We start from the raw sequence: 113,765 nt of genomic DNA, 5'->3' as shown, positions 1-113,765 counted from the left end.
CCTCGAGCTCACGCAGCCGCACGGCCTCGCTGACCTGCAGGCCGCCGTACTTGGCCCGCCACTTGTAGAAGGTGGCCTCGCTGAAGCCTTCCTTGCGGCACAGCTCCTTGATGCCCATCCCGGCTGTGGCCTGGTTCAAGAAGCCAATGATCTGCTGCTCGCTGTACTTGCTGGTTCTCATGTCCGTCATTCTCCAAAAGGACGGACTCACTCTCGTTTAGATTGGTACGGCGGGGAGGGAGCAGGTCACTCACAGCCCGCGGACCGGCGCCGGCGCCGCTGCCCGCTCAACCACCCGCTTCAACGCCCCCTGTGGCCGTGCCTCAGCGGACCGAAGCAGTTGTCGCGCCGTTGCCACCTACCGTCGCGACGCCGGTTGCTGCACCGCCGCCGCCCAGGCCGGCACCCCAACCACCGGCCTCGGCGCCCGTCCCGCGCCGTCCCATCCCCATGCCCGTCTGGGCCCAGCGCCTCGCTGCGGCCAACACCATCGTCAAGGTCGGGCTGGCGATGCTCTTCCTCGGCCTCGTCTTCCTCGCGCGTTTCGCGGCAGAGAACGTCACGGTGCCACTGGAAGTGCGCCTGGCCGGCATCGGCGCCACCGGTACTGCGCTGCTGGTCATCGGCTGGCGCTTGAGGCTGCGCTCGCGCGGCTACGGGCTGCTGCTGCAGGGCGGCGGCGTGGCCGTTGTCTACCTGACGCTGTTTGCCGCCGTGAAGCTGGCCGGCCTGGAGCCGCTCGCACTCGTGTTCGCGCTGATGCTGGCCGTCTCGCTGCTGGCGGCACTGCTGGCCGTCAAGCAGGACGCGCAGGCGCTGGCCGTCGTCGCCGCCCTGGGCGGCTATGCCACGCCGCTGCTGCTGTCCACCGGCGGCGGCGCCATCGCCATGCTGCTCGGCTATGACTTCGTGCTGGGCCTGGGCGTGGCGCTCGTCGCCTGGTTCAAGCACTGGCCGCGCCTGAACCTGATCGCCTTCAGCTTCACCGCCTTCATCGCGAGTGCCTGGGGACTGACGGCCTATACGCCCGCCGACTACGCCGTCGCCCAGGGCTTCCTGATCGCCTTCTGGCTGCTGTTCACCGCCGTGCTGCTGATGCCGGGCCGCCGCGCGCAAGCACCCGAGGTCTGGCTGCAAGCCACGCTGTTGTTCGGCGTGCCGGTCTTTGCTTCGGCGATGCAGTACGCGCTGCTCAAGCCCGACTCGATGGCCATCGCCTTTGCTGCGCTGCTGATCGGCGCGGCCTACGCGGGCCTGGCCGCCTGGGTGCGGCGCCGCCCGGCGCATGCCCTGGTGTTCGAGGCTTTCATCGCGCTCGGCGCCGTGTTCGGCACGCTGGTCATTCCATTCGCGCTCAGCGCCGAGGCCACCGCCGGTGCCTGGGCGCTGGAAGGTGTCGGTGCGGTATGGCTGAGCCTGCGCCAGCGACGCCTGCGCGTGCTGGCGAGCGGCCTGGCGTTGATGGCGCTGGGTGGCGCCACGCTGGTGATGTCGATGTCTCGCGATGACCTGGACGGCCTTCATGCGGCATCGCAGTTGCTGAATGCGCTGCTGATCGCCGCGGCAGGGCTGGGCGCTGCCCGATTCCTCGGCCGCGATGACAGCCGGCCGTGGCATGCCGGCGTCGCGTTCGCTCTGGTCGGCTGGGGCACGGTGTGGCTCGCCGTCGCGGCGGGCATCGTCCTTGACCAGTGGGTGGCGGCACCGCATGAGTGGGCCGCCTGCGTCGCACTGATCGCCGCCGTCAGCGCCGTGCTGCTGAGCCTGCAGGCACTGTGGCGCTGGCCCACGGCCGCGTGGCCGACCGCGCTGCTGCTGCCGGCTTGGGGCCTGCTCGGTATCTTGGGCACGGTGCTGCACGGCGCGCCGCTGTCGGCAGGCGGCGTGTGGGCACTGCCGCTGGCCTGGGTTGCGCAGGCACTCGTGCTGCAACGCACGGCGTCGCACTGGCCCGCGCTGCTGCGCAACGCCACGCATGCCGGCAGCCTGCTGGCATTTGCGCTGCTCGGCGCTCTGCAAGGCCGCCACTGGACGGCCGACCTCGGCGACCCCGGCAGCGCCTGGGGTTGGCTGGGCTGGCTGCTGGTGCCGGCGCTGCTGCTGGCTGCCGTGCTGCGCCAGCAGCGTCGCCCTGCCGATCAACAGGCCTGGCCACTGCGCCTGGCGCCTGCGGCCTATGCCCAGGTGGGCGCTGCCGTGCTGAGCCTGGCACTTTCGGCCTGGGTGCTGATCGCCAACTGGGCCAGCCCCGGCACTGCCCAGCCTCTGCCCTACATCCCGGTGCTGAATCCACTCGATCTCGGCATCGCCGCGGCGCTGCTGGCCGTCGTTGCCTGGTTGCGCAGCCCGGCTGCTGCCGCGCTCAAGCTGCCGCCTTCCTCGCTGGCTGTGCCGGCAGCCCTGGCCTTCCTTTGGCTCAACGGCATGCTGATCCGCTGCTTCCATCACTGGGGCGATGTGCCCTATCACGTCGACGGCTGGCTCGAGTCCCGCGGCGTGCAAACCGGCCTGGCACTGCTGTGGAGCGCCCTGGCCCTGGTGCTGATGCTGCTGGGCACGCGCCGCCACCAGCGCGCGCCCTGGCTGGCCGGCGCCGTGCTGCTGGGCGCCGTCGTGCTGAAGCTGCTGATCTTCGACCTGCAGGGCAGCGGCACCGTGCTGCGCATCGTCTCCTTCATCGGCGTGGGCGTGTTGATGCTGGTCATCGGCTATATCGCGCCTTTGCCGGGCTCTACACAAGATGAGAAAAAGCCTTCTTGAGCTGTTGGTGCTGCTGGCCGCCACATCGGCCACAGCCAGCCCGCACCGCGCGCCGGTGCAGATCACCCAACCCGCGCCCTTCCTGACGCTGGATGCCACGGCCGAAGCCTGGCAGCACAGCCTGGGCAGCGACCTGCGCGACTGGCAGCTGCTCGACGCCCAGGGCCGCCGCGTGCCCTTCGCGCTGCTGCCGGACGACCTGCTGACCATGCCCGAGCGCGAGCTGAAGCTGGCCGCGCTGCCGCCGGCGCCGGTCGCCGCGTCGGCACCACGTCATCGGCTTCCCGCCGGCTGGCTGTTGGACCTGGGCGAGCCGGCCCAATGGCCGGCCGAGCCCCGCCAACTGCGGCTGCGCTGGCCCACCGACGCCGCAGCTTTCCAGGCCGGCTACCGGCTGGAGACCAGCCCCGACCTGCAAGCCTGGCAAGTGCTGGGAACCGGTCAGTTGCTGGGCCTGCGCACGACCGACGGCGCGCCGCTGGCCCAGCCGCTGGTCACCCTGCCAGGCCGTCCGCAACGCTATCTGCGCCTGGTGTGGGACGACGCCACGCGCGCCGTGCAGCCCGAGGCCGCCACCCTGCTGGCCCAACCCGCTGGCGCAGCGCCGCAGCAGCTGGTTCGCAGCTCGCCCTTGCCCGCGCAAGATGCCGATGGCGGCTGGGTCATCCCGCTGGGCGGCCCACAGCCCCTGCTGAGCCTGAGCTTGGCCGGCACGCGGGGCACCTGGGTCCTGCCCGTGCAGGTGCAGACGCGCTCGGGCCCGAAAGCGCCCTGGCAGACCATCGCCCGCAGCGTGTTCTACCGCGTGGAGCGAGGCGATGCCCCCGCCGACATCGCCCCTGCGTTACCGCTGGGCATCGGTGCCAGCGAGTTGCGTCTGCTGCCGCCGCGCGGCACCGCATTGCCGCCCGCCGACAGCCTGCGCCTGGACTGGGCCGTGCGCGTCACCCGCCTCGTGTGGGCTGCCCAGGGCGAACCGCCTTTCAGCCTGCAGGTGGGCGCCGCAGCGCCAGAGACCGGCCCGCACTCGCTGGCCGAAGTGGTGCCCGACTGGCAGCGTGAGCAGGCCCGCCTGGGCCGAGCCCAGCTTGGCGCCTTCACACCCCAGGCCATGCCAGCCGCGGAACCCGCTCTACCCCCGCGCCGCCTGCTGCTGTGGGCCGTGCTGGGCGTGGGCGTCGTGCTGCTCGCGGCCGTCACCTGGCGGCTATGGCGCCAGGGACCGACGCAGCCCAGCACTTAAACTCCCGCCCCAACGCACCGGCCGCTTGTTGTGACACGGTAACGCCCGCTTGGCACACTTGCGCCCGCCCGAATTTTTCACTTCCTGGAGACAACCCCATGAGCGCAATCGTTGACATCGTCGGTCGAGAAATCCTCGACAGCCGCGGCAATCCCACCGTCGAATGCGACGTGCTGCTGGAGTCCGGCGTCATGGGCCGCGCGGCCGTGCCGTCGGGTGCGTCCACCGGTTCGCGCGAGGCCATCGAGCTGCGCGACGGCGACAAGAGCCGTTACCTGGGCAAGGGCGTGCTGAAGGCCGTCGAGCACATCAACACCGAAATCTCCGAGGCCGTGCTGGGCCTGGACGCCTCCGAGCAGGCCTTCCTGGACAAGACCCTGATCGACCTGGACGGCACCGAGAACAAGAGCCGCCTGGGCGCCAACGCCATGCTGGCCGTGTCAATGGCCGTGGCCCGCGCCGCGGCCGAAGAGTCCGGCCTGCCGCTGTACCGCTACTTCGGCGGCATGAACGGCTGCCAGCTGCCGGTGCCGATGATGAACGTCATCAACGGCGGCGCCCACGCCAACAACTCGCTGGACCTGCAGGAGCTGATGATTGTCCCCGTGGGCGCGCCGAGCTTCCGTGAAGCGCTGCGCTGGGGTGCCGAGGTCTTCCACGCGCTGAAGAAGATCCTGCACGACAAGGGCATCTCCACCGCCGTCGGCGATGAAGGCGGTTTCGCGCCCAGCGTCGAGAGCCATGAAGCAGCCATCCAGCTGATCCTGCAGGCCATCGACAAGGCCGGCTACCGCGCCGGCGACCAGATTGCCATCGCCCTGGACTGCGCTGCCAGCGAGTTCTACAAGGACGGCAAGTACGTGCTCGAAGGCGAAGGCGGCATCCAGCTGACCGCGCAGGAATGGACCGACATGCTGGCCACCTGGGTCGACAAGTACCCCATCATCTCCATCGAAGACGGCATGGCCGAAGGCGACTGGGACGGCTGGAAGATCCTGACGGACCGCCTGGGCAAGAACGTGCAGATCGTTGGCGACGACCTGTTCGTCACCAACACCAAGATCCTGCAGGAAGGCATTTCCAAGGGCATCGCCAACTCCATCCTGATCAAGATCAACCAGATCGGCACGCTGACCGAGACCTTCGCCGCCATCGAGATGGCCAAGCGCGCCGGCTACACGGCCGTCATCTCGCACCGCTCGGGCGAGACCGAGGACAGCACCATCTCCGACATCGCCGTCGGCCTGAATGCCGGCCAGATCAAGACCGGTTCGCTGTCGCGCTCGGACCGCATGGCCAAGTACAACCAGCTGCTGCGCATCGAGGAAGACCTGGGCGACGTCGCCTTCTATCCCGGCCGTGCCGCCTTCTACAACCTCAAGTAAAGCTTGAAGGCGCTTGCCGCGGTCCTGGCGATCTTCCTGATCGCCATCCAAGCCCAGCTCTGGGTGGGCCGGGGCAGCATTCCGCACGTCGCTCAGCTCCGGGAGGAGCTGAGCCAGGCCCAGGCCGACAACGACAAGGCCCGGGCCCGCAACGCCCAGTTGCAGGCCGAACTGCGTGATCTGCGCGAGGGCCTGGAGATGGTCGAGGAGAAGGCCCGCTTCGAGCTGGGCATGATCAAGTCCGACGAAGTCTTCGTGCCGCTGGCGCCGGCTGCAGCGTCTTCCATCAAGCGCTGATGCTCGCCACCATCTGGGCGGCGCTTCTTGCGCCGGCCTTCTCAGCATTCGGCAGCCCCATCTCCTGGCTGGAGCTGGTCGCCTTCGTGCTGGCCGTCTGGATGGTCGTGTGCAATATGCGCGTCCACCTGCTGGCCTGGCCGCTGGCCCTCATCAGCTCGCTGATGTATTTCGCGCTGTTCTGGGACGGCAAGCTCTATGGCGAGGCCGCACTGCAACTGGTGTTCGCCGCACTGGCGCTGTGGGGTTGGTGGCAATGGCGCTTTGGCCGCACGCGCGACGGCGAGGCGCTGAAGGTACGCCGCCTCGGCCTGCAAGGCCTCGTCAAGCCCGCGCTGCTGACGCTGGCCGCCTGGCCCTTGCTCGGCGTCTTTCTCGCGAAGAACACCGACAGCCCCCTTCCCTACTGGGATGCTTTCCCCACCGTCGCCAGCCTGCTTGGCCAATGGCTGCTGGCGCGCAAGTACGAAGAGAACTGGCCGACCTGGATCGTCGTCAACGTGGTCAGCGTCGTGCTCTTTGGCCTCAAGGGCTACTGGTTGACCGTGATCCTCTACGCGGGCTTCATCCCGATGAGCGTGATCGGCTGGCGCGCCTGGAGAAAATGAGCTCACCCCCTACGCGCTGCGCGCGCCCCCTTCGAGGGGGCACTGCCAGTGGCCCGGCAAAGCCGGTTCCACGGCAGTCGCTTGGCCAGCCACCACACGGCGAACTTGGCCACGCACAATTTGCGGAGCCTTCATGGCAAGGATGATTGCCTTGTTGGGTGCCGAATGCACCGGCAAGTCCACGCTGGCCGAGGCATTGGCACGGCAATTCAATGCCGGGCTCGTCAGCGAATACCTGCGCGAATGGTGCGACGCCCATGGCCGCACACCGCTGCAGCACGAGCAGGCCCACATCGCTGCCGAGCAGGCCGCGCGCATCGAGGCCGCGGCGCGGGCGCATGAACTGGTCTTCTGCGACACCACGCCGCTGATCACGGCACTGTGCAGCCAGCACTACTTCGGCGACGACAGCCTGCTCGTCCCCGCGCTGGCCTTCCAGCGCCGCTGCGCGCTGACGCTGCTGTGCGCGCCTGACCTCCCCTGGCTGGCCGACGGCATCCAGCGCGACGGCCCCGAGGTGCGGTCGCGTTTCGACGGCCGGTTGCGCGCAGCACTGTCGACCCAGGGCCTGCCCTGGGTCGACATCTGCGGCGACGAAGCGAGCCGTCTCGCTCAGGCCGCGCAGGCCGTGGGCGCACCGGCCCGCTGAGCTTCACTTCGCCTGCAACTGCGACAGCGCGTCGACGGATCGATTGACGGCGCGGTCCAGCGTGGCGGCCAGTGGCGTGCCGGCATTTTCGGCGGAGATCGCCGACAGCTTGGCCGCAAAGCCCAGGTGCAGCTCGGCCAGCCAGTTCGGATGCGGATCGGGCTCGGGCACGGGCGGCCAACCAACGGGGAACTTGATCTTGCGCGGTTGCGTGGGGCACCAGTCGTCCAGATCCTGGCCCATGGTCTTCCAGTTCAGGCCCAGTCGGTCGCTCACCCAGGCCATGTGGGCGAACTCCTGCGCCAGCGCCGCGCCAATGTGCTCGGGCGGCAGCGGCTGGGGATTCAATGCCACGGCGCTGACGCGATCATGCACGGACAAGCCCTGGGGCCCGCGTGGGATGACGTCGAAGATGGCCGGTAGTCGGCGGCCGATCAGGGCCAGCAGTCGTTGATCGGATGTCATGCTTCACTCCAGTGACCGGCATGGAACGGCGATGCCGGGAGCGCCCGACGGGGGCCTCGAATCGGGGCGGCCGCTCTAACAGGCTAGTCGCCCTGACAGCAAACACCATCGTATGGAGGGGGGAAGTGCAGACCGGTCGGCCCGCGGTTCTAGGGCTTGAAATTGCCGGATCGCATCAGCGCGGCTGTTCTAGCGGCCGAGCAGCAGGTAGTCGAACAGCTGCGTGCCGCCCGCCCCCCCCAGGGGCACGAGGATGGCCTTGAGCAGGGGCTGGTCGAAGAAGGAGGCGAACGCACCGCACTGCTCGTTCTCGACCGACGCGATCAGCCGCTTGTAGGGCTCGACGAGGTCGGACAGCGGTTTGCCGCTGCCCGCCAGCCAGCGCAGATCGGCCTGCATGGACGCCAGCGCCCGGCGGCGCGTCGTCTCGGCGGCACGCTTGAGCAGCAGCGTCAGGCCGATCAGCGCGGCGATGTAGAAGCTGACGCCGACGGCGATGGCCGGCGTTAGCGACCAGTTGTCGAACAGCCGGCTGCGCGCGACGACCAGCAACGCCAGCACGACGAACGGACCTATGACGAGGCGGGCCACCGGCGTGCTGCGCCGAGCCACGACCTGGATGTCGATCCAGTCGTCGAGCAGCGTGTGCACCGCGAAGCCGCCGCCGTCCTTGCTGCGGTCCTCGGGCCGGGCGCTGAAGCGCTGCGCCCACAAGGCCCTGTGCTCCTCGCCCAGGGACTTGGCAAACATCTCGATAGTGCTTTCGGGATAGAAAGTGCGCCCGGCATTCATGTGATGCACGAAGCGCACCAGCAGCACCGTCGCGTCGGCCACCGCGACGATGAGCAGCGGCAGCAGCAGCAGGATGGCGTAGAGCGTGGCACTCACCATCTGGCGGTGCTCGTCGCCGCGCACGGGCACCTCGGGAATCTGCCCTTCGGACAGGCACAGGAAGAGCAGCCCGACGCAGCTCAGCGTGAGCCCGTACCAGACCAGGGTGCGTGCGGCGCGCGGGCGGGCCTCGCCGCGCTCGCCGTACTCCTGCCAGAGCTCGTCAAAGTCGCAGCTGTAGCCGACGCCGGGCTTCCAGAACAACACGCTGACATGCTCGAACCAGCCGCGCAACAGCTGGCGCATGTCGCTGCGCACGACGGGCTTGGGCACGGGCCGCGGCAGCCGCAGCCAGTCGGAGTCGTGGCGGAGCTGGTTGAGCGAGTCGGCCCAGGCCCAGTCCAGCGTCCACAGGATGGCGAACAGCGCCAGCAGGTGGATGAGATGCGAAGGCCAGGCGCTGACGCCTTCCAGCCAGGCCACCGGCTCGCAGCTGTCGCAGACGCCGGCCTGGTTCCATCCGCCGGCCGGCCAGGCCAGCCACAGCCAGACCCCCACCACCAGCAGCACGACGACGAGATGCAGGCGGTCGACGCCAGCGCGCTGGTCGGGCGGCGCTGGCTGCTCGCGCCGCGCCAGCAGCAAAGCCGGCAGCACGGCCAGCAGTGCCCCGAAAGCAGCCAGGCTGGCCAGCAGCAGGGCATGAACGAAACCGAGCTGGCTGGGCAGCAGGAATTCGATGAGGCTGGCCAGCACGTAGGCGAACACGCCGGCATGCAGGGCCACCAGCACGATGGACGTCATGTCCATCTGCGGCTGGTTGTCCATCGTCGGCTCGCGCAGGAAGACACGGCGCGCCTGCCGGATCGCCGGCGTGGACGGCCAGACAAGCAGCGCGCAACTCATCACGACCACCATCAGCACGGCCAGGCCGTGGCGCCCCGCGCTCGGTGGCGTCGGCTGGGCCTCCAGCGCATAGCCAGCCAGCGGCACTGCGCTGGAACGGCCCACCTCGTACAGCGAGGGCTTCTGCAGGGCCGGCTCCAGCGACAGCCTCTCGTCGCGCTTGCAGCTCTCGCTGCGGCAGCCGGCCCGGCGGGCGGCGGCATAGGTGCTGGCCTGGTAGATGTCGCGCAGCGGCGGCGTGCCGGCCTGCAGGTCGACGGCGCCGTGCGGTGCCCCTGCCGCGGGCGGGTAGAAGGCCAGGGGCAGGCTGCTGGCAACAACCAGGTTGCGCGTGAAAGCCTGGGTGCGGGGGTGCAGATAGCGCGCGTCCATGTCCGTCGTGAAGAACATGCGGTCGGAGAAATCCTCGTGCAGGGCCTGCAGAACGAGCAGCTTGTCGTGCACGTCGTTGGCAAAGATGCCGATGGCACCGATGGGCAGGCGGCTTGAGTCGGCCTCGCTGCGCTTGAGCCCGGCTCCGAGGCGGCGCAGATAGTCGAGCTGGTCACGGCTCTCGGGCCATTCCAGCGGCGCGCTCTTGGCCGCCGGCCCGGCTGCGGCGGCGGTGCCGGCCTCGCGCGTCGTGATGCCGTCGATGCCGCGGAAGAAATAGATGACCTCGATCTTCAGCGGCTGGCTCTGCGGCCGCCCCTCGGGCAGGCGGTAGCGCAGCTCGCTGACCAGGGACTGGGCATAGAGCGAATCCCGCTCGGCAACGATGACGACGCGCCGGCCCTCATGCGGCAGGCGCAGGCCGAGCTCGGCAACGATGCGCTTGATGAGCTCGGCGTCGGTACCGATGGTGCGCACCATCTGCACCGGCCGCACCGGGTTGACGCCGGTGATGCGGTTGAACTGGTCGGTGACGAAGGACTCGAGCTTCTGGTCGCTGAGCTCCGCGATCATGCTGTTGGGCGCCGTCGAGGCCGAGTTGTAGAACTCGGCACGCGACAGCAGCTCGTAGCCCTCCTGCAGGTCGGGCGCGAGACCCCGCACGGCACCCGCCACGCCCGAGCTGCAGCGTGCGGCCGCCGCGCTGGCCGCAGGGCTGAGGGCATCGGCGGCGGCGTTCTTGCGGTCGGCCGCGCAGCGCAGGTCCATCAGTGCGGCGCGTAGCGCGTCGGTCGACGAAGGGCCGATGACGGCCAGGCTGGGCAGGCGCTGCCCGTCTGATCCACCCGGTGCCGCAAGGTCGCGGGCCGGCCTGCCCATCAGCTGCTGGGTCAGCCGGGCCAGGGCATCCAGCTTGCGGTTGGGCAGGGAATTTTCGTCCACCCACAGCAAGGCGATCTGGCCATAGCGGCGCGGCTTGTCGGCCTTGGCATCGCCCTCGCCGTCGGGCTTGCGGCGGTGCTCCGAGCGCGCCGACAGCAGCTCGTAGGGCACGACGAAGTTGTCCTTGGCCGCGCGCGCCTGCTTGTCGGCGGCAGCGGGCCGGGAGGCCGCCGATGCTGCTGAAGCCACTGACGCCGCCTCGGCCGGAGCGGCCGCCTCCAGCAGGTTGAACTCCAGCAGGCTGAGCCGCTCCGCGTTGTCGGGCACATAGTCCTGGGCCAGCAGGCCGGCCAGCGTCGCGTAGCGCACACGCCGCCGCGCCTCCTCGGCACCCACGAAATCGGCGCCGGGCAGCAGGCCCATGATGATCAGCGTGTCATCCAGGCGCTGGTCGTGGTCGCGGTCCAGCTTGGCCAGCATGCGCTGCGGGTCACGCACCTCGGCCACGCGGTCGCGGCAGTCGATGTCCAGGGTTTGCGAGGTTTGCTTGCGCACGCGCTCGCAGCGCTCCGCCCGTTCCGTCTCGTAGCGGCGCAGCGCAGTGAACGGGTCTTCCCAGAGGCGGGCGTTGACGTCCAGATCCGGGTCCAGCGGCGCCTGGGCGCGGGCCTTCTCGGCGGGCCGCAGCGGTTCGAAGGCATGGGGCACGAGCTGGGTGCTGGCCACGAAGGCCACCAGCACCGCGGCACTTGCCCACGGGAAGCTGCCAAATCCGCCCTTGTCGGCCACTGTCGCCTCCTGGCCCTTTCAAGAAGGGGCCAAAAGGCGAAAGTCTCAGCTCGGGGCAGTGGCGTCAATCACTAGGCTGCCGGGCATCCTCAGAAGGCATGAGGCCCGTTGCGCAATGGAAACGCTGAACGACCTCAGAACTATTGAAGCGTGCCTTCGGCGCCGTCCGGCTGGCGTCCGGCGGGCGTGAACAGCGCGCCGACATCCACCGCGTCGAAGCGGTAGTGCCGGCCGCAAAAGTCGCAGCCGATCTCGATCTCGCCGCGCTCGGCCAGCACGCTGTCGGCCTCGTCGCGGCCCAGGCCGCGCAGCATCTGGCTCACACGCTCCCGCGAGCAAGTGCAGGCGAAATGCGGCGCCTGGGGCTCGAAACGGGTCACCGTCTCCTCCCAGAACAGGCGGCGCAGGATGGTGTCGGCGTCCAGCGTCAGCAGCTCTTCGGCGGTCAGCGTGCCCGCGAGGATGGCGACGCGGTTGAAGCCCTCGGACAGCCCGATGTCATCCTCGTTGCGTTTTCCTTCGAGGTTGCCCTCGCCTTCGACCGGCAGCCGCTGGATCAACAGGCCGGCGGCGATGTCGCCATTGGCGGCCAGCACCAGCCGGGTGTCGAGCTGCTCGGACTGCAGCATGTAGTGCTCCAGCACTTCAGAGAGCTTGTACAGCGGCTCGCGGTGGTCGCCGTGCAGGGGCACGACGCCCTGGTAGGGCTGCTGGCCGGGGAACTTGTCCTTGGGGTCCAGCGTGATCGCGCAGCGGCCCTGGCCGTGCACATTGAGCATGGCGGGCAGGTCGGCGCCGGGCGCGAGTTCGCCGACGCACTTGGCCGTCGCGCGAAAGCTCAGGTCGGGTTGAGCCTCGGCCACGGCGAGCTTGACCGGGCCGTCGCCAAAGATCTGCAGCACCAGCGCGCCGTTGAACTTGATGTTGGCCTGCATCAGCACGGCCGCGGCGCTCATCTGGCCGAGCAGGTCGCGCAGTTCGGGCGGGTACTCCTGGCCGGGCTCGCGGCGGCTAAGCACCTCGCGCCAGGCGTCGGTCAGCCGCACCAGCATGCCGCGCACCGGCAGGCCGTCGAACAGGAATTTGTGCAGTTCACTCATCGGATTCTTTTCAGGCCGGCCGCATAACGGCGACCGTTGTTGACGTAATGGGCCGCGCTGGCCTTGAGCCCGGCGACCTGCGCCTCGCTCAGTTCACGCACGACCTTGGCCGGCRCACCGACGATCAGCGAGCCGTCCGGAAATTCCTTGCCTTCGGTCACCAGCGCGCCGGCGCCGACGATGCAATTGCGGCCGATGCGCGCGCCATTCAAGACCACCGCGCCGATGCCGATGAGGCTTTCGTCGCCGACCGTGCAGCCGTGCAGCATGACCTGATGACCCACGGTCACGTTCTCGCCGATGACGAGGGGAAAGCCGTGGTCGGCGTGCAGCACCGAGCCGTCCTGGATGTTGCTGCCCGCGCCAATCGTCAGCGTGTCGCTGTCGCCGCGCAGCACGGCGTTGAACCAGATGCTGACGCCTTCGCCCAGCGTCACGCGGCCGATGACCTCAGCGCTGTCGGCCACCCAGGCGGAGTCGGCCACGTCGGGAAGGTGCTCGTCGAGCTGGTAAATCGCCATCGCGGCCTCGCGCAAAACGCGCAAAAGGGGCGGATTTTAGAATCCCGGGCAATGTCCGACCTCCGCCTGGCCACGCTCGGCCCCCTCCTGATTGCCGATGCGCCCGCCAAGGCCGCCGCCACGCTGACGCTTGACGCCGCCCTGCCGGTCGATACCGGCGCGCTGATTCCCGAGCCCGGCGGCATTCCGGGGCGGCCCGCACGCCCGCGCCTGGTCGAGCACATCACGCTCAAAGGTCCGTCGCTGCGCACGCCGGCCGGCATCGCGGCCCTGGTGCACGCCATCGCCCACATCGAGCTGAATGCCATCGACCTGGCCCTGGACATCTGCTGGCGCTTCCCCGGCATGCCCGAGGCCTTCTACCGCGACTGGCTGCGCATCGCCCAGGAAGAAGCCAAGCACTTCACGCTGCTGCGCGAGCATCTGCTGACGCTGGGCTTCGACTACGGCGACTTCGACGCCCACAACGCGCTGTGGGACATGGCCGAGCGGACGAAACACGATTTGCTCGCTCGCATTGCCCTCGTGCCGCGCACGCTGGAAGCACGCGGGCTGGACGCCTCGCCCGCCGTCAAGCGCAAGCTTGTCGGTGCCGGTGACAAGCGCGCTGGCGAGATCCTCGACATCATCCTGCACGACGAGATCGGCCATGTGCTGGCCGGCAACCGCTGGTACCGCTTTCTGTGCGAGCAGCGCGGCCTGGACCCGATCGCGACCTACGCCGAACTCGCCACCCTTCATCAGGCGCCCAAGCTGCGCGCGCCCTTCAATCTCGAAGCCCGCCGCGCGGCCGGCTTCGACGAAGCGGAACTCGCCGCCTTGGGCTAGCGGCACATCGCGGGCAGGAACCGTGGTGGAACGGCGCCTGCCTCGCAACGCCACGCCGACGAACCGGTTCCGCCGGGTTGGTACTGCAGCACGATGTCCTTCCCACGCACCGTGGCGGGCAGGCTTTCATTCAGCACGAGCCGAATGCGACCATCGCCATTCCATTCCACGGCCTGCAGGGCCTTGGGCAGGAGCAGGACCTGCCGCAGCACTAGCTTGCAAACACCGGGGCCTGCCGCTCATGCGATTTGACCCATGAGGCGCCCATCGTCCAGCGGGCCTACGACCCACACCGCCCTGAAGCCATATCCAGCCGCGTCGTTCAGAAATTCTTCGCGAAATGACTCGACCACGGGTGCCAGCGCCATCACCGGGGTGTCGCTCGCATCTAGCACCAGCACCAGCTCAGCACGCTGAGCAACCGGCAACTTGGCCGCCTTGTGAGCAATCGCGGACAGCATCATTTCCGCCGTCTCACGAGTCCCCTTGGAGACGGTAACGATCCCTTCCCGGCCGAGTTCGCTCCAATACCTGGGATCAATCACCGCTCGCACGCACTGCATGTTTAGCACGCGATGGCGAGCCGAGCGATCAACTGCAAAAGCATCGACGTCCGAGGTCGCCTCAGGTACCGCTATATCGCCCCAGTTGCCGCCGCGTCTGTTCAATTCATTGACCAGGAACTGGCACGCCAACGCGGCGCCTTGCTCGTTGTTCGACGCCGAGCCGCTCAACATGTAGGTCACGCCGCCCTCGAAATCGATCTGGGCAAGCCGGTCGACCTGGTGGCCGGTGACTGGGTCAACCCACCCCAGGGTGACACCGACGACCTCCTCGCCCTGCTTCAACAGCAAGCCGAAGCCTGCAGTGAAGTCAGCTGTACGGACGCTATTGCGCATGGTGCTCCAGTGGCCGCGGCGAGCCTCGCGGGCCTACATTCTCACTGCTCAACGGCACGCCAACACTTGTTGATTTAGAGCGACACATGGGAACCCTGCGGTGCCGCCAGATTCTGACCACCCCGTCAAATTAGCTTTTAGACTTTGGGATCCCTCAAGGAGCCCCGCATGAGCGCAGACGTTTCAAAGCTTGACGCCTATTGGATGCCCTTCACGGCCAACCGGCAGTTCAAGCAGGCGCCGCGCCTGCTGACGCAGGCCGACGGCATGTATTTCCGCGACGACAAGGGTCGCGAGATCCTCGATGGCATCGCCGGCCTGTGGTGCGTCAACGCGGGCCACAACCGCGCCAAGATCGTCAAGGCCATCCAGGAGCAGGCCGCGGAGCTGGACTTCGCACCGCCCTTCCAGATGGGCCACCCCAAGGCCTTCGAGCTGGCCGAGCGCCTGGCGGCCATCGCGCCCGCGGGCATGAACCGCGTGTTCTTCACCAACTCGGGCTCCGAGTCGGTGGACACCGCGCTGAAGATGGCCATCGCCTACCACCGCGTGCGCGGCGAAGGCGCCCGCACCCGCCTGATCGGCCGCGAGCGCGGCTATCACGGCGTCAACTTCGGAGGCATCTCGGTGGGCGGCATGGTGGCCAACCGCAAGATGTTCGGCAGCCTGCTGGCCGGCGTCGACCACATCCGCCACACCCACGACCCGGCGCGCAACGCCTTCTCGGTCGGCATCCCGCCGCATGGCGCCGAGTTCGCCGAGGACCTGGAGCGCCTGGTCGCCCTGCATGACGCGTCGACGATTGCCGCCGTCATCGTCGAGCCGGTGGCTGGCTCCACCGGTGTGCTGCTGCCGCCCCAGGGCTATCTGCAGCGCCTGCGCGAGATCTGCGACAAGCACGGCATCCTGCTGATCTTCGACGAGGTCATCACCGGCTTCGGCCGCACCGGCAAGCCGTTTGCTGCCCAGACCTTTGGCGTCACGCCCGACCTGATGACGGTGGCCAAGGGCATCACCAACGGCTGCGTGCCCATGGGCGCGGTGTTCGCGCAGCAGAAGATCCACGATGCCTTCATGACCGGGCCCGAGCACCTGATCGAGTTCTTCCACGGCTACACCTACTCGGCCCACCCGCTGGCCTGCGCCGCCGGCATCGCCACGCTGGACACCTACGCCGACGACGACCTGCTGACCCGCGCCGCGCGCATGGAAGGCGAGTTCGCCAAGGCGCTGCACTCGCTACGCGAGGAGCCCAATGTCATCGACGTGCGCAATATCGGCCTGGTCGGCGGCATCGAGTTGAAGCCGCTGGACGGCCAGCCGGCCAAGCGCGCCTTCAACGTCTTCCTGGACTGCTGGGACAAGGGCCTGCTGATCCGCACGACCGGTGACACCGTGGCGCTGTCGCCGCCGCTCATCATCGAGAGTGGCCACATCGAACGCATCGTCGACACGCTCAGAGGCGCCCTGCGTCGCGCCGCATAATCCGCGCCCCGTGGCGGCAGTACCGGCGCCGCGGCCCCGCCCTGGAGTTTTCCCAATGAAATGGCTACTCGCCCTGCTGCTTGCAGGGTCCGCCCACGCACAGACCCTGAACTACATCGGCCAGCAGATCGTGCCGACGAGTGCGAGCTTCCGCGGGGTGCCGGTCGGTGGCCTGTCCAGCATCGACTATGTGCCCGCCACCGGCCGCTACCTGGCCATCTGCGATGACCGCAGCGACCGCGCGCCGGCGCGCTACTACGAGCTGAGCCTGGACCTGTCCAAGTTCCGCCGCAGCGCCAACCCCGGTGAGGCCGGCGTGGCCTGGGTCAGCATGACCACCATTCTCGACCTCGACGGCCAGCCCTTTGGCCGCAACCAGGTCGACCCCGAGAGCCTGCGCCTGGACGCCAAGCGCAACCTCATCTACTGGGCCAACGAGGGCCAGCGCGTCTCCAGCTCCTTGCAGAACCCGACCGTGCGCCGCATGAGCCCCGACGGCAAGCCGGCCGGCGAATTCCCGGTACCGGGCTACTACAACCCGCTGGGCAGCGCCGGCGGCATCACGCCCGGCGACGTGGGCGTCTACAACAACCTCGCCTTCGAGAGTATCGCCATCACGCCCGACGGCAAGACGCTGTGGACGATGAGCGAGAACGGCCTGGCCCAGGACAGCCTGCCCACGGCCGTGGGCCGCGGCAGCCGCGCGCGCATGCTGTCCTTCGACCTGGACAGCGGCAAGGCCGGCGCCGAATACATCTACGACGTCGGCCCGGTGCCCTTCCCGCCGGCGCGCCAGGGCGATTTCGCCACCAACGGCGTGCCCGACATGCTGGCCCTGTCGGCCCATGAGTTCATCGTCATCGAGCGCGCCTTCGCCGTCGGCGCCGTGACGCCGGGCATCGCGGCGCTGACCAAGCAGCCCACCAGCAACACCATCAAGCTCTACCTGATCGACACGCGCGGCGCGACCGATGTCTCGGGTTGGTCCAGCATCAAGAGCCACGAGGTCGTGCCCGTCAAGCGCACCATGCTGCTGGACCTGTCGTCGCTGAAGAACGACGACGGCAGCGTGCTGGCCCTGGACAACATCGAAGGCATCACGTTCGGTCCGATGCTGGAAGGCAAGCGCACGCTGATCCTGGTGTCCGACAACAACTTCAATCCCGCGCAGTTCACGCAGTTCCTGGCCTTCACGGTTGAATGAGCCCCTCGCCCAGTCTTGCGCCGGCTGAACGCCGGCAGGCCTGGTCGGTCCCCCGCGGGGACGGCGATGCTTGCGGCATTGAGCCGCAAGCACATCGCCAAAGCGGGCCGGCTAGGGAGCGGCCCGGCGCTCGGCCCGAAAGCCAATAGCAAATGCATCCCGTCCCCTGGCGCGCCTACGCGCTGCTGGCAGCTAGCACCAGCCTGGTCGGCAGCTATGTCGGCCTGTCCAAGCTACTGGTGGCGGCCTTTCCCATCTTCCTGCTCGCCGGCCTGCGCTTCGGCTTCGCGGCCGTGCTGATGCTGCCCTGGCTGAAGAAGCCCGCCCACGAAGCGCCGCTGGATGCGCGTTCGCGCTGGCTGCTCTTCCTCGAATCCTTCCTCGGCAACTTCCTGTTCTCCATCTGCATGCTGTTTGGCCTGCGGCAGAGTTCGGCCGTGGTCGCTGGCGTCATCATGGCCGGCATCCCGGCGGCCGTCGCGCTGCTGAGCTGGGCCTTCCTGCGCGAGCGCTTGGGCGGCCGCGTGCTGGCCGGCATCGCCTGCGCGGTCGGCGGCATTGCGCTGGTGGCCAGCGGCAAACAGGGTGGCGGCGCTGAGACGACGCCGGTGGGCGCGCTGCTGCTGCTCGCGGCCGTGTTCTGCGAGGGCTGCTATGTCGTCATCGGCAAGAAGCTGACCGCCGGCCTGGGCCCGAAGCGCATCAGCGCCCTGATCAACCTCTGGGGCCTGGTGCTCGTCGCGCCACTGGCCATCTGGCAGGCCCTGAGCTTCGATTTCGGCGCGCCGCGCGTGCTGGACTGGGCGCTGCTGGGCTACTACGCCGCCACGGCCAGCGTCATCACCGTCTGGCTGTGGATGGCTGGCCTGAAAGGGTTGCCGGCGGCCAAGGCGGGGGTCTTCATGGTCTTTCTGCCGATCAGCACGGCGCTGATCGGCCTGGCTCTCGGTGAATCCATCTCCGCCCTTCAGGCCCTGGCCTATGGCCTGGCCTTATTGGGTGTGCTGCTGGCGACATGGCCGGCCAAGGAGCCAGCGAGGCCGTGAGCGCGGCCCGCGCCGGGGCGAGTTGCGGTGGCCGGCAAGGCGCAGGTGACGCCGCGTGGCGGGCGCCACGCAAGGAGCCGGCAACGCCGCCGGGTGCCGCAAATCGCCCCGGCCCTCCGGGTTGGGTCTGGCGTGGGCGCATGCGGCGTTGCTCGTCGTTGTGGGCGCGAGCCCGCGGCCTCCTCGCGCCTTGCCTGCCCCCACGCCAGACCCAACGCGGGCCACGCTCACGGCCTCGCTGGCTCCTACTCTCTGTAGGATGCCGGCATGTCCCTGGATGCCGATCTCGCGCGCTGGCGTGAGCACCTTTCCCGCTTTGCCGAGCTGTTGGGCAACCCGCCCGACCGCGTGACCGCACCCGGCCGCGAGCCAAGCCCCGGCCATTGCCTGATCTTCGCGCCCCACCCCGACGATGAATGCATCGTCGGCGCCCTGCCGTTGCGGCTTCAGCAGGAGGCCGGCTGGCGGGTCGGCAATGTCGCCGTGACTCTGGGCAGCAATCCCGAGCGCCGCGAGTCGCGCTGGACCGAGTTGCAGGACGCCTGCGGCGTGCTCGGCTTCGACTGCATCCGCGTTGGCGAGGGCGGCCTGTCGGACGTGCGCGCCGACACGGCCGAACGCGAGCCGCAGCTGTGGCGGGCCCATGTCGACACCATCGCCGCGCTGCTGGCCCGGCATCGCCCGGCCCTTGTGCTGGCACCGCATGCGCTGGACGACAACCCCAGCCACCGCGGCGTCTACCGTCTCGTCGCCGAAGCGCTGGCCGCCGCACGCCTGGACGCGGTGCTGGCCCACACCGAGTTCTGGTCCACGCAGTCGGCACCCAATGCGCTGGTGCAGACCAATATCGCCGACACCGCCCGCCTCATCGCCGCGCTGGAGCGCCACACCGGCGAGATCGAGCGCAACCCGTATCACCTGCGCCTGCCCGCCTTCCTGGCCGACGCCGTGCGCCGCGGTGGCGAGTTGGTGCTGGGCGCCGGCGAGGAGCCGCCCGACTTCGCTTTCGCCACCCTCTATCGCCTCGTTGCCTACCGCGCCGGCCAGCCCGCCGCCGAACTGCCGCGCCGCGTCTTCTCCGCCGACAAGGCCCTGTCTTCCGCCCTGCTCCAGTCATGAACCAGCCCACCCACATCCGTGTCCACCAGTTCGCCGGCCTGCAACCTGGCCCGCGTTTCCTCGTCACCGGCGCTGTGCATGGCAACGAAATCCATGGCACCAAAGCCATGGCCGAGATCATTCGCCAGCTCGATGCCGGCGAGCTGACACTGCTGCGCGGCACGCTGACCCTGGTGCCCATCGTCAACCCGCTGGCCCACCAGCTGAACCGCCGCGAAGGCGACCGCAACCTCAACCGCAACCTGCGCCCGCCGGTCATCGCGCACGATTTCGAGGACCGCATCGCCCGCCAGCTCTGTGCCTTGATCGCACAGCACGACGGCATCCTGGATCTGCACAGCTTCCAGGGCCAGGGCCCGGCCTTCGCGATGATCGGCCCGCGCAACAACAGCGGCGAGCTGGAGCCCTTCTCTCAGGAGGCGACCGAATCGGCGCTGGCCGCGCGCCTGGGCGTGGGCCGCATCGTCGAGGGTTGGCTGTCGACCTATGCCCTGGGCCTGCAGCGCCGCCAGCAGCGCGAGCACGACGGCTCACGCCGCGCCTCGCTGATCTCCGACCCGCACTACGGCGTCGGCACCACCGAATACATGCGCTCCACCGGCGGCTGGGCCATCACGCTGGAATGCGGCCAGCATCTGGACCCGAACGGCCCCGAGGTCGCGCGCATGGCCATCCTGCGCTCACTGGTGTTCCTGGGCATGCTGGACGCAAGCGCCGTCGAGCCACACCGCCCCACTCAGGCGCCTGAGCTGCTGCAGCTCTACGACGTCATCGACCGCGAGGCCGAGGGCGACCAGTTCGAGCAGGGCTGGGCCAGCTTCGACGCCATCGCGAAGGGCCAGCGCATCGGCACCCGCGCCAGCGGCGAGGCCGTGCTGGCACCGAGCGAGGGGCGCATCGTGTTCCCGAACACCAAGTCCGCGCCGGGAACCGAGTGGTTCTACCTGGCGCGGCCCAGCGACCGCAAACTCGCCTGAACGCTGCGGGCAGCTCCGCCATCGAGGCCGCCTGCTGTATGCCGGCCTTGCGTCCCCACTCAAGGCGTGGCAAGCGCGGCCAGGGGCAGCTTGACGATGAACTCGCTGCCCTTGTCATGGCCCGCGCTGACGGCCACCACTGTGCCGCCATGGGCCTCTACGAGCTCGCGCACCACCGCCAGGCCAATACCTAGGCCGCCGTGGTGCATGGCCATCGCATGCTCGTTTTGCACGAACAAGTCGAATACATGCGGCAGCGCCTCGGCCACGATGCCGATGCCGTTGTCCGACACGGTGACCGAGATCACGCGATCGATCACGGCAGCCGTGAGGGCGATGTGGCCCCGGTCACGCGTGTACTTGACCGCGTTGTCGAGCAGATTCCGAAAAACTTGCTCGAGCCGCACGGGATCGCCATGCACGTTCAGCGGGCCTTGTGGAAGAGAAACGCGCAGGCGCTGATGCTTCTCGTCCATCGCCGGTTGGCAGGCCTGGGCCACCTCGCCAAGGATCTCCACCAAGTCAACATTGCCGCAAACCAGATGGAACTTGCCCGTCTCGGCGCGAGACCCATCCAGCAAGTCGTTGACGATGCGGGTCATGTGCGCGACCTGCCGCTTGATGACCTCCTGCAGCCACGCATGCCGGCTTTCATCACCGCGGGATCGGCTCAGCAATTCCGCGGCATTGCTCAGTGGTGCGAGTGGGCTGCGCAATTCGTGCGCGACCATCGCCAAATGGATGACGTGCTGCTGATGCGCGCCCGTGGCCCGCTCCGCCGATACCCTGGATGCGAGCGCTGACAGAAGCAATTGCTCGTTGGCGTCACGCAAAGCATGACGGTGGGGATCCGGGCTGGGCGTTGCATCCAGCGGCACAGGCTGCGTCCCCAGACCGTGCGTGTCGCCGAAGTCCGGCAAGTGCCCGCTGTCAGGCACGTCCTCCGCGCCGTGGAACTGGAACATGGCACCGCCCATCTTCTTGGCGCGGTACATGGCCGAATCGGCCTTGTCGATCAGCTGCATGGCCGTACGACCGTCATCGGGGTAGATCGCGATGCCGACGCTGGCACTGACCCTGAACGCGGGCAGGCTGTCGATGCGGATGGCAGCAATCCCGTGCAGCATCTTCAGCGCGATCTGGGCGGCGTCACCGGCTTTCGAGATCTCGGCGAGGAGCACCAGGAACTCGTCACCGCTGTGGCGACTGACGGTGTCCGAATCGCGCACGGCCATCCCAAGATTCAGGGCGACCAGCTTGAGCGCCTCGTCGCCGATCAGATGGCCGAAGTTGTCGTTGATGTGCTTGAAACGATCGATGTCGACAAACAGCACCGCACTGCGTGTGTGCCGGCGCTTGGCCATCGACAACGCCGTCTGCAGCCGGTCCAGCATCAGCGCGCGATTGGGCGTGTCGGTCAGGGCATCGCGCTGGGTGATGCGCGTCATCGCCATCAACTTGTCCGTCGCCGCCTCGGCAATCGCCTCGGCTTGCATCACCGCCAGCACGAGTTGCTCGTTCGCGTCCCGCAGTTGCGCGGCCTGCGTGGCGCTGAACTGCTGCTGCACCTGTTCCAGGTCTTGCCGCAGGCGCAGGAGCTCCGCACGGATGGCACCGACGTCTTCGTCAGGCTGCTGTGCTTGGGCAGGTGGCGCCCGCGGCGGATGGGCGTCGTCGCTCACGGCGGCTTCGGTGCTCGAAATGACGCAGGAGGCGCCGGAGCCCCTGCCCGGCGGGTTGGCCGGCCGGCCAGCTGGCCTTCATAGCCCTCCAGCATTGCGCCGATCTGGATGCCCTCGTCGTTGACGTGGAACAGGCGCAGCTCGTTGGAGTGCGCGCTGGCGCGGACCTTGACGACGGCCAGCACGCGTTGCAGGCGGCTGTCCACCTCGATATACCGCTGCACGATGATGGCGTCGGTCAGGAAGGCCGTGCCATAGGGACTGAAGCGCAGGTCGTCATAGCGGTCTTCCAGCTCCGACGTCATCAACAGCGTGGCGCCGGTGCTGGCCAGTGCGGTGACCATGCGCGCGAGCGACTCGCGGAAATCCTCGCGGAAGGTTGGCGCGAGCGCCAGCTCGAAGCCCGACAGCGAATCGATGACCACGCGGCTCGCGCCCAGGCGTTGGATCTCCGCGATCAGCAAAATCGACAGTTCGTCGACCGACATGCCGGCCGCCTGCGTGTCCACAAGCCCGACGCGGCCGCTCCCGACCAGCTCGGCCACCGCCGGCGTGCGCGAGAGACTTGAGCCCTGCTCGAAGGAGGCGATGACGCCCGTCTCGCCGCGCCGTGCGCCTTCTGCAAGAAAGGCCGAGGCCAGGATGGTCTTGCCCGAACCCGAGGGCCCCGCCACCAGCAGTGAGTAGCCGCGTGGCAGGCCGCCGCCCATCAAGGCGTCAAGGTCGGGCACGCCGATGCTGAGCCGCCCGCCTGTTTCAGCGCCCGCATTGACGGGCGGAAACGACTGCAGCACGGGCGGAAAGACGGTGATGCCGTCAGAACCGATGCGGAAGGTGTGCAGGCCGGGCGAAGTCGCCTGACCACGCAACTTCATGACTTCCATATTGCGCACGACAGAGTTGCGCTTGGTGCTCTGGCGCAGCCAGATCAGACCATCGGCGACGGTGAAGACCGGGTTCGGATCGGCGTCGGTGAAGTACTCGCCGATCAGGAAGGTGGTTGCCTGCCAGCTGGTCATCAACATGCCGAGCTGTTGGACGAAATGCTGCAAGGTGATGTAGCTGTTGCCGTTGCCCTGGCTGGCCAGCATGACCGATCGGAAGGAGTCGACGAAGACCAGGCCGGGGCGATGCTGCTCGACAGCAGCAACGATCTTTTCGAGCACCTTGTCCAGATCCCCGGCGGCGGTGTCGTCGGCCAGGTTGATGAAGTAGATCGAACGGTTGACCTCGTCGCTGTCGAAAAACTCGAACTGCTGCATGTAGCGCAGCATCTTCAGCGGCGGTTCGCCAAGCACGGTGAAGTACAGCGCCGGTCGTTCGGGCGTGGCCAGCGCGAACATCATCTGGTGCGCCAACGTTGTCTTCCCGCAGCCCGGCGGGCCGGCAATGATGTTGAAGGAGAACTCCGGCAGGCCACCGCCCAGCACCTGGTCCAAGCCCTGCACGCCCGTGGCCAGGCGGTTGATGGTTGCTTTGGCGGTGATCATGTCTGGGAGTCCTGTGCGGGCGCGTCGGTGGAAGGGGGTGCCCATACGGGATCCAGCAGCCGCTCCGTGAGCGTGGCGCCGATCAGGCTGGACAGGAGGTCGTAGAAGGTACCCAGCAACGCGGCATTCAGCGCGGCGGCTTCGGCGCTGGCCTGACCCGCCAGGACCGCGCGCAATGCACGGAAATCGCCGGGGCGGGCATCCGCATTTGCAGCGACGGCCAGCGCAGGATGAGCGGTTCGCGTGAGGTGCAGGCTGCGCTTGAGCAGCGCTGCGACGCCATGGCGCCCGACGATGGGTGACAAGGCGGCGTCGATCCGGCGCCAGACCTCACAGGATGCGTCGGCAATCACCGCCGCACTGGCGCCCTCTGCGAGCTGACGTGCCAGGACCGCTTCGATGCGTTGCGGTCCAGTTGACATGCACGACCCCATCAGTTGCCGCAATGCGGACTGACGGATGGTACCCCCCCCCGCGTGGCTAGTACTGACCGATGAACTGGAAGTGAAGCTCGGGCGACTGTGGAAAGTCCGCCGCCCTCAGCTTGGCCTTGACGTTAGCGGCGAGAGAAGAGAGCTGCTCGACGGATTGCGTCACGTACTGATCATGCTCGATGCCCAGTGAGGCCAGCCTTGTGCCGATGTACAGGAAGTAGTCTTCACCGTCTGTCATGCGTCCCGTGTAGGTTTCCAGCCCGACCGACCTCGCCTTCTGGCAACGGACATCGCTGCCCGTATCGCAGGCGTCAAGCCCCTCCTCGTCATCAGGGTCAAGCCCGAACTTGATGCCGTAGAAGGCGATGAATGCGTCCGCTCCCATGGTGCTGCCTTTCAATGTCTGACGGTGATCGATGGCCTACGCCATCGTGCCTCTCATCTCCATCGCCGCTCGCCAGCGCCGCAGATGGGGATGCTCGTCACCGGGCCTGACCTTCACGACCCGCGCAAAGTCCACCGCCACAACGGCCGTGATGTCGGCAATGCTGAACTGGCCAGCGGCGATGAAGTCGCGCTCCGCCAGATGCGCATCCAGCATTGCGAAGAAGGCCTGCACCCGAGCCAGCCCGCGCTCGGCCAGCGCCGGGATCTGCGCGTAGTCCACTGGCCCCGCCAGCGCGCGGTTGGCCATGGCCGGGCTGCTGTTGCGGAATGCCTCGGCAATCGCCAGCAGGCCCTCGAACTCGACGCGCCACTGCCAGCCCGCGATCTCGGCCTTGTCGAGCGGGCTGCGGCCGAGCAGCGGCGGCTCGGGGAAACGCGCCTCGATGTAGGCCGCAATCGCGGCGTTGTCAGTCAGCACGGCGCCCTCCTCCGTCACCAGCGCCGGCACCGTGCACTGCGGGTTGATGCGCCGGAACGCCTCGCCCATCTGCTCGCCATTGCGCAGGTCGACCTGCACCGTTTCGTGCGGCGCCCCCTTCTCGGCCAACAGGATGCGCGCGCGGCGCGGGCTGGGCGCGGTGGCGCAGTCGTAGAGGGTGATCATGGTGCCGCCAGCTTGTCTTGCGTCTTGGTATCGAAGTCGCTGGCCTCGTGGCGCTCGTGCAGCTGGCTGTTGGGTTCGCCCCAGGTGCGGTTGACCTTGCGGCCGCGCTTGACGGCCGGGCGCTGGGCGACCTCGTCAGCCCAGCGGATGACATGGCTGTACTCGTGCACCGACAGGAACTCACCCGCGCCGTAGAGCTGCCCCTTGGCGAGCGCGCCATACCAGGGCCAGATGGCCATGTCGGCGATGCTGTAGGCCTCGCCCGCCAGATACGGCGCTTCAGCCAGCCGGCGGTTCAGCACATCGAGCTGGCGCTTGACCTCCATGGCATAGCGGTCGATGGGGTACTCCTGCTTGGTGGGCGCATAGGCGTAGAAGTGCCCGAAGCCGCCGCCCAGGAAGGGCGCGCTGCCCATCTGCCAGAACAGCCAGCTCAGCGCCTCGGCGCGCGCCGCGCCACCTTCGGGCAAGAAGGCGCCACCGAACTTTTCGGAAAGGTAGACAAGGATGGCGCCCGACTCGAACACCCGCACCGGTTCTGGCCCGCTGTGGTCCACCAGGGCCGGAATCTTGGAATTGGGATTGGCCTCGACAAAGCCGCTACCGAACTGTTCGCCCTCGTTGATGCGCACCAGCCAGGCGTCGTACTCGGCGCCAGTGTGGCCCAGCGCCAGCAGTTCCTCCAGCATCACGGTGACCTTGACGCCATTGGGCGTGCCCAGGGAATACAGCTGCAGCGGATGGCGGCCAACGGGCCGCGCCTTGTCATGGGTGGCGCCGGCGATGGGGCGATTGATGCTGGCGAACTGGCCGCCGCTGGCCTTGTCCCAGGTCCAGACCTGGGGCGGGATGTAGTCGGTCGTTGTCAGATCGGTCATGCAGGCGTTCCAGGATGCAAACCCGGCAACGCTAGCGCAAAAGCCGGTCACACCTCGGTCAAGCCTGCAAACCTGAGGGGCATCTCGATGCCCGCGAAAATGCCACCCATGCGTATCGACTTCATTTCCGACATCGTCTGCCCTTGGTGTGCCATCGGCCTGTATTCGCTGGAAGCGGCGGCGGCCCGCATCCCCGGGCTGGAACTGGACCTGCACTTCCACCCCTTCGAGCTCAACCCTGGCATGAAGCCCGAAGGCCAGGACATCGAGGAGCATCTGGCCGAAAAATACGGTGCCAGCCCCGCGGCGCTGGCCGGCACGCGACAGGCGATCCGTGAGCGCGGTGCGGCGCTGGGCTTCGAGTTCCGCATGGAGGCGCGCGGCCGCATCTACAACACGCGCGACGCCCACCGCCTGCTGCACTGGGCGGACGAAGCCTTTGGCGGCGCCGTGCAGCGCACGCTGAAGGTGGCGATGCTGAAGGCCTATTTCACCGATGGCCGTGATGTATCCAATCATGAAGTGCTGCTGAGCCTGGCCACCGCCGCCGGCCTGCCCGAGGCCGAGGCGCGCGAGCTGTTGGCGGGCAAGCGCTACGCCGAAGAGGTGGCTGCCGCCGAGGCCGAAGTGCATGCCCAGGGCATCCATGCCGTGCCGGCCGTCATCGTCAACCAGCGCCACCTGATCCAGGGCGGCCAATCGGTCGAGGTGTTCGAGAAGCTGCTGCGCCAGGTCATGGACGAACCGCACCTGGCCTGACCCACCCCTCGCCGGCGCCGCCGCGCGACCTGAGACAATCGCGGCCTGATCGCTGCCTATTTGCGAAGCCCGCCGCTGGCGGGCTTCTTGTTTGTATCGAGCCCATGTTCAAGAACCTCATCGTCTACCGCATCGGCGAGGGCTGGCAGCCCGACGCCACCCAGCTGGCCGACAAGCTGGCCAAGGAACCCTTCCTGTCCTGCGCCCCGACGCAGCCCCTGGCCGTCGGCTGGGCCCCGCCGCGGGACGTCGAGCACGCACCCCTGGTCGAAGTCATCGACGGCCACTGGCTGCTCAAGCTCAAGCGCGAGCAGCGCCTGCTGCCCTCCTCCGTCGTGCAGGAGCGCATCGACGAGCTCGCCGAGCAGATCGAGGCCCAGACCGGCCGCAAACCCGGCAAGAAGGCCAAGAAGGACATGAAGGAGCAGGCCACGCACGAACTGCTGCCGCGCGCCTTCACCAAGACCTCGGCCACGCGCGTCTGGATCGCGCCGGAGCAGCGCCTGCTGTTCGTCGATGCCGGCTCCGCCAGCCGCGCCGATGAGGTCGTCACGCTGTTGATCCAGGCCGCCGACGGCCTGTCGCTGCAGCTCGTGCAAACGGCCGAGAGCCCCGCCGCCTGCATGGCCGCCTGGCTGCTGGACGGTGTGACGCCCGAGGGATTCCAGATCGAGCGCGAGTGCGAGCTCAAAGGCAGCGACGACGAGAAGCCCGTCGTGCGCTATGCCCGCCACCCGCTGGACATTGACGAGGTCCGCGCCCACCTGACCAGCGGCAAGATGCCGACCCGCCTGGCCCTGAGCTGGAACGACCGCGTCGCCTTCACGCTGACCGAGGGCTTCGCGATCAAGAAGATCAGCTTCCTGGACCTGGCCTTTGAAGGCCGGCCCGAGGCCAGCGGCGACGAAGCCTTCGATGCCGACGCGGCCCTGGCCACAGGGGAACTGGGCCGGCTGATCCCGGCGCTGATCGAAGGCCTGGGCGGCGAGCACGACTTCGCCGCGGCCGGTGCGCCCGCCTCAGCGCCCGCGCCCGCCATCGCCTCTCTGCCGGCGAAAGTGCCTGARGACGCGCTCAGTGAGTCACCGCCCTGGTGACACCCCAGGCGTCGGATCGCTTGGGTAGCTTGGCGCGGCACCGGCAGGCACGCCACAACGGTGCCGTCAGCCGCGAAGCTCTCGGCACGCTCCGCTAGATCAATATTCCCAGAAGATCCGCTGCAGCTCAGCGGTGGTCTGCGGCTTGGTGAGGGCCACGGCGGCCAGGATCTTGGCCTTCTGGGGGTTCAGGTCGTGGGCCACCACCCAGTCGTACTTGTCGTCGGGCTGCTCGGCGTTGCGCAGCACGATGCCGTCAGCCACGCGGCTGGAGCGGATGACCAGCACGCCCTTGTCGCGGATGGACTTGAGCTTGTCCACCGCGTAGTTGGGCACCGAGCCATTGCCCGTGCCGGCGTTGATGATGGCCTTGACGCCCGGCGTGGCCGCCGCGTCGTACAGCGCCATGTTCATGCTGCCCGAGCCGTAGACGATGGACACGTCCGGCAGCGCGTCGATGGTGTCGATGTCGAACTCGGAGTTGACGGTGTGGCGCTTGGCCAGGCTGCGGAACCAGAAGGTCTTGCCCTCGACCACCATGCCCAGCGAACCCCATTGGCTGCCAAAGGCGCTGGTCTTGATGTTCACGCGCTTGGCTGCGTCACGGCCGGACAGGATGTCGTCGGCCATGGTGATCAGCACGCCCTTGCCCTTGGCGCTGGGCGAAGCCGCCACCACCACCGCGTTGTACAGGTTCAGSRTGCCGTCGGCSGACATCGCGSTGCCCGGCCGCATCGAGCCGACCACSACGATSGGCTTGTCGCTCTTGATCACCAGGTTCAGGAAGAAGGCGGTCTCTTCCAGCGTGTCGGTGCCGTGGGTGACGACCACACCGCCCACTTCCGGGTCCTTCAGCAGCGCGGAAACGCGCTTGCCCAGCGTCACCAGCTTGTCGTTGGTGAAGCTCTCGGAGGCGATCTGGAAGGCTTGCTCGCCGCGCACGTTGGCCACGCTGGCCAGTTCGGGCACACCGGCGATCAGCTTGTCCACCGGCACCTTGGCGGCCTGGTAGGTGGCGCTGTTCAACGCCGAGGCGCCAGCACCGGCGATGGTGCCGCCGGTGGCGACGATCACCACGGTGGGTTTGGCGGTCTGGGCCAGCGCCGGCAAGCCGGCGAAGGCGCTGGCCGCCAGCAGCGCGGCGCAGGCGGCGCGCAGGCCGAAGGTCATGGGTTGCATGCAGGGTTCTCCTCTGGTTGTAAAGAAACCAGCGCGAGTAGATGCGAGAAACGGGCCAGCATGAATACCGATCCGGCATTCGTGCTTTCAGAAGGCGCATGACTCCAGTGCATTGCCCGGGCCGGGCCGCGTGCAAAAGCGTCGTCTCTTCAGAACCCCATCTTCAGCGTCACCCGCACCGTGCGCGGCTCGGCCGGGTGGACGTGACGGTCGGCCACGGCCGCCGCCTCGCCGGGCAGTTGCGACTCGTAGAAGTACTCGATGTCGTTGAGCTTGCGGTCCATCAGGTTGAACACGTCCACCGTCAGCTCGGCCTTCTCCCACAGCTTGCGGCTGAGTCGCAGGTTGGTCGTCAGTGACGATCGAGAGCGCACGCTGTTGTCCTCGACCAGCGAGCCCGAGCCGAGGTAACGCCACTGCAGGCTGGCCGACCAGGGACCAAGGTCGCGCAGCGTGACGGCGATCGATCCGACCTTGTCGACGGCATTGGGAATGCGGTTGCCCGCGGGGTCGAAATCGGCAAAACGGGCACGCGTCCAGGCCAGGTCGGCGTCGATGAGCAACCAGGGCACAGGGACATAGCGGTTGTTCCACTCAAGCCCATGACGTTTGCTGGGCCGGGTGGCCTCGGTCGCGCCCGCGTCGCCCACATAGACGAGTTCGGAGTCGAAGTCCAGCTTCCAGATCGCGACCGAACTCTGCAAGCCCGGCACCCATTCGGTCCGTGCACCCAGCTCCAGGCCGCGCGCCGCGACAAGACCCGGCACCTTGTCGACCGCGTCGCCGGTCTTGGGGTTGGTGGTGGCCGTCGTGCCACGCGCGTCATTGCTGTGAAAGCCGCGGCCCGCGTTGAAGAAGAACTCCGTCTTGGCCCACGGCCCGGCGATCAGCGAGAACTTGGGCGACAGCAGGTGGGCCGAGGCGCTGCCGGAGTTGGCGGCGTTGCTGTAGCTATGCACCTTGAAGCGCGCCTCGTCCGCGCGCAGGCCGACGACGCCGCGCAGCCAGGGCGTCAGCTCGACCGAGGTCTGGCCGTAGACGCCAAGCTCGGTCTCGCGCACCTCGTCGTCGCGCGTCGTTGCGGTGATGCGGCGCTCCACGGTGTCGTAAAGGCCGACGCGGATGCGGTCATGGCGCAGCTGCAGGCCGATCTCGCTGCGGGCCGGCAGGTCGCCCAGGCGGTGGTCGACGGCGTGGCTGGCGTTCACGCCGTAGACGCTGCGCTTGTCCTGCTGCAGGAACTGGTCGCCGTCATCGGGGCGCTCCAGCGCGTAGGTGAAGTTGGAGAAGAGCTTGAGCCGGTAGTTCATCGCATAGGCCGCGACGTTGGTGGCCTCTGTGCCGGTATTGCGATGCCATTCACCGGACAGGCTGCTGCGGCGCGTCTCGCCGCCGTCGCTCTTGTCGATGGCATCGAAGCGGCCGAAGGGCTGGCCGTTGAAGCTGCCGGCTGTGATGAGACGCTCGGGCACCTGGTCGGTCGAGGTCCACCGGGCGTCATAGGTCATCAGGCTCGTGCTCCAGCCCTCGGCGCGCGTGCCACCCGAAAGAATCAGCACACCGTTTGTCTTGCGCAGGTGTTCGGGCAACTGCCACGGCCCGTCGTTGTGCTGCACCTCGATGGCGCCCAGCAGATGCATGTCGCCCAGGTGCGTAAAGCCGGCGCCGACAAAGCGCTGGAACTGGCGCTGGCCCAGCGTCAATGCGGCGAAGCTTTCGTCCAGCGTGTTGCGGTAGGCGATGTCGGCCGAGCCGGCGGCGGCGAAGTCGCCGTTCTTCGCAAAGTACGGGCCCTTGCGGTACTCGATGCGGTCCACCAGTTCGGGAATCAGGAAGTTCAGGTCCGAATAGCCCTGGCCGTGGCCGTGGGACGGCATGTTGACCGGCAGGCCGTTGACGGTGGTGGCGAAGTCGGTGCCATGGTCAAGGTTGAAGCCGCGCAGGAAGTACTGGTTGGCCTTGCCGTCGCCCGAGTGCTGCGTGACGATGAGGCCGGGCACGAACTCCAGCACCTCGCCCGGTCGCAGCGCGGGGCGGCTCTTCAGCAGCTCGGCGCGGATGGTGCCCTGCGACGCGGCATCGGTGCTGCCGATGGCGTTGTCGTAATGGCGGCCGGTGATCTCGACCTTTTCAAGCACGGCTGAGGGTTCGGCCCGGGCTGCGGAGGCGGCGAGCAGGCAGGCGGCGGCCAGCAGCGTCGGCTGGAAGCGGCAATGTTTGGACATGGGAGCTCTCGGCAAGCCTGCGCGCGCAGGCACCGCTGGGTCCGGTCAGGACGGGCGGAAGTCAGGGGATCGGATTGGCGCAGCAAGCGCCATGGCACGCGAAGGCGCCTGTCGATCAGCCGCGAGGAGGGGTCAACGGCGGCGCGACGACACGGTCGCGCCAATCGAGGTAGGTCGCGGCAGGGTGATCGCCGCCCTCGCCCACCGGCAAGGTCAAGCCGGCCGGCAGCCAGGCGAGGAAGGCCGTCACACCGACCTGGGCGGTGTCGTCAGCCGGATCGCCGACCTCGAGCACGTCGGCGTCGTGCTGGGAGTGATTGTGAAAGACACCCCCATGCTCGTGCATTTCCGCGCCATGCCCCTTGCTCAGCACCTGAGAGCGCTTGGAGCCCTGCAGCCGCGGGTCCTGTGCGGCGTGCAGATGGTCCAGCAGGGCGCGCAGTGGCTGGGTCAGGCCCGCCAGCACGGCGTCATGCCGAGTCGCCGTGCCGATATGCACATGCCTGTGACCTTGGAGGCCCGCAACGAGTTGCACCATACCCTGGAGCGGCAACACGACGAGCAGCAGCACCAGGACGGCAGCACGCGTTCGATGGAGCAGTGATGACAGGGTGGGTGGCACGGGCGTGATGACGAAGGGACCGAGGCGGGCGCAGGCCAGGCGACGCATCTTCGGGCACCAGCATTGCCCGCGTATGACATTCGCTTGCTTGTCCTACGTGGGCCATCGGTGGCCGGATTCACTGAAGGCGTCRCCGCAGCCTGGCAATGACGATCACGCGGCCTGCGCGGTCTCGCTCTCGACGGCCCGGAGCTCGTCGACGACCTTGCCGAGGTGGCTCGCCACGTCGTGCACCATGGCGTCCACCTCGGCGTCGCGCGCGCCATGCAGGCACCCCCGCTCCAACGCAGCGGCAGCGGCCTGCACCGCATGCATGCCGAGCGTTCCGGACAGGCCCTTGAGGTCGTGCGCGGCACGCATGGCGGCGTCGGCATCGCCTGCACGGCGTGCGGCGTTGAAACGCTGCGCGAAATCGGCCTCGCGGTCGCGGAACATGCTCAGCACACGGCGGTACAGGACGCCGTTGCCGCCGACATTGGCCAAACCGCAATGCGTGTCGATGCCGTTCAGCGCCTGCAATGCGTCGGCGCTGCTGTCGTTGCCCACCACCACCAACCCGCTCGGCTTGACCCATTTCGCGAGGGTGGCGAACATCTCATCGACCTTGATCGGTTTGGCGATGTGGTCGTTCATGCCCGCCGCGATGACGGCTTCACGATCGCCGACCATCGCATTGGCGGTCATGGCGATCACGGGCAGCGCCTGCAGCGCCGGCTGCTGGCGCAACGCCCGCGTCGCTGCATAACCGTCCATGACGGGCATCTGGCAGTCCATGAGCACCGCATCAAAACACTCGCTGGCCAGCTTGCGCAGCGCTTCCTCGCCATTGCCGGCGACGCTGACGACGATACCGGCGCGGCTGAGCAGGTCGACGGCCAGTTCCTGGTTGATCGCGTTGTCCTCCACCAGCAGCACATGGGCGCCGGCCAGCGCCTTTCGATGGTCGAGTTGGGCTTCTTCGCGCCGCGCATTGCGCGTGGGGACGGCAAGCGAGCGTCCGAGTGCGGCAGCGCAGGCATCCAGCAAGGTCGAGGGCGTGACCGGCTTGGTCAGCAGCGCGCCGGCCCGCAGCTTGTGCTCGGCCAGGCGCTGCCTCACCTCTTCGCGGCTGAAGGCCGTGGCCAGCATGACCAGGGGTGCCGGGTGGCGCAGCTCGGTCTGCTGGGCCAGCGCCTGCGCGCAGGCCACGCCGTCCATGCCCGGCATCTTCCAGTCGAGCAGCAGCAATTGGAAGGGTGCGTCGCCCGCGTCGGCCTGCATCACCCGGTGCAGGGCTTCTTCGCCGCCGGCGGCGGTATCGACCTGCAGGCCCAGCGTGCCGCACATCGTCGCGAGCAGCTCGCGCGCGGCGGCGTTGTCGTCGACGACCAGCACACGCGTGCCGCGCAGGCTGGTGTCCATGGCTGCGTCCGCAGCGCCGGGCTGCAACCCGAAATGCAGCTCGAAGTGCAGACGGCTGCCGCGGCCCAGCTCGCTCTCGACGGTGAGCTCGCCGCCCATCAGKTKCACCAGGTGGCGGCTGATCGCCAGCCCGAGSCCGGTGCCGCCRTAGCGCCGGCTSGTCGAGGCRTCSGCCTGCGWGAAGGGCTGGAACAGGCGYTGCAGYTGYTCRGSGCTCATGCCGATGCCGGAATCACCCACGGTGAAGCGCAGCCGGGCCGATTCGCCGTCCCGCTCCACCATCTTCACGGCGACGATGACCTCGCCACTGTCGCTGAACTTGACGGCGTTGTTTCCCAGGTTGAGCAACACCTGGCCCAGGCGCGACGGGTCGCCCACCAGCGCCCGGGGGACCGCGAGCGGCAAGTCCAGCAGCAGCTCCAGGCCCTTCTCGTCGGCCTTCAGGCCCACCACATTGCTCAGGTTGTCCAGCACGTCGCCAAGGCTGAACGGGATCGTTTCGATGTCGAGCTTGCCGGCCTCGATCTTGGAGAAGTCGAGGATGTCGTTGATGATGACTAGCAGCGATTCCGCCGCCGCATGCGCCTTCTGGATGTAGTTGTGCTGCTGCGGGTTGAGGCCGCTTTGCAGCGCCAGGTGGGACATGCCCAGGATCGCGTTCATCGGCGTGCGGATTTCATGGCTCATGTTGGCCAGGAAGCTGCTCTTGGCCTGGTTGGCAAGCTCGGCGACGTTCTTGGCCTGCTGCGCTTCGCTGTACGCGGCTTCGAGGTCGGCAATCGTGTGGGCCAGGCGGGCCGTCATCGAATTGAAGCTGGTGGCCAGCATGCCGGTCTCGTCGCGCGCTTCGACGGGCGCCTGGGCGGTGAGGTCGCCAGCGGCGATCCGTGCCGCCACCTGGGTCAGGCGCTGCACCGGCCCGACGATGCTGCGCCGAAGCAGGAACGCCAAGGCTGCACCGAATGCCAGCGCAGCCAGGCCACCGACAGCCGTCTGGGCACGCGATCGGGCCAGGCTGTCCCGGGCCCGCGACAGCTCGGTCTGCAGTTGCGCCTGCTGCTCGGCGGTGATCTGGTGCAGCAGGTCGAGAAGCCCTTGCGCCTGCGGCACGACCTCGGTCCGATACAGGTAGAGGTCCTCGTAGGCACGCGCGCTGTCCTGGATCGTGCGGATGCGCAGGGTCAGCTCGGTCAGCGCGGCCCGCGCCGCCGCGATGCGGTCCAGGTGGGCGCGCTGCGCAGCCGTGAGCAAGGGGCGACGGGCGTAGAGCCCGTCCCACAAGGCGGCATTGGTGACCAGCTGCGAGCTGTACGTCAGCCTGAAGTTGCCTTCGCCCGAGGCGCCGAACGCCATCACGTTGGTGGCCAGCACATCGAACGAACTCTGGAAGGTGAGCATCTCCGCCAGCACTTCGCGGTTCACCGCGTCGGCAGGGCGCGAATTCTGCAACTTGATCATGGCCTCGGTCTCGGCCAGCACACGCACCCGCTGCGCCTGCACGTCCATGCTCGACAGTCGCAGCGCCGGCCGGTTGCGCAAGGTGTCCTCGTGCAGCTCGAACAGCTGTGGCGGCAGGCGTTTCCAGCGCGCGTAACGCTCGTTCAAGGCCTGCACCTGCTTGCGCTCGCCCTCCTCCCAGCCGTCGGCCAATTCCTCCAGCGATGTCAGCGCGCTCTCGAACGCCCCGCGTGCCGCGTGGTAGTGGCCAATGTCTTCGCGGTCAGAGAGCACCAGGAAGCCGCGCAGGTGCAGCTGCATGCTCAGCAGCGCCTCCTGCGCCTGGGCCGACGCCCGCGAGGCCGGCGCCCGCAGGCCTTCGCTGATTTCGATGTCCCGGCTGGCGTTGCGGCCCGCCAGGATGGCGAGTGCCACCACCAGCAGCGTCAGCCCGACGAGGACCCCGACGCCGACGGTCAGCTTGGTGCCGATGCCCAGTGACGCTACCCGGAAATTCCAGCGCATGCCCGTGATCAATAGCCCAGTGAAGTTCGATACGCCTCTCGTTGCCGCTCGCGGCCGAGCCGGATCGTGATCTCTTCGAAATCGACGGCAGCGGCCTCGAGCGCTTCTGCCGGACTCAATTGACCGGCCGCCGCCTGCATGAGGCGCAGATCCAGCGCCAGCACATAGCTGTAGGTTCCAGGGATTCGCAGGTAGGGGATCTGCTGCTTGTTGCTGAAGGTACGTTCGAACGCGCTGAGATAGTCGCGGACGTCGGCCGGGTCCCAGTTCGCTCGCAGATACGGCGCCAGGCTGCCCGTGCCTTCAGGCGGCAGCATCTGGGATTTGCGCCCCGGATCGACGCCGTCCCAGCCCCGCGCCGCATAGACCTGCGACTTCTCCTTCGCCGCCAGCAGCGCCAGCAGGAAGTACGCGGCCTCGGGCACCTTCGAATACTTGGAAATCACGCCGGCCCAGGAGGCACCGCTGGTGTTGCCGACCTGGTTGACGCCTGCGGTGCTGGTCCATTTGCCCCGCGCGATGTCGTAGTACGCGTGCGTTCCGGGCGCCGGCGCAGCGCCAGTCTTGCCCCTGACCTTGCTGCCCTGTTGCTGAGCCAGCGCGCCGAGGTCGCCCCAGGTGAGCGCAAACGCCGCGCGGCCCGCCAGGAAATGGTCCCAGCMACGGCCATGGTTCCAGGTCAGCATCTCGCGCGGGCCGAACTTCACCAGTTCAACGAACAACTCGAGGGCGCGCACGTGGCCGGGGCTCTTGATCAGCGGCTCCATCGTCTGCGGGTCGAACCAGTACAGCCGCGCATTGGTGGGGCCGATGACGAAGGAGGCCGACAGCGTCATGTAATTGAACATGCCCTGGCTGCCCGGCTGCAGCGCCAGCACGATGCCGTGATCCGGCGTGCCGTCGCCATTCATGTCCTGGCCGTTGAAGTACTCGACCGCGTCGCGCAACTGCGCCCAGGTCTGCGGCACCGCCAGCGGGTAGCCGTACTTCTGCCTGAACGCCGCCTGGTGCCGCGGGTGGTTCAGCAAGTCGCGACGGTAGTACAGCACCTGGCCGTCGTGGTCGTAGGCGACCATGTACTTCTTGCCGCCGTAGGACAGCAGGGTGCGCGGGCCGGGCAGTACGTCGTCGATGTCCCACTTCGGAAATCGCGGGTCGTTGTAGAACTTCTCATACGACAGCAGGTGCCCGCCAGCCACCATGTCGCCGACCCACCAGGCAGCGGCGATCGACGCGTCGTACTTGCCGGTGTGGTTGGTCATGTCCGAGATGATGGTCGGGTAGTGCTCCACGCCGGCCAAGCGCACGATGTCGAGCTGAGCACCGGTGGCCGCCTCGAACTCCTGCTTCACTTCGAGCAGCGCCACGCTGATCGCGCTCTTGGTGGCGATCACCGTCACCTTCTGACCCGCAAACAGGCACGTACCCGGCGCGCAGGCTGGCAGCACACGCGGCACGGGGACATCGTTGGCCTGGCCAACCGTGACGGTGGTGCTCTCGGGCCTGACGGGCGCGTTCGCCTCCGGGCCGTCAGCGGCCTGTGCCAGCAGGATCCAGCCGGTCAACAGCACCAGGCATGCACCCATGAGCCTGCTCAGAGTCATGTCGCCTCCATGAGGCCGGGGGTGCGTCGATATCGGAGGGCCTTGCGCAACCCACCGAATCGAGCCAAGCCGTGCTCACCAACCTCGATCCCACTCTATTCCACATCTCCAGTCCGCGGATTGGTGTTTGGCCGTACCGGCCCCTGTGCCGCTCGAGTCACCATTCCTGGGTCAGCGTCAGGCGAACATTGCGGCCAAACAGCGGTCGGCCATAGATGGCATCGGCCGAACCCTGCCCGGCCACCGCATCGGCGCGCGGGTTGCCTTCGGTCAAGCCCTTGGCGTTGGTGGCGTTGTCCACCATCAGCTGCACGGTGGTGCCGCCCCTGCTGGCCGACGTGCCCAGCGCCAGGGTCTGGTAGGCCGGCAGCGCAGTCGTGTTCTGCAGATCGACGTAGCGCCTTCCGGTGAAGTTGAAGCGGGCGTAGGCGCTGGCCTGCCAGTCCGCCACGGCGAAGTGGACAGTGGGACGGATATTGCCCCAGGCCTTGGGCTGGCGGATGGGCAACTTGCCTTCGGTCGTCAGCGACTGGTTGCCGGCGGCGCTGATCATGTTGCCGGACTTKGCCGGGCTGTAGGTCGCCGCGCCGTCCAACGTGAAACTTGAAATGAGGCGCCACGAGAATTCGAACTCCACGCCAGGGCTCTTCACGTCGCCGATGAAGACCTGATTCGTGATGGTTCCAGTGGCGGGGTTGATTTCGGCCACCGTCGTCGCAAAGGGCTTGAACTGGCTCAGGAAGACGGTGGCGAAAGCCGAGAACGGCTCGGTCGAGTACTTCAAGCCGGCCTCGTACTGCTTGGCCTTGGTCGTCGTCGGCGCAGCGAAGGTGTAGACGTTGATTTCGCCCGGCAGACGGTAGGCCACGGAGGCGCGCGCATACACGCCCATGGCTCGCGTGAGCTCCTGATTGACACCGACGGTCCAGGAGGTCGGGTGGCCGTCAATCGGGCGCGGGGCGTTGACGCCGGTGTAACCCAGCGTCGAGTTGTCGGCCAGGGTGGCGGCGTTGCCCAGGTCGTACCGGGCCGTGTTCTTGCTGTAGCCGTCACCCTTGTAGCCGCTGCGCCGGACACCGAAATCCAGCGTGGTCTGCGGCACCGGCTTCCAGGTGTCGGCAAGGTAGACCGATGTCTGGGTGACCGTGGACTCGCCGCCGATCAGCGTGGACGAATAGCGCAGCACGCCGTTGTCGGTGACGCGGCCCAGCACGGCGCCGCCGGCGTCGTAGGCGACCAGGTCCAGCGGCCGGGGCTTGCCGGCCAACTCCAGCAGCAAGTCCTGGAAGCGCAGGTTCATCGTGGACTTGTAGCGCGACAGCAGCAGGCCGCCGGTCAGGCTGTGCCGGCCTGCAAGTTCAAAGTCGCGGGTCACGCGCAGGTCGTTGGCGATGGTGTTGAAGTCGTTCTGGATCGAGCGGTAGCCCGCTTGCGCGACCAGGCCGGATGCGCCGTACGGGTCGTAGGCCGCGGACTGGCCGGCGTAGGTGTAGCCCAGGCGGTTGACGCCGGCACCGAACGCCGTGCGTGAGGCAGTCAGGAAGCTGGCGGCAAAGGCGTTGGCGTCCGCCGGGTTGACGGTCGAGTACAAGGCATCGAAGTCGAGCTTGCCTTTCGTCAGCCTCAGCTTCTCGCTGAGCTGCCACCCACCCAGGTTGAGGTTGAGATCAACGCCGGTGTTGAAGTAGCGCAGTTGCCGGCCATTGGACAGGTCACGCGATTCGGTGGCACTGCCCGCGCCGCCCACAGTCGGGTAGATGAACTTGACGTTGCGCAGGTAGGGCGAATTCAGCGTGCCCTTGAAGTAGTCGATGTAGGGGTTCAGCGACTTTGACGGATCGCGCGGGTCTGCCACCGGAATAGGCAGCAGGAACACATTGCTGTCGTCGAAGACCTTGGCAAAAAACCTGGCTTCACCGTTGTCCAGCCTGTGCCGGATGTTCAGCCGCAACTGGCCGCCGGTGTCGCTGGGAAAGCCGTTGTCACGGTAGCCCCGGTGCTTGCGGTAGAAGCCGCCGAAGGCGTAATACGTCCGGTCGGCCAGCTTGCCGGAGGCGAAGCCGTCGAAGCGATACAGGCCGGTGTCGCCCAGCGTGAGCCGGGCGCCGTGCTCCGCCACTTCACCGCCCTGGCGCGTGATCAGGTTGAGGATGGCGGCCGCGTTGTCCGCAAATATCGGCGCTGGCCCGCCACGGACGACTTCGACGTTCTGGGTCATCAGGTCCGGGCGCACCATGACGTCGCCCTTGAAGAAGTACCCGTCGTTCTCCCCGTAGATGAGCATGCCGTCTTCCTGGAACGTGAAGAAGTTCGACTCGTTCGGAATGCCGCGCACGCGATAAATGTTCTGGGCCTCGCCGCCGGTGGCTTCGGCCTGCACACCCGGCACCTGACCGAGGAGATCCGCCGTGTTCAGCGGTCCGAGCTTGTCGATGTCCGAAGATGACAGGCTCGAAACGGCGTAAGACGTGTCGAACTTGCGGCGGGCCACACCCGTGCCGGTGACCACCATCCGATCCAGGCTCAGGCGGTTGGCCGCCGGGGGCGTCGACGGGGCTGTCGCTGCGGACGAGGGGGCGCTGGCGGCAGGTCCAGCGCTCAAGGGCGTGTCCTGCGCGTGTGCGGCGACGACCATCGCTAGAGTGGCTAGCGCGACTACTGTCTGCGGGAGCCTCGGGCGGAGCGTTGGAGCGTGTTTCACGTTGTCTCCAGATGTATCGCCGAACTCTTGCAGTGTAGGCAGGCGAGAGGCGAGGCGCCAGACGAGGATGAGCGTCCGCTTTGACCTGCGTCATGGCCCGGCGCGGGCCATGGGTGTCGAACTCGCCGTGTTACGAGTCCGCGGCCCGGCCGGCCGGCCAGCGCGTGAACGGGTTCACCGCCAGGTTGGCATTGACGTAACGGCCATCGCCGGTCACTTCGGCACCCAGCCAGTCCGGCCGGGCAAAGACCTGGCCCTCGGCCGCCAGCTCGATTTCCGCGACCACGAGGCCGGCGTTGGCTCCCAGGAATTCGTCAACCTCCCAGGTCATGCCCTCATGCAGGCACAGGTGGCGGATCTTCTCGACGAGCGGGCCATCGCACAGCGCCAGCAGCTGTCGGGCATCAATGAGCGGAATCTCGTACTCGAACTCGGCCCGCGTGGCCCCCTGGGTCGCACCTTTGATGGTCAGGAAGGCCTGTTCACCGGCGATGCGCACGCGCACCGTGCGGGCCGGGTCACGGCTCAGATAGCCCTGGCTGAAGCGGGTCTGCGCCGCGGCCGGTTGACGCCAACCGTCGCCGGTGACGAGGAACTTGCGTTCGATCTCAATGCCCATCGCTCATTCCCCACGCGCCGCGGCTTCGCGCAGCTTGTCCTTCTTGCTCTTGCGCGTCGTGCTCTTGATGCCGCCGATAGCCTGGGCTTCGGTGGCGACTGCCTCGGGCTCGAAGCCCTCCAGCCGCTCGCGTGGCACGCGCTGGCCCTGGCGCTTCTCGATGAGGCGGAAGTGGCTCTCGGCGTTCTCAGCGCTGTCTGCGCAGATGAAGCTGACTGCCACCCCGGTGGCGCCGGCGCGGCCGGTGCGGCCGATGCGGTGGGTGTAGTCGGCGGCGGAGCGCGGCAGCTCGTAGTTGACGACCGCGTCCAGCGCATCGACGTGCAAGCCGCGCGCGGCGACGTCGGTCGCGACAAGCACCTTGACGCTGCCGTTCTTCAGCGCCGCCAGCACGTCGCTGCGCGCGCCCTGGCTCAGCTCGCCATGCAAGGCGCCAGCCTTGAAGCCGTGGGCGAAAAGCTTGTCCGACACCAGCTCGGCCGTGTAGCGGCTGGCGACGAAGACCAGCGCGCGATCCCAGGCCTCTTCCTTGAGCAGTTGCCGCAGTGCGGGCAGGCGCTGGGCGCGGTCGAGCTGGATGGCACGCTGGGTGATCTGCGGCGGTGCCTCCTGGATGTCGATGCGCACCGGCTCGCGCAGCAACTGCTCGGCCAGCCCCTGCACGGCAGGCGGGCAGGTGGCGGAGAACAGCAGGGTCTGGCGCCGTGCGGGCACCAGCGCCAGCACGCGCTGCAACTCGTCGGCAAAGCCGGCGTTGAGCAGCCGGTCGGCTTCGTCCAGCACCAGGCATTCCACGCCGGCCAGCGTCAGGCCGTTGTGGTCGATCAAGTCCAGCAGGCGGCCCGGCGTGGCCACCATCACGTCGCAGCCGCCGCGCAGCGCCATCAGCTGAGGGTTGATGGACACGCCGCCAAAGGCCAGCGCCACCTTGGGCCGGTGCATCAGCAGCGCGGCGACGTTGCGCATCAGCTCGGCCGTCTGGGCGGCCAGCTCACGCGTCGGCGCCAGCACCAACGCACGCGGGCCTGGGCGAGGCGGCGCGGCGACCAGGCGTTGCAGCAGCGGCAGCACAAAGGCAGCGGTCTTGCCGGAGCCGGTCTGCGCCAACGCGAGCACGTCGGCGCCGGCCAGGATGGGAGGCAACGCAGCTGACTGCACAGCGGTCGGCGCGTGGTAGCCCTGTTCGCGCACGGCGCGCAGCAGGGCGGGCGAGAGGCCCAGGGAAGAAAAGGACATGCGCGATTGTCGCGGTCAGAACAACTTCTGCTGATCGCCCGCGAGTTGGCCCACGGCACGGGCCTCGATGAGCAGCATGCGCCGCTTGGTCTCGACGCCGCCCGGCGCCGAGAAGCCCGTGGGCTCGCCGCCTGCGCCCATCACGCGGTGGCAGGGCACGATGGGCGGAAACGGGTTGTCGCCCTCGGCGCGGCCGACCGCGCGCGCCGCACCGGGCTGGCCGAGGGCCGTGGCGATCTCGCCGTAGGTGCGGGTCTGCCCGGGCGGGATGGCGCGGGTCAGCGCATGCACCTGACGGCGGAACTCGGGGATGCCGCGCTCGTCGAGGACGACGTCGCCGAGGTCACGCGCCTCGCCGGCCAGCAGTGCGCGAATGCCATCGACGGCATGGGCGATGTGGGCGGGCAGCTCCGTCGTCAGTTCGGCGGTGGGATGTCGGCGCTTCAGTCGCGCCGGGCTGGCATCAGGCAGCAGAGAAGCGACGATGCCGCGCTCGCTCCAGACAACGCCGCAGCGGCCCAGTGCCGTGTCAAAACTGTGGCTCCACAAGGCCTCGTCCAGAGGCAGGACCGGGCCGATGTCAGGGTCGTCGACAAAATCGCTCACGTTGTTCGGTCGGTGCTTGCAGCAGCGTCTTGAAATAGTAGCCAAGCATGCCATTGACGCGAGCGCGGCCGGCGTCGTCCAGCCACGTGTCGACGCGTGAACGCCAGACGGCGGCGCAGGCTCCGGGATGCAGGCCCTGGTCGGCGCAGTCCAGCAGGGCCTCGAAGCCGCCGCGCCAGCGCTCGAAATCGGCGCGGCTCATGACCGGACCATGGCCGGGTACCAGGCGCTGGAAAGGCTGGGCGGAGATGCGCGCCAGGGCCTCGCGCCAGGCCAGGGGGCAGGCGGTGTCCATGAAAGGCACTGGCAGCGTGACAAGGTCGCCAGCGGCCAGTGTGCCGGTGGCCGTGTCCAACACCCACAAGTCGCCACCGCTGACGGCGGTTTCGATGCCGATCTGCAGGCGGCGGCCGGCGATGGTCCGGGCCGAGGCTGTCCCAATCTCACGATCGGGGCGCAGGGCCGCAGCCTGGTTCAGCAGTTCGAGGTCAACGCGCATGACGGCCGCCTGATCGGCCGGTGCCGTGGGAATGGCCTCCATCAGCTGGCGGCGGTAGCGGTCCAGCCAGCCATCGGCCGCCAGCGCCTTCGCTACCGCGGGCGACGCCCAGGCTTCAAGCCCAGGCCTTTGCGAACGCAACCAGGCGTTGCCGCCGAGGTGGTCGAGGTGCCAATGCGTGTTCAGCACCGCCCTCACCTGCCCGCCCGCCGCCGCGAGCGCCGCTTCGGCATGAGCGCGGTGGCGGCCGCYGTCGATCAGCAGCCAGCCCTGATCGCCCTGCAGCAGCAGGCTGTTGCCGTCGGGCTGGCGGCCAGCCTCGAAACCACCGGGCACCAGGACGACGCCGAGCGCGAGCGGCTGCGCCGTCACCGCCGCCGCGGCGGCCAGGCACAGCACGGCGGCCCACGCGCGCCGCAGTTTCGTCATGGCGAGTTCTCGCGCACGCCCTGGTCGCCATAGAGCTGCATCGTCACCGCGCCGGCCTCACCGCGCTGGAAGCCAACGCGCACGCCGGTGGGATGGATGAACTGCAGCGGCACGCCATCGGCGGCGATGGGCGTCAGCGCAAGGCGGTCGCCGTTGGGAAACACCAGGGTCAGCTGTGCCTGTGCCTGCTCCACCTGCACACGCACCCCCATGGCGGTGAACAAGTAGCGGCCGGCAAGCCCCTGGATGGCCGCCTCGTTCGCTTCGGCCCGGCGCACGCGCGTCTCGCGGAACTGCGTCCAGCCATAGGCACGCGACACGGCCGCCAGCAGTTCAGCGCTCAGCGCGCGGCCCGCCTCGGCGTTGGCCAGGTAGACGACACCATCACCCGTGTGCAGGTTGATGGCCATGCCGGCGTTGTAGCCCGTGGTACCGCCGTAGTGGACGAGGAACTGCTGCTCGCCTTCGCCGACGAGCCTGAATCCGTAGAAATGCCCCTCGACGGGCGTGCCGAGCAGCGCGCGCATGCTGGGCTTGCGGAACACCTGGCTGCGGCCCTGCCAGCCCTTGCGCAGTTCCGTCAGCAGCGTGGCGAGGTCGCCCGCGTCGGACCACAGGCCGGCCGCGGCGCTTTCGGGCAGGTGCAGCCAGCCGCCCGGTACCGGCGCGGCGTCGCCCTGGTGGCCGGCCGCCACATCGCCACCGGCGCTTTGGCGCTGCAGTGCGAACGTGGCATGGCGCAGGCCGAGCGGCTGGAACAGCCAGCGCTGCATCAGCGGCTCGAAGGCCAGCTTCTGGCTGTCCTGCATGGCGATCTGGGCCAGCGTGTAGCCGCCGCCGGAATAGCGCAGCTGCTCGCCGGGCGGCAGCACGACCTCGGGCCGCGGCGTGTTCGTGCCCGGTGCCGCGGTCGCCACCTCCAACACTGTCGGCACGGGGCCGGCCTGGGCGTAGCCGGGGTAGCCCCCCGGCGTGATGCCCGCGGTGTGCGCGAGCAGCCCACGCAACGTGACGGGGTGATCGGGCGTCTGCCGGCCCGCAGGCAGGCGCAGCGACGTGAGCAGGCCGTTGACGTCGCGGTCCCAGTCCAGCCGGCCAGCGTCCTGCAGGCGCAGCGCGGCAAGCACCGTGACGGGCTTGGCCAGCGAGCCGGCCTGGAACAGCGTGTCGCAACTGACAGCCGGCGCCTGCATCGCACGGCGGCCGTACACGGCCACCCAGTCCACCTCGCCGCCGCGCAGCACCGCCACGGCCAGGCCGGGCACGCCGTGCTCGGCCATGCGAGCGGCCAGTGTCTGCGGCTGCTCTTCGCCGTCGAACACCACCGCAGGCAGCAGGCCCTGCTCGACGGCTTGCCGGCGGGCGGCAGCGCCCGGCTGTTCTTTGCAGGGTGCGGCATAGGCACTGCCCGCCACGGCGAGGCACAGCGCCAGGGCGGCGGTTCGGGTCATGGAGGGATGCATGCTCACATGCTCGCCGAGGGCCGCGCCGCGGCCGGTCGTCATGCCGCGACCGACGTGCCTTGCACGCGCGCCGCGTTGGCGCGCTCGGCCACCTCACGCGGCGGCAGGGTCTTCAGGCGATGGTCGCTCCAGACCTGGCGCCAGCGGCGTGCGCCGGGCGTGCCGTTCCACAGGCCGAGCGCGTGGCGCATCGCATGGGACCAGGAGCGGCCAGCGGCATGCACGCGATCCAGGTAATCCAGCCAGGCGTCTTCGACCTGCTCGCGCGACGCCGCCGGGTCAGGCTGGCCGAAGAAGCGCGAGTCCCACTGCGCCATGCTCCAGGGCTCGTGATAGGCCTCGCGGCCGATCATGACGCCGTCCAGCACGGCCAGCTGCTCGGCGATCTGGTCCGGCGTCTTCAGGCCGCCGTTGATGGCGATGGTCAGCTGCGGGAATTCGCGCTTGAGCTGCTCCACCAGCTCGTAGCGCAGCGGTGGGATCTCGCGGTTTTCCTTCGGTGAAAGGCCCTGCAGCCAGGCATTGCGGGCATGCACGATGAAGACTTCGCAGCCGGCCTCCGCAACGGTGGCGACGAAGTCGCGGACGAAGTCGTAGCTCTCAATCTTGTCGATGCCGATGCGGTGCTTGACGGTGACCGGCAGCGAGGTGGCATCGCGCATGGCCTTGACGCAGTCGGCCACCAACTGGGGTTCGGCCATCAGGCAGGCCCCGAAGGCGCCCTTCTGCACTCGCTCGCTGGGGCAGCCGCAGTTCAGGTTGACCTCGTCGTAGCCCCAGCGCTCGGCAAGCCTGGCGCAGGCGGCCAAGTCGGCGGGATCGCTGCCACCCAGCTGCAGCGCGACCGGGTGCTCGGTGTCGTTGAAGTCGAGATGACGGGGTTGGTCGCCATGCAGCAAGGCGCCAGTCGTCACCATCTCGGTGTAGAGCAGCGCGCGGCGGGTGATGAGCCGATGGAAATGGCGGCAATGGCGATCGGTCCAGTCCATCATCGGCGCGACGGACAGGCGCCAGGGAGAAAAAGCAGTCACGCAGCGGATTATCCCGGCCCGCAAATGGCAACGCCCGCGTCGGGCTGACGCGGGCGTTGAGAAATGCTGAACCGTGAGGGCTTAGCGGTTGCGGCGGCGGGACACGCCAACGCCCGCCAGGGCGGCCGCCATCACCAGGGCCAGGCTGGCCGGCTCGGGCACGGTGCCGGGGGCGGCGCTGAACTCGACCAGATAGCCGTTGATCTGGCCAGCATTGCCCGGGCCGCCGTGGTCGTTCCAGCCCATGACGGCGCCGAAGTTGGTCTGCAGGTAGTTCTCGCCACCGCAGCAGTTGTTCGGCTCGCCCGGATTCCAGCTGGTGTAGGTCAAGGCCTGGCCGTTCTCGGGACCATCACGCCAGGTGAAAGTGCCTTCATTGCCGGCGTCCGAAGCGCCCAGCCATGCCAGGATGCCACCGGCCACGGTGACGGAAGCGAAGCGGTTTTCGCCGGCGCTGGTGATGGTGGCCAGGTAGCCGGTCATGCCCAGATAGCTCGCGCTCTGGGCCGCCGTGAAGGCATCGTCCCAGCTGACGTTGGCGTCGAAGAACTCGTAGTAGTGGTCATTGCCGCCGGAGGCGGAATCCCACAGCACCGGCGAGGCTTGGGCAGCCTGGCCGAACAGGCCGGTGGCCAGCAAGGCCGTCATGAGCACTTTGCGCATTGTTGTCTCCGTCGAACGTGAAAAATTTTCGCGAGTGTGTGGAGATGCCCGCGCCAGGCCAACCCCCGATCCAGGGGGCGACAGCTTCAGCTCAGGTCGCGCAACGGATGCTCGTTCGCAGGCCAGGGACTGACGAAGAAGGCCGCCACCTCACCCGCGTCCAGATCGGCGACCGAGGCTGGGCTCCAGCGCGGTGCGTGATCCTTGTCGACCGCCAGCGCGCGAATGCCTTCGACGGTCTCGCTGCGGGCCGCACCGCGCAAATGGAAGGCGTGGTGCACCAGATCACGCTCCAGGCGCAGATCGTCGGCCAGGCCGAGCTTGCGGCCGCGGCGCACAAGCTCCAGCGTCACCGCCATCATGGTTGGCGAGCGGGTCAACAGCGTCTCGCGGGTCTGGTGCGCCCAGTCGTCATCGGCCGCGGCCAGGGATGCCAGGATGCCGGCCAGCGTCGGCTCGCCAAAATGGCGGTCGATGCGTTCGGCGGCGGCCTTGGGGTCGGCGGTGGGGGCGAGATCGGCACACTCCATGACGGTCGCGATGACGTGCTCGGCGCTGGGCTGGGGGCTGGCCCTCAGCGCTTCGACAAGGTCGGCCCATTGCGCCGCCGGCACATAGACATCGCCCAGGCCCCATTCGATGGCGTCGCCGGCCGCAATGGCCTGGCCGGTCAGTGCCAACCATTCGCCGACGTGGCCGGGGCATTGGGCGAGGAAGTAGCCACCACCGACATCGGGAAAGAGGCCGATGCCGGTCTCAGGCATCGCCAGCTTGGAGCGCTCGGACAGCACGCGCAGCTTGGCGCCCTGGCTGATACCCATGCCGCCGCCCATGACGATGCCATCCATCAGCGCGATATAGGGCTTGGGGTAGTGGTGGATCAGGTGGTTGAGGCGGTATTCCTCAGTGAAGAAGTCTTCCAGCGCCGGGTCACCGGCATGAGCGGCCTGGTGGAAGAAGCGGATGTCGCCGCCCGCGCAGAAGGCCGGCGCCTTGCCTTCGCGGCCCGCGCCGAGCACTGCGACGGCCTGGATCTCCGGTCGAGACGCCCAGTGGCGCAGCAGCGCCGTCATGTCGCGGATCATGGCCAGCGACAGCGCATTCAGCGCTTGCGGGCGGTTCAGCGTGATGAGGCCGAGACAGCCGTTGACGTCGGCCAGGATATGGCCGTCAGACACCAGGGTCGGGATCAGGTCACTCATGCGTTATTCAAGGAGGCGGGTTTGACAGTAGGAGGCGCCAGCGCTTCGTTGGCGATCAGCGCCGCAAGCACGAGGCTACCGCCGATCAGGGCCGCGCTGCCTGGGTGTTCGCCCGCAAAAGCCCAGGCCCAAAGCACGCCGAGCAGGGTTTCCGCCTGGCCGAGCAGGGCCAGTTCGTGGCCCGGCAGCTCGCGCGCCAGGCGCACGGCCAGCAGACAGGGAACGGCAAGCTGGAAGACGCCCAGAAAACCCAGCAGGGACAGGTCGTGCGCACTGGCCTGCAACGGCCAGGCCAGCGGCAGTGTGAACACCATGGAGATCACAGCACCGATCAGCACCGCGGGCAGCATGTCAGTGTCGCCCTGCCCCACCTTCTGCAGCAGGCACCAATTGCTGGCGGCGGCCAGCGGCACGCCCAGCGCAACGATGACGCCCAACAGCGGCCCGCCCAGCTGACCACCGAACATCCACGCGATGCCCGCGCCAGCCACGGCAATCGCCCACCAGGTGCGGGCGGGAATCGGCTGATGCAGAAAGAACCGCGCAAATATCGCCGTGAATAGGGGGGACAGCGACATCGTGACCAGCACATTGGCCACCGTCGTCAGCGACAACGCCACCATGAAGGCCGTGAACATGACGGCCCAGCACAGGCCTGAGGCCCAGACCGCACCGCCACGCATGGCTGACCACAACGCCTTGCCCCGCATCATGCCGAGGATGGCCACCAGTGCCAGCGCATTGAAGGCACTGCGCCAGAACGTGATTTCGAATCCACGCGCTGCATCCAGATGCCGCGTGACCACGCCCGCCGAACTCCACATCAGCGTGACCAGCAGCATCAGCAAAACAGCAGACCGGTGGCTCATCAACGAAGAGCGCCCCTTTCGGGGCGCGGGCAATCAACTGACTAGAACCCCCTCCTGAAGGGGGGCTGGGGGGAGCTCAAGGCGCCGCGCCAGCGAAAGCGTGTCAGCTCCGCTGAGCACGCTTTCGCTCGTTCTCGGACAAGAAGCGTTTGCGAACGCGAACGCTCTTGGGCGTGATCTCGACCAGTTCGTCGTCGTCGATGAAGTCGACGCCGTACTCCAGCGTCAGCTCGATCGGCGGCGTGACCTTGATCGCATCTTCCTTGCCGGAGACGCGGAAGTTGGTCAGCTGCTTGGTGCGGGTCGCGTTGACGACCAGGTCGTTGTCGCGGTTGTGGATGCCAACGATCATGCCTTCGTAGACCGGGTCGTTGGGCTTGACGAACATGCGGCCGCGATCGTCCAGCTTGCCCAGGGCGTAGGTGAAGATTTCGCCGTCGTCCATGGAGATCAGTACGCCGTTCTTGCGGCCGCCGATGTCACCCTTGTGGGCCTCGTAGCCGTCGAAGATCGACGAGATCAGGCCCGAGCCGCGGGTCAGGTTCATGAACTCGTTGCTGAAGCCGATCAGGCCACGGGCCGGGATGCGGTACTCCAGGCGCACGCGGCCATGGCCGTCCGGCTCCATGTTGAGCATTTCGCCCTTGCGCAGGCCCAGCGCCTGCATGACGCCGCCCTGGTGGATTTCTTCCACGTCGGCGGTCACCAGCTCCATCGGCTCCTGCTTCTCGCCGTCGACGTCCTTGAACATCACGCGCGGCTTGGAGACGGCCAGCTCATAGCCTTCACGGCGCATGTTTTCCAGCAGGATGGTCAGGTGCAGTTCACCGCGGCCGCAGACCTCGAAGATGCCGTCTTCGTCGGTCTCCTTCACGCGCAGGGCCACGTTGTGCTGCAGTTCTTTCTGCAGGCGGTCCCAGATCTGGCGGCTGGTGACGAACTTGCCTTCGCGGCCGGCCAGCGGGCTGGTGTTGACGCAGAAGTTCATCGTCAGCGTCGGCTCGTCGACCTTCAGCATGGGCAGCGGCGACGGGTTGGCCGGGTCGGTCACGGTCACGCCGATGCCGATGTCTTCGATGCCATTGATCAGCACGATGTTGCCCGGGCCGGCGTCGGTGACCTGCACGCGATCCAGGCCGTGGAAGGTCAACACCTGGTTGATGCGGCCGTTGACGGCCTTGCCGTCCGGACCTTCCATCACGACGACCTGCATACCGGTCTTGATGGTGCCCTGGCTGATGCGGCCCACGCCGATGCGGCCGACGAAGGTGGAGAAGTCCAGCGCCGAGATCTGCAGCTGCAGCGGAGCAGCGGGATCACCCGACTGGGCGGGCACGTGCTTGAGCACGGTGTCGAACAGGGCCGACATATCGGGGCCCCATTGCTCGCCAGGCGCGCCTTCGGTCAGCGAGGTCCAGCCGTTGATGCCGGAGGCGTAGACGACCGGGAAGTCGAGCTGCTCGTCGGTGGCGCCCAGCTTGTCGAACAGGTCGAAAGCGGCATTGATGACGGCGTCGGGCTTGGCGCCCGGCTTGTCGACCTTGTTGACCACGACGATGGGCTTGAGACCCAGTGCCAGCGCCTTCTTGGTCACGAAGCGCGTCTGCGGCATCGGGCCTTCCTGGGCGTCGATCAGCAGCACGACGCCGTCGACCATGGACAGTGCGCGCTCGACTTCACCGCCGAAGTCCGCGTGTCCGGGCGTGTCGACGATGTTGATGTGCGTGCCGCCCCACGACACCGCGCAGTTCTTGGCCAGGATGGTGATGCCACGCTCGCGTTCGATGGCGTTGCTGTCCATGACGGTGTCGACGACCTTTTCGTGGTCGGCGAAGGTACCGCTCTGGCGCAGGAGCTGGTCGACCATGGTGGTTTTGCCGTGGTCGACGTGGGCAATGATGGCAATGTTGCGGATCGGGGTGGTCATGGTGATGCTTGGAAGAAAACCGGGTCAGGCGGAAAGCAGAGCCTGGACCTCCGGCGGGGTCAACAGGCGGTCGGCGATCAGTTCGCCAGAGGAGATGTGGGCGCTGCCGAGGAAGGCGCGGGGTTCGGGGCCGTAGACACGCACGCGCTCGGCGTCGGCTGCGGTCACGCGGCGGCGCAGCCCAGACAGGAAGCGTGCGGCCTCGTCGGCAGGCAGACGAAGCTCGGGGGCTTCGGCCAGCAGGCGGTCGGGCGAGGTCAGCAGCGCGGCGCGTTGTTCTTCGGGCAGGGCTTCCAGGCCGCTGAGCGTGATGCTGCCGTCCAGCGTCAGGCTGCCGGAGCCGGTGCGGCGCAGTGCGGCCAGCGAAGCGCCACAACCGAGTGCAGTGCCAATGTCTTCGGCCAGCGTGCGGATGTAGGTGCCTTTGGTGCAACGGACGTCGAGGGTCACGGTGCCAGCCTGCACGCTGACGATGTCGATGGCATGAATCGTCACGCGACGGCTCTTGCGCTCGATCTCGATGCCGGCGCGGGCGTATTCGTACAGCGCCTTGCCCTCGTGCTTGAGCGCCGAGTACATCGGCGGCATCTGGTCGATCTCGCCGGTGAAGGCGGCGCAGGCGGCAGCGATCTGCGCTTGCGTGATGCCGTCGGCGTCACGGCGCTCCAGCACCTCGCCTTCGGCGTCGCCGGTGGTCGTGCGGATGCCCAGCGCCAGGGTTGCGAGATAGCGCTTGTCGGCGTCGAGGCTGACCTGGCTGAACTTGGTCGCGGCGCCAAAGCACAGCGGCAGCAGGCCGGTGGCCAGCGGGTCCAGCGTGCCGGTGTGGCCGGCCTTCTCGGCGCGCAGCAGCCACTTGGCTTTCTGCAACGCGTCGTTGCTCGACAAGCCCAGCGGCTTGTCGAGCAACAACACGCCATGCAGCGGGCGACGCTGGATGCGTACCCGAGCAGGCCTCGCAGTGACGACAGCCTCAGTCATTCGGCTCCTCGTCTTCCAAAGCGCGAGTCGCATTGGCCTTGTTGATCAGGGCACTCATCTCGGCCGCACGCTCGATGGTGCGGTCGAACTGGAAGTGCAGCGTCGGCACCGTGTGGATCTGCAGGCGCTTGAACAGGCCGTTGCGCAGGAAGCCTGCGGCCTCGTTCAGCGCTTCCTGCGTTTCCTTCGGGTCACCGACCAGCACTGAGAAGAACACCTTGGCATGGGCGTAGTCCGGCGTAACCTCGATCGCATTGATCGTCGCCATGCCGATGCGCGGATCCTTGAGCTCGCGGATCAGCTCCGCCAGATCACGCTGGATCTGGTCGGCGACTCGGAAAGCTCGGTTGGGGATGGCGCGTTTGTGTCTCATGGCAGGTTTCCTGATCAGGCTGTTTGCGCGGTTCACGCGCGGACAGCCAACAAAGAACAAACCCCGCCCCGAGGGGCGGGGTTAACCCTCGGGATTGGAGGTCAGAGCGTGCGGGCCACTTCCTTGATCTCGAAGAATTCGAGCTGATCACCTTCCTTGATGTCGCTGTAGTTCTTGAGCTTGATACCGCACTCGAAGCCTTCCTTGACTTCGCGGACGTCGTCCTTCTCGCGGCGCACCGAGTCCACCTCGCCCGTGTAGACGACGGTGTTCTCGCGCAGCAGTCGGAAGCGAGCGCCACGACGGACCAGGCCGCTGGTGACCATGGAGCCGGCCACCGTGCCGATCTTGGAAGCGACGAACACGACGCGGATCTCGGCCGTACCCAGCGCTTCTTCGCGCTGCTCGGGCGCCAGCATGCCGGACATCGCCTTGGTCACGTCATCCACAGCGTCGTAAATGATGCTGTAGTAACGCAGATCGACCGCGTTGCCTTCGGCCAGCTTGCGCGCACCGGCATCGGCCCGCACGTTGAAGCCGATGATGACGGCCTTGGAAGCGATGGCGAGGTTGATGTCGCTCTCGCTGATGCCGCCAACCGCCGCGTGGACGATCTGCACCTTGACCTCGGCGTTGCTGAGCTTGAGCAGCGAAGCGGCCAGCGCTTCCTGCGAGCCCTGCACGTCGCTCTTGATGATCAGCGGCAGCGTCTGCACGTCGCCGGCGCCCATCTCGCTGAACATGTTCTCCAGCTTGGCAGCCTGCTGCTTGGCCAGTTTCACGTCGCGGTACTTGCCCGAACGGAAGGTCGCGACCTCGCGGGCGCGGCGTTCGTCGCCCAGCACCATGAACTCATCGCCAGCTTGCGGCACTTCGGTCAGGCCCTGGATTTCGACCGGGATGGACGGGCCAGCCTCGGTACAGGCCTTGCCGTCTTCGTCCAGCATGGCGCGAACGCGGCCGAACGTGGAGCCAGCCAGCACGACGTCGCCGCGCTTGAGCGTGCCGCTCTGCACCAGCACCGTCGCAACCGGGCCGCGGCCCTTGTCCAGCTTGGCTTCGATGACCAGGCCCTTGGCCATCGAGGCCACCGGCGCCTTCAGCTCCAGCACTTCGGCCTGCAGCAGCACTTGCTCCAGCAGGTCGTCAATGCCCTGGCCGGTCTTGGACGACACGCCGATGAAGGGCGACTCGCCACCGAATTCTTCCGGCACGACCTGTTCGGCCACGAGCTCGCTCTTCACGCGCTCGACGTTGGCGTCGGGCTTGTCGATCTTGKTCATCGCGACSACGATYGGCACGCCAGCCGCCTTCGCGTGGTGGATGGCTTCCTTGGTCTGGGGCATGACGCCGTCGTCGGCCGCGCAAACGAGGATGACGATGTCGGTTGCCTTGGCACCGCGGGCACGCATCGCCGTGAAGGCCGCGTGACCCGGGGTGTCCAGGAAGGTGATCATGCCGCGCGGCGTATCGACGTGATAAGCGCCGATGTGCTGCGTGATGCCACCAGCCTCGCCTGCGGCGACGCGGGCACGGCGGATGTAGTCCAGCAGCGAGGTCTTGCCGTGGTCGACGTGGCCCATGACGGTGACGACCGGGGCGCGCGACAGCGACTCGTGCTCCTGCTCGGCGGTGCCCTCTTCTTCCAGGAAGGCGTCCGGATCGTCCAGCTTGGCGGGGAAGGCCTTGTGACCCATTTCCTCGACCAGGATCATGGCCGTCTCTTGGTCCAGCKGCTGGTTGATGGTGACCATCTGGCCMAGCTTCATCAATTGCTTGATGACCTCGGCGGCCTTGACCGACATCTTGTGGGCGAGGTCGGCCACCGAGATCGTCTCGGGGACGTGCACCTCTTGGATCTGCATCTCTGCAGGTGCCTGGAAGTTGCCTTGGCCATTGCCACCACGGTCATTGCCGCCACGACGGCCACCGGCACCACCGCGCGCCGGAGCACGCCAGTTGCCGCCGCCACCCGGGCGGTTCGCGCCGGCGGGGCCGGCGCCGATGGTCTTGAGGCCACGCTTCTTGGCGGCGTCATCGGCCCAGCTGGATGACAGCTTCTCGGACTTGACCGACTTCTTGTCGCCCGGCTTGCCGGCGCCTGCGCCGGCTGCAGCAGGTGCTGCGCCCGGCGTGCCGGCCTTCTTGTGGATGGTGCCCTTGATGCCCGCGGCGGCTTCGGCCGGCTTGGGCTCTTCGGGCTTCTTCGCGACCAGCACCTTTTTGGGTGCATTCATCATCGCGCGGATCTTGGCGGCCTCGTCCTCGGCGGCCTTGCGGCGGCGGGCCAGGTCGTCCTGCTTCTGCTTCTCTTCGGCAGCGGCATCGACGGCCTTGACGACGCGCAGCGCCGGCTTGGCCACTTCGGGCGCGGGCGGTGGCGGGGCGACGACCTCAGGCGCAGGTGCGGGCGGCGGCGGCGCAACGACTTCAGGCTCGGGCGCAGGCGCGGCGGCCTTGGCACCGCGCTTGGAGGCGGCCTTGTTGATCGCGGCGGCTTCGGCGGCGGCAGCAGCGGCATTGCGCTGGCGGGCCTCGGCCTGCTCGACGGGCGTGACCTCCGGCTTGGCGGCGGCAGCTGCAGCGGCAGCTTCGGCAGCGGCCTTGGCGGCGGCTTCGGCGGCAGCCTGCTCCTCGGCGCGGCGCGCCTCGGCAGCTTCACGCGCGGCGCGCTCGGCGTCCTCGCGAGCCTTCACCTTGGCGGCGAGTTCCTCTTCCTGGGCACGCAGCGCGGTGGCTTGGGCCTGGGCTTCTTCCTCGCGGCGCACCAGTTCGGCGTCGTCGGGGCCGGCAGCGACCTCGTCGTCACGCTTGACGAAGGTGCGGGTCTTCTTGACCTGGACCTGGATCGTGCGGGCCTTGCCACTGGCATCGGCTTGCTTGATCTCGGTGGTCGACTTCTTGACGAGCGTGATCTTCTTGCGATCCGCACCGGCAGTGCCGTGGGAAGAGCGCAGGTGGTCGAGCAGGCGTTCCTTGTCGTTCTCGCTCAGCGAGTCGTCGACGGAAGACTTCTTGACGCCCGCGGCATGCAGCTGCTCCAGCAGCGTGCCCGCCGGCTTGCTCAGCTCGGCGGCGAATTGGGCGACGGTAGTCACGGCCATGTGGGGATCCTTCAAATTACTTTCGGTGCGGCGCGGCGTGTGTTGATCAGGCGTTGAACCAGTGTTCGCGGGCCTTCATGATCAGCGCGCGCGCAGCGGCCTCGTCTTGGCTGGTCAGCTCGACCAGTTCGTCGACAGCCAGGTCGGCCAGATCGTCACGGGTGTTGATGCCGCCTTCGGCCAGCTTGCTCAACAGTTCAGGGGTCACGCCTTCGAGATCGCGCAAGTCCTGCGAGACCTCTTCGACCTTCTCTTCGCGGGCGATTTCCATCGTCAGCAGGGCATCCTTGGCACGGGTGCGCAGCTCGTTGACGGTGTCCTCGTCGAAGGCCTCGATCTCCAGCATTTCCTGCATGGGCACGTAGGCGACTTCTTCCAGGCTGGTGAAGCCTTCGGCGATCAGGATGTCGGCGACCTCGGCATCGACGTCGAGCTTCTCGACGAAGAGCTTGCGAACGCTCTCGGCCTCGACCTCGTGCTTGGCAGCCGATTCCTCGGCCGACATGATGTTGATGCGCCAGCCGGTCAGCTCGGACGCCAGGCGCACGTTCTGGCCGCCACGGCCGATGGCGATGGCGAGGTTTTCCTCGTCAACGACGACATCCATGGCATGGCGCTCTTCATCCACGACGATGGATTGCACATTGGCCGGGGCCAGCGCGCCGATGACGAACTGGGCCGGGTCTTCGCTCCACAGCACGATGTCGACGCGCTCGCCAGCAAGTTCGGTCGTCACGCCGTTGACGCGCGAACCGCGCACACCGACGCAGGTGCCGATGGGGTCGACACGGCGGTCATGGCTGATGACGGCGATCTTGGCGCGCGAACCGCTGTCGCGGGCGCAGCTCTTGATCTCCAGCAGGCCTTGTTCGATTTCCGGCACTTCCTGGGCGAAGAGTTCCTTCATGAACTCAGGGCTGGAGCGCGAAAGCATGATTTGCGGGCCGCGCTGGGTCGGGTCCACACCGAGGATGACGGCGCGCACGCGGTCACCGGTGCGCAGGTTCTCTTTCGAGATCATTTCGCTGCGCTTCAGGCGCCCTTCGACGCGACCGCTTTCGACAATGATGTCGCCCTTGTCCAGGCGCTTGACCGTGCCGACGAAGATCTTCTCGCCGCGCGACATGAAGTCGTTGAGCAATTGCTCGCGCTCGGCGTCACGGATCTTCTGCAGGATGACCTGCTTGGCGGCCTGTGCGCCGATGCGGCCGATGGGCAGGGATTCGACGGGTTCTTCGATGTGGTCGTCCACCTCGATGTCGGAGATCTGTTCCTGGGCTTCAAACAGCAGGATTTCGGCGTCGGCGTTCTGCAGACCGGCCTCGTTGGGCACGACATGCCAGCGGCGGAAGGTCTCGTACTCACCCGATTCGCGATCCACACTGACGCGGATGTCGGCCTCAGCGCCGTAAATCTTCTTGGTGGCCGAGGCCAGCGCGGCTTCCACCGCACCGAACACGACATCGCGCTCCACGCTCTTCTCGCGCGAGATCGCGTCCACCAGCATCAACATTTCGCGGTTCATTGCTTGAGACCTCCGTCAACCTTGTCTTGGCCGGGCGCCGCATCACTGGGCGCGCCCGCTTGTTTCTTGAGTGCTGCTTTTTTCGGCTTGATGACACCACGCTGGCCGGGCTTGCGGTCAGGCGCCGGTTCGCCGCCACGACCCTTGAAGCTGAACGACGGCACGAGGCGTGCCTCGCGCACCTCGTCGAGCGTGAAATCAAGCGCCTGATCGGCCTCGCCGTCGTCGAACACCAGGCGCCAGGCCTGGTCGTCCGCCGCATCCGGCTGCGCGCTGACCACGCCGCGGTACTTCTTGCGGCCCTGGAAAGGCGCTTTGAGCGTGATATCGATTTCCTGGCCGGCAAAGCGCGCGTAATGCGCGGCCTTTTTTAACGGCCGATCCAGACCCGGTGAAGACACTTCGAGCCGGGAATATTCCAAACCCTCGACCTCGAGCACATACTGCAGCTGTCGGGTGACCTTTTCGCAGTCATCCACATCGATCAGCTCGCCGGCATCCGCCCCGGCGTTCAGCCTGTCAATCGTCACGCGCAGCGTTCCACCACTGGCACTGCGTTCGCAGTCCACGAGTTCGTAACCGAGTCCGGTCACGGTCGTTTCCACAGCGGTTTGCCAACTCATTCGGGGTGTGCGGTCTTCGGTCGAAAGAAAATCGAAAAAGCAAAAAAAATGGGCTGGATGAATCCGCCCACTCGTTCACCTGATATCGCGCCCCGGGGGATGTCGTCCGGGGCTCGTTGAAAGACTCTTTGCAGAGTTCTCTCATTTCTGGTGAAGCTCGGATTGTACTGTGCAAGTCCCATGCCGGCAAGCCGCTACGCCCTGCGCGTGCCAGAATCTGAGGCTGTTTGAGACCTCACAGGAGACAAGAATGGGCTTTCTCGCCGGCAAGCGGCTGCTGATCACGGGCGTGCTGTCCAACCGCTCCATCGCCTACGGCATTGCCCGGGCCTGCCACCGCGAAGGTGCCGAGTTGGCGTTCAGCTATCAGGGCGAACGTTTCAAGGACCGCATCAGCGAGTTCGCTGCCGAATTCGGCTCCAAACTCATTTACGACTGTGACGTGACCAGCGACGAGCAGATGGAGGCGTTGTTCAACCAGCTCGGCGAGGTCTGGCCGGAGTTCGACGGTTTCGTCCATTCCATCGGCTTTGCGCCTCGCGAGGCGATTGCCGGCAATTTCCTGGACGGCATGACGCGCGAGAACTTCCGCATCGCCCACGACATTTCGGCCTACAGCTTCCCCGCCATGGCCAAGCTGGCCGCCCCGCGCCTGCGCCCCGGCGCCGCCCTGCTCACACTGAGCTACCTGGGCGCCGAGCGCTACGTGCCCAACTACAACACCATGGGCATGGCCAAGGCGGCGCTGGAGGCCAGCGTGCGCTACCTGGCCCACGACCTCGGCGCCAAGGGCGTGCGAGTCAACGGCATCTCTGCCGGCCCAATCAAGACGCTGGCAGCCTCCGGCATCAAGGACTTCGGCAAGTTGCTGAGCCAGTTCGCCGCCTCGGCGCCGATCCGGCGCAACGTGACCATCGAGGACGTCGGCAACGCCGCTGCCTTCCTGCTGTCCGACCTGGCCGCCGGCGTCAGCGCCGAGATCATGTATGTCGATGGCGGCTTCAGCCATGTCGCACTCGCCGGCGGCGAGTGATCAAGTGAGGTCGCGGCATGGYGTGCGTCGCGACCTGGCGTACCACGAGAAACCGCGCCGGCGGATGGGCGCAGCGGCCTGATCAGGCCTTCACGCAGTCCACGTAATACCGGCCGCGACCGGTCTCTTCGTCCACTTCATGGACAAGGCCGTGGACGTCGGTCGCGAAGCCCGGAAACTTCGCATTGAAGCTGCGCGTGAACTTCAGGTAATCGACGATCTTCTTGTTGAAGCCCTCGCCAGGAATCAGCAGCGGGATGCCGGGCGGATAGGGCGTCAGCAGCGAGGTCGTGATGCGCCCCTCCAGGTCGTCGATGCCGACGCGTTCGGTCTTGCGCTGTGCGATATGGGCATAGGCTTCCGTCGGCGTCATCAGCGGCTGCAGATTGGACAGATACATGTCCGTCGTCAGGCGTGCAATGTCGCCTTCGGCATAGGCCCTGTGAATGGACTGGCAGAGGTCGCGCAGGCCCATGCGCTCGTACTTCGGGAACTTCGCGCAGAACTCCGGCAGGATGCGCCACAGCGGCGCGTTCTTGTCGTAGTCGTCCTTGAACTGCTGCAACGCAGTCAACAGCGTGTTCCAGCGGCCCTTGGTGATGCCGATGGTGAACATGATGAAGAAGGAATACAGCCCCGTCTTCTCGACGACGACACCATGCTCGACGAGGAACTTGGTGACGACCGAGGCCGGGATGCCCGTGGTGGCAAAGCGCCCTTCCATGTCCAGCCCGGGCGTGATGATGGTGGACTTGATCGGGTCCAGCATGTTGAAGCCCTCGGCGAGCGCGCCGAAGCCATGCCAGTCCTCGTCGGCGTGCAGCATCCAGTCCGCCGACACGGGCTCGCTGCCCTGGTCATCCTGCGCGCGCAGGAAGTCCGGCCCCCAGACCTTGAACCACCAGTCGTCGCCATAGTCCGACTCGACCTTGCGCATGGCACGGCGGAAGTCCAGCGACTCGCGGATGCTTTCCTCCACGAGCGCCGTACCGCCGGGCGGCTCCATCATCGCCGCAGCCACGTCGCAGCTCGCGATGATCGAGTATTGCGGCGAGGTCGACGTATGCATCAGGTAGGCCTCGTTGAAGAGATGCTTGTCCAGCTTGACGCTTTGCGAATCCTGCACGAGCACCTGCGAGGCCTGCGAGATGCCAGCCAGCAGCTTGTGCGTGGATTGCGTCGCGTAGACCATGGCTTCCTTCGGGCGCGGACGGTTCTTGCCCATCGCGTGGAAYTGCCCGTAGAAATCGTGAAAGGCCGCATGCGGCAGCCAGGCCTCATCGAAGTGCAGCGTCGGGATGTAGCCGTCGAGCTTCTTCTTGATGGTTTCGGTGTTGTAGAGCACGCCGTCATAGGTGCTCTGCGTCAGCGTGACGATGGAGGGCTTGACCGTGGCAGCGTCGATGTGCGCCAGCAGCGGGTTGGCGGCGATCTTGGCGCGGATGGTCTCCGGACTGAACTCGCTCTCGGGAATGGGCCCGATGATGCCGTAGTGGTTGCGCGTCGGCGTCAGGAAGACGGGGATGGCGCCACACATGATGATGGCGTGCAGATTGCTCTTGTGGCAGTTGCGGTCGATGACGACGACGTCGCCGGGCGCCACCGTGTGGTGCCAGACCATCTTGTTGGACGTGGACGTACCGTTGGTGACGAAGAAGCAGTGATCGGCGTTGAAGATGCGCGCCGCGTTCTTCTCGCTGGCCGCGACCGGACCGGTGTGATCCAGCAGTTGGCCGAGCTCTTCAACGGCGTTGCACACGTCAGCGCGCAGCATGTTCTCGCCGAAGAACTGGTGAAACATCTGCCCCACCGGGCTCTTCAGGAAGGCGACGCCGCCCGAGTGGCCTGGGCAATGCCAGGAGTAGGAGCCGTCCTGGGCGTAGTCCATCAGCGCCTTGAAGAACGGCGGTGCCAGGCCATCGAGATAGCTCTTGGCCTCACGGATGATGTGGCGGGCTACGAACTCCGGCGTGTCCTCGAACATGTGGATGAAGCCATGCAGTTCGCGCAACACGTCGTTAGGCAGATGCTGGCTGGTGCGCGTCTCGCCATAGACGTAGATGGGGATGTCCGGGTTGCGGTTGCGGATCTCCTGGATGAACTTGCGCAGATTCAGCACGACAGGGTCCATCTCGGGCCCCGCGGTGAATTCCTCGTCGTCAATGGACAGGATGAATGCCGAGGCGCGGCTTTGCTGCTGGGCGAACTGCGACAGATCGCCGTAGCTCGTCACGCCCAGGACTTCCATGCCCTCCTTCTGGATGGCCTCGGCCAACGCGCGGATGCCCAGGCCCGAGGTGTTCTCGGAGCGGTAATCCTCATCGATGATGACGATGGGAAAGTGAAAACGGATCATCGGCGGCCTCCAGCGGGCGGGCATCAAAAAACGAAGCGGCGAAGTGTAGGGCCGCAGCATGTCCCACTCGCGTCAGCGCAGTCTATAAACTGACCCGACAACACTTACCTGGGGAGACAAGATGGAATGGAACTGGGCCACCGTCTGGTGGATCGCTGCAGGAGCGCTCGTCGCGGCCGAATTGGCCAGCGGCACCTTCTATCTGCTGATGCTGGCCGTGGGCGCCATCGCCGGTGCGCTGGCGGCTCATCTCGGCGCGAGCTTGACCGCACAAGTGCTGACCGCCGCCGTCACGGGCGGCGCAGCGGTCGTGGGCTGGCACCTGCGGCGCAGCCGCATGCCCGCAGCCGCTCCCGCTGCAAGCAACCCAGATGTCAACCTCGACATCGGTCAATCCGTCCAGGTCGAGACCTGGTCAACCGACGGCCGGGCCAAGGTGCAATACCGCGGCGCTGCCTGGCAGGCACGCTTTATCGGCAGTCCGCCGGCCCAAAGTGGCCGGCATGTGATTCGCGCGGTCGAAGGCAGTTGTCTGCTCCTCGATCGCTGAGCCTGCAAACCAACAACACCGGGAGGCCTCATGGGGTTCCAAATCGCACTCGTCATCCTCGTCATCGCGGCCATCTTCGTGGCGCGCTCCATCAAGGTCGTCCCGCAGCAGAACGCCTGGGTGGTGGAGCGCCTGGGCAAATACCACGGGACGCTCACACCGGGGCTCAACTTCCTCGTGCCCTTCGTCGACCGGCTGGCCTACAAGCACTCACTGAAGGAGATCGCGCTCGATGTGCCCAGCCAGGTCTGCATCACCAAGGACAACACCCAGTTGACGGTTGACGGCATCCTCTACTTCCAGGTCACCGACCCCATGCGGGCGAGCTACGGCGCGAGCAACTATGTTGTCGCCATCACGCAATTGGCGCAAACGACGCTGCGCTCAGTCATCGGCCGCATGGAGCTGGACCGCACCTTCGAGGAGCGCGCCGTCATCAACACGTCCGTCGTCGAGGCCCTGGACGAGGCGGCCTTGAACTGGGGCGTCAAAGTGCTGCGCTACGAGATCAAGGACCTGACGCCGCCGCCAGCCATCCTGCATTCCATGCAGGCTCAGATCACGGCGGAGCGCGAGAAACGCGCGCTGATTGCGGCGTCAGAAGGCCGGCGCCAGGAGCAGATCAATATCGCGACCGGCGAACGTGAGGCGGCCATTGCACGCTCGGAGGGTGAGAAGCAGGCCGAGATCAACCAGGCACAGGGCCAGGCCGCAGCGATCACCGCTGTGGCGGACGCGACTTCGGACGCCATCCGCAAGATCGCAGCGGCCATCCAGCAGCCGGGCGGTGATCAGGCTGTGCAGCTGAAGGTCGCCGAGAAGGCTGTCGACGCCTATGCCCAGCTCGCTCAGAAGAACAACACGATGATCGTGCCGGGCAATATGACGGAAGTCGCTGGTTTGATCGGCACCGCCATGGCGTTGTTCAAAGGCGGCGCAAAGGCCTGAGGCCCAGAACAAAAAAGCCCGCGAGGGCCCTGAACAAGGGCAGTCGCGGGCGCAAGACGTTCGGGGGGCGCCGAACGAAAGCGATGGAGGTGTCGCTTTTCCTAAGATCTGCTCAGAGGATCGGGATCAATTACCCGTAATCGGGAAGCCGAGCAGTTCTGCGAGAACTTCCCAGAAAGAAACTTTTTCCATTTGCACCGTCCGGCTAGCAGCGTTGAGATGGCGCGCAGTGTGTAGGACGGGCAGACAACAGAGAACTACAAACCCTGGTAGGGCCGGTAGCCGGTCAGAGCAGCCCCAGCTCCATCGCCTTCAGCACGGCTTGGTGCTTGGTGGACACGTCGAGCAGCTTGAACAGTTGCTTCATGTGGTAGTTCACCGTGTTCTCGCTGATGCCTAGCAGGCTCCCGACAACCCAGGCGCTCTTGCCCTCCATCGTCAGCTTCAGGATCTCAAGCTGTCGTGACGGAAGCTGCACCGCAGGTTGTGCCGATCTCTTGGACACAAGCAGCCGCCCTGCAGCGTCCTGTGCATGAACGGCGAGCAATTGCAAGTCCGCGATCATCCGATTCAGCTTGATCGGATCTTTGGGCAAGGGTGCGTCCCGATCGAGCCCGAGAAGCAACCGGCGGTAGCCAGGCATTTGGACACCTACGGCAACACCGGTCCGGTAGCCGAACGGTGCATACATCTCCCACAACTCGCCTGCACCGGCGTCCACGTAGAAAGCCTGGTCGTAAATCAGCGGTTTGGTCAGGCTCGCCAAACGTTGATGCACGGGGTCGCGTTGCGCGTAGCTGTTGTCCCTGGAAATCTCCAAGAAAGCCTCAGGCGTGTTGCCTACGGCGACGTACTCAGTCTTCGCACCCGGCCCACGGTGCTCGATGGCCAGCACGCCAACGACCAGACCGAAATCTAGGTCATTCGCGAAGGCGATCAGCCCCTGTCGAAAAGACGTGAGATCTGCTGCTTGACTGACTTGTTCGTACCGCTGGAGGTTCATGCGCTACTAGGGTTGGTAGGCGCAGTGCGGCCTCGACGAACGCAAACTGCAAACCATCCAAATGACGGGAGATCCGAATGCAGATGGCAGCCTGGCAACTGATGGCCTGCGAGACGGTCGTCAAGACTGTAAACGAGTTTGAAAAAGTGACAGACGACCTGCGTCAAATCGGAAGCAGTGTCAGAGTGCACGATGCACGTTCCGGGCTGCGATGTGGCCAGGAAGTGTGGGCTGCACTGGCCGATGGCGAAGCCATCCAGATTGCATGGGAATGGACGGAGATCCAGCCTGACGTCGTGGCGCTGTTCGACCCGATGAACATCTTGTGCAACGTCGCGCTGATTGACGGCCACGGGCATGAGCTGGCGCGTTCGCGGCGCATGCTGCACCTCAACAATGTCGTGCACCAGCTCGACTGGCGCGGCGCCCTGGACTGGCGCAGCAGCAACTGACGGAATGTCGCCTTCGTGAGCACGCAATAGGTTATGATTGTTGGCTTGCAGGAGAGGTGGATGAGCGGTTTAAGTCGCACGCCTGGAAAGCGTGTGTGGGCTAATACCCACCGCGGGTTCGAATCCCGCCCTCTCCGCCAAAGTATGAACGGGCCCACTGGGCCCGTTTTGCTTTTCTGGCTCATGACTGATCGACATTCAGTCGCAGTTCAGCCCACAGAAAGCGCAGTTCGTCGCGTCAAGGTGGCCCGCTGTCCGACCTTGCTCAACACTTCAGTCTGCGCCCTGCCGATGAGCAAGGCTGGAGCCGGAGATGCCAAGAGTGAAACAGGGATGGTGGTGCTTGAGCTTGACGCTCGGATTGCTGATCGGCGGCATGCCGGCAAAAGCCAGTGAGGTTGTCAAGCTCGCTCGCCTCGTTGTCAGTGGCAAGCGCGGTCCCGCCGAAGCCCCACGGGCCGCGCCGGCTGAACAGCGCCCTGCCGGCCCAGCCAGCCCACAGATTCATGGCACCGGCGGGAATGACGACGCTGGCACAGCGCCCGCCCCGGCCCGCGGCCTCGTCTCCTAAGCAGCCAAGTAAAAATGCCCCGAAACCTATGGTTTCGGGGCATTGCTGTTTTTGGCGGAGTGGACGGGGCTCGAACCCGCGACCCCCGGCGTGACAGGCCGGTATTCTAACCAACTGAACTACCACTCCGCGTGGGATGAATTCGATACCGTCTTTCGACAATATCCAAGCTCATCAAACTTGCCCGTCTTGCGACGGGATTGCCAATCGCATTCCCATCATACGACGAGATTGCCAATATTGGCGTCCCCTAGGGGATTCGAACCCCTGTAATCACCGTGAAAGGGTGGTGTCCTAGGCCTCTAGACGAAGGGGACAGAACTTTTTAAACAAACTGCGTGCCACACAAAAACCACAAGAGTATTTGGTGGAGGTAAGCGGGATCGAACCGCTGACCTCTTGCATGCCATGCAAGCGCTCTCCCAGCTGAGCTATACCCCCGGTATAAACCGGTCGCAAAAAGCAAACGGCCAATAAATTGGCCGTTCTTTTATCGGGTGGACCCGATGGAATCCTTGGCGGAGTGGACGGGGCTCGAACCCGCGACCCCCGGCGTGACAGGCCGGTATTCTAACCAACTGAACTACCACTCCGCGTGGGATGAATTCGATACCGTCCTTCGACAATATCCAAGCTCATCAAACTTGGCGTCCCCTAGGGGATTCGAACCCCTGTAATCACCGTGAAAGGGTGGTGTCCTAGGCCTCTAGACGAAGGGGACGAAACCTTCGCAACTTGAACCGCGCGCCATCCAATAAGCCAAGGCCTTTTTGGTGGAGGTAAGCGGGATCGAACCGCTGACCTCTTGCATGCCATGCAAGCGCTCTCCCAGCTGAGCTATACCCCCGTGTTTTCGAGTTGACTGTTGTCAGTCTCTTCGTTAACAGCGCTGTTCAAGCGAGACCAAGAGTATATGACGAAATTCAAATGGAATGCAAGCGTTCGAGGACTTTTTTCTTGTCGAAGTGCTCCAGCACGGCATCCACACTCGGGGTCTGAGAACGCCCGCACACCAGCACGCGCACCGGTACCGCCAACTGCGGCATCTTCAGTCCGGTGGCCGCAAGGGTTTCCTTCAAGGCCTGCTGGATGCCGGCCTTGTTCCAGTCGGTCATGGCCGACAGTCGTTCTGCCAGCACAGCCAGTGCCGGGCGCACGGCATCGGTGATGTAAGCCGCAAGATCCTCGACCGATGGCATGACGGGCGCGAAATACATCGCGAGCCAATCGGCCAGTGCGGCGGCCGTCGCGCAGCGATCCTTGAACAGACCGACCTTGGGCTGGACCTGCTCTGCCGTGGCTTGAATACCCTTGGCCTTGAGTTGCGTGACGACAAGATCAGCCAGCCGGCCCTCATCGATCTGCTTCAGGTAATGGCCGTTGACCCAGTCCAGCTTGGCCGGGTCCCACTGCGCGGGGCTCTTGGACAGGTGCGAGCCATCGAACCAGGCCACCATTTGCTCGGCCGTGAACAACTCATCGTCGCCATGGCTCCAGCCCAGGCGGGCCAGGTAATTCAGCATGGCCTCGGGCAGGTAGCCACCGTCGGCATAGGCCGTCACGCTGACAGCGCCGCGGCGCTTGGACAACTTCTGGCCATCGTCACCCAGGATGATGGGCAGGTGTCCAAACTGCGGCAGCGGTGCGCCCAGCGCATTGAAGATGTTGATTTGCCAGGGCGTGTTGTTGATGTGCTCGTCGCCGCGGAAAACATGGCTGATGCGCATGTCCCAGTCATCGACGACGACGGCGAAGTTGTAGGTCGGCACACCGTCGGTGCGCACGATGATGAGGTCGTCGATCTCGCGGTTGTTGATCGTGATCGGCCCCTTGACCAGGTCGTCCCAGGTCACGTCGCCGTCGACGGGGTTGGCGAAGCGGATGACGGGCTTCACACCCTCCGGCGGGGCGGGCAGCACCTTGCCCGGCTCGGGGCGCCAGCGGCGGTCGTAGAGCTTCTTCTCGCCGCGGGCCTGCTGAGCCTCCTTCATCGCGTCCAGTTCCTCCGGCGTCGCGTAACAGCGATAGGCCTTGCCCTCGCTGATCAACTGTTCGACGACGGCCTGATAGCGGTCCAGGCGCTGCATCTGGTAGATCGGACCCTCGTCGTAGTTCAGGCCGAGCCAGTTCATCGCCGCAATGATCTGGTCGACCGAGTCCTGCGTGGAGCGGGCCACATCCGTGTCCTCGATGCGCAGCACGAACTCGCCGCCGTGGTGCCGGGCATAGGCCCAGGAAAAAAGGGCGGTGCGGGCCGTGCCCAGGTGCAGAAAGCCGGTCGGCGACGGTGCGATGCGCGTGCGGACCTTGTCGAAAGTGAAGCTCATCGGATTTTCAAAGTGGAAAGGCCACGCAGCAGATCGTCAGTGATGTCGTCTACATGCTCGAGGCCAACGGCCAGGCGGATCAGCCCCTGCCCGATGCCGGCGGCTTGACGTTGGTCCTCGGTCAGGCGGCCATGCGAGGTCGTCGCGGGGTGAGTGATGATGGATTTCGTATCGCCGAGATTGGTGGCGATGGACAGCACGCGCGTGCTGTCGATGACGTGGAAAGCCGCTGCGCGTGCAGCTTCAGAGGTATCGGCGCGCAGGTCGAAGGACAGCACCGCCCCGCCCTGCCCGCTTTGCTGGCGCATGGCCAGGTCATGCTGAGGATGGGATGCGAGCGATGGGTAGTAGACATGGTCCACCTCCGGCTGCGCCTCCAGCCAGCGCGCAACGGCCAGGGCCTGCTCGCTCTGGGCCTTCATGCGCAGCGACAGCGTCTCCAAGCCCTTGAGCACGACCCAGGCGTTGAAAGGCGCCAGCGTCATGCCGACGGTACGCAGCACCGGGCCGAAGACATCGCGGATCAACTTGCTGGAGCCACACAGCGCGCCGGCCATCACGCGACCCTGGCCATCCATGTACTTGGTGGCCGAATGCATGACGATGTCGGCACCCATCTCGGTGGGGCGCTGCAGCGCTGGCGTCGAGTAGGTGTTGTCGACCGCCAGGATGGCGCCGGCTCCGTGGGCAATGTCCGCCAAGGCGCGGATGTCGCAGACCTCGGTCAGCGGGTTGGTCGGCGTCTCGGCGAAGAGCAGTTTGGTTGTCGCCTTGACGGCTGCACGCCATTCGGCGAGGTCAGTCTGCGAGACAAAGCTGGTCTCGACACCGAACTTGGCGAATTCCTTGGCGAACAGATTGATGGTCGAGCCGAACACGGAGCGCGAGCAGACGACGTGATCGCCGGCCTTCAACACGCCCATGCCGAGCAGCAGGATGGCGCTCATGCCAGTGGACGTAGCGATCGCCGCCTCGGTACCCTCCAGCGCAGCCAGGCGCGCCTCCAGGCTGCGCACGGTCGGGTTGCTGGTGCGCGAGTAGGTGAAGTCCTCGGAGTTGGAGAACTTGCGCGCCGAGGTTTCCGCGTCGGGCTGGACGTAGGCCGTGGTCAGGAACAGCGCTTCGGAGTTCTCGCCATGCTGGCTAGGCGCCAGCGCCGTGCGCACGGCCAGCGTCTCCGGGCGCAGGCCCTCGGGCAAGGTGCGGCGAGCGGGGTCGCTCATGCGTTCAGCCCCTATTGCTCACTGTCGCTTTGCAGCGCCAGGCGGCCACGTGCGTCGGCGTCTTCCTCGCTGGGCTGGCTGGTGCGTTGCGCGCGCAGCGTGGCGAAGTCTTCGAGACTCACGTCACCGGTCACGTAGTGGCCATCGAAGCAGCTCGCCTCGAAGCCGGCGAGGCCCGGACGCAGCGCGGCGACGACGCGCTTCATCGCATCCACGTCCTGGTAAATCAGCGCATCGGCGCCGATGTACTGGCGGATCTCCTCGACGGAGCGGTTGTGTGCGATCAGCTCCTCGGTCGTCGGCATGTCGATGCCGTAGACGTTGGGATAGCGCACCGGCGGCGCAGCGGAAGCAAGGTAGACCTTGCGCGCGCCCGCCTCGCGAGCCATCTGCACGATCTCCTTGGACGTGGTGCCGCGCACGATGGAGTCATCCACCAGCAGCACATTCCGGTCCTTGAACTCGACACCGATGGCATTGAGCTTCTGGCGCACCGACTTCTTGCGCGCGCCCTGCCCCGGCATGATGAAGGTGCGGCCGACATAGCGGTTCTTCACGAAGCCCTCTCGATAGGGCTTGCCGATGCGGTGGGCCAGCTGCATGGCCGACGGGCGGCTGCTTTCCGGAATCGGGATGACGACGTCGATCTCGTTGGGCGGCATGGTGGAAATGACCCGCTGGGCCAGCGTCTCGCCCATGTTCAGCCGCGCCTGGTAGACCGAGATGCCGTCCATCACCGAGTCCGGGCGGGCCAGGTAGACGAACTCGAACATGCAGGGGTTCAGCGTCGGGTTGTCATTGCACTGCTCGGTGTGCAGCTTGCCGGTCATGTCGATGAAGAGGGCCTCGCCGGGCGCCACGTCGCGCTCCAGCTGGTGGCCGGTACCTTCCAGCGCAACGCTTTCGCTGGCCACCATGACCTCGCCGTTGGCCGAGCGGCCGAAGCACAGCGGGCGGATGCCGAAGGGGTCGCGGAAAGCCAGCAGGCCCTGGCCGGCGATCAGCGCGATGACGGCGTAGCTGCCCTTGATGCGCTTTTGCACCGCACGCACGGCGGAGAAGATCTCCTTGGGCGTCAGTGGCAGGTCGCGCGCGGCCAGCTCCAGCTCGTGCGCCAGCACGTTGATCAGCACCTCGGTGTCGCTSTCGGTGTTGATGTGGCGACGGTCGATGTCGAAGAGCTCGTCCTTCAGTGCATGCGCATTGGTCAGGTTGCCGTTGTGCACCAGCACGATGCCGAAAGGCGCGTTCACGTAGAAGGGCTGCGCCTCTTCCTCGCTGTAGGCATTGCCGGCTGTCGGGTAGCGCACTTGGCCCAGGCCGATGCTGCCCGGCAGCGCGCGCATGTTGCGGGTGCGGAAGACATCACGCACCATGCCGCGCGCCTTGTGCATGAAGCACTTGTTGCCCTGCATGGTGACGATGCCGGCGGCGTCCTGGCCGCGGTGCTGCAGCAGCAGCAGCGCGTCATACAGGAGCTGGTTGACGGGGGAGGCAGCAAGAGCGCCGACGATGCCACACATGGCGGAGATCCTTAGTCAGTCGATTCCGCTTCAGATGGGGTCATCGAGCGGGAAACAAATCGGGCAAGTGGTTCGGGCAGCAAGGGCGCCACGTCGAGCAGTACATCACTGAGCACGGGTGCGGCACGCGAGGCCCGCCAGGTGCTTGACTCCGCCAGGGGCGAAGCGCCAATGACGAGCACAAGCAACAGTGCGATGAAGACACCACGCAGCGCACCAAAACCGGCGCCACCCAGGCGGTCCACGATGGACAGCGGCGTGGCGTGAATCAGCGTCTTGACCAGGCGCGAGGCCAGGCTCCAGACGATCAGCACGAAAAAGAAGGCGATCGCCAGCGCGACAACATGCAGGGCGGCAGGGCCGAACTTGCTGGTCATGGAGGCAGGCAGCAGGTCCTCGACGACAGGCGCCAGCGGCGACGCGGCGAAATAGGCGACCACCCAGCCGGCGAGTGACATGACCTCGAAGATCAGGCCGCGCCACAGGCCGATGCCGATCGAGATCAGCAGCACTGCCGCGAACGCGAGGTCGACCCAGCTGAGCGCGACGTCCATGGCGGGCTACAGCGTCAGGATGGCGCCGGGCAGGCCCGCGCCCTTGAGCTTGGACGCGGCGCGCTCGGCCTCGTCGCGGCTGGCAAACGGCCCCAGGCGCACGCGCACGCGGCGACCATCGGCCGTGTCCACGGCCTGGGCATAGGTCTTGAGGCCGAGCTTCTCGACCTTGCTGCGTACGTCCTGCGCGGTCTTGTTCTCACCGTAGGCACCTACCTGCACGATGAAGCGCGCGGCAGACGCAGTTGGCATGCTGGCCGAGGCCTCCTTGCCTTCCAGCAAGGCCTGGGCACGCGCACCGTCGCCGCCATGGGCCTTGGGCTTGTCGGTCGGCTTATCTGCGGGCTTCTCGGCCGGTTTTTCAGCAGGCTTTTCGGCAAGTCTGACCGGCGGCTTCTCAGCGGGCTTTTCGGCCGGCTTGGCTTCCGCAGGCACGACAGCAGGGGCCACGGCGGGCGGGGGCGTGATTTCGGGCGCGGCAGCCGTATCGGCCTGGGTCAGCGGCTCGCGAGTCGGCACGGCCAGCGGCGGCGCGGTGTCCTTGCGAGGGATGTCGATAGGCAAGTCGACGGGAATCGGCCGCGGCTGGGTTTCGAAGATCAGAGGGAAGCCGACCACACCGGCCGCCACCAGCACGGCCGCGCCGATAAGGCGGCGGCGGGCGCGCAAGCGCAGCTGCTGCACGTCGTCGGCCGCCTTGGCGCCGGACTTGGCCGACTTTTTGGGCGGCACCGCGGCGGCGGTGTCATCGCGCTTGAGAAAGGAAAACAGGCCCATCGGCAGCGTCTGGCGTCAGTGGAAGGTGGGGGGCTGGGGTGCGGTAGCACCAGCCGTCACGCGCGGCAGGCCCTGTTGAAGCACCCCGCCCACGGTGTAGAAGGAACCGAAGACGAGGATTCTATCGGCCGTGGTCGCCCCGGCCGCCGCTGCATGCAGGGCGTCCAGCGGGTTGGCATGGGTGTGCGTCGCGACATCGGGCGGCGTCTTCAGCCCGGCAGCGAGAAAGGCCGCTTCGAGCTGCTCGGCCTTGGCGGCGCGGGGAATGGCCAGGTCGGTGAAATGCCAGACGTCCACCAGCGGCGCGATCCTGGCCAGGATGCCCGCCAGGTCCTTGTCCGCCATCGCCCCAAAAACGGCATGGGTGCGCGGGAAAAAGCCCATCTGGTCCAGGTTCTGGGCCAGCGCCGCGACGGCGTGCGGATTGTGGGCGACGTCGAGCACGACGGCCGGCTGGCCGGCCAGCACCTGGAAGCGACCGGGCAGCTCGACCAAGGCCAAGCCGGTGCGCACAGCCTGGGCGCTGATGGGCAGCCGGTCGGCCAGCGCCTCGAAGGCGGCCAGCACGCCGGAAGCGTTCAGCAGCTGGTTGACGCCGCGCAGCGCCGGATAGGCCATGCCGGAGAAGCGCTTGGCTCGCCCGGCCCATTGCCATTGCGTGCGGTCACCGCTGAAGGTGAAGTCGCGGCCCAGCTGGCGCAGGTCGGCGCCGATCTCCAGGGCCCGCTCCGCCAGCGAGGCCGGCGGCATCGGGTCGCTGACGACGACGGGCCGGCCCGTGCGCATGATGCCGGCCTTCTCGCGGCCCACGCTGTCACGGTCGCTGCCGAGGAACTCGGTGTGGTCCAGATCGATGCTCGTGATGACGGCGCAGTCGGCGTCGATGACGTTGACCGCATCCAGCCGCCCGCCCAGGCCGACTTCGAGGAGTACCAGGTCCAGCGGCTCATGCTGCAGACGCCGCATGATGGCCAGCGTCGTGAACTCAAAATAGGTCAGCGTGATGTTGCCTCGGGCGGCCTCGACGGCCTCGAAGTGCGGCTCCAGCGACTCGGCCGCCACCGGTGCGCCACCCACACGGCAGCGCTCCTGGAAGTGCACGAGATGGGGCTTGATGTAGAGGCCGACGCGGTAGCCGGCGTGCAGCGCGATGGACTCCAGCATCGCGCAGGTCGAGCCCTTGCCGTTGGTGCCGGCCACGACGATGGTCGGGCAGTCGAAGGCAATGCCCAGCCGCTCGCGCACGGTCGCGACGCGGTCCAGCGTCATGTCGATGGACTTGGGGTGCAGGCGCTCGCAGTGAGCGAGCCATTCATCGAGCGTCATGGTCAAGCGTCATGGCGAAACAAAAAACAAAAGCCAGGCACGGGGCCTGGCTTGGGACCCTGCGGGCGGCGTTCAGGCGACGGCGTCCGCGCTCTGGCGTTGCAGCATGGCCAGTTGGCGCGCAATCGTCTCGCGCAGCTGGCGGCGGTCCACGATCATGTCGATGGCACCCTTCTCCATCAGGAACTCGGCACGCTGGAAGCCGGCGGGCAGCTTCTCACGCACGGTGTTCTCGATGACGCGCGGGCCGGCGAAGCCGATCAGCGCCTTGGGCTCGGCCAGCACGATGTCGCCCACGAAGGCGAAGCTGGCAGACACGCCGCCCATGGTCGGGTCGGTCAGCACGCTGATATAGGGCAACTTGGCCTTGGCCAGTCGCGTCAGCGAGGCGTTGGTCTTGGCCATCTGCATCAGGCTCAGCAGACCCTCCTGCATGCGTGCGCCGCCGGTGGCGGTGAAGCAGATGAAGGGCGTCTTCTGCTCGATGGCKGTCTCGACGCCACGCACGAAGCGCTCGCCGACCACCGAGCCCATGGAGCCGCCCATGAAGTCGAACTCGAAGCAGGCGGTCACGACCGGCACGCTCATGATGGCGCCGCCCATGACGATCAGCGCGTCAGTCTCGCCGGTGTTCTCCAGCGCTTCCTTCAGGCGGTCGGGGTACTTCTTGCTGTCCTTGAACTTCAGCGCGTCGACCGGCAGCACTTCCTGGCCGATCTCGTAGCGGCCTTCACCGTCGAGGAAGGCGTCCAGGCGCGCACGGGCGCCGATGCGATGGTGGTGCGAGCACTTGGGGCAGACGTTGATGTTCTGCTCGAGGTCGGTCTTGTAGAGCACCGTCTCGCAGCTCGGGCACTTGATCCACAGGCCCTCAGGCACCGTGCGCCGGTCGGCGAGGTCGCCCTGCTGGATCTTGGGCGGGAGCAGTTTGTCGATCCAACTCATGTCAGTTCCTCTTGTCGAGTGCGGCACGGATGTCTTGGATGAACGCCGCGCCGGTCAGGGCGACATTATCGGCTGGCTGGCGCTCCAGCAGCTCGACCAGCTTGGAGCCGATGACGACCGCGTCGGAAACGTCGGCAACGGCCCGTGCCGTCGCGCCGTCGCGGATGCCAAAACCAACGCCCACCGGCACGCTGACGTGCTGGCGGATGCGCGGCACAGCCTCGGCCACGGCCGCTGTGTTCAGGTGGCCGGCGCCGGTCACACCCTTGAGCGACACGTAATACACGTAGCCGCTGGCCAGCTTGCCGACCTGGGCCATGCGCGCCTCGGTGGACGTGGGGGCGAGCAGGAAGATCGCATCCATGTCGGCAGCGCGCAGCTTGGCAGCGAACTCCTCGCATTCCTCGGGCGGGTAGTCGACGATCAACACACCGTCCACGCCGGCGTCCTTGGCGTCGGCCACGAAGGCGTCCAGGCCATAGCGTTCGACCGGGTTGGCGTAGCCCATCAGCACCAGCGGTGTCTTGTTGTTACGAGCACGGAACTCGCGCACGAAGCCAAGCACCTTGCGCAGGCCGATACCGTTCTTCAAGGCGCGTTCACCGGCGCGCTGGATGACGGGGCCATCGGCCATCGGGTCGGAAAACGGCACGCCCAGCTCGATGACGTCGGCGCCGGCCTCGGCCATGGCCAGCAGCAGATCGACTGTTGCACTCGGGTACGGATCACCCGCGGTGACGAAGGGGATCAGCGCCTTGCGGCCGGCGGCCTTGAGCTGGTCGAAAGTGGTGGCGATGCGGCTCATTGCGCACCTCCCTTGACCATCTCGCCCGCTTGCGAAGGTCGGTCGAAATAGGCAGCACCAGACAGGTCGGCCACGGTGCCGATGTCCTTGTCGCCCCGGCCGCTGAGGTTGACCAGCAGCACCTTGTCCTGCCCAAGCGTCGGGGCGAGCTTGATGGCATGCGCGACCGCGTGGCTGGATTCCAGCGCCGGGATGATGCCTTCGGTGCGGCACAGCCGGTGGAAGGCCGACAGTGCCTCGGCGTCGGTGACGCCGACGTATTCGGCACGGCCGATGTCCTTCAAGTGAGCGTGCTCGGGGCCGACACCGGGGTAATCCAGGCCGGCCGAGATGGAATGAGTCTCGATGATCTGGCCGTCCTCGTCCTGCAGCAGGTAGGTACGGTTGCCGTGCAGCACGCCGGGGCTGCCAGCGGTCAGCGTCGCGGCATGCTTGCCACTGGCGATGCCCTGCCCTTCTGCTTCGACGCCGATGAGCCGGACTGCCTCGTGCGGGATATAGGGGTGGAAGATGCCGATGGCGTTCGAGCCACCGCCCACGCAGGCGATGACGGCGTCCGGCTGGCGGCCGGCCAGCTCGGGCATCTGCTCCAGGCACTCCAGCCCGATGACGCGCTGGAAGTCGCGCACCATCATCGGATAGGGATGCGGGCCGGCCACGGTGCCGATGATGTAGAAGGTGTTCTCGACGTTGGTGACCCAGTCGCGCATCGCCTCGTTGAGGGCGTCCTTCAGCGTCTTGCTGCCGCTCTCCACCGGCACGACGGTCGCACCGAGCAGCTTCATGCGGTAGACATTGGGCGACTGGCGCTTCACATCCTCGCTGCCCATGTAGACGACGCACTCCAGGCCGTAGCGCGCGCAGATGGTCGCCGTGGCCACGCCGTGCTGGCCGGCGCCGGTCTCGGCGATGACGCGCGGCTTGCCCATGCGCTTGGCCAGCAGGGCCTGGCCGATGACGTTGTTGATCTTGTGTGCGCCGGTGTGGTTGAGGTCCTCGCGCTTCAGGTAGACCTGCGCGCCGCCGAGTTCGCGGCTCAGGCGGTCGGCGTGATAGATCGGGCTCGGGCGGCCGACGAAGTGCTTGAGCTCCTTCTTGTACTCGGCGATGAACTCGGCGTCATTGCGGTAGTGGGCGTAGGCGTCCTTGAGCTGGTCCAGCGCATGGACGAGGGTCTCGGAGACGAAGCTGCCGCCGAAGGTCGTGGTGCCCGCATGGCGGAAATGCCCGGTCGCGTCGGGCTGGTCGTACTGGAACATGGTCTTCCTCTATCGGGTCAGTTCTGCGTCGGCGCGGCTGTCAGCGAGACGAACAGCGCGGCAGAACTCATGGATCAGGTCGGCGCTCTTGATGCCCTTGGACACCTCGACGCCGGAACTCACATCAACGGCCCAGGGCCGTACCGTCGCGATGCCATCGGCGACGTTTGCTGCATTCAACCCACCAGACAAAACGAGGCGAGAGCTGACGCTTGGAGGAATGAGTGACCAATCGAAGACCTTGCCGCCACCGCCATAACCGTCGACGTGGGCGTCGAGCAGCAGGGCCTGGGCGTTGGGAAATTGAGTGGCGAAGTTTAGCAAATCGACCCCTGGCGCCATGCGGGCGGCGCGCAGATAGGGCCGGTTGGCGCGATCGCAGTCGGCGGGCGTCTCGTCGCCGTGGAACTGGACGAGCATATTGGGCAGCGCATCGAAGCCCGCATTCAGCTCGGCGTCGGTCGCGTTGACGAACAGGCCGACCGGCGTGACGAAGGGCGGTAACAGCCTGGCCAGCGCCCTCGCCCGCTCGGGCGTCACGGCGCGCGGGCTCTTGGCGTAGAAGACGAAGCCGATAGCGTCGGCGCCGGCTTCGACGGCCGCCTCCACGTCGGCTTCACGGGTCAGGCCACAGATCTTGATTCGAGTCATGGAAGCCAATTCAGAGCCGCGACCTCGCGCGGGATGTCGAGTTCGACATCGTAGGTCGGGCCGAGAAAGTAGAGCCCATCAGGGGCAAAGGTCGGAGCCGCCACTTTGCGGTCCCGCGCGGCGAGCACGTCCGACACCCAATCCGCCGAGCGCGTACCGCTGCCGACGGCGAGGATGCAGCCCATCAGGTTGCGCACCATGTGATGCAGGAAGGCACTGGCCTCGAATTCGAAGCGCCAGTAGGCGCCGCGCCGTTGCACGCGGATCTCGCGCAGCGTCTTCACCGGCGAAGCGGCCTGGCATTCGGACGAACGGAAGGACGAGAAGTCGTGTTCGCCAATGAGGCGTCCGGCAGCGGCTTCGAGGGCGGCCTGGTCGAGCGGGCGGAACACCCAGCCACACTGCCCGGATTCGATGGCCGGCCGCACGGCGGATTCCAGCAGCAGATAGGCATAACGCCGGCCACGAGCGGAGTTTCGGGCGTGAAAGGTGTCGCCCGGAAAGCGGCACCACTGGATGGCGATGTCGGGCGGCAAGTAGCGGTTGCTGCCGCGCACCCAGGAAAACAGCTCGCGCTCGACCTCGGTGTCGAAATGGATGACCTGGTTGATGCCATGCACGCCCGCATCGGTGCGGCCGGCGCAGACCGTGCGGATGGGCTGTGCAGCGAACGCGGACAAGCCTTTTTCAAGCGCATCCTGCACGGTGCGGCCGTCCGGCTGGCTCTGCCAGCCGTTGTAGCCGCCACCGCGGTAGCTGACTCCTAGTGCGACTCTCATGGGCTCCAAGTAAAAACGCCCGGCAAGCCGGGCGTTGAAGTATCGCGGCTGAGCCTTAGCGCAGCTCGTTCAGCATGGCCTGCGCCTTGTCACGCAACGGGCCGCTGGCACGCTGGATCAGCTCCTGGAGCACTTCGCGGGCACCTTCGGTGTCACCGATCTGACGGAATTCGTCGGCCAGCTCGAGCTGACGCAGCAGCGGGTCGCCTTCGTCATCACCCAGCCCTTCGAGAGCCGCCCCCAGCACCTCGGGATTCGTCTCGCCAGGCAGCGTGGGCTCGCCGAAGTCGAAATCCAGGTCGGTGGACGCCGATGCAGGGACCGCAGGCGACGGCGGCAGCCCCCCCATGCTGCTGAGATCGAAGTTCAGGTCCGGCGCGGGGGGTGCCGTGCGGGTGCCGCGGCTGGAGATGTCGAAGTCCATCGTCATCGGCGCCTGTTCGATCGAAGCGGGCATGGCCTGGGTGGCCGCCATCGCATTCGGCGAAACCGGCTCGGGCGCATCCAGATCCAGATCAAGCGCCAGGTCGAAGCCGCTGACCGGCCCGGTGTCGGGACCGCCGCGCATCGCATCGGTCGCCATATGAGCCGCAGCCGCCGCAGCAGCGGCCGACGCGCCGCTCGGCAACGCAGTCTGGGGCAGCGTGCTGGCATTCATCGGCTCGGGGCGCAGCTCGGGGCCATCCTCGACATGAGCGGGCGCGCCGCCAGGCTGATAGAGCGGGTTGTCCGGGTCGATGCCGCGCCCCAGCTCCTGGGCCTTGCCCCAGTCCTCGCCCGAACCCTTGGTCTCGGCGTAAAGCTGCACGGCCAGTTGCTCGAAGCCCTTGGTGTCACGGCGCTTGGCGTAGACCTCCAACAACTTCAGGCGGATGGCCAGGCGCGTGGGATTGGCGCGCAGGGCTTCCTTGAGGATTTCCTCGGCCTGCAGGTCGCGGCCATAGGCCAGGTAGACGTCGGCTTCCGCGACCGGATCGACGTCACCAATCGCGTCGAGCTGGCTGAGCGAATAGCTCATCGACGACTGGCCGCTGTTCTGCGCGTCGCGCGTGTCGACGCGCTGGCCGCCGGTGCCGCCGAAGAAGGAATCGGGCTGCAGGCGGCTTTCGTGGAAGCCGGTCTCGGCTGCATGGGCCGGGCGGCGCGAGCGCAGGCGGTACAGGCCCAGGCCGCCTAGCACGGCGACGAGGACACCGGCCAGGGGCAGCACGATGGGGCTGTCGAGCAATTGCTCGATGAAGCCCGGTGGCTCGGCAGCGGGCGGCGGTGCCAGCGGTGCACTGGCGCGCGGCGCAGGACGGGACGCGGCCGCACTTGCCGCAGCCGCAACCGGCGTCGACGCAGCAGCGGATGCGGGCTCGGCAGTCGCCACGACCGGCGCGGGCAGCACCGGCGTTGCGGGCGCGGGCGCGGACGCTGTGGTGGGCGCCGGCGCCGCTGGCTTGGCCGCACTGGAGAGCTTCTTCAGCTCCTCGACATTGCGGGTCAGCTCGGCTACGCGGGCGGCGGCGTCCTTCTTCTCGGTGTCCTTGGACAGCTTGGCCTCGGCGGCGCTGGCGGCGGTGCTGCCAGCCTTGCTGAGGGTGAGCTTGTCGGGCGTCGGCGCAGCGGCGGGCTTGCGGTCCTCGACGGCGGCCTGCACCTGTCCTTTGGACTGGCGCTCGCTCCCGCTGTTTTGCAGCGTCGGCGCGGCGGAGGCCAGGCGCTGGCGGTAGGCCGAGAAATCGGCGCTCTGGGCCAGGATGACACGACGCGCTTCGGGCGCGGGCACCGCGGCCAGCGAGTCGCTGGACGGGACCTGCAACACGGCACCCGACTTCAGCAGGTTCATGTTGCCGTCGATGAAGGCGTCGGGATTGTTTCGGAACAGGCCGACCAGCATCTGGTCCAGCGAGATGCCGCTGACCTGGGTGCGCGTGGCAATCTTGGACAGCGAGTCGCCAGGGCGCACGGCGTACTCGGAGGCCGCCGTGGCCGGTGGTCGAACGGGAGCGGGTGCGGCAGCAGGCGGGCGGGCCGCGGCCACCGGCGCTGGCGCCGATGCGGAACCGTTGCGCGGCAAGGCTGAAGTCACAGCCGGCGCCGGTGCGGGAACAGCCTCGCTCGACGCAGCGGTGGCCGGCGCAGGCGCGGCGGCCACGGCCGGCGGTGCCGTGATGATCGGCGCGGGCTTGGGCAGGCTTGGCGGGTCGAACAGCAGCGTGTATTCGCGCACCAGGCGGCCACTGGACCAGCTCAATTCGAGGATGACGTCGACAAACGGCTCCTGGACCGAGCGATCACTGCTGACGCGCAGCAGGGTGCGGCCGTTGCTGCGCACGATCTGAACCTGGGTCGACGTCAGCACCGGGTTGTATTCCACGCCAGTGGCGCGGTAGGACTCGGGGGGCGCGACGCGCACCTTCAGCGTCGACGCCTCCTCGGGTGTCAGGCTGGTGACGTCGATCTCGGCGCGCATGGTCTCGCCCAGGGCCGACTGCACATTCAGCTTGCCCAGGCCAAGCGCTTGCGCACCACCGCCGGCTACGAGCAGCGCAGCAGCAAGCGCCAGATGATGGCGAGCAAATCCCATGGGTCGAACTCCCTCGAATGCGTCGCGGATGTAATCTTTCAAGGCATTCCCCAAAGCAACAAGGCGGGGCACAAAGCCCCGCCTGTCTCGATCTTCAGAACGCGCGGCACGAGCCTGGTCTGCACGCTGGTTTGCACGCTGGGCTGCACGTTATAGCCTGTGTCGAGTCTGGAATAAAAAACACAACGGCATCAAGCATATACGCTGAAATGCTCAAGGGGTACCTGATGTGTCGCTTCGTTCCAATATCGATGCCCGGGTGAACCCTAGGTCAAACCGTAAAAGACCGTAAGCAAATCATGCCTTGCGCCACGCGGGGCGCAAGGCATGTTCGGTCTATCAACGCTCGAGCAGGATGCGCAGCATGCGGCGCAGCGGCTCGGCGGCGCCCCACAGCAGCTGGTCACCGATGGTGAAGGCACCCAGGTACTCGGGGCCCATGGCCAGCTTGCGCAGGCGGCCGACGGGGATGGTCATCGTGCCAGTGACGGCCACGGGCGTCAGGTCGCGGATGGTGGCTTCGCGCGTGTTCGGCACGACCTTCACCCAGGCGTTGTCGGCGGCGATCATGGCCTCGATGTCGGCCAGGGGCACGTCCTTCTTCAGCTTGAAGGTCAGGGCCTGGCTGTGGCAGCGCATTGCGCCGACGCGGACGCAGAAGCCGTCGACGGGAATGGCGCCCGAGCCGAGGATCTTGTTGGTCTCGGCCATGCCCTTCCACTCTTCCTTGGACATGCCGTTGCCGAGGTCCTTGTCGATCCAGGGGATCAAGGAGCCGCCCAGCGGCACGCCAAAGTTGGCCACCTCGTCGGGCGACAGCGTGCGCTGCTTCTCGGCCAACAGGCGGTCGATGTCGAGGATGGCACTCTTCGGGTCGTCCAGCAGCGACCTGACCGACGCGTTCAGCGTGCCGTACTGGGTCAGCAGTTCGCGCATGTGCTGGGCACCGCCGCCGGAAGCGGCCTGGTAGGTCTGGGTGGACATCCACTCAACGAGGCCAGCCTTGTACAGCGCGCCCACGCCCATCAGCATGCAGCTGACGGTGCAGTTGCCGCCGATCCAGTTCTTGCCGCCGTTGCTCAGCGCCTGGTCGATGACCGGGCGGTTGACGGGGTCCAGGATGATGACGGCGTCATCGGCCATGCGCAGGGTCGAGGCGGCGTCGATCCAGTGGCCGGCCCAGCCCGCGGCGCGTAGCTTGGGGTAGACCTCGGTCGTGTAGTCGCCGCCCTGGGCGGTGATGATGATGTCGCAGCGCTTGAGCTGTTCGATGTCGAAGGCGTTCTGCAGCGACTTCTCGTTCTTGGCCTGGACCGGGGCGGCGCCGCCGGCGTTGGACGTCGAGAAGAACAGCGGCTCGATCAGGTCGAAATCGCGTTCAGTGGTCATGCGCTCCATGAGCACCGAGCCCACCATGCCGCGCCAGCCTACGAGGCCTACCAAGGTCGTCATCATCATTCCTTTGCTTCACCAAACCCCATCCACTTTGGGCCCCGGCTCGTTCGCCGGGGTTTGGTGGGGCGAGACGAGACGGAGCTTTAGCTCTTGATGGTTTTCGTGGTCGTAATGGCTTTGACGACTGCGTCGCCCATCTCGATGGTCGTGACCTTCGAGGTGCCTTCGGACCAGATGTCGGCAGTGCGCAAGCCCTGGGCCAGCACCGATTGCACGGCCTGCTCGATACGAGCGGCAGCGTCGGCTTGGTTGAGGGAGAACTTGAGCATCATGGCAGCGGACAGGATTGTAGCCAGAGGATTGGCGATGCCCTTGCCTGCGATGTCCGGCGCGCTGCCGTGGCTGGGTTCGTAGAGGCCCTTGTTGTTGGCGTCCAACGAGGCCGACGGCAGCATGCCGATSGACCCGGTCAGCATCGCRGCYTCRTCGGACAGGATGTCGCCGAACATGTTGCCRGTCACGAYSACGTCGAACTTCTTCGGCGCCTTGACGAGCTGCATGGCTGCGTTGTCCACGTACATATGGTCCAGCTCGACGTCGGGGTACTGGGCGTGGACTTCGATGACGATGTCCTTCCAGAACTGCGAGGTCTCCAGCACATTGGCCTTGTCGACGCTGGTCAGGCGCTTGCCGCGCTTGCGGGCGGCCTGGAAGGCAACGTGGGCGATGCGCTCGATCTCGGGACGCGAGTAGCGCATCGTGTCGAAGGCTTCGTCGGCGCCGGGGAAGTGGCCGTCCACGGCCGTGCGGCGGCCGCGCGGCTGGCCGAAGTAGATGTCGCCGGTCAGTTCGCGAATCAGCAGGATGTCGAGGCCCGCCACCAGCTCAGGCTTCAGCGACGAGGCGTGCGTGAGCTGCTCGTAGCAGATGGCCGGGCGGAAGTTGGCGAACAGGCCCAGSKYYTTRCGCAGGCCCARGATGGCCTGCTCGGGGCGCARCGRSCKSTCSAGCTTGTCGTATTTCCAGTCGCCSACGGCRCCGAACAGTACGGCGTCGGCTTCCTGGGCCAGCTTCAGCGTGGCGGGCGGCAGCGGGTGGCCGCTGGTCTCGTAGGCCTTGCCGCCGACGTCGGCCCAGTCGAGCTGCAAAGGCAGGTCCAGCGCCTTCAGCACCTTGACGGCCTCGGCCATGATTTCTGGGCCGATGCCGTCGCCCGGCAGTACTGCAATCTTCTTCATCTCAAATCACTCGGTTGTTCAGCCAGGGCTTGGCGGCAATGCGCTGAGCCTCGTAGGCGCGGATCTTGTCGGTGTGCTGCAGCGTCAGGCCGATTTCATCCAGGCCGCCGATCAGGCACTCCTTACGGAAGGGCTCGATGTCGAACGGGAGCTCGGCACCGTCGGGCTTGACCACCACCTGGCGCGGCAGGTCGACGACCAGCTGGTAGCCGGGGAAGGCATAGACCTCGTCGAACAGGCGCGCGATGGCGCTTTCCGGCAGGACGATGGGCAGCAGGCCGTTCTTGAAGCAGTTGTTGAAGAAGATGTCGGCGAAGCTCGGCGCCAGGATGGCGCGGAAGCCGTACTGCTGCAACGCCCAGGGCGCGTGCTCGCGGCTGGAACCACAGCCGAAGTTGCTGCGCGCGACCAGCACGCTGGCGCCGGCATAGCGCGGCTGGTTCAGCACGAAGTCGGGGTTGGGCTGGCGGCTGGCGGGGTCCTGGCCAGGCTCGCCATGGTCCAGATAGCGCCATTCGTCGAACAGGTTGGGGCCGAAGCCGCTGCGCTTGATCGACTTCAGAAACTGCTTGGGAATGATGGCGTCGGTGTCGACGTTGTCGCGGTCCATGGGCGCGACCAGCCCTTTGTGGATGGTGAACTTGTCCATGATCAGCTCAGGGTACGAACGTCGACAAAGTGGCCGGTCATCGCGGCCGCTGCGGCCATGGCGGGACTGACGAGATGGGTGCGACCACCGGCACCCTGGCGGCCTTCGAAATTGCGGTTGCTGGTCGACGCGCAGCGCTCGCCCGGCTCCAGGCGGTCGGCGTTCATGGCCAGGCACATGGAGCAGCCCGGCTCTCGCCACTCAAAGCCGGCGGCCTTGAAGACCTGGTCCAGGCCTTCGGCTTCGGCTTGCGCCTTGACGAGGCCGGAACCCGGCACAACCAGGGCCAGCTTGATGTTCTTGGCCAGCCGGCCACCGACACGGCGCACGACGGCCGCAGCCTCGCGCATGTCCTCGATGCGGCTGTTGGTGCAGGAGCCGATGAAGACCTTGTCGACATGGATGTCGCTGATGGCCTTGTTGGGTTCCAGCGCCATGTAGGTCAGCGCGCGYTCGATGGCRYCGCGCTTGWYGGCGTCYTTTTCCTTGTCGGGGTCGGGCACGCGGTCGTCGATGGMCAGCACCATCTCGGGCGAGGTGCCCCAGCTGACTTGCGGGCGGATCTGCGCGGCGTCGAGCTCGACGACCTTGTCGAAATGGGCGCCGGGATCCGAATGCAGCGTGCGCCAGTAGGCGACGGCCTGGTCCCACTCCACGCCCTGCGGGGAAAAGGGGCGGCCTTTCACGTAGGCAATGGTCGTTTCGTCCACGCCGATGAGCCCGGCGCGCGCACCGGCCTCGATGGCCATGTTGCAGACGGTCATGCGACCTTCCATCGAGAGTGAGCGGATAGCCGCGCCCGCAAACTCGATGGTGTAGCCGTTGCCGCCGGCCGTGCCGATCTTGCCGATGATGGCCAGCACGATGTCCTTGGCGCCGACGCCCTTGGGGCATTGGCCTTCGACCTTGACGAGCAGGTTCTTGGCCTTCTTGGCCGACAGCGTCTGCGTGGCCAGCACATGCTCGACCTCGCTGGTGCCGATGCCATGTGCCAGCGCGCCGAARGCGCCGTGCGTGGACGTGTGGCTGTCGCCGCAGACGACCGTCATGCCSGGCAGCGTSGCGCCCTGCTCGGGGCCGATGACRTGCACGATGCCCTGGCGCTTGTCGTTCATCTTGAACTGCGTGATGCCGACGCGGTCGCAGTTGGCGTCCAGCGTGTCGACCTGCAGGCGCGAGATCGGGTCGGCAATGCCTTGCGAGCGATCCGTCGTCGGCACGTTGTGATCGCTGACGGCGAGGTTGGCGCTCAAGCGCCAGACCTTGCGGCCGGCCAGGTCCAGGCCTTCAAAGGCCTGCGGGCTGGTCACCTCATGGACGAGGTGGCGGTCGATGTAGAGCAGTGCCGTGCCATCCGGCTCGGAGTGCACGACATGCTCATCCCAGAGCTTGTCGTAGAGGGTTCTTGAAGTCATTGCTTCTCTCGAGGAATCAGGGTGTCCACGAAGCGTTGCACCACGGTGGGCAGACGCTGCTGGCGCAGCACACCCAATACATATTCGCGCTCGGCCCACGGCTCTTCAAGCCGCAGGCAGCGCACGCCGAAGACGCGCGTGAAGCGCTCGGCCGGTTGCTCGGGCAGCACGGCCACGCCCAGGCCAGCCTCGACGAGCTGGGCGATGGCATCAAAGCCACGCACCTGCCAGCGCGCATTCAGCGTCTTGCCGCGTGCCGCCGCCTGCTCGCGCATCAGCTCTTGGGCGCTGGCACCGGCATGCAGGCCGATGAGGTCATAAGCCAGCAGGTCGTCGAAGGTGACTTCCTCGCGCTGGGCCAGCGGGTGCTTCAAGGGCACGAGCGCCGCGAGGCGACCGTGCGCAAACGTCCACGTCTGCAGCCGGTTGTCCAGCAGAGGCGGCGAGAACACACCGATGTCGGCACGCCCTTCCGCCACCGCGGCCTGGGCCTCGGCGCTGGTCAGGTCTTCCAGGCTGATGCGGATCTGGCTGTGCGCCTGCGAGAAACCCACCAGATGCGGCGGCAGCGCCTCGGTGATGGCACTGCTGTTGGCGGCGATGCGCAGATGGCCCTTGATGCCGCGCGAAAACTCCATGACCTCGGTCTCGAGTGCGTAGAGGGATGCGTGCAGCGAACGGATATGGCGCACCAAGGCGCGGCCGGCCTCGGTAGGTTCGACCCCCCTCGCGCGCCGCTCAAAGAGCTGCACGCCGAGGCGGCTTTCCAGGTCAGACAGGCGCTTGCTGGCGGCTGCCAGCGCCAGGTGTTCCTGGGCGGCGCCGCGCGTGATCGAGCGGGTCTGCTCGATGGCGAGCACGAGATTGAGAGTGGTGAGGTCGTGGCGCATGTTGATCGTCCAACTCCAGCATAGCCTTCGTGAAGATAGAGATTCTGCGCCAGAAAACGACTGGCGTTTCGTGGTTTGCGAAGATCAATGCGGCGCGCTGGCCTGCTTCAACATCCCACGCAGTGCGTTGCGGCTGTGCGCGCCGAAATGGCCCAGCAGCTCGGCGATGGCCCGGTGCAAGGCATCGCGTTGACCCTGCAGGTCGCGCGCCAGCTCGGGGCCGAACTGGGCTTCGTTGGCAGCAAAGTCCAAATTGGGGTCAGTGACGAATTTCGCCGGCGCGCCGACCACGACGGCTGCATCCGTCGCCGGCCCGGCCTTGAACGCCTCGGCCGCGACGATGTCGCGTACATAGTCGAAACCCCAGGCCGGGTAGTGACCGTCGCGGGTGGCGTCGCGCAGCGCGAGCTCCAGCGGGCCATCGCGACGCTGCTGCGCGTTGTCGATGATCCAGCGCGTCTGGAACTGCTCCAGCACGAAATGGCGGTTGCTTTGCAGCACGACCAATCCCTGGCGATCTGCCGGCGCGCCCAGCTGGGCCTTGAGGTTGACCCACATCATGTGGCTCAGCGTCGCGCCCGGCGCTGCGCTGGAGTGATAAGGCTGCGTCAGGTCCTCGACATGGTGCAGGGCCATGCCCGCAAAGCGCCAACCCCAATAGGCATGGCCGCTCTGCCAGGCCAACGCGGCCAATGCGCTGTACTGCTGCACGCGCAACTCGGTGAAGGTGCGCGCAAAGCTGGGCGCCAGGGTGTTGAAGACGGCGCCCTGGTGAAAGAAGCCCATGTGAAAAGGAGCCTGCGAGCCGATGGCAACGGCCGCGTTCCCGAAAGGCTGCTTGCCGAAGCCGTAAGCCGGGTCGGCCGGGCTGCCCGGGTTGTCGTCAAAGAGATTGAGGTCGTGGCCGTAGTCGGGCTCGTCGCAGGCCGAGGCCAGCACGGCCAGCGGCGCGACGGTCTCGCCGGGCTGCAGTGTGACGAAGCGCTGGGTCGCGCCCTTGCCCGGGGTGGCGGCACTGACCACGCCGACATCCAGTGCAGGGCGGCTGGCGTCGGGGTTGCGCGGGTCGATCTGCAGATAGAGGGCCAGCCTGGCCTGGGGCGACAGGCGCAGCGCGCGCAGGAAGGCAGCGCGTCGCTCGTCATCGCTGCGTTTGGCATCGGCCACAAAGCGCAGCGCCTCGGGCCGGGGGGCATGCCCCTTCAGGCGCTCGCGCAGCAAAGCCTCCTGAGCGTCGAGCCGAGCGGCGATGGCCACTTCCTGGTCGCGAAGGAAGTCGACGAGAGGTTCGGCCTTCACGACCGCAACGTTCGCAACCTCGGGCATGCGCTCGAAGGCGCGGTAGCACATGGGGGTGTGGTTGCCCCAGGCCTGCGCGAGGGTCGGCAACAGCAGGGCGAACAGGACGTGGAGGAGGCGCATCGGCGGCAGCGGCATGAGAAGCCGCGCATTCTGGCCCGTGCTGAGCAAACCCTTGCGACCGAACTCGCGAAACGGCTTGTGGCCCCCTCGCCTTCCGGTGTGCCACGGGCCGGTGAGCCCAGCGCGGCACGCGCAAGTTTTGCTGCTTGCAGATTACGGGCGGGTACGGTTTCGCAGAAGCGGCGATTCGGGAAGCACGGCTTCGCCAACGCCAAAGACGTCAGCGCCGCGAGCGGCTTCATGAAAGCCCCATGTGCCACGCAGGTGCCGGCTTCTACGATGCGGCACCCCTGCGGAGATCGCCATGATTCTGGTTCAGCGCATCCAAGACATCCTGCTCAAGCCCAAGGACACCTGGCCGCAGATCGCCCAGGAGACCGCCACGGTGCAGTCCCTGTACAAGGAATGGCTGCTCATCCTGGCGGCGATACCGGCGGTGGCGGGCTTCATCGGCATGTCGGTGATCGGAATGGGTGGCTTCGGCATCAGCTTCCGCGTGCCTTTCGTGAGCGGCCTGGTGCATATGGTGGTGGGCTATGTGCTGTCGCTGGGCATGGTCTACCTGCTTTCGCTGCTGGTGAACGCGCTGGCGCCCACCTTCGGCGGCACGCCCGACCCCCTGGCCGCGCTCAAGCTGGTGGCGTATGGCTGCACGGCTGGCTTCGTGGGCGGGGTGTTCCAGCTCCTGCCCTCGCTGAGCGTGCTGGGCCTGCTGTGCGGGCTCTATTCGATCTACCTCATCTACCTCGGGCTGCCAGTGCTGATGCGCAACCCGCCGGAGAAGTCCGCCGGCTACACCGCCGTGGTCGTGGTGGCGGGCATCGTGGCCGGGTTGGTGGTGGGCGCGGTGAGCAGCGCAGTACTCGGCATGGGCAGCTGGGGCGGCGGGCATCAGGGTAGCGGCTCGGTGACGCTCAAGGGCCCGGGCGGCGACGTCACCCTCGACACCAGCAAGATGGACGCGGCCGCCAAGCGCATGGAGGCGCTGGGCAAACGCATGGAGGAGGCTCAGGCCAAGGGAGACAGCGCTGCAGCGGGCAAGGCGCTGAGCGAGATGATGGGCGCTGTGACGGGTGCGACCGGGGGGGCCAAGCCGATGCCGGCCGCGGACCTCAAGGCGCTGCTGCCTGAGACTCTCGGCGACTTCAAGCGCACCAGTGTCGAGGCCCAGAGCGGCGGCGCGATCGGCATCAACTCGTCATCCGCCCGGGCCCGCTATGGCAATKGCGACAAGTCCATCAGCCTGGACATCACCGACATGGGCAGCCTCGCCGGCATGGCCAACCTCGCCGGCTGGGCCAACATGACGCTCGACAAGGAGGCCGATGGCCGCATCGAGCGCGTGTTCAAGCAGGGCGACCGCACGGTGCGCGAGGACTATCGCAAGGATGGCTCGCACGCCGAGGTGTCGGTGCTGCTGCCCAACGGCGTCATCGTCGAGGCCAAGGGCGAGCAGGTCGGCATCGACCAGCTGCGCGGCGTCATCAGCGGCGTCGACCTCAACAAGCTCGCCACCACAGCGCGCCAGCCCGGCTGAGCGCAGCCGCCTTTCAACCCAGTGCTGCAATCACCTCGGGCGGTGCTTGCACCAGCTCGATCAGCACGCCCTCTCCGCCGATGGGGAACTCATCGTTGCTCTTCGGGTGGATGAAGCAGATGTCGTAACCGGCCGCGCCCTTGCGGATGCCGCCGGGCGCAAAGCGAACGCCCTGCGCCGTCATGGCAGCCACGGCCGCTGGCAGGTCGTCCACCCACAGGCCGATGTGGTTCAACGGCGTGGCATGCACGGCCGGTTTCTTCTCCGGGTCCAGCGGCTGCATCAGGTCCACCTCGACGGCATGCACGCCCTGCCCCAGCGTGCAGATGTCCTCATCGACGTTCTCGCGCTCGCTCTTGAAATTGCCGGTCACCGGCACGCCCAGCAGGTCCACCCACAGGCGGCGCAGCTTGTCCTTGTCCAGGCCGCCGATTGCGATCTGCTGCAGGCCGAGGACTTGGAAGGGACGGGGCGTGGCTTGGGTCATGGCGTGACTCGCGTCAGGTTGTGGGGGGCTGGAGGCGCTGCTGCAGCCTGTCCAGAAGGGCCAAGGCGATGGGCAATCCTTGCCAGCCGGCATCGCCGGGCATACAGCGCTGCAGCGCCTCATCGGAGTGGGTCAGCGGTGCCGCCATGAAAGCGTAGCGGCGGCTCAGCGTCTCGTCGCCCATCAGTTCCAGGAAGCGCAGGTGCAGGTAGAGGGCGAACAGCGGTTTGGTGTGGTGGCTGCCGATGCTGGTGCCACCGACATGCCAGACCGGCGCCTCGCTGGCCATGGGCACGAAGCGCGGCGTCCAGCCCTCGGCCTGGGCCACGATCAGCAGCACGTGCAGGGTGTCGAAGAAGCCCTGGTAGGGCTTCAGGTAGCTGCGCGGCCCGAGATGCAGTTGTGCAAAAGGCTCGGCCACCGAGGCCGGTGCGCGACGGTACAAGCGCGCGTCGACCTGCCAGCGCTCCATCAGCTCGCGCAGCACCGGGGCGTTGAGGAAGAGCAGATGCGTCAGCGGATAGGCCAGGCCGGTCTCCTCGCTGCGGGCCTCGAAGCAGCTGACCATGCTGTCCCGCCCCGTGGGCAGCAAGCGCGGCAGCAGGCCGCCGTCAAAGACGTAGGCGTCATGGTCGAGGATGCCAAAGCTGGCGCCCTCGGTGCGCAGCAGCAGGCTGACGACCGCGCCATGCGGTGCGCTGGACGCCGGCAGCGTCGGCAGCACATGCAGGGGCAGCGTCGGGAAGCGCCGCGCCAGCCATTGCCGTTCCCAGCGCCGGGCGCCGTTCGCCAGCAGCACCAGCTGTGCGCTGTCCACGAGCAGGCTCAGGCAGGGCTGCAGGAAATGCAGCGTCTGCGGCATCACGATGACGTAAAGCCGCGGCCGGCCGTCTTGCGGCAGCCGCTGCTGGAACTCGGCGCAGCGCCGCGCGCCGGCAGTGCCGCTCAGCAGCGCCGCATTGCAGGGCTGGGCAAGTGCGCGCCAGGCGCGCAGCAGCACGGCCGCCGGCAACTGCCACAGCAGCGCCTGGGCCTTGCCGAAGCCGCGCTGGCGCAGCGGCGCCAGCGCGGCCCGCAGCACACGCAGATGGGCGAACAGGCCGAAGCGCATCAGCAGCCGGCCAGCTTGAGCCGCCCCCAGAGCCAGCCGGTCTTGTAGCCGGCCAGCACCGCGATGGACTGCTGGTGGACATAGGGCAGTCGCCCGCCCCAACCGAAGAAGCGGTCGCGCAACCAGGGCGCGACAACGGCGTGGGACTGGAACATCGGCGTCAGGCCCTTGCTGGCCTGACCGTAGAAGCGCAGGTGGGCGCGGCGGCGGCGGCCGTAGCGCTCGAACACGCCGGGCCAGTCGCCACCGACCTCGCTCGCCAGCTCGTGCGCATCGATCAGCGCCATGTTGGCGCCCTGCCCCAGCTGCGGGCTCATGCCATGGGCGCAGTCACCAATGGCCAGCACGCGGCCGTCATGCCAGCGCGCCATGTGGACATCGGCGTAGCGGGCTTCACGCAACTGCCCGGCATCGCGGAGGCCGGCCAGCAGCGGCAAGACGTCGGGAAAGAGCTCGGCCATCTGCTGCTTGATGCGATCCAGCCCAACGCGCTCGCGCCAACCTTCAAGTTCGGCGACGGGCAGACTCCAGAACAGGTTGATGCCTCGTGCGCCATCGGCGTGATCGGCCCTGCCGACCGGCATCAGGCCGATCATCTGCGACGCCGACCGGAAGCGCTGGCGCAGCTCGATCTGAGGGAAACCAGGCGGCGCCGGCAGCACGGTCCAGACGGCGCCCCAGGGGAAGGCGCGCGCATGCTGGCTGACCTTCATGCCTTCGCGCAGCCTGGAGAAGCTGCCGTTGGCGAGGATCAGCGCGGCATGGCGAGCCTTGGCTCCGCCGGACAAACGCAAGGTGACGCCGGCCTCGTCCTGCTCGAAGCCTTCAACCAGCGCGCCGCAATGCCAGCGGACGCCGAGCTCGCGCACGCGCTTCCACAGCATGCCCATCAACGCGCCGCGCTGGATGCCCAGGCCATAGGCCTCAGGATGGAAGCGCCGGTAGCTCATGTCCAGCACCGCGCGGCCCGAGGGCGTGTCGCCGAACAAGCGGTCTACCCGCGTACCCAGCGCCAGCGCCTCGTCCAGCAGCCCCATGGCCGTGAGCACGCGCTGGCCGGTGGGCTGAAGCAGCAGGCCCGCACCGATGGGTTTGGGCTCGGGCACGGCCTCGTACAGATCAACAGCGACGCCGCGCTCGGCCAGACGAATCGCTGCGGCCGCGCCGGCGACACCGGCGCCGACGATGGCGACGGATTCAGGCAAAGCGCAGGATGGGCTGGTCTACCGACAGGCTCTCGCCCGGCTTGGCCAACACCTCGGCGACGGTCACGTCCTGCGCGGCGGTCAGGATGTTCTCCATCTTCATCGCCTCGATGACCGCCAGCCGCTCACCGGCCTGAACCGTCTGGCCGACCTGCGCAACTAGGTGCACGAGCAGCCCGGGCATGGGCGACAGCAGCAGTTTGGAGGTGTCCGGCGGTGCCTTGTAGGGCATCAACGTCTGCAATTCGGCCGCGCGCGGGCTCAGCACGGTCAGCTCGATCAACAGGCCGCCATGGTGGATGCGATAGGCCAGCGGGTTCTTCGCCGTGCCGCGCTCAGCCTGGGCGGTAAAGGCCAGGCCATTGACGGTGCCGGTGATGCGCACATCGTTCAGGCGGGAGCTGGAAACGATGCGGTAGTCCTTGCCGCCCACCTGCACGCGTGCCTCGCCCAGCGCGCCCGCGTATTCGCTGATGTGCAGCGCATGGCGCTCGCTGTGGCCAGCGCCGAGATTGACGACGGCAACGTAGTCGTGCTCGATCTGCACCTCGTGGCCGCGCAACTGGCCGCTGATGCCGGCCTCGCGCTCACGTGCCTTGCGGCGGATGAAGCCGGCCAGCGCGACAAGGAAGAGCGGGTCGTCATGCGGCACATCCTCGGCCTTGAAGCCGCCGGCGTAATGCTGGGCGATGAAGCCGGTGTTGAAGTTGCCGGTCGCGAAGTCCGGGTGGGCCAGCAGCGCCGCCTGGAAGGGGATGTTGCTGGACACGCCGCGGATGACGAAGCCGTTCAGCGCCTCGCGCATCTTGGCGATGGCTTCGGCCCGGTCGCGGCCGTGCACGATGAGCTTGGCGATCATCGAGTCGTAGAACATCGGGATCTCGCCGCCCTCGTAGACGCCGGTGTCCACGCGCACACCAAAGCGCTGCGGCTCGGCCTGCGTCATCGTCGTCTCGGGCGGCTGGTAGCGCACCAGGCGGCCGGTGCTGGGCAGGAAGTTGCGGAAGGGGTCTTCCGCATTGATGCGGCATTCGATGGCCCAACCTTCGCGCTTGATCTGCTCCTGCGTGAATGACAGCGGCTCGCCGGCGGCGACGCGAATCATCTGCTCGACGAGGTCCAGCCCGGTGATGCACTCGGTGACCGGGTGCTCTACCTGCAGCCGCGTGTTCATCTCCAGGAAGTAGAAGCGCTGGTCCTTGCCGACGACGAACTCCACCGTGCCGGCGCTCTGGTAGTTCACCGCCTTTGCCAGTTGCACCGCCTGCTCGCCCATCGCGCGGCGCGTGGCCTCGCTGATAAAGGGCGACGGCGCTTCCTCGATGACTTTCTGGTGGCGGCGCTGGATGGAGCATTCGCGCTCCCACAGGTAGACGACATGGCCCTGTGAATCGCCCAGCACCTGGATCTCGATGTGGCGCGGCTCCTCGACGAACTTCTCAATAAAGACGCGGTCGTCGCCAAAGCTGTTGCGCGCCTCGTTGCGGCAGGAGGTGAAGCCCTCGAAGGCCTCCTTGTCGTTGAAGGCCACGCGCAGGCCCTTGCCACCGCCGCCGGCGCTGGCCTTGATCATGACCGGGTAGCCGATCCTGGCGGCGATGCCCACGGCCTCTTCCGCCGACAGGATGGGCTCGTTGTGGCCGGGGATGGTATTGACGCCGGCCGCGGTCGCCAGCTTCTTGGACGCGATCTTGTCGCCCATCGCGGCGATGGAGCCGTGCTTGGGGCCGATGAAGACCAGGCCCTCTTCCTCGACGCGACGCGCGAACTCTTCGTTCTCGGACAGGAAGCCGTAGCCGGGGTGGATGGCCTGGGCGCCCGTGTCTTTGGCCGCGGCAATGATCTTGTCGGCAACGAGGTAGCTCTCGCGCGACGGCGCGGGGCCAAGCAGCACGGCTTCATCGGCCAGGTCGACGTGGCGGGCGTCCTTGTCGGCTTCGGAATAGACGGCGACGGTAGCGATGCCCATCTTCCTTGCCGTGGCGATGACCCGGCAGGCGATCTCACCCCGGTTGGCAATCAGGATCTTGGTAAACATGAGGTGCCTCGTTATTTCGTTTTCGCGAGCAGCTTCTTGCGCTGCTCGGTGAAGTGCCACCACGGCTGGGCTGGCCCGCCGTTCATGAAATCGTGGGCGGCCATGAAGGTATCCAGCACGCAGGGGTCATGGCGCTGGCCCATCGGGTCGCGCAGGCGGTCGTAGGTCTTGAAGGGGTCCATGGCCTTCACGTGCGCAGGCGTGGGCAGGCCCAGTTGGACGAGATCGGCGGCCATGGCCTTGCCGATGTTGGGGATGTCGGTGAGTTGGCGCGCTTCGGCGGCGCAGCTGGCCTTGCTCATTGAGGCGCCTCGCCATCACGCAACTGGCCGGGCAGGGACAGACGGTCGCCACAATCCCCCTGTGAGCAGGTCAACTGCCCCACCAGTTGCAGATGCAAGCCGGCCGGCAGATCGGCATCGGTGTTGGGCAGTCGGCCCAGCACCTTAACGGCCAGTACGCGCGCGCCAGGCTCCCACTTGGCCAGGCTCTCGCCTTCGACCAAGGCGAAATTGCTCTGGTAGCCACCCCCAATGCCGACCACGCGAGCACGCGTCGGCGCGACCACATCGTTGAGCTTCACGGCCGTCAGCACGACCTGGTCCTGGTAGCGGAAGGGGTTCTGCGCCAGCGCGTTCAGGCCGACCCAGATGCCGGCACCCAATGGCTTGGCAAAGGCCTGCAGGCGCTGCGCATTGGCCTGCTTCTGTGCGTCACGCTCTTCACGCGCCTGGCGTTGGCGTTGCTGGCTGGCGACGCTGTTGCTGTACTGGGTGAAATCCTTGCCGGCTTCCAGCGGCAGCGATGCCTCGACGACAACGCCCTTGGGATTGCCGTACTGATCCGCCTCGAGATCGGCCTGCGGCACCAACCGCACGCGGACGTGGCTGCGCTCACCGCCAGGCCGGCTGCGCTCGCGCAGGCGGTCATCGCCACAGCGGAGCTTGAGCTTGTCCAGCGCCGAGCGCAGCATCTGCTTGGCCACGTCGTCAGACACAAGCGCAGGCCCATCGGCCTGCAGCACGAAGAGGGTGTCGGGCTTGCAAGGGTCGGGGTATTTGGTCAGCTCGCTGGTGGCCTCCACAGCCAGGCGCGGGCTCATGCCCTCCAGCTTGGGCAGGGGGCCGAGATCGAACAGCACGTTGTCGCCCCGCAGCGCGCGCGCCTTGAGGCCTTGCGACGGCTCGGGCAGGTAGACACCGGCACTGAAACGCCCTGCCCATTCCTCGCGGTGCTGGGGCGAATTGCGCAGTGTCCAGATGGCCTTGCCCTGGCCTTCGGCGAGGCCGTCGCGGCAGGCGCCCTGGTAGCTGAACGCATAGTCGTTGCTGGCCAGATAGGCCGGCGCGGACACCACGCAGCCGCTGGCCGCGTCCTTGTGCTGCGCGGCCTGCGCATGGGAGGCCAGCAGCCCCAACGCCAAGAACCAAGCGTGCTTCACAGCGGGATGTTCCCGTGCTTGCGCCACGGGTTCTCCAGCTTCTTGTCCTTCAGCATCGACAGGCTGCGGCAGATTCGCTTGCGCGTCTCGTGCGGCTGGATGACGTCGTCGATGAAGCCGCGGCTGCCGGCGATGAAGGGGTTGGCGAAGCGGGCCTTGTATTCGGCCTCGCGGGCCGCCAGCTTGGCAGGGTCGCCCTTGTCCTCGCGGAAGATGATCTCCACCGCGCCCTTGGCGCCCATCACGGCGATCTCGGCGTTGGGCCAGGCGAAGTTGACGTCGCCGCGCAGGTGCTTGGAGGCCATCACGTCGTAGGCGCCACCGTAGGCCTTGCGGGTGATGACGGTGATCTTGGGCACCGTGCACTCGGCGTACGCATACAGCAGCTTGGCACCATGCTTGATGATGCCGCCGTACTCCTGTGAGGTGCCAGGCATGAAGCCGGGCACGTCGACGAAAGTGACGACCGGGATGTTGAACGCGTCGCAGAAGCGCACGAAGCGCGCGGCCTTGATGCTGCTCTTGATGTCCAGGCAGCCGGCCAGCACCAGCGGCTGGTTGGCGACGATGCCCACCGTCTGGCCTTCCATGCGCGCAAAGCCCGTAACGATGTTCTTCGCGTAGTCGGGCTGCAACTCGAAGAAGTCACCGTCGTCGACGACCTTGAGGATCAGTTCCTTGATGTCGTAGGGCTTGTTCGGGTTCTCGGGCACCAGCGTGTCCAGCGACATGTCCAGCCGATTGGCCGGGTCGCCGCTCGGGCGGCATGGCGCCTTCTCGCGGTTGGACAGCGGCAGGTAGTTGAAGAAGCGGCGCAGCATCAACAGCGCCTCGACATCGTTCTCGAACGACAGGTCAGCCACGCCGCTGCGGCTGTTGTGCGTGGTGGCGCCGCCCAGTTCCTCGGCGGTCACTTCCTCGTGCGTCACGGTCTTCACGACCTCGGGGCCGGTGACGAACATGTAGCTGCTGTCCCGCACCATGAAGATGAAGTCGGTCATCGCCGGCGAGTAGACCGCGCCGCCGGCGCAGGGGCCCATGATCATGCTGATCTGCGGCACGACGCCGGAGGCCATCACATTGCGCTGGAACACGTCGGCATAACCGCCCAGGGACGCGACACCTTCCTGGATGCGCGCGCCGCCCGAATCGTTCAGGCCGATGACCGGGGCACCGACCTTCATGGCCTGGTCCATCACCTTGCAGATCTTCTCGGCATGGGCTTCGGAGAGCGCGCCGCCGAAGACCGTGAAGTCCTGGCTGAAGGCGAAGGCCAGGCGCCCGTTGATCATGCCGTAGCCGGTCACGACGCCGTCGCCGGGGATCTTGTTGTCCTGCATGCCGAAGTCCACGCAGCGGTGCTCGACGAACATGTCCCATTCCTCGAAGCTGCCTTCGTCGAACAGCAGCTCCAGCCGTTCGCGCGCCGTCAACTTGCCCTTGGCGTGCTGGGCGGCAATGCGCTTCTCGCCACCGCCGAGCCGCGCACGGGCGCGCTTGGCTTCGAGTGCTTGCAGGATGTCTTGCATATGGGTTCAACCCTCGAACGGGAAATTGATCTCCACGCCATTACCGGCGGGGTCTTGGAAGAAGAACTGGTGCTGGCCGGTGACGGGCGAGCGGGACTCGTGGAAGCTCACGCCCAGCGCGCGCAGATGCGCCGCGGTGCCCACCGGGTCAGTGCCGAAGAAGGCCGTGTGGTCGTAGGTCGTCGGGGCGGCGGGGTTCACCGGGCCGCGCACCGCTTCATTGGCCCGCTGCGTGGACAGGTGGACGACCGGGTGGCCGCTGGCATAGAGCCAGTAGCCTGGGCTGTCGAAGTCCGGCCGCGGCCCTTGCTCGAGGCCGAGCACGTCGCGGTAGAAATCGCGCAGCACTGCGAGCAGCTCGGCGGGTGCGCGCAGATTGATGTGATGCAGGCCGGTGATCATGGGTTGCTCCTGAAGGTCGCCAGCAACTGGCGTGCCGCGGTGGATGCCGGCGTGCGGCCTTCCCGCACCGCTGCCGTTGCCGCTTCGAGTTGGTTCTTCACGCCGGGGTGCGCGACAAAGGCCTGCTTCAGGCCGGACTGGATGCGCGCCCACATCCACGCCAGGGACTGCTCGCGGCGCTTGGCCGCCCAGCCGCCGCTGCCTTCACTCGCTGTGCGCAGTGCAGTCAGCGCGTCCCACACGGGCGCTATGCCATCGGCCTTCAGCGCGCTGACCTTCATCACGCGATGGTTGGCGTGCGCATGCCTGGGCAACAGCCGCAACGCGGACGTGATCTGGGCCTGGGCACGCGTGGCGGCCACGTCGTCCAGGTCGGCCTTGTTGATGACGACCAAGTCGGCCAGTTCCATGACGCCCTTCTTGATGGCCTGCAAATCGTCGCCCGCGTTGGGCAGTTGCAGCAGCAGGTATAGGTCGGTCATGCCGGCCACGGCCGTCTCGCTCTGGCCGACGCCGACCGTCTCGACGATGACGACGTCATAGCCCGCCGCCTCGCACAGCAGCATGGCCTCGCGCGTCTTCTCGGCCACGCCGCCCAGCGTGCCACTGCTGGGACTGGGGCGGATGAAGGCGCGCTGGTCCATGGAAAGCCTTTCCATGCGCGTCTTGTCGCCCAGGATGGCACCGCCGGACAGCGTGCTCGACGGGTCCACCGTCAGCACCGCCACGCGGTGGCCACGTTCCAGCAGGAACATGCCGAAGGCTTCGATGAAGGTGCTCTTGCCCACGCCCGGAACGCCGGAGATGCCCAGGCGCAGCGCGCCGCCGGTGGCGGGCATCAGCGCCGTCAGCAGCGCGTCGGCCTGTTCGCGGTGATCGGCCCGGGTGGACTCGATCAGCGTGATGGCCTTGGCCAGCGCACGGCGGTCGCCGGCTTGCAAGGGTGCCGCAAGGCTCACTCGGCCTCCCAGCGGTATTCGGTGTCGAACTCCTGTTCTTCAACGACGCGGAAGCCGTGGCGGCGATAGAAGTCGTTCGCGCGGCTCTCGCGCAGCGCGGCCAGCGTGATGGGCAGGCCTTGCGACTTGATCTGGTCAAGCACCCACGCGCCCACGCCCTGCCCTTGGGCTGCTGGCCGCAGGTAGAGGTGATGCAGGCGCAGTTCGCCCTCGCGCGGCTCGACGGTGAAGTAGCCGACGCGCTCGCCATCCACCACAAGATGCTGCATCCACTCAGGGCGGAACTGGCTCTTCAGCCGCGCCCGCGCCACCTCGGGGTTGAAGCGACCGAGCCGCTCCAGGCTCTCGCGCAGCGCTTCCATGCGGATGCTGAGCATGGCCTCGAAGTCGGCGTCGGCGACGGGCGCCAGCGTCGGCACCATCAGGCCGCCGCCTGCAATCGGATCTGCTCCAGAACGTCCTTGGCGCTGGCCGGGATGGGCGTGCCCGGACCGTAGATGCCCTTCACGCCCGCCGCGTACAGCATGTCGTAGTCCTGGGCCGGGATGACGCCGCCCACGAACACGATGATGTCGTCCGCGCCCTGCTTCTTCAGCTCGGCAATGATGGCCGGCACCAGCGTCTTGTGCCCGGCCGCCAGCGTCGAGATGCCCACCGCGTGCACGTCGTTCTCTATGGCCTGGCGGGCGCATTCCTCGGGCGTCTGGAACAGCGGGCCGATGTCGACGTCAAAGCCCAGGTCGGCAAAGGCGGTGGCCACGACCTTGGCGCCACGGTCGTGGCCGTCCTGGCCGAGCTTGGCGATCATCACGCGCGGGCGGCGGCCTTGCTCGTCACCAAAGGCCGCGATCTCCTCCTGCAGCTTGGCCCAGCCCTCTGCCGAGTCGTAGGCGGCCGCGTAGACACCGCTGACCTTGTGCGTGTCGGCACGGTGGCGGCCGAATACGGCCTCCAGCGCGTCGGACACCTCGCCCACCGTCGCGCGAAGGCGCACGGCCTTGATGGACAGGTCCAGCAGGTTGCCTTCGCCAGTCTCCGCGGCCTGCGTCAGCGCGGCCAGCGCGGCCTGCACGGCGGCGGTGTCGCGCGTGGCCTTGATGCGGTTCAGGCGCTCGATCTGGCCGTCGCGCACCTTGACGTTGTCCACGTCCAGGATGTCGATGGGGTCTTCCTTGGCCAGCTTGTACTTGTTGACGCCGACGATGACGTCCTGGCCGGAATCGATGCGGGCCTGCTTCTCGGCTGCACTCGCCTCGATCTTCAGCTTGGCCCAGCCCGAGTCCACCGACTTGATCATGCCGCCCTGGGCATTGACCTCTTCGATGATCTCCCAGGCCTTGTCGGCCATGTCCTGGGTGAGCTTTTCCATCATGTAGCTGCCGGCCCAGGGGTCGACGACGCTGGTGATGTGGGTCTCTTCCTGGATGATGAGCTGGGTGTTGCGCGCGATGCGGCTGCTGAACTCGGTGGGCAGGGCAATGGCCTCGTCCAGCGAGTTGGTGTGCAGGCTCTGCGTGCCGCCGAACACGGCAGCCATGGCTTCGATGGTGGTGCGCACCACGTTGTTGTACGGGTCCTGGGCGGTCAGGCTCCATCCCGAGGTCTGGCAGTGGGTGCGCAGCATCAGGCTCTTAGGCGCGGTCGCGCCGAAGCTCTTCATGATGCGCGTCCACAGCAGCCGCGCCGCACGCATCTTGGCGATCTCGAGATAGAAGTTCATCCCGATGGCCCAGAAGAAGCTCAGGCGCGGCGCGAAGTCGTCGACGCTCAGGCCCTTGGCCATGGCCGTCTTCACATACTCCTGGCCGTCGGCCAGCGTGAAGGCCAGCTCCAGCGCCTGGTTGGCGCCCGCCTCCTGCATGTGATAGCCCGAGATGGAGATGGAGTTGAACTTGGGCATCTCCCGCGCCGTGTACTCAATGATGTCGCCGACGATGCGCATCGACGGCTCCGGCGGGTAGATATAGGTGTTGCGGACCATGAACTCCTTGAGGATGTCGTTCTGGATGGTCCCGGCCAGCTTGTCCTGCGACACGCCCTGCTCTTCCGCCGCCACCACATAGCCCGCCAGCACCGGCAGCACGGCGCCGTTCATCGTCATGGAGACGGAGACCTTGTCCAGCGGGATGCCGTCGAACAGGATCTTCATGTCCTCCACCGAGTCGATGGCCACGCCGGCCTTGCCGACGTCGCCGGTCACTCTGGGATGGTCGCTGTCGTAGCCGCGGTGGGTCGCCAGGTCAAAGGCCACCGACACGCCCTGGCCGCCGGCGGCGAGTGCCTTTCTATAAAAGGCATTGCTCTCCTCGGCGGTGGAGAAGCCAGCGTACTGGCGGATCGTCCAGGGCCGGGCGGCGTACATCGTCGCCTGCGGGCCGCGCAGGAAGGGCTCGAAGCCGGGCAGCGTGTCAGCGTGCGGCAGGTCGGCCACATCGGCCGCGGTGTAGAGCGGCTTGACCATCAACCCCTCGGGCGTCACCCAGTTCAGTGCCGCCACGTCACCGCCCGGGGCGGACTTGGCGGCGGCCTTGGTCCATTGCTCCAGCGTGGCAGTCTTGAACTCCGGGGCGTCCCCGGCGCGGCTGTCGTCCGACATCGAAACTCTCCTGTAACTGGGCCGGCATCTTAGCCGACTGATTATTCATAATTATGAATTCAGAATCGCTACACTCGGCCGCCATGCCCGGTTCCCTCGACCACGCCCCCCTCGCCGCCTCGGCTCTGTATGAGCAGGTGGCCGACCGTCTTCGCCAGCAGATCCTGGCGCGGGAGCTGGAGCCGGGGTCGTGGATCGACGAGCTCAAGCTCTGCGCCGAGCTGGGTATCAGCCGCACGCCCATGCGCGAGGCGCTGAAGGTGCTGGCCTCCGAGGGCCTGGTGACGATGAAGCTTCGGCGCGGCGCCTATGTGACGGAGATGAGCGAGCGGGACGTCAGGGAAGCCTACCAACTGCTCTCCCTTCTAGAAAGTGACGCCGCCGCCGAAATCTGTGTCCGGGCGACGGATGCCGAGTTGAACGAACTCGGCGAACTGCATCGCGCGCTGGAGGAGGCGTTGCCCGACCGGGACGCCTTCTTCGCCGCCAACGAACGCTTCCACCTGCGTGTGCTGGAGATCGACGGCAACCGCTGGCGGCTGCAGATCGTCGGTGACTTGCGGCGGCTGATGAAGCTCAATCGCCACCATTCGCTGTTCCGGGAGGGACGGCTGGCGGAGTCGCTGGAGGAACACCGCGCCATCGTCCAAGCGCTGCTTGCGCGCGATGCGCAAGCCTGCAGGCAGCTTGTCACGGCCCATTTTTGTAACGGACTGAGCGCCACCCAGACAGCTTTGTGAAGGCAGACGGGCGGTGCGTGAACTGCCACCGAAAGCCCGCGCTTATCGGCGTGTGGCTTCGCTAAGTCCTTACTAGCATGGCAATTACTGGGAAAACCACCCCCGGTCCGGGTGTTCGGGCCGTGGGCGGCGGCCTCGGTTCGGGTTGATTCCGGCCGATTTGAGACTTTGTTCCTCAAGTCAAGCGGGGCCGGCCCGATAACCGATCGAAGCACTTGAAATCTAGGGATACGGCCGTGCCACGGCATTGGCCGGCTGCCCCGGGTTGCAAGCCGCCACCTCCATGAGGGCGTGGCCGTCAGCACAGCAGGTACAACCATGGCAAGCATCGTCCCCTTCATTCCGGTCTCCAAGATCCCTGGCCTCACGACCACGTCGATCCGGGATTTCACGACCGAAGACTGGGCCGCCTTCAGCACCGACCAGCTGATTGCGCTGACCACCGTACAGGCCGCTGTGATCACCTCCAGCGGCCTTTCTGTCTTGAGCAGCGACCAACTGCGCGCTTTCCAGACCGAGGACCTGCGCGCCATTTCGACCGCCTCCATCGGCGGCTTCAATTCCGACCAGATCGGCGTCCTGACGACCGACCAGCTGCAGGCCCTGAGCACCGGCCAGATCCTGCAGCTGAGCACCGCGCAGTTGCAGGGCTTCAATGCCGCCGACATGGTGGCGCTGACCACCGCCCAGGTCGGCGCCCTGACTTCGACGCAGGCCAAGGGTTTCTCCACGGACCAGCTGTCGGCCCTGGAAGCGACGGACATCAAGTTCCTGTCCACGGCCGCGCTGCGCGCCCTGACCAGCACCCAGCTGGACGGTCTCACCAGCGACCAGCTGCGCGCCCTGTCTTCCAGCCAGATCCTCGCGCTGACCACCGCCCAGGTCAGCACCTTGAACACCGACGACCTCAACACCCTGACGTCGGACCAGTTCAACAAGTTCAGCACGGCCCAGGTGCAGTCGCTGACGACCAGCCAGCTCAGCCACCTGACGACGGATGGCCTGAACGCGATGGGCTCGGCCCAGTTCGCCGCTCTGTCCTCCCTGCAGGTCGGTTCGCTGACCTCCGACCAACTGCCCAAGATGGAGAGCGCCGATCTGCGCGCCATCACGACGGTGGCGCTGCGCGGCCTGAGTTCCGATCAGATCCAGACCCTCACCTCCGACGAGGTGGGCGCTTTGACGACCGGCCAGATCGCCGCGCTGACCACGGCCCAGGTGCGAGGCCTGACGGCTGGTGACATGACGGCCCTGGACACTGCCCAGGTGGCCGTGCTGAGCTCGGCCCAGGTCGCCCAGCTGAACACTGATCAGTTGTCCGCCATCGATGCGGCCGACATGAAGTCACTGACGACGGTCGCCCTGCGGGCGCTCACCAGCACCCAGCTGGACGGCCTGACCAGCGACCAGTTGCGTGCCCTGAGCTCGGGCCAGATCAATGCCCTGACCACCGACCAGGTCCGTACGCTGAACACGGACGACCTGAACAGCTTGTCGTCCGACCAGTTCAACAAGCTCTCCACCGCCCAGGTCGCCGTGCTGACGACGGCCCAGTTGAGCCACCTGACGACGGACAGCCTCAACGCGATGGGCTCGACCCAGTTCGCCGCGCTGAACTCGGCCCAGTTCAGCGCGCTGACGTCCGACCAGCTGCCGACGATGGAGACGGCCGACCTGCGCGCCGTCACGACCGCGGCACTGCGCGGCCTCTCCTCCGACCAGATCCAGACCCTGACCTCCGACGAGGTGGGCGCCCTGACGACGGGCCAGATCGCCGCCTTGACGACGGCCCAGGTCAAGGGCCTGACGGCCGGCGACATGACGGCCCTGGGCACCGCCCAGATCGCCGCCCTGGGCTCGGCCCAGGTGTCGGCCCTGAACACCGACCAGCTGTCGGCCATCGAGGCCGCCGACATGAAGTCGCTGAGCACGGCCGCCTTGCGTGGCCTGACCAGCACCCAGCTGGATGGCCTGACCAGCGATCAACTGCGTGCCCTGACCTCTGGCCAGATCAACGCGCTGACGACCGACCAGATCCGCACGCTGAACACGGACGACCTCAACAGCCTGGCGTCCGACCAGTTCAACAAGCTCTCCACCGCCCAGGTCGCCGCGCTGACGACGGCGCAGCTGAGCCACCTGACGACGGACAGCCTCAACGCCATGGGCTCGGCCCAATTCGCGACGCTGAACTCCACGCAGTTCGGCTCGCTGACCTCTGACCAGCTGCCGACGATGGAGACGGCCGACCTGCGCGCCGTCACGACCGCGGCACTGCGCGGCCTCTCCTCCGACCAGATCCAGACGCTGACCTCCGACGAGGTGGGCGTCCTGACCACGGGCCAGATCGCTGCGCTGACCACGGCCCAAGTGCAAGGCCTGACGGCCGGCGACATGACGGCCCTGGGCACCGCCCAGATCGCCGCCCTGGGCTCGGCCCAGGTGTCGGCCCTGAACACCGACCAGTTGTCCGCCATCGAGGCGGCTGACATGAAATCGCTGAGCACGGCCGCCCTGCGTGGCCTGACCAGCACCCAGCTGGACGGCCTCACCAGCGACCAGCTGCGCGCCCTAACCTCCAGCCAGATCAACGCGCTGACGACCGACCAGGTCCGCACGCTGAACACGGACGACCTCAACAGCCTCACGTCCGACCAGTTCAACAAGCTTTCCACCGCCCAGGTCGCCGTGCTGACGACGGCCCAGTTGAGCAGCCTGGCCACCGACAACCTCAACGCGATGGGTTCGGCCCAGTTCGCGACGCTGAACTCCAGCCAGTTCGGTTCGCTGACGTCGGACCAGTTGCCCAAGATGGAGACGGCCGACCTGCGCTCGGTCACGACCGCCGCGTTGCGCGGCCTCTCTTCCGACCAGATCCTGACGCTGAGCTCCGACGAGGTGTCCAGCCTCACGACCGCCCAGATCGGCTCACTCAGCACATCTCAAGTGCAGGGCCTGACGGCCGGCGACATGACCGCCCTGGGCACCGCCCAGATCGGCGTGCTGAGCTCGACCCAGGCCCAGGCGCTGAACACCGACCAGTTGGCCGCCATCGAGACCGGCGACGTCCGCTTCCTGTCCACGGCCGCCCTGCGCGCCCTGACCAGCACACAGCTGGATGGCCTCACCTCCGACCAACTGCGCGCCCTCTCCTCCAGCCAGATCAACTCGCTGACCACTGCCCAGGTCAGCACGTTGAACACCGACGACCTGAACAGCTTCACGTCCGACCAGTTCAACAAGCTGTCCACCGCCCAGGTCCAGTCGCTGACGACCACCCAGCTCAGCCATCTGGCCACCGACAGCCTCAATGCGATGGGCTCATCGCAGTTCGCGACGCTGAGCTCGGCCCAGTTCGGTTCGCTGACCAGCGACCAGTTGCCCAAGCTGGAGACGGCCGACCTGCGCGCCGTCACGACCGCGGCCCTGGCCGGCCTGACCTCCGACCAGATCCTGACGCTGACCTCCGACGAGGTGGCCGGCCTGTCGACCGGCCAGATCGCCTCGCTGTCGGCCAGCCAGGTCAAGGGCCTGACGGCCGGCGACATGACGGCGCTGAGCAGCGCCCAGGTGGCCGCCCTGAGTTCGGTTCAAGCCGCGGCACTGAACACCGACCAGCTGTCCGCCATCGATGCGGCCGACATGAAGTCGATGACGACGGCCGCCCTGCGCGCCCTGTCGAGCACCCAGATCGATGGCCTGACCAGCGACCAGTTGCGCGCCCTCACCAGCGCCCAGCTCAACGCGCTGACCACCAGCCCGCAGATCGTCGGCCTCAACACCGATGACCTCAATGTCCTGACGACGGACCAGATTGCCCGACTGTCGACCGCGCAGATCCAGGCGCTGACGACCACGCAGCTGAGCAACCTGGTCACCGACAGCCTGAATGCGATGGGCTCGGCCCAGTTCGCCACGCTGTCTTCCAGCCAGTTCGGCTCGCTGACGACCGACCAGCTCTCCAAGATGGAGACGGCCGACCTGCGCGCGGTCACGACCGCTGCACTGCGCGGCCTGAGTTCCGATCAGGTCCAGTCGCTGAGCTCGGACGAAGTGAGTTCGTTGACCACTGCCCAGGTGGCCGCACTGACGACGGCCCAGGTCAAGGGCCTGACGGCCGGCGACATGACGGCGCTCGGTACCGCCCAGGTGGCCGCTCTGAGCTCGGCCCAGGCCCAGAACCTGTCGACCGACCAGCTCTCCGCCATCGAAGCCGCCGACATGAAGTCGCTGACGACGGCCGCCCTGCGTGCCCTGTCCAGCACCCAGCTCGACGGCCTGACCTCGGACCAGCTGCGCGCGCTGAGCTCCAGCCAGATCAACTCGCTGACCACCGACCAGGTCCGCACGCTGAACACGGACGACCTCAACAGCCTCACGTCCGACCAGTTCAACAAGCTCTCCACCGCCCAGGTGCAGGTGCTGACGACTGCTCAGCTGAGCAACCTGACGACGGACAACCTCAACGCGATGGGCTCGGCCCAGTTCGCCACGCTGAATTCGTCGCAACTGGGTTCGCTGACGTCGGACCAGTTGCCCAAGATGGAGACGGCCGATCTGCGCGCCGTCACGACTGCGGCACTGGCGGGCCTGAGCTCCGACCAGATCCTGACGCTGACCTCCGACGAGGTGGCGGGCCTGTCCACGGGACAGATTGCTTCGCTGTCCGCCACGCAAGTCAAGGGCCTGACGGCCGGTGACATGACGGCCCTGTCCACGGCCCAGGTTGGCGTGCTGAGCTCTAGCCAAGCGGCCGCATTGAGCACGGATCAGCTGTCAGCCATCGAGGCGGCCGACATGAAGTCGCTGACGACGGCCGCCCTGCGCGCCCTGTCCAGCACCCAGTTGGACGGCCTGACCTCGGACCAGTTGCGCGCGCTGAGCTCCAGCCAGATCAACTCGCTGACCACCGACCAGGTCCGCACGCTGAACACGGACGATCTCAACAGCCTGTCGTCCGACCAGTTCAACAAGCTTTCCACTGCCCAGATCCAGGTGCTGACGACCACTCAGCTCAGCAACCTGACGACGGACAACCTCAACGCCCTGGGCACAGCCCAGTTCGCATCGCTGAATTCCACGCAATTCGGTTCACTGACGTCTGACCAGTTGCCCAAGCTGGAAACCGCCGACCTGCGCGCCGTCACGACGGCCGCGCTGCGCGGCCTCTCCTCGGATCAGGTGCTGACGCTGAGCTCCGATGAGGTGTCCAGCCTCACGACCGCCCAGATCGGCTCGCTGACCACCAGCCAGATCCAAGGCCTGACGGCTGCCGACATGACGGCCCTGGGCACCGCCCAGGTGGCCGTGCTGAGTTCGGCTCAGGCACAGTCGCTGTCCACCGACCAGCTGTCGGCCATCGACGCGGCCGACATGAAGTCGTTGACGACGGCCGCCCTGCGCGCCCTGAGCAGCACCCAGCTCGACGGCCTGACCAGCGACCAGCTGCGTGGCCTGACCAGCACCCAGCTCAACGCGCTGACGACCAGCCCGCAGATCGTCAGCCTCAACACGGACGACCTCAACGTTCTGACGACGGATCAGATCTCCCGCCTGTCGACCTCGCAGATCCAGGCGCTGACGACGACGCAGCTGTCCAACCTGGCCACGGACAGCCTCAACGCGATGGGCTCGGCCCAGTTCGCGACACTGTCCTCCAGCCAGTTCGGCTCGCTGACGACCGACCAGCTGTCCAAGCTCGAGACGGCCGACCTGCGTGCCGTCACGACCAATGCGCTGCGCGGCCTGAGTTCCGACCAGGTCCAGTCGCTGACCTCCGACGAGGTGTCCAGCCTGTCCACGGGCCAGGTGACGGCCTTCACGACCGCCCAGGTCAAGGGTCTCACCGCCGCCGACATGACGGCGCTCGGCACCGCCCAGGTGGCGGCGCTGAACTCGGCCCAGGCCGCTGCGCTGAACACGGACCAGCTCTCGGCCATCGATGCGGCCGACATGAAGTCGCTGACGACGGCCTCCCTGCGTGCGCTGTCCAGCGCCCAGATCGATGGCCTGACCAGCGATCAGCTGCGGGCGCTGACCAGCGCCCAGCTCAATGCGCTGACCACCAGCCCGCAGATCGTCAGCCTTAGCACCGATGACCTGAACGTGCTGACGACGGATCAGATCGCCCGCCTGTCGACCTCGCAGATCCAGGCGCTGACGACGACCCAGCTGAGCAACCTGGTCACCGACAGCCTCAACGCGATGGGCTCGGCCCAGTTCGCCACGCTGTCTTCCAACCAGTTCGGCGCCCTGGGCACCGATCAGCTCTCCAAGATGGAGACGGCCGATCTGCGCGCCGTCACGACCAATGCGCTGCGCGGCCTGAGCTCCGATCAGGTCCAGTCGCTGACGTCCGACGAAGTCGGTTCGATGACGACGGCCCAGATCGCCACGTTGACGACGGCCCAGGTCAAGGGCCTGACGGCTGGCGACATGACGGCCCTGGGAACGGCCCAGGTGGCCGCGTTGAGCTCGGCCCAGGCCCAGAACCTGTCGACCGACCAGCTGTCCGCCATCGAAGCCGCCGACATGAAGTCGCTGACGACGGCGGCTCTGCGCTCGCTGTCCAGCACCCAGCTCGACGGCCTGACCTCCGACCAACTGCGCGCGCTGAGCTCCAGCCAGATCAACTCGCTGACCACCGACCAGGTCCGCACGCTGAACACGGACGACCTCAACAGCCTCACGTCCGACCAGTTCAACAAGCTCTCCACCGCCCAGGTGCAGGTGCTGACGACCGCTCAGCTGAGCAACCTGACGACGGACAACCTCAATGCGATGGGCTCGGCCCAGTTCGCCACGCTGTCGTCCACCCAGTTCGGTTCGCTTACGTCCGACCAGTTGCCCAAGCTGGAGACGGCCGACCTGCGCGCCGTCACGACCGCCGCACTGCGCGGCCTGAGCTCGGACCAGATCCTGACGCTGAGCTCCGATGAGGTCTCCAGCCTGAGCACCGCCCAGATCGGTTCGCTCACGACGTCCCAGGTCCAGGGCCTGACGGCCGCTGACATGACGGCCCTGGGCACCGCCCAGGTGGCCGTGCTGAGCTCGGCCCAGGCGGCCGCACTGAACACGGATCAACTGTCCGCCATCGACGCGGCTGACATGAAGTCGCTGACAACGGCCGCCCTGCGCGCCCTCAGCAGCACCCAACTCGACGGCCTGACCTCGGATCAGTTGCGGGCCCTGTCTTCCAGCCAGATCAATGCCCTGACCACCGACCAGGTCCGCACGCTGAACACGGACGACCTCAACAGCCTGTCGTCCGACCAGTTCAACAAGCTCTCCACCGCCCAGGTCCAGGTGCTGACCACCACGCAGCTCAGCAACCTGACGACAGACAACCTGAATGCGATGGGTTCGGCCCAGTTCGCCTCGCTGTCATCCACCCAGTTCGGTTCGCTGACCTCCGACCAGTTGCCCAAGCTCGAGACAGCCGACCTGCGTGCGGTCACGACCGCCGCGCTGCGCGGCCTGAGTTCGGACCAGATCCTGACGCTGAGTTCCGATGAAGTCTCCAGCCTCAGCACCGCCCAGATCGGCTCGCTGACGACGTCGCAGGTCCAGGGATTGACGGCCGCCGACATGACGGCCCTGTCCACGGCCCAGGTTGCTGTGCTGAGCTCGGCCCAGGCCCAGTCGCTGTCCACCGACCAGCTGTCGGCCATCGACGCCGTCGACATGAAGTCGTTGACGACGGCCGCGTTGCGAGCCCTGTCCAGCACTCAGATCGATGGCTTGACCAGCGATCAGCTGCGCGGCCTCACCAGCACCCAGCTCAACGCGCTGACCACCAATCCGCAGATCATCGGCCTCAACACCGATGACCTGAACGTGCTGACGACGGACCAGATCGCCCGCCTGTCGACCTCGCAGATCCAGGCGCTGACGACCTCGCAGCTGAGCAACCTGGTCACCGACAGCCTCAACGCGATGGGCTCGGCCCAGTTCGCGACGCTGTCGTCCAGCCAGTTCGGCTCGCTGACGACCGACCAGCTGTCCAAGCTGGAAACAGCCGATCTGCGCGCCGTCACGACCAACGCGCTGCGCGGCTTGAGTTCCGACCAGGTGCAGTCGCTGACCTCCGACGAGGTGTCCAGCCTGTCCACGGGCCAGGTGGCGGCCTTCACGACCGCCCAGGTCAAGGGCCTCACCGCGGCCGATATGACCGCCCTGTCCACCGCTCAGGTCGCGGCGCTGAGCTCGGCGCAGGCCCAGAACCTGTCGACCGACCAACTCTCGGCCATCGATGCGGCTGACATGAAGTCGCTGACGACGGCGGCTCTTCGGGCCCTCGGCAGCACACAGCTGGACGGCCTGACCAGCGACCAACTGCGCGCCCTGACAAGTGCTCAGATCAACTCGCTGACGACCGACCAGGTCCGCACGTTGAACACGGACGACCTCAACAGCCTCACGTCCGACCAGTTCAACAAGCTCTCCACCGCCCAGGTCGCCGTACTGACGACGGCCCAGCTGAGCAGCTTGGCCAGCGACAACCTCAACGCCATGGGGACGGCCCAGTTCGCGACGCTGAACTCCAGTCAGTTCGGTTCGCTGACCACTGACCAACTGCCCAAGATGGAGACGGCCGACCTGCGCGCCGTCACCACGGCAGCGCTGCGTGGCCTGTCTTCGGATCAGATCCTGACACTGAGCTCCGACGAGGTCTCCAGCCTCAGCACCGCCCAGATCGGCTCGCTCACGACGTCCCAGGTCCAGGGCCTGACGGCCGCCGACATGACGGCCCTGGGCACCGCCCAGGTGGCCGTGCTGAACTCCGCCCAGGCGTTTGCGCTGAGCACCGATCAGCTGTCCGCCATCGAGACCGGCGACATCCGCTTCCTGACCACGACCGCGCTGCGCGCCCTGACCAGCACCCAGCTGGATGGCCTGACCAGCGACCAGCTGCAATCGCTGACCTCGGCGCAGGTGAACTCGCTGACGACGGCCCAGTTGTCGACGATGAACAGCGACGACCTGAACGCGTTCACGACCGACCAGTTCGCTCGCATGAGCACGGGTCAGGTCCAGGCGTTGACGGCCGGCCAGCTGTCGCACCTGACGACGGACGACCTGACCGCCCTGGGAACACAGCACTACGCGGTGATGAACGCGACCCAGTTCGGTTCGCTGACAACCGACCAGCTGCCGAATCTGCAGACGGCCGACCTGCGTGCGGTGACGACGGCGGCGCTGTCGAGCCTGAACTCGGATCAGATCGCCTCGCTGCAGACCGAGCACATCGCCGCGCTCAGCACGGCCCAGGTGTTGTCGCTGTCCACCGCACAGATCCAGGGCCTGGCCGCAGCCGACCTGACGGCCATGGGCTCGGCGCAGATCTCGGTGCTGACCACGGCCCAGGTGAATTCGCTGTCCACCGACCAGATCGTGGCCATCGACTCCGACGACCTGGCCAAGCTGACTTCGGCATCGCTGCAGGCCATCACCAACACCCAGCTGGGTGCGCTGACCACCGATCAGCTGACCGGCCTGGGCACCCGCGTGTCGGTGCTGACGACCAGCCAGATCAACAACCTGGCCACCGACGACCTGAACACCTTCACGACGGCGCAGTTCGCGTCCCTGACCTCCACCCAGGTCAAGGCCTTCACGAACTCGCAGATCGCGGCGCTGGAAACCGACGACCTGCGCGCACTGACCACGGCCCACGTCGCCGCGATGAGCAATGCGCAGATCCAAGCCATCACCAGCGACCAGTTCAGCACGCTGAAGGCGACGCAGATCACGGCGCTGACCACGGCGCAGGCGGCGGCCTTGACCACGGATCAGATCCACAGCCTCACGACCGATCAGATCAGCGGCCTGGAAACCCGCGACATCACCGCCATGAGCATGGCTCAGCTCGACGCGCTGCAAGGCACGACCTTCGGCGAAATGAGCGCGGCGCAGATGAACGCCTACTTCAACGTCACGCCCATCGTGCTCGACCTGGATGGCCACGGCGTCAACACGCTGGCCGCCGCCCAGGGTGTCAGCTTCGACCTGGTGGGCACCGGCCAGGCCAACAAGGTGGGCTGGGTGGCTGGCGGCGATGGCCTGCTGGTGATGGACCGCAACCATGACGGCCTCATCAACAGCGGCGGTGAACTCTTCGGCATGGGCACCGTGCTGGCCAACGGCAAGCATGCCAAGGATGGCTACGCCGCCATGGCCGAACAGGACAGCAACCATGACGGCAAGCTCGACAGCCACGACGCCAACTGGAAGCAGCTGCAGGTCTGGGTCGACGCCAACCACGACGGCAAGACCGACGCCGGCGAGCTGAAGACGCTGGACCAGCTGGGCATCACCTCGCTCGACCTGAACGCCACCAAGGGCTCCGGGTCAGACAGCGGCAACCTCATCGGCCTGGTGTCCAGCTACACGACGACCGACGGCAGCAAGCACGACGTGGCCGACGTCTGGTTCGCCAAGGACGTGCAGCCGCAGAAGGCCGATGACGGCAAGGACGCGACGGTCAGCCTGCACGACGTGCTGGCACCGCCGACCGCCCCGCTGCTCGGTGCCGAGCACGTCGACCTGGCCAAGGCGGCCGTGCCGCACCCGTCGGCCGACGCCCACCTTGCGGCCATCGACCGCAAGCTGGCCGAGGACGACGAGCACCGGCGCAACAACGGCGGCAACTGGGTGTGAAGTCCGTGAATTCGTTCAAACCCATTCGGCGCAGCTGCCGAACGGTCGACCTTGGGTCGAGAAACCCGGTCTTTTTGCCGATTGGTTCCGAGGACTCGTCCCTAGCATGACAACACGAGCCCACCTCATCGCGGCGCTCCAGGCGGGATCGCATCCCGCCTGCGGCCGCATTGGGTTGGGTTCGGGTTTCAATTTTTTTGTATCTCTGGCACGTCTTGGCTGCTCGACGCGCCGGGGCACAGGCTCCGCTCAGAACAACGCCTCCAGTTTCGGGGGTGGGCCAGCGATGGTCCAACGCCGCCACGCCGCAAGGCAAGGCGGCCATCAGTACAGGTGAGAAAACATGTCAACCGTCATCCCCGGCATTTCGCCATCTGTCATCTCGACTCTGAGCACGGACACGATCCGGGGGTGGTCGACGGAAGACTACGCCGCCCTCAGCACCGACCAGCTGATCGCGTTCACCACCGCGCAGGCCTCGGTCATCCTTTCCAGCAGCCTGGCGGTCCTGAAGAGCGACCAGATCCGGGCCTTCCAGACCGAAGACCTGCGGGCCATCGCGACCAGCGCCCTTGCCGGCTTCAGCTCTGACCAGATCCAGGCCCTGAAGACCGACCAGGTCCAGGCCCTGAGCACCTCGCAGATCGCCGTCCTGTCGACGGCCCAGATCCAGGGCCTGAGCAGCGCCGACATGGTGGCGCTGACCTCCGCCCAGATCGGCGCGCTGACGTCCGCCCAGCTGGGCAACCTCTCCACGGCCCAGATCGCCGCCATCGAGACGGCCGACATCAAGTCGATCACCACCGCCGCGCTGCGCAACCTGTCGTCCACCCAGCTGGACGCCTTCACCAGCGACCAGCTCCGCGCCCTTTCCAGTGGCCAGGTCAATTCGCTGACGACGAGTCAAGTCAATACGCTCGGCACGGCTGACCTGAACAGCCTGAGCAGCAGCCAGTTCGCCAACCTCTCCACAGCCCAGGCCCAGGCCCTGACCGCCACCCAGCTCGGCAACCTGGCCACCGACAACCTGAACGCGCTGGGCACGGGCCATTTCGCCGTGCTGTCGTCGACCCAGTTCGGCGGGCTGACGACCAGTCAGCTGGCCAAGCTTGAGACCGCTGACCTGCGTGCGGTCACGACCGCCGCCCTCAACGGTCTGTCATCCGACCAGGTCGGCGCCCTGGCCAGCGACGCCGTGGGCTCGCTGACCACCGCACAGGTTGGCTCGCTGGGTACCGCCCAGATCAAGGGCCTGACCACGGGCGACATGGTCGCCCTGACCTCGGCCCAGGTCGCCTCGCTGACCTCGACCCAGGCCGGCAGCCTTTCCACGGCCCAGATTGCCGCCATCGAGACGGCTGACATCAAGTCGCTGACGACCGGCGCCCTGCGCAATCTGTCGTCCGACCAGCTCGATGCCTTCACCAGCGATCAGCTGCGCGCGCTGAGCAGCGGTCAGGTCAATTCGCTGACAACCGGCCAGATCAACACCCTGGGCACGGCCGACCTGAACAGCCTGACCAGCAGCCAGTTCTCCAATCTGTCCTCGGGCCAGGTCCAGGCGCTGACCAACACCCAGCTTGCCAATCTGGCGACGGACAACCTCAACGCCCTGGGCACCGCCCAATTCGCGGCCCTGTCGTCCAGCCAATTCGGTGCGCTGACCACCGGCCAGCTGGGCAAGCTGGAAACGGCCGACCTGCGCGCCGTCACGACGGCAGCCCTCAATGGTCTGTCCTCCGACCAGGTCGGCGCCCTCGCCAGCGACGCCGTTGGCTCGTTGACCACGGCACAAGTCGCCTCGCTGGGCACCGCCCAGATCAAGGGCCTGACCACGGGTGACATGGTCGCCATGACCTCGGCCCAGATGGCTTCGCTGACCTCGACCCAGGCCGGCACCCTGTCCACCGCCCAGCTCGCCGCCATCGAGACCGCCGACGTCAAGTCGCTGACGACCGGCGCCCTGCGCAATCTGTCCTCCGACCAGCTCGATGCCTTCACCAGCGACCAATTGCGTTCGCTGAGCAGCGGCCAGATCAACTCGCTGACAACCAGCCAGATCAATACGCTGGGCACGGCTGACCTGAACAGCCTGACCAGCAGCCAGTTCGCCAACCTGTCCACGGCCCAAGCCCAGGCGCTGACCAACACGCAGCTCGGCAACCTCGCCACCGACAACTTGAACGCGCTGGGCACAGCCCAGTTCGCGGCCCTGTCGTCCAGCCAGTTCGGCGCGCTGACCACTGGCCAGTTGGGCAAGCTCGAGACGGCCGATCTGCGCGCCGTCACCACCGCGGCCCTCAACGGCCTGTCTTCCGACCAGGTCGGCGCCCTGGCCAGTGATGCCGTGGGCTCGCTGACAACCGCGCAAGTCGCCTCGCTGGGCACCGCCCAGGTCAAGGGCCTGACCACCGGCGATATGGTCGCCCTGACCTCGGGCCAGATCGCCTCGCTGAACTCCACCCAAGCCGGCACCTTGTCGACCGCCCAGTTGGCGGCCATCGAGACCGCCGATGTCAAGTCGCTGACCACCGGCGCCCTGCGCAACCTGTCTTCCGATCAGCTCGACGCCTTCACCAGCGACCAGCTGCGCGCCTTGAGCAGCGGCCAGGTCAACTCGCTGACGACGGCCCAGGTCAACACGCTGGGCACGGCCGACCTGAACAGCCTCTCCAGCAGCCAGTTCGCCAACCTGTCCTCGGCCCAAGTCCAGGCACTGACCAACACCCAGCTCAGCAACCTCGCGACCGACAACCTCAACGCGCTGGGCACCGCCCAGTTCGCGGCGATGAGCTCCAGCCAGTTCGGTGCACTGACCACCAGCCAGCTCGGCAAGCTCGAAACGGCCGACCTGCGCGCCGTCACCACCGCTGCACTCAACAACCTGTCGTCCGACCAGGTCGGTGCCTTGGCCAGCGACGCCGTCGGCTCGCTGACCACGGCCCAAGTCGCCTCGCTGGGCACCGCCCAGATCAAGGGCCTGACCACGGGTGACATGGTCGCCCTGACCTCGGGTCAGGTCGCTGCACTGAACTCCACGCAGGCGGGCAGCCTGTCCACCGCGCAAATCGCTGCGATCGAGACCGCCGACGTCAAGTCGCTGACGACGGGGGCCCTGCGCAACCTGTCGTCCGACCAGCTCGACGCTTTCACCAGCGACCAGTTGCGYGCACTCAGCAGCGGCCAGATCAATTCGCTGACCACGAGCCAGATCAACACCCTGGGCACGGCCGACCTSAACAGCCTSASCAGYGGCCAGTTCGCCAACCTGTCSTCSGCSCARGTCCAGGCRCTGACCAACACCCAGCTCGCCAATCTCGCGACCGACAACCTCAACGCGCTGGGCACCGCCCAGTTCGCGGCGCTGAACTCCAGCCAGTTCGGTGCACTGACCACCAGCCAGCTGGGCAAGCTGGAAACGGCCGACCTGCGCGCCGTCACGACGGCAGCCCTCAATGGCCTGTCTTCCGACCAGGTCGGCTCCCTGGCCAGCGATGCCGTCGGCTCGTTGACCACGGCGCAAGTCGCCTCGCTGGGCACCGCCCAGATCAAGGGCCTGACCACGGGTGACATGGTCGCCCTGACCTCGGGCCAGATCGCCTCGCTGAACTCCACCCAAGCCGGCACCTTGTCGACCGCCCAGTTGGCGGCCATCGAGACCGCCGACGTCAAGTCGCTGACGACGGGTGCCCTGCGCAACCTGTCGTCCGACCAGCTCGACGCTTTCACCAGCGACCAGTTGCGCGCACTCAGCAGCGGCCAGATCAATTCGCTGACCACGAGCCAGATCAACACCC

General features: G+C 66.9%; 87 protein-coding genes, 7 tRNA genes and 1 pseudogene. 23 read left to right on the top strand and 72 right to left on the bottom strand.

From position 1 onward, the window contains the following. Nucleotides 1–181, bottom strand: a 181-nt coding sequence (locus ACXJKM_RS24460; protein ID WP_457354564.1) for a transposase, incomplete at its 3' end; no start/stop codon positions are given. 269 nt (nucleotides 182–450) lie between these two features. Here ACXJKM_RS24460 and ACXJKM_RS24455 point away from each other — a divergent pair. The 6 genes from ACXJKM_RS24455 (at nucleotide 451) to ACXJKM_RS24430 (ending at nucleotide 6,942) form a co-directional block, all read left to right on the top strand. Further along, nucleotides 451–2,760 (top strand): DUF2339 domain-containing protein, encoded by a 2,310-nt coding sequence (locus tag ACXJKM_RS24455; protein ID WP_457355852.1) that lies wholly within the window; start codon nucleotides 451–453, stop codon nucleotides 2,758–2,760. Then, nucleotides 2,741–4,003 carry a DUF3999 family protein gene (locus ACXJKM_RS24450; protein ID WP_457355851.1) on the top strand — a complete coding sequence of 421 codons (1,263 nt, stop codon included), beginning with the start codon at nucleotides 2,741–2,743 and terminating at the stop codon, nucleotides 4,001–4,003. Before ACXJKM_RS24455 ends, ACXJKM_RS24450 begins: the two co-directional genes overlap by 20 nt. 98 nt (nucleotides 4,004–4,101) lie before the next feature. Next, nucleotides 4,102–5,388: a phosphopyruvate hydratase gene (eno, locus tag ACXJKM_RS24445; protein ID WP_056196812.1), complete on the top strand. Its 1,287-nt coding sequence runs from the start codon at nucleotides 4,102–4,104 to the stop codon at nucleotides 5,386–5,388. 3 nt (nucleotides 5,389–5,391) lie between these two features. After that, nucleotides 5,392–5,685: a septum formation initiator family protein gene (locus ACXJKM_RS24440; RefSeq protein ID WP_056196809.1), complete on the top strand. Its 294-nt coding sequence runs from the start codon at nucleotides 5,392–5,394 to the stop codon at nucleotides 5,683–5,685. After that, nucleotides 5,685–6,293, top strand: a complete 609-nt coding sequence (pnuC, locus tag ACXJKM_RS24435) for a nicotinamide riboside transporter PnuC (protein WP_457355850.1) — start codon at nucleotides 5,685–5,687, stop codon at nucleotides 6,291–6,293. Before ACXJKM_RS24440 ends, pnuC begins: the two co-directional genes overlap by 1 nt. Before the next feature lie 133 nt (nucleotides 6,294–6,426). Then, on the top strand, nucleotides 6,427–6,942 hold the full coding sequence (locus ACXJKM_RS24430) for an AAA family ATPase (protein ID WP_457355849.1): 516 nt from the start codon (nucleotides 6,427–6,429) through the stop codon (nucleotides 6,940–6,942). Between the two features lie 3 nt (nucleotides 6,943–6,945). Here ACXJKM_RS24430 and ACXJKM_RS24425 read toward each other — a convergent pair whose 3' ends face one another. The 4 genes from ACXJKM_RS24425 to ACXJKM_RS24410 form a co-directional block, all read right to left on the bottom strand. After that, a complete protein-coding gene (locus ACXJKM_RS24425; protein WP_457324366.1) occupies nucleotides 6,946–7,407 on the bottom strand; it encodes a hypothetical protein in 462 nt (153 codons plus the stop codon). 189 nt (nucleotides 7,408–7,596) lie between these two features. Then, nucleotides 7,597–11,187: a hypothetical protein gene (locus tag ACXJKM_RS24420; protein WP_457355848.1), complete on the bottom strand. Its 3,591-nt coding sequence runs from the start codon at nucleotides 11,185–11,187 to the stop codon at nucleotides 7,597–7,599. Nucleotides 11,188–11,327: 140 nt separating this feature from the next. Continuing rightward, nucleotides 11,328–12,287 carry an Hsp33 family molecular chaperone HslO gene (gene hslO, locus ACXJKM_RS24415; RefSeq protein WP_457355847.1) on the bottom strand — a complete coding sequence of 320 codons (960 nt, stop codon included), beginning with the start codon at nucleotides 12,285–12,287 and terminating at the stop codon, nucleotides 11,328–11,330. Further along, complete coding sequence (locus ACXJKM_RS24410; protein ID WP_457355845.1) at nucleotides 12,284–12,808, bottom strand: gamma carbonic anhydrase family protein; 525 nt, start codon at nucleotides 12,806–12,808, stop codon at nucleotides 12,284–12,286. The genes hslO and ACXJKM_RS24410 overlap by 4 nt, the downstream gene beginning before the upstream one ends. A gap of 51 nt (nucleotides 12,809–12,859) precedes the next feature. Here ACXJKM_RS24410 and ACXJKM_RS24405 point away from each other — a divergent pair, with 51 nt between their 5' ends. After that, complete coding sequence (locus tag ACXJKM_RS24405; protein WP_457355843.1) at nucleotides 12,860–13,636, top strand: ferritin-like domain-containing protein; 777 nt, start codon at nucleotides 12,860–12,862, stop codon at nucleotides 13,634–13,636. Here ACXJKM_RS24405 and ACXJKM_RS24400 read toward each other — a convergent pair. Beyond that, nucleotides 13,633–13,806: a pilin gene (locus tag ACXJKM_RS24400; protein ID WP_457355855.1), complete on the bottom strand. Its 174-nt coding sequence runs from the start codon at nucleotides 13,804–13,806 to the stop codon at nucleotides 13,633–13,635. The two genes, ACXJKM_RS24405 and ACXJKM_RS24400, sit on opposite strands and share 4 nt — an antisense overlap. Nucleotides 13,807–13,875: 69 nt before the next feature. Then, on the bottom strand, nucleotides 13,876–14,535 hold the full coding sequence (locus ACXJKM_RS24395) for a hypothetical protein (RefSeq protein WP_457355841.1): 660 nt from the start codon (nucleotides 14,533–14,535) through the stop codon (nucleotides 13,876–13,878). Between the two features lie 168 nt (nucleotides 14,536–14,703). Here ACXJKM_RS24395 and ACXJKM_RS24390 point away from each other — a divergent pair, with 168 nt between their 5' ends. The 5 genes from ACXJKM_RS24390 to ACXJKM_RS24370 all read left to right on the top strand — a co-directional run bounded on the left by ACXJKM_RS24390 (nucleotide 14,704) and on the right by ACXJKM_RS24370 (nucleotide 20,366). Further along, the gene (locus tag ACXJKM_RS24390) at nucleotides 14,704–16,020 is read left to right on the top strand and encodes an aminotransferase class III-fold pyridoxal phosphate-dependent enzyme (RefSeq protein ID WP_457355839.1); all 1,317 of its coding nucleotides are present in this window, start codon (nucleotides 14,704–14,706) and stop codon (nucleotides 16,018–16,020) included. 55 nt (nucleotides 16,021–16,075) lie between these two features. After that, entirely contained in the window at nucleotides 16,076–17,224 is a 1,149-nt protein-coding gene (locus tag ACXJKM_RS24385) for an esterase-like activity of phytase family protein (protein WP_457355837.1), read from the top strand. Nucleotides 17,225–17,376: 152 nt separating this feature from the next. Further along, nucleotides 17,377–18,270 carry a DMT family transporter gene (locus tag ACXJKM_RS24380; protein WP_056196784.1) on the top strand — a complete coding sequence of 298 codons (894 nt, stop codon included), beginning with the start codon at nucleotides 17,377–17,379 and terminating at the stop codon, nucleotides 18,268–18,270. A 267-nt stretch (nucleotides 18,271–18,537) separates the two neighbouring features. After that, nucleotides 18,538–19,389, top strand: coding sequence for a PIG-L deacetylase family protein (locus ACXJKM_RS24375; protein WP_457355836.1), 852 nt, complete (start codon nucleotides 18,538–18,540; stop codon nucleotides 19,387–19,389). After that, complete coding sequence (locus tag ACXJKM_RS24370) at nucleotides 19,386–20,366, top strand: succinylglutamate desuccinylase/aspartoacylase family protein (RefSeq protein ID WP_457355834.1); 981 nt, start codon at nucleotides 19,386–19,388, stop codon at nucleotides 20,364–20,366. Before ACXJKM_RS24375 ends, ACXJKM_RS24370 begins: the two co-directional genes overlap by 4 nt. Before the next feature lie 59 nt (nucleotides 20,367–20,425). Here the strand turns inward: ACXJKM_RS24370 and ACXJKM_RS24365 are convergent, their stop codons facing one another. From ACXJKM_RS24365 to yghU, 6 genes are read right to left on the bottom strand one after another with little or no spacing between them, the layout of a single operon-like run. Further along, nucleotides 20,426–22,048 (bottom strand): diguanylate cyclase domain-containing protein, encoded by a 1,623-nt coding sequence (locus ACXJKM_RS24365; RefSeq protein ID WP_457355832.1) that lies wholly within the window; start codon nucleotides 22,046–22,048, stop codon nucleotides 20,426–20,428. After that, complete coding sequence (locus ACXJKM_RS24360) at nucleotides 22,045–23,538, bottom strand: RAD55 family ATPase (protein WP_457355830.1); 1,494 nt, start codon at nucleotides 23,536–23,538, stop codon at nucleotides 22,045–22,047. The genes ACXJKM_RS24365 and ACXJKM_RS24360 overlap by 4 nt, the downstream gene beginning before the upstream one ends. Beyond that, on the bottom strand, nucleotides 23,535–23,984 hold the full coding sequence (locus ACXJKM_RS24355) for a hypothetical protein (RefSeq protein ID WP_457355828.1): 450 nt from the start codon (nucleotides 23,982–23,984) through the stop codon (nucleotides 23,535–23,537). The genes ACXJKM_RS24360 and ACXJKM_RS24355 overlap by 4 nt, the downstream gene beginning before the upstream one ends. Before the next feature lie 34 nt (nucleotides 23,985–24,018). Then, nucleotides 24,019–24,357: a hypothetical protein gene (locus ACXJKM_RS24350; protein WP_457355826.1), complete on the bottom strand. Its 339-nt coding sequence runs from the start codon at nucleotides 24,355–24,357 to the stop codon at nucleotides 24,019–24,021. Nucleotides 24,358–24,393: 36 nt separating this feature from the next. Further along, nucleotides 24,394–25,023, bottom strand: coding sequence for a glutathione S-transferase family protein (locus ACXJKM_RS24345; protein ID WP_457355824.1), 630 nt, complete (start codon nucleotides 25,021–25,023; stop codon nucleotides 24,394–24,396). After that, complete coding sequence (yghU, locus tag ACXJKM_RS24340; RefSeq protein ID WP_457355822.1) at nucleotides 25,020–25,901, bottom strand: glutathione-dependent disulfide-bond oxidoreductase; 882 nt, start codon at nucleotides 25,899–25,901, stop codon at nucleotides 25,020–25,022. Before yghU ends, ACXJKM_RS24345 begins: the two co-directional genes overlap by 4 nt. A 108-nt stretch (nucleotides 25,902–26,009) precedes the next feature. On the opposite strand from yghU, the gene ACXJKM_RS24335 reads away from it, so the two are divergent. Continuing rightward, nucleotides 26,010–26,660 (top strand): DsbA family oxidoreductase, encoded by a 651-nt coding sequence (locus ACXJKM_RS24335; protein WP_457355820.1) that lies wholly within the window; start codon nucleotides 26,010–26,012, stop codon nucleotides 26,658–26,660. Nucleotides 26,661–26,764: 104 nt separating this feature from the next. Further along, nucleotides 26,765–27,757 (top strand): recombination-associated protein RdgC, encoded by a 993-nt coding sequence (locus ACXJKM_RS24330; protein WP_457355818.1) that lies wholly within the window; start codon nucleotides 26,765–26,767, stop codon nucleotides 27,755–27,757. A 99-nt stretch (nucleotides 27,758–27,856) separates the two neighbouring features. On the opposite strand, the gene ACXJKM_RS24325 is transcribed toward ACXJKM_RS24330, so the two are convergent. The 21 genes and pseudogenes from ACXJKM_RS24325 to rimP form a co-directional block, all read right to left on the bottom strand. Further along, the gene (locus ACXJKM_RS24325; protein ID WP_457355854.1) at nucleotides 27,857–28,927 is read right to left on the bottom strand and encodes a type II asparaginase; all 1,071 of its coding nucleotides are present in this window, start codon (nucleotides 28,925–28,927) and stop codon (nucleotides 27,857–27,859) included. Nucleotides 28,928–29,085: 158 nt separating this feature from the next. Next, nucleotides 29,086–31,161 (bottom strand): TonB-dependent receptor, encoded by a 2,076-nt coding sequence (locus tag ACXJKM_RS24320; protein WP_457355817.1) that lies wholly within the window; start codon nucleotides 31,159–31,161, stop codon nucleotides 29,086–29,088. Between the two features lie 115 nt (nucleotides 31,162–31,276). Beyond that, a complete protein-coding gene (locus tag ACXJKM_RS24315) occupies nucleotides 31,277–31,831 on the bottom strand; it encodes a hypothetical protein (RefSeq protein ID WP_457355815.1) in 555 nt (184 codons plus the stop codon). Nucleotides 31,832–31,936: 105 nt separating this feature from the next. Next, nucleotides 31,937–35,146 carry a response regulator gene (locus ACXJKM_RS24310; RefSeq protein ID WP_457355813.1) on the bottom strand — a complete coding sequence of 1,070 codons (3,210 nt, stop codon included), beginning with the start codon at nucleotides 35,144–35,146 and terminating at the stop codon, nucleotides 31,937–31,939. 8 nt (nucleotides 35,147–35,154) lie between these two features. Then, on the bottom strand, nucleotides 35,155–36,732 hold the full coding sequence (locus ACXJKM_RS24305; RefSeq protein ID WP_457355811.1) for an ABC transporter substrate-binding protein: 1,578 nt from the start codon (nucleotides 36,730–36,732) through the stop codon (nucleotides 35,155–35,157). A gap of 175 nt (nucleotides 36,733–36,907) precedes the next feature. Continuing rightward, on the bottom strand, nucleotides 36,908–39,352 hold the full coding sequence (locus ACXJKM_RS24300) for a TonB-dependent receptor (RefSeq protein WP_457355809.1): 2,445 nt from the start codon (nucleotides 39,350–39,352) through the stop codon (nucleotides 36,908–36,910). Nucleotides 39,353–39,581: 229 nt separating this feature from the next. Further along, nucleotides 39,582–40,070 carry a CYTH domain-containing protein gene (locus ACXJKM_RS24295; RefSeq protein ID WP_457355807.1) on the bottom strand — a complete coding sequence of 163 codons (489 nt, stop codon included), beginning with the start codon at nucleotides 40,068–40,070 and terminating at the stop codon, nucleotides 39,582–39,584. A gap of 3 nt (nucleotides 40,071–40,073) precedes the next feature. Next, entirely contained in the window at nucleotides 40,074–41,306 is a 1,233-nt protein-coding gene (locus ACXJKM_RS24290; RefSeq protein WP_457355805.1) for a DEAD/DEAH box helicase, read from the bottom strand. A gap of 15 nt (nucleotides 41,307–41,321) precedes the next feature. Continuing rightward, nucleotides 41,322–41,912 carry a methylated-DNA--[protein]-cysteine S-methyltransferase gene (locus tag ACXJKM_RS24285; RefSeq protein WP_457355803.1) on the bottom strand — a complete coding sequence of 197 codons (591 nt, stop codon included), beginning with the start codon at nucleotides 41,910–41,912 and terminating at the stop codon, nucleotides 41,322–41,324. Beyond that, nucleotides 41,887–42,840, bottom strand: a complete 954-nt coding sequence (locus ACXJKM_RS24280; RefSeq protein ID WP_457355801.1) for an MBL fold metallo-hydrolase — start codon at nucleotides 42,838–42,840, stop codon at nucleotides 41,887–41,889. The genes ACXJKM_RS24285 and ACXJKM_RS24280 overlap by 26 nt, the downstream gene beginning before the upstream one ends. Continuing rightward, complete coding sequence (locus tag ACXJKM_RS24275; RefSeq protein WP_457355799.1) at nucleotides 42,837–44,291, bottom strand: serine hydrolase domain-containing protein; 1,455 nt, start codon at nucleotides 44,289–44,291, stop codon at nucleotides 42,837–42,839. Before ACXJKM_RS24275 ends, ACXJKM_RS24280 begins: the two co-directional genes overlap by 4 nt. A 50-nt stretch (nucleotides 44,292–44,341) precedes the next feature. Then, nucleotides 44,342–45,295: a tRNA dihydrouridine(20/20a) synthase DusA gene (gene dusA, locus ACXJKM_RS24270; RefSeq protein ID WP_457355853.1), complete on the bottom strand. Its 954-nt coding sequence runs from the start codon at nucleotides 45,293–45,295 to the stop codon at nucleotides 44,342–44,344. 120 nt (nucleotides 45,296–45,415) lie between these two features. Continuing rightward, entirely contained in the window at nucleotides 45,416–45,997 is a 582-nt protein-coding gene (locus ACXJKM_RS24265) for a lectin-like protein (protein ID WP_457325510.1), read from the bottom strand. Nucleotides 45,998–46,083: 86 nt separating this feature from the next. Then, nucleotides 46,084–47,199 (bottom strand): enoyl-CoA hydratase/isomerase family protein, encoded by a 1,116-nt coding sequence (locus ACXJKM_RS24260; RefSeq protein ID WP_457355797.1) that lies wholly within the window; start codon nucleotides 47,197–47,199, stop codon nucleotides 46,084–46,086. Next, the gene (locus ACXJKM_RS24255; RefSeq protein ID WP_457326210.1) at nucleotides 47,196–48,068 is read right to left on the bottom strand and encodes a DMT family transporter; all 873 of its coding nucleotides are present in this window, start codon (nucleotides 48,066–48,068) and stop codon (nucleotides 47,196–47,198) included. The genes ACXJKM_RS24260 and ACXJKM_RS24255 overlap by 4 nt, the downstream gene beginning before the upstream one ends. Nucleotides 48,069–48,171: 103 nt before the next feature. Next, nucleotides 48,172–49,995, bottom strand: a complete 1,824-nt coding sequence (gene typA / locus ACXJKM_RS24250; protein WP_056196714.1) for a translational GTPase TypA — start codon at nucleotides 49,993–49,995, stop codon at nucleotides 48,172–48,174. Between the two features lie 24 nt (nucleotides 49,996–50,019). After that, nucleotides 50,020–50,976, bottom strand: coding sequence for a tRNA pseudouridine(55) synthase TruB (gene truB, locus ACXJKM_RS24245; protein WP_056196710.1), 957 nt, complete (start codon nucleotides 50,974–50,976; stop codon nucleotides 50,020–50,022). Further along, nucleotides 50,969–51,349 (bottom strand): 30S ribosome-binding factor RbfA, encoded by a 381-nt coding sequence (rbfA, locus tag ACXJKM_RS24240; protein ID WP_056196708.1) that lies wholly within the window; start codon nucleotides 51,347–51,349, stop codon nucleotides 50,969–50,971. The genes truB and rbfA overlap by 8 nt, the downstream gene beginning before the upstream one ends. Nucleotides 51,350–51,450: 101 nt before the next feature. Then, nucleotides 51,451–54,453 carry a translation initiation factor IF-2 gene (infB, locus tag ACXJKM_RS24235; RefSeq protein ID WP_457355794.1) on the bottom strand — a complete coding sequence of 1,001 codons (3,003 nt, stop codon included), beginning with the start codon at nucleotides 54,451–54,453 and terminating at the stop codon, nucleotides 51,451–51,453. Between the two features lie 46 nt (nucleotides 54,454–54,499). Continuing rightward, nucleotides 54,500–55,978: a transcription termination factor NusA gene (nusA, locus tag ACXJKM_RS24230; protein ID WP_457355792.1), complete on the bottom strand. Its 1,479-nt coding sequence runs from the start codon at nucleotides 55,976–55,978 to the stop codon at nucleotides 54,500–54,502. A 116-nt stretch (nucleotides 55,979–56,094) separates the two neighbouring features. Continuing rightward, nucleotides 56,095–56,601, bottom strand: a pseudogene (rimP, locus tag ACXJKM_RS24225) (ribosome maturation factor RimP); the annotation flags it as partial. A 250-nt stretch (nucleotides 56,602–56,851) separates the two neighbouring features. Between rimP and fabI the strand changes: the two are divergent. Then, a complete protein-coding gene (gene fabI / locus ACXJKM_RS24220; protein WP_056196698.1) occupies nucleotides 56,852–57,634 on the top strand; it encodes an enoyl-ACP reductase FabI in 783 nt (260 codons plus the stop codon). An 82-nt stretch (nucleotides 57,635–57,716) separates the two neighbouring features. Here the strand turns inward: fabI and ACXJKM_RS24215 are convergent, their stop codons facing one another. Further along, nucleotides 57,717–59,990 (bottom strand): arginine/lysine/ornithine decarboxylase, encoded by a 2,274-nt coding sequence (locus tag ACXJKM_RS24215; RefSeq protein ID WP_056196695.1) that lies wholly within the window; start codon nucleotides 59,988–59,990, stop codon nucleotides 57,717–57,719. A 121-nt stretch (nucleotides 59,991–60,111) separates the two neighbouring features. Between ACXJKM_RS24215 and ACXJKM_RS24210 the strand changes: the two genes are divergently transcribed. Together ACXJKM_RS24210 and ACXJKM_RS24205 are read left to right on the top strand one after the other, a co-directional pair. Then, nucleotides 60,112–60,540, top strand: coding sequence for an NfeD family protein (locus tag ACXJKM_RS24210; RefSeq protein ID WP_056196692.1), 429 nt, complete (start codon nucleotides 60,112–60,114; stop codon nucleotides 60,538–60,540). Between the two features lie 30 nt (nucleotides 60,541–60,570). Further along, nucleotides 60,571–61,488 (top strand): SPFH domain-containing protein, encoded by a 918-nt coding sequence (locus ACXJKM_RS24205; protein WP_056196690.1) that lies wholly within the window; start codon nucleotides 60,571–60,573, stop codon nucleotides 61,486–61,488. A gap of 286 nt (nucleotides 61,489–61,774) precedes the next feature. Here ACXJKM_RS24205 and ACXJKM_RS24200 read toward each other — a convergent pair whose 3' ends face one another. After that, entirely contained in the window at nucleotides 61,775–62,491 is a 717-nt protein-coding gene (locus tag ACXJKM_RS24200; protein WP_056196685.1) for a helix-turn-helix transcriptional regulator, read from the bottom strand. A 77-nt stretch (nucleotides 62,492–62,568) separates the two neighbouring features. Here ACXJKM_RS24200 and ACXJKM_RS24195 point away from each other — a divergent pair, with 77 nt between their 5' ends. Further along, nucleotides 62,569–62,943, top strand: a complete 375-nt coding sequence (locus tag ACXJKM_RS24195) for a hypothetical protein (RefSeq protein ID WP_056196681.1) — start codon at nucleotides 62,569–62,571, stop codon at nucleotides 62,941–62,943. A gap of 50 nt (nucleotides 62,944–62,993) precedes the next feature. Beyond that, a tRNA-Ser gene (locus ACXJKM_RS24190) sits at nucleotides 62,994–63,083 on the top strand. 133 nt (nucleotides 63,084–63,216) lie between these two features. Here the strand turns inward: ACXJKM_RS24190 and ACXJKM_RS24185 are convergent. The 25 genes from ACXJKM_RS24185 to ACXJKM_RS24065 form a co-directional block, all read right to left on the bottom strand. After that, nucleotides 63,217–63,348, bottom strand: coding sequence for a hypothetical protein (locus ACXJKM_RS24185; RefSeq protein ID WP_457355790.1), 132 nt, complete (start codon nucleotides 63,346–63,348; stop codon nucleotides 63,217–63,219). Nucleotides 63,349–63,566: 218 nt separating this feature from the next. Next, a tRNA-Asp gene (locus tag ACXJKM_RS24180) sits at nucleotides 63,567–63,643 on the bottom strand. Between the two features lie 112 nt (nucleotides 63,644–63,755). After that, nucleotides 63,756–63,831 (bottom strand) — tRNA-Glu (locus tag ACXJKM_RS24175). Between the two features lie 48 nt (nucleotides 63,832–63,879). Continuing rightward, nucleotides 63,880–63,955, bottom strand: a tRNA-Ala gene (locus ACXJKM_RS24170). A gap of 75 nt (nucleotides 63,956–64,030) precedes the next feature. After that, a tRNA-Asp gene (locus ACXJKM_RS24165) sits at nucleotides 64,031–64,107 on the bottom strand. Between the two features lie 52 nt (nucleotides 64,108–64,159). Continuing rightward, a tRNA-Glu gene (locus tag ACXJKM_RS24160) sits at nucleotides 64,160–64,235 on the bottom strand. Between the two features lie 50 nt (nucleotides 64,236–64,285). Then, a tRNA-Ala gene (locus ACXJKM_RS24155) sits at nucleotides 64,286–64,361 on the bottom strand. A 76-nt stretch (nucleotides 64,362–64,437) separates the two neighbouring features. Then, on the bottom strand, nucleotides 64,438–65,841 hold the full coding sequence (gene gltX / locus ACXJKM_RS24150) for a glutamate--tRNA ligase (protein ID WP_457355788.1): 1,404 nt from the start codon (nucleotides 65,839–65,841) through the stop codon (nucleotides 64,438–64,440). After that, nucleotides 65,838–67,064, bottom strand: a complete 1,227-nt coding sequence (locus tag ACXJKM_RS24145) for an O-succinylhomoserine sulfhydrylase (RefSeq protein ID WP_457355786.1) — start codon at nucleotides 67,062–67,064, stop codon at nucleotides 65,838–65,840. The genes gltX and ACXJKM_RS24145 overlap by 4 nt, the downstream gene beginning before the upstream one ends. Nucleotides 67,065–67,075: 11 nt before the next feature. Then, the gene (gene purF / locus ACXJKM_RS24140; protein ID WP_457355784.1) at nucleotides 67,076–68,587 is read right to left on the bottom strand and encodes an amidophosphoribosyltransferase; all 1,512 of its coding nucleotides are present in this window, start codon (nucleotides 68,585–68,587) and stop codon (nucleotides 67,076–67,078) included. Between the two features lie 11 nt (nucleotides 68,588–68,598). After that, nucleotides 68,599–69,141 carry a CvpA family protein gene (locus tag ACXJKM_RS24135; RefSeq protein WP_056196668.1) on the bottom strand — a complete coding sequence of 181 codons (543 nt, stop codon included), beginning with the start codon at nucleotides 69,139–69,141 and terminating at the stop codon, nucleotides 68,599–68,601. Nucleotides 69,142–69,147: 6 nt separating this feature from the next. Next, a complete protein-coding gene (locus tag ACXJKM_RS24130; RefSeq protein WP_457355782.1) occupies nucleotides 69,148–69,918 on the bottom strand; it encodes an SPOR domain-containing protein in 771 nt (256 codons plus the stop codon). A gap of 15 nt (nucleotides 69,919–69,933) precedes the next feature. After that, nucleotides 69,934–71,244: a bifunctional tetrahydrofolate synthase/dihydrofolate synthase gene (folC, locus tag ACXJKM_RS24125; RefSeq protein ID WP_457355780.1), complete on the bottom strand. Its 1,311-nt coding sequence runs from the start codon at nucleotides 71,242–71,244 to the stop codon at nucleotides 69,934–69,936. A gap of 72 nt (nucleotides 71,245–71,316) precedes the next feature. Further along, nucleotides 71,317–72,189: an acetyl-CoA carboxylase, carboxyltransferase subunit beta gene (gene accD, locus ACXJKM_RS24120; protein WP_056196658.1), complete on the bottom strand. Its 873-nt coding sequence runs from the start codon at nucleotides 72,187–72,189 to the stop codon at nucleotides 71,317–71,319. A 1-nt stretch (nucleotide 72,190) separates the two neighbouring features. Then, nucleotides 72,191–72,994: a tryptophan synthase subunit alpha gene (trpA, locus tag ACXJKM_RS24115; RefSeq protein ID WP_056196656.1), complete on the bottom strand. Its 804-nt coding sequence runs from the start codon at nucleotides 72,992–72,994 to the stop codon at nucleotides 72,191–72,193. Continuing rightward, nucleotides 72,991–74,253: a tryptophan synthase subunit beta gene (trpB, locus tag ACXJKM_RS24110; protein WP_457355778.1), complete on the bottom strand. Its 1,263-nt coding sequence runs from the start codon at nucleotides 74,251–74,253 to the stop codon at nucleotides 72,991–72,993. Before trpB ends, trpA begins: the two co-directional genes overlap by 4 nt. A gap of 9 nt (nucleotides 74,254–74,262) precedes the next feature. After that, nucleotides 74,263–74,904 (bottom strand): phosphoribosylanthranilate isomerase, encoded by a 642-nt coding sequence (locus ACXJKM_RS24105; protein WP_457355776.1) that lies wholly within the window; start codon nucleotides 74,902–74,904, stop codon nucleotides 74,263–74,265. Continuing rightward, nucleotides 74,901–75,683, bottom strand: coding sequence for a tRNA pseudouridine(38-40) synthase TruA (truA, locus tag ACXJKM_RS24100; protein WP_457355774.1), 783 nt, complete (start codon nucleotides 75,681–75,683; stop codon nucleotides 74,901–74,903). The genes ACXJKM_RS24105 and truA overlap by 4 nt, the downstream gene beginning before the upstream one ends. Nucleotides 75,684–75,738: 55 nt before the next feature. After that, on the bottom strand, nucleotides 75,739–78,255 hold the full coding sequence (locus tag ACXJKM_RS24095) for a FimV/HubP family polar landmark protein (protein ID WP_457355772.1): 2,517 nt from the start codon (nucleotides 78,253–78,255) through the stop codon (nucleotides 75,739–75,741). A gap of 339 nt (nucleotides 78,256–78,594) precedes the next feature. Then, the gene (gene asd / locus ACXJKM_RS24090; RefSeq protein WP_457355771.1) at nucleotides 78,595–79,707 is read right to left on the bottom strand and encodes an aspartate-semialdehyde dehydrogenase; all 1,113 of its coding nucleotides are present in this window, start codon (nucleotides 79,705–79,707) and stop codon (nucleotides 78,595–78,597) included. 86 nt (nucleotides 79,708–79,793) lie between these two features. Further along, nucleotides 79,794–80,888: a 3-isopropylmalate dehydrogenase gene (gene leuB, locus ACXJKM_RS24085; protein WP_457355769.1), complete on the bottom strand. Its 1,095-nt coding sequence runs from the start codon at nucleotides 80,886–80,888 to the stop codon at nucleotides 79,794–79,796. A gap of 1 nt (nucleotide 80,889) precedes the next feature. Beyond that, complete coding sequence (leuD, locus tag ACXJKM_RS24080) at nucleotides 80,890–81,537, bottom strand: 3-isopropylmalate dehydratase small subunit (RefSeq protein WP_457355768.1); 648 nt, start codon at nucleotides 81,535–81,537, stop codon at nucleotides 80,890–80,892. 2 nt (nucleotides 81,538–81,539) lie between these two features. Next, the gene (gene leuC, locus ACXJKM_RS24075; protein WP_457355766.1) at nucleotides 81,540–82,952 is read right to left on the bottom strand and encodes a 3-isopropylmalate dehydratase large subunit; all 1,413 of its coding nucleotides are present in this window, start codon (nucleotides 82,950–82,952) and stop codon (nucleotides 81,540–81,542) included. Further along, nucleotides 82,949–83,842 (bottom strand): LysR family transcriptional regulator, encoded by an 894-nt coding sequence (locus ACXJKM_RS24070; RefSeq protein ID WP_056196636.1) that lies wholly within the window; start codon nucleotides 83,840–83,842, stop codon nucleotides 82,949–82,951. Before ACXJKM_RS24070 ends, leuC begins: the two co-directional genes overlap by 4 nt. Nucleotides 83,843–83,926: 84 nt before the next feature. Beyond that, nucleotides 83,927–85,264, bottom strand: a complete 1,338-nt coding sequence (locus ACXJKM_RS24065) for a hypothetical protein (protein WP_457355764.1) — start codon at nucleotides 85,262–85,264, stop codon at nucleotides 83,927–83,929. Between the two features lie 304 nt (nucleotides 85,265–85,568). Between ACXJKM_RS24065 and ACXJKM_RS24060 the strand changes: the two genes are divergently transcribed. After that, a complete protein-coding gene (locus ACXJKM_RS24060) occupies nucleotides 85,569–86,801 on the top strand; it encodes a YIP1 family protein (protein WP_457355762.1) in 1,233 nt (410 codons plus the stop codon). A gap of 13 nt (nucleotides 86,802–86,814) precedes the next feature. Here the strand turns inward: ACXJKM_RS24060 and ACXJKM_RS24055 are convergent, their stop codons facing one another. Genes ACXJKM_RS24055 through scpA form a run of 11 tightly spaced genes read right to left on the bottom strand, consistent with a single transcriptional unit; the run spans nucleotide 86,815 to nucleotide 98,569 of the window. After that, nucleotides 86,815–87,288, bottom strand: coding sequence for a VOC family protein (locus tag ACXJKM_RS24055; protein ID WP_056196628.1), 474 nt, complete (start codon nucleotides 87,286–87,288; stop codon nucleotides 86,815–86,817). Nucleotides 87,289–87,301: 13 nt separating this feature from the next. Next, nucleotides 87,302–88,399, bottom strand: coding sequence for a hypothetical protein (locus ACXJKM_RS24050; protein ID WP_457355760.1), 1,098 nt, complete (start codon nucleotides 88,397–88,399; stop codon nucleotides 87,302–87,304). Continuing rightward, nucleotides 88,399–89,604, bottom strand: coding sequence for an FAD-dependent oxidoreductase (locus tag ACXJKM_RS24045; RefSeq protein ID WP_056196622.1), 1,206 nt, complete (start codon nucleotides 89,602–89,604; stop codon nucleotides 88,399–88,401). The genes ACXJKM_RS24050 and ACXJKM_RS24045 overlap by 1 nt, the downstream gene beginning before the upstream one ends. Continuing rightward, on the bottom strand, nucleotides 89,597–91,642 hold the full coding sequence (locus tag ACXJKM_RS24040) for an acetyl-CoA carboxylase biotin carboxylase subunit (protein WP_457355758.1): 2,046 nt from the start codon (nucleotides 91,640–91,642) through the stop codon (nucleotides 89,597–89,599). Before ACXJKM_RS24040 ends, ACXJKM_RS24045 begins: the two co-directional genes overlap by 8 nt. 11 nt (nucleotides 91,643–91,653) lie before the next feature. Next, entirely contained in the window at nucleotides 91,654–91,944 is a 291-nt protein-coding gene (locus tag ACXJKM_RS24035) for a helix-hairpin-helix domain-containing protein (protein ID WP_457355757.1), read from the bottom strand. Next, entirely contained in the window at nucleotides 91,941–93,083 is a 1,143-nt protein-coding gene (locus tag ACXJKM_RS24030; RefSeq protein WP_457355755.1) for a hypothetical protein, read from the bottom strand. Before ACXJKM_RS24030 ends, ACXJKM_RS24035 begins: the two co-directional genes overlap by 4 nt. Beyond that, on the bottom strand, nucleotides 93,080–94,612 hold the full coding sequence (locus ACXJKM_RS24025; protein ID WP_056196610.1) for an acyl-CoA carboxylase subunit beta: 1,533 nt from the start codon (nucleotides 94,610–94,612) through the stop codon (nucleotides 93,080–93,082). Before ACXJKM_RS24025 ends, ACXJKM_RS24030 begins: the two co-directional genes overlap by 4 nt. A 6-nt stretch (nucleotides 94,613–94,618) precedes the next feature. Further along, nucleotides 94,619–95,014: a VOC family protein gene (locus ACXJKM_RS24020; protein ID WP_056196607.1), complete on the bottom strand. Its 396-nt coding sequence runs from the start codon at nucleotides 95,012–95,014 to the stop codon at nucleotides 94,619–94,621. Further along, nucleotides 95,011–95,973, bottom strand: a complete 963-nt coding sequence (meaB, locus tag ACXJKM_RS24015; RefSeq protein ID WP_457355753.1) for a methylmalonyl Co-A mutase-associated GTPase MeaB — start codon at nucleotides 95,971–95,973, stop codon at nucleotides 95,011–95,013. The genes ACXJKM_RS24020 and meaB overlap by 4 nt, the downstream gene beginning before the upstream one ends. After that, nucleotides 95,970–96,395: a GNAT family N-acetyltransferase gene (locus ACXJKM_RS24010; protein ID WP_457355751.1), complete on the bottom strand. Its 426-nt coding sequence runs from the start codon at nucleotides 96,393–96,395 to the stop codon at nucleotides 95,970–95,972. Before ACXJKM_RS24010 ends, meaB begins: the two co-directional genes overlap by 4 nt. Then, on the bottom strand, nucleotides 96,395–98,569 hold the full coding sequence (scpA, locus tag ACXJKM_RS24005; RefSeq protein ID WP_457355749.1) for a methylmalonyl-CoA mutase: 2,175 nt from the start codon (nucleotides 98,567–98,569) through the stop codon (nucleotides 96,395–96,397). The genes ACXJKM_RS24010 and scpA overlap by 1 nt, the downstream gene beginning before the upstream one ends. A gap of 83 nt (nucleotides 98,570–98,652) precedes the next feature. Here scpA and ACXJKM_RS24000 point away from each other — a divergent pair, with 83 nt between their 5' ends. The 3 genes from ACXJKM_RS24000 to ACXJKM_RS23990 all read left to right on the top strand — a co-directional run. After that, nucleotides 98,653–99,309 carry a GntR family transcriptional regulator gene (locus tag ACXJKM_RS24000; protein WP_457325842.1) on the top strand — a complete coding sequence of 219 codons (657 nt, stop codon included), beginning with the start codon at nucleotides 98,653–98,655 and terminating at the stop codon, nucleotides 99,307–99,309. A gap of 318 nt (nucleotides 99,310–99,627) precedes the next feature. Next, entirely contained in the window at nucleotides 99,628–109,968 is a 10,341-nt protein-coding gene (locus tag ACXJKM_RS23995) for a hypothetical protein (RefSeq protein WP_457355747.1), read from the top strand. A gap of 343 nt (nucleotides 109,969–110,311) precedes the next feature. Continuing rightward, nucleotides 110,312–113,765, top strand: a 3,454-nt coding sequence (locus ACXJKM_RS23990; protein ID WP_457355745.1) for a beta strand repeat-containing protein, incomplete at its 3' end; no start/stop codon positions are given.

This window comes from Roseateles sp. P5_D6 (assembly GCF_054049415.1).
The sequence above is the reverse complement of the archived record's forward strand: the minus strand, read 5'-3'. Positions and strand labels throughout refer to the sequence as shown.

Bases quoted from the DNA above. Each gene is read 5' to 3' on its own strand.
- trpB (WP_457355778.1), bottom strand. From the start codon at position 74,253: ATGTTCCAGTACGACCAGCCCGACGCGACCGGGCATTTCCGCCATGCG.
- folC (WP_457355780.1), bottom strand. From the start codon at position 71,244: ATGACGCTCGATGAATGGCTCGCTCACTGCGAGCGCCTGCACCCCAAG.
- scpA (WP_457355749.1), bottom strand. From the start codon at position 98,569: ATGTCGGACGACAGCCGCGCCGGGGACGCCCCGGAGTTCAAGACTGCC.
- ACXJKM_RS24380 (WP_056196784.1), top strand. From the start codon at position 17,377: ATGCATCCCGTCCCCTGGCGCGCCTACGCGCTGCTGGCAGCTAGCACC.
- fabI (WP_056196698.1), top strand. From the start codon at position 56,852: ATGGGCTTTCTCGCCGGCAAGCGGCTGCTGATCACGGGCGTGCTGTCC.
- ACXJKM_RS24345 (WP_457355824.1), bottom strand. From the start codon at position 25,023: ATGATCACCCTCTACGACTGCGCCACCGCGCCCAGCCCGCGCCGCGCG.
- ACXJKM_RS24455 (WP_457355852.1), top strand. From the start codon at position 451: ATGCCCGTCTGGGCCCAGCGCCTCGCTGCGGCCAACACCATCGTCAAG.
- ACXJKM_RS24105 (WP_457355776.1), bottom strand. From the start codon at position 74,904: ATGACTCGAATCAAGATCTGTGGCCTGACCCGTGAAGCCGACGTGGAG.
- ACXJKM_RS24010 (WP_457355751.1), bottom strand. From the start codon at position 96,395: ATGGTGCCGACGCTGGCGCCCGTCGCCGACGCCGACTTCGAGGCCATG.
- ACXJKM_RS24385 (WP_457355837.1), top strand. From the start codon at position 16,076: ATGAAATGGCTACTCGCCCTGCTGCTTGCAGGGTCCGCCCACGCACAG.
- truB (WP_056196710.1), bottom strand. From the start codon at position 50,976: ATGACTGAGGCTGTCGTCACTGCGAGGCCTGCTCGGGTACGCATCCAG.
- trpA (WP_056196656.1), bottom strand. From the start codon at position 72,994: ATGAGCCGCATCGCCACCACTTTCGACCAGCTCAAGGCCGCCGGCCGC.
- ACXJKM_RS24290 (WP_457355805.1), bottom strand. From the start codon at position 41,306: ATGTCCTTTTCTTCCCTGGGCCTCTCGCCCGCCCTGCTGCGCGCCGTG.
- ACXJKM_RS24390 (WP_457355839.1), top strand. From the start codon at position 14,704: ATGAGCGCAGACGTTTCAAAGCTTGACGCCTATTGGATGCCCTTCACG.
- ACXJKM_RS24145 (WP_457355786.1), bottom strand. From the start codon at position 67,064: ATGAGCGACCCCGCTCGCCGCACCTTGCCCGAGGGCCTGCGCCCGGAG.
- ACXJKM_RS24370 (WP_457355834.1), top strand. From the start codon at position 19,386: ATGAACCAGCCCACCCACATCCGTGTCCACCAGTTCGCCGGCCTGCAA.
- pnuC (WP_457355850.1), top strand. From the start codon at position 5,685: ATGCTCGCCACCATCTGGGCGGCGCTTCTTGCGCCGGCCTTCTCAGCA.
- ACXJKM_RS24375 (WP_457355836.1), top strand. From the start codon at position 18,538: ATGTCCCTGGATGCCGATCTCGCGCGCTGGCGTGAGCACCTTTCCCGC.
- ACXJKM_RS24135 (WP_056196668.1), bottom strand. From the start codon at position 69,141: ATGGACGTCGCGCTCAGCTGGGTCGACCTCGCGTTCGCGGCAGTGCTG.
- ACXJKM_RS24065 (WP_457355764.1), bottom strand. From the start codon at position 85,264: ATGCGCCTCCTCCACGTCCTGTTCGCCCTGCTGTTGCCGACCCTCGCG.
- eno (WP_056196812.1), top strand. From the start codon at position 4,102: ATGAGCGCAATCGTTGACATCGTCGGTCGAGAAATCCTCGACAGCCGC.
- ACXJKM_RS24205 (WP_056196690.1), top strand. From the start codon at position 60,571: ATGGGGTTCCAAATCGCACTCGTCATCCTCGTCATCGCGGCCATCTTC.
- ACXJKM_RS24450 (WP_457355851.1), top strand. From the start codon at position 2,741: ATGAGAAAAAGCCTTCTTGAGCTGTTGGTGCTGCTGGCCGCCACATCG.
- ACXJKM_RS24020 (WP_056196607.1), bottom strand. From the start codon at position 95,014: ATGATCACCGGCCTGCATCACATCAATCTGCGCGCACCCGCCGAGCTG.
- nusA (WP_457355792.1), bottom strand. From the start codon at position 55,978: ATGAACCGCGAAATGTTGATGCTGGTGGACGCGATCTCGCGCGAGAAG.
- ACXJKM_RS24335 (WP_457355820.1), top strand. From the start codon at position 26,010: ATGCGTATCGACTTCATTTCCGACATCGTCTGCCCTTGGTGTGCCATC.
- ACXJKM_RS24070 (WP_056196636.1), bottom strand. From the start codon at position 83,842: ATGCGCCACGACCTCACCACTCTCAATCTCGTGCTCGCCATCGAGCAG.
- ACXJKM_RS24035 (WP_457355757.1), bottom strand. From the start codon at position 91,944: ATGAGCAAGGCCAGCTGCGCCGCCGAAGCGCGCCAACTCACCGACATC.
- asd (WP_457355771.1), bottom strand. From the start codon at position 79,707: ATGACGACCTTGGTAGGCCTCGTAGGCTGGCGCGGCATGGTGGGCTCG.
- ACXJKM_RS24405 (WP_457355843.1), top strand. From the start codon at position 12,860: ATGTCCGACCTCCGCCTGGCCACGCTCGGCCCCCTCCTGATTGCCGAT.
- ACXJKM_RS24265 (WP_457325510.1), bottom strand. From the start codon at position 45,997: ATGCGCAAAGTGCTCATGACGGCCTTGCTGGCCACCGGCCTGTTCGGC.
- ACXJKM_RS24260 (WP_457355797.1), bottom strand. From the start codon at position 47,199: ATGAGTGACCTGATCCCGACCCTGGTGTCTGACGGCCATATCCTGGCC.
- dusA (WP_457355853.1), bottom strand. From the start codon at position 45,295: ATGATGGACTGGACCGATCGCCATTGCCGCCATTTCCATCGGCTCATC.
- ACXJKM_RS24210 (WP_056196692.1), top strand. From the start codon at position 60,112: ATGGAATGGAACTGGGCCACCGTCTGGTGGATCGCTGCAGGAGCGCTC.
- gltX (WP_457355788.1), bottom strand. From the start codon at position 65,841: ATGAGCTTCACTTTCGACAAGGTCCGCACGCGCATCGCACCGTCGCCG.
- ACXJKM_RS24275 (WP_457355799.1), bottom strand. From the start codon at position 44,291: ATGACCCGAACCGCCGCCCTGGCGCTGTGCCTCGCCGTGGCGGGCAGT.
- ACXJKM_RS24195 (WP_056196681.1), top strand. From the start codon at position 62,569: ATGCAGATGGCAGCCTGGCAACTGATGGCCTGCGAGACGGTCGTCAAG.
- ACXJKM_RS24000 (WP_457325842.1), top strand. From the start codon at position 98,653: ATGCCCGGTTCCCTCGACCACGCCCCCCTCGCCGCCTCGGCTCTGTAT.
- ACXJKM_RS24430 (WP_457355849.1), top strand. From the start codon at position 6,427: ATGGCAAGGATGATTGCCTTGTTGGGTGCCGAATGCACCGGCAAGTCC.
- ACXJKM_RS24315 (WP_457355815.1), bottom strand. From the start codon at position 31,831: ATGCGTCGCCTGGCCTGCGCCCGCCTCGGTCCCTTCGTCATCACGCCC.
- rbfA (WP_056196708.1), bottom strand. From the start codon at position 51,349: ATGAGACACAAACGCGCCATCCCCAACCGAGCTTTCCGAGTCGCCGAC.
- ACXJKM_RS24025 (WP_056196610.1), bottom strand. From the start codon at position 94,612: ATGCAAGACATCCTGCAAGCACTCGAAGCCAAGCGCGCCCGTGCGCGG.
- hslO (WP_457355847.1), bottom strand. From the start codon at position 12,287: ATGAGTGAACTGCACAAATTCCTGTTCGACGGCCTGCCGGTGCGCGGC.
- truA (WP_457355774.1), bottom strand. From the start codon at position 75,683: ATGAGAGTCGCACTAGGAGTCAGCTACCGCGGTGGCGGCTACAACGGC.
- ACXJKM_RS24395 (WP_457355841.1), bottom strand. From the start codon at position 14,535: ATGCGCAATAGCGTCCGTACAGCTGACTTCACTGCAGGCTTCGGCTTG.
- typA (WP_056196714.1), bottom strand. From the start codon at position 49,995: ATGACCACCCCGATCCGCAACATTGCCATCATTGCCCACGTCGACCAC.
- ACXJKM_RS24360 (WP_457355830.1), bottom strand. From the start codon at position 23,538: ATGATCACCGCCAAAGCAACCATCAACCGCCTGGCCACGGGCGTGCAG.
- ACXJKM_RS24055 (WP_056196628.1), bottom strand. From the start codon at position 87,288: ATGACCCAAGCCACGCCCCGTCCCTTCCAAGTCCTCGGCCTGCAGCAG.
- yghU (WP_457355822.1), bottom strand. From the start codon at position 25,901: ATGACCGATCTGACAACGACCGACTACATCCCGCCCCAGGTCTGGACC.
- ACXJKM_RS24095 (WP_457355772.1), bottom strand. From the start codon at position 78,255: ATGGGATTTGCTCGCCATCATCTGGCGCTTGCTGCTGCGCTGCTCGTA.
- ACXJKM_RS24050 (WP_457355760.1), bottom strand. From the start codon at position 88,399: ATGCGCTTCGGCCTGTTCGCCCATCTGCGTGTGCTGCGGGCCGCGCTG.
- ACXJKM_RS24350 (WP_457355826.1), bottom strand. From the start codon at position 24,357: ATGGGAGCGGACGCATTCATCGCCTTCTACGGCATCAAGTTCGGGCTT.
- ACXJKM_RS23995 (WP_457355747.1), top strand. From the start codon at position 99,628: ATGGCAAGCATCGTCCCCTTCATTCCGGTCTCCAAGATCCCTGGCCTC.
- ACXJKM_RS24130 (WP_457355782.1), bottom strand. From the start codon at position 69,918: ATGGGCCTGTTTTCCTTTCTCAAGCGCGATGACACCGCCGCCGCGGTG.
- ACXJKM_RS24040 (WP_457355758.1), bottom strand. From the start codon at position 91,642: ATGTTTACCAAGATCCTGATTGCCAACCGGGGTGAGATCGCCTGCCGG.
- ACXJKM_RS24425 (WP_457324366.1), bottom strand. From the start codon at position 7,407: ATGACATCCGATCAACGACTGCTGGCCCTGATCGGCCGCCGACTACCG.
- ACXJKM_RS24255 (WP_457326210.1), bottom strand. From the start codon at position 48,068: ATGAGCCACCGGTCTGCTGTTTTGCTGATGCTGCTGGTCACGCTGATG.
- ACXJKM_RS24320 (WP_457355817.1), bottom strand. From the start codon at position 31,161: ATGTCCAAACATTGCCGCTTCCAGCCGACGCTGCTGGCCGCCGCCTGC.
- ACXJKM_RS24200 (WP_056196685.1), bottom strand. From the start codon at position 62,491: ATGAACCTCCAGCGGTACGAACAAGTCAGTCAAGCAGCAGATCTCACG.
- ACXJKM_RS24295 (WP_457355807.1), bottom strand. From the start codon at position 40,070: ATGGGCATTGAGATCGAACGCAAGTTCCTCGTCACCGGCGACGGTTGG.
- leuD (WP_457355768.1), bottom strand. From the start codon at position 81,537: ATGGACAAGTTCACCATCCACAAAGGGCTGGTCGCGCCCATGGACCGC.